Below are 115,343 nucleotides of genomic sequence, written 5' to 3' on the forward strand. Positions count from 1 at the left end.
GCTTCTGCAGGAAACGGTGCAGCGCGGGGTGGATGTACAGGTACTGGTGCCGGGGCCTTATCACGATCATCGCGTGGCCCAACTGGCGCAAGAGGATGAGTATGTGCCGTTGATGAAGGCAGGGGTGCGGATGTGGGCTTACCAGCCGAGTATGCTGCATGCCAAAGTCGTCACGGTGGACGACGAGGTCGCTTGCGTCGGGTCCGCCAACTTCAATCAGCGCTCCATGAGCAAGGACGACGAAGTTGCCTTGCTCATTCTGGACGAGACGGTACTGAGCGAGCTCGATCGCCACTTCGAGGAGGACTGCTCACGCGCCGAGGAGCTGCGTGCCGAGGATTTCCGCCGGCATGGCCTCTTCAGAAAGATAAAAGCCAAGACGATGGGCCTGTTTCGGCATCAGATGTGATGCATCACGACTCGTCTCGTGCCTCCGGCATCAAGCGACCGGCCCGGTGCTCTCGCGTACCACCAGCTCGAAAGGCATGATGCGGTGCTCATCCGCTGTGGCATCCCGACCATCGATGCTATCGAGCAGCAGGGCCACGGCCTCGCGGCCGAATTCCTCGGCGGGCTGGGCGATGGTCGTCAGGGGAGGATCGCAGAAGGAAGCGAAGGCGATATCGTCGAATCCCGCCACCGAGATGTCCTCGGGCACCCGCAGCCCCGCTTCCTTGAGGCGCCGCATGGCGCCCATGGCCATTTCATCGTTCTCGCAGAAGATCGCCGTGGGGGGATCGGCTCGCGACAGCAGATCGCCCGCCGCCCGGTACCCGGAAGATGGCGTGAAATCACCGGGACACACGAGGCTCTCGTCCGGCAACAGGCCGGCGACGGCCAGGGCATCCTGAAAGCCCAGCAGACGGTCCCGGGTCAAGGGGCTGTTGCGTGGCCCCTTGATCATGCCGATACGGCGGTGCCCCAATGTCAGCAGATGCTCGGTCACCGCCCGGGCGGCGGCTCGGTTGTCGAGCCTGACGGTGGGGCACGGCGCCGCGTCGAGCACCTCACAGGCGTTGACCATCGGTGGCCGCGCCTTGCCGTCCGAGGCGGTGAAGGGATCATAGGCGCGCAACTGGATGAGGCCGTCGGCCTGACGGGTCGATACCATGCCGGCATAGGCCCGTTCGGTACGTTCATCGCCCAGGGTATTGCACAGCAGAATGCCGTATCCCCGCCGCTGCGCCGCTTCCTGGATGCCGCCAATCACCCGCGCAAAGAAGGTGTTGGCGATGGTCGGCACCAGCACCACCAGGTTGCGGGTGCGTTGCGAGCGGAACTGCACCGCCGTGAGATTCGGCCGATAGCCGGCCTGCTCGACGGCGGCCAATACTTTGTCACGCGTTCCCGGCGCAACGACATCGGGGGTCTTCAAGGCGCGCGACACCGTCGCCACCGACACACCGGCCAACTCGGCCACCTTGCGAATATTGGTCATGCCTGACTGTCTACCTCCCCTCGTCGCCTACCTCGGCCTCATCATGCGCGCCAGTCTACTGCATCATCGCCCCTGGCTCACCGCTACTTCCGCCCGCCACACTGCGACCTAGGTCTCATTGAACCCGAGCGGTTCACGGGCTAGTTTTCGGTGAAATGTAACCGGTTACATTAACAGATCAAGCCGGTCCAGACGATTCCTGTGGAGGATGCATGACAACAGCAAAACGACGCGTGCGAATGGGCATGATCGGGGGTGGCGAAGGTGCCTTCATCGGTCGGGTGCATCGCCTGGCCGCCGCCCTGGATGGCGAGCTGGAACTGGTCTGCGCCAGCTTCAGCCGCGACCCCGGCAACAACGCCCGTACCGGCGAGGCCTGCGGCCTGTCGGCACAGCGCCTCTACCCCGACTGGCAGTCACTGATCGACGGCGAACGCCGACTCCCCGACGACCAGCGCATGGATCTGCTGGTCGTGGTCACGCCCAATCACCTGCACGTGCCCATCAGCCAGGCCGCGCTCGAAGCGGGCTTCCATGTCTTCTGCGAGAAGCCGGCGGCAACCACCCTGGCGGACGCACGCCGACTCGCCGCCACCCTCGAGGCGTGCCAGGGCCTCTATGGTCTCGCCCACACCTACCTCGGCTACCCCATGGTCTGGCAGGCACGCCGTCTGGTGAGTGATGGCGAACTCGGCACCCTGCGCAAGATTCATGTCGAATACCCCCAGGGCTGGCTCGGCACCAACCTCGAGGGCACCGGCAACAAGCAGGCGGGATGGCGCACCGACCCCGCCATTGCCGGTGCCAGTGGCTGCATGGCCGACATCGGCACCCACGCCTTCGGCCTCGCCGAGTTCATCTCGGGACACCACGTCACCGAGCTGTGCGCCGCCCTCGGCATCCATGGCGAACAGCGGCGCCTGGACGACGACGGCGACGCCCTGTTCCGCACCGCCGAAGGCGCCAGCGGCACCCTGATGGCCAGCCAGGTCTGCACCGGCGAGGAGAACGCCCTGAAGATCCGCCTGTATGGCGATCGCGGCGCGCTGGAGTGGCAGCAGATGGAGCCCAACACCCTGATCCACCGGCGCCTCGATGAGCCCATGCGCGTACTGCGCGCGGGGATCGACCAGCCCGGCCTGGCGCCGGAAGCCCTGCAGCGCCTGCGCCTGCCCGGTGGCCATCCCGAGGGTTACCTGGAGGCCCTGGCCAACCTCTATCGCGATTTCGCCGACGCCGTCCGGCGTGGCGAACGCGGCGCCGCCGCGGGCGTCCCCGGCATGGAGGAGGGCCTGCGCGGCATGGCCTTCATCGAGGCCCTGCTGGAAAGCCAGGCCGGCACCGCCAAGTGGACCTCGCTCGCTGACATTTCCCAGCGGCATGACGCAGAGGCAACGACATGACAGGCACGCACGACAGCGGCATCAAGGGGCCGGGGCTCTTTCTCGCCCAGTTCCTCGACGACCGCCCGCCGTTCGACGATCTCGACACCATCACCCGCTGGGCCGCCTCGCTCGGCTATCGTGGCGTCCAGATGCCGACGGTCGATCCACGCCTGATCGATCTCGAACTCGCCGCCGACAGCCAGGATTACTGCGACGAACTGACCGGACGCTGCGCCGAGGCCGGTGTGGCGATCAGCGAGCTTTCCACCCACCTGCAAGGCCAGTTGGTGGCGGTGCACCCCGCCTTCGACGAACTCTTCGACGGCTTCGCCCCACCACACCTGCATGGACGGCCGGACGCACGCCGGCACTGGGCCGAGGCGCAACTCAAGCTCGCCGCCCGCGCCAGCCGGCGCCTGGGGCTGACAGCACACGGCACCTTCTCCGGTGCCCTGCTGTGGCCCTACGTCTACCCCTGGCCGCAGCGGCCGGCGGGGCTGATCGAGGAAGGCTTCGCCGAACTGGCCCGTCGCTGGCGGCCGATCCTGGATGTCTTCGACGAGCAGGGCGTCGATCTGTGCTTCGAGATTCACCCGGGGGAGGACCTGCACGACGGCGCCACCTTCGAACGCTTCCTCGACGCCGTGGACGACCACCCCCGGGCGAAGATCCTCTTCGACCCCAGCCACATGGTGCTGCAGCAGCTCGACTACCTGGGCTTCATCGATCGCTACCACGAGCGGATCGGCATGTTCCACGTCAAGGATGCCGAGTTCACGCCCAGCGCCCGCAGCGGGGTCTACGGCGGCTATCAGGGTTGGGTCGACCGCCCCGGCCGCTTCCGCTCGCTGGGCGATGGCCAGGTCGACTTCAAGGGCATCTTCTCGCGGCTCACCCAGTACGGCTACGACGGCTGGGCGGTGCTCGAGTGGGAATGCTGCCTCAAGGACGCCGCCCAGGGCGCCGCCGAGGGCGCGCCCTTCATCGACCGACACCTGATCCAGCGGGCCGACAAGGCCTTCGACGACTTCGCCGATACCGGCTCGGACCCGGGGCGCAACCGGCGCCTGCTGGGGCTCGACGAGACGCACTGACACCCGACACACAATAACGAGGGTTCGCCATGCTACGCACACGGCTCGGCATCATGATGTTTCTGCAGTTCTTCATCTGGGGCGGCTGGTTCGTCACCCTGGGCACCTTTCTTTCCCGGAACCTGGACGCCAGCGGAGGCCAGATCGGCATGGCCTTCTCGACCCAGTCATGGGGCGCGATCATCGCGCCCTTCATCATCGGCCTGATCGCCGACCGCTACTTCAACGCCGAACGCATCCTGGGCGTGCTGCACCTGGCCGGCGCCGCCCTGATGTTCGGCCTCTACCGCGCCCAGGACTTCACCACCTTCTATCCACTGGTGCTGGTCTACATGATCCTCTACATGCCCACCCTGGCGCTGGTGAACTCGGTCTCCTTCCGCCAGATGCGCGACCCCTCGCAGGAATTCGCCAGGATTCGAGTCTGGGGCACCATCGGCTGGATTCTCGCCGGACTGGCGATCAGCTACCTGTTCTCCTGGGACAGCGCCGAGGCCATCGCCGGCGGCGCGCTGCGCAACACCTTCCTGATGTGTGCCATCGCCTCGCTGGCACTGGGCCTCTACTGCTTCAGCCTGCCCGCCACGCCCCCCAAGGCAAACAACCGCAAGAGCGGGCTGAAGGAGATCCTCGGGCTCGATGCACTGAAACTGCTCAATGACCGCAACTACGCGATCTTCTTTGCCGCCTCGGTACTCATCTGCATTCCGCTGGCCTTCTACTACCAGAACGCCAATCCCTTCCTGGCGGAGATCGGCGTGGCCAACCCCACCGGCAAGATGACCCTGGGGCAGGTCTCGGAAGTCCTCTTCATGCTGCTGCTGCCAGTCTTCATCCACCGCTTCGGCATCAAGATCACGCTGATCGTCGGCATGCTGGCCTGGGCCGTGCGCTACGCCCTTTTCGCCGTCGGCGATGCCGGTGAAGGCGTCTACCTGCTGCTGATCGGTATCGCCCTGCACGGCGTGTGCTACGACTTCTTCTTCGTCTCGGGACAGATCTACACCGATGCCCGCGCCGGCGAACGCTTCCAGAGCGCCGCCCAGGGCATGATCACGCTGGCCACCTACGGGGTCGGCATGTTGATCGGCTTCTGGGTCGCCGGCCTGATCACCGAGCACTACGCCACCGCCGGCGGTCATGACTGGCAAGGCATCTGGCTGTTCCCCGCGTGCTTCGCTCTCGCCGTCCTGCTGCTCTTCCTGGTGACCTTCAAGGACAAGCATGGCGCCAGGCAAGCGCCCGAGGTGAAACGTACCTGAAAGGGCTGCGATCGGTTCGCCGGCGCCATGCCGGCGGACACGGCCGGGACTTCACGAATCGGCAGTGCTGACCACGCTGCGCGCCACGAGAGAAACGATTACGAAAAGCATTTTTCGTTCACCATGAGTGAGCGTAATGTAGAAATTTCAAACCCCGATGCCATGATGCCCCCATCCACGCAGACTGCACCCAGGACGCGTCCGAACGCCTGGACGGGGTGCATCGGTGATTCAAGCAGGGGGCCGAGAGGCGACAACGTTTCTGATTCATCAGGATAATCGACCATGAAATCATCAACTGGCGGCTGTCTGTGCGGCAAGATCCGAGTCACTGCGCATGGCGAGCCACTTCGAGTCGGCATCTGCCACTGCATGGACTGCCGCAAGCATCACGGCGCGCTCTTCTATGCCGCCGCCGACTACCTTCCGGAAGCGGTGACCATCGAAGGCGAGCCACACGAGTACCAGGGACGCTACTTTTGTCCCACCTGCGGCTCGTCGGTCTTCTCGATGAGCGATGACGAGGTCGAAGTTCACCTGGGGACGCTCGATGCCCCCGATCGATTCATGCCGACCTATGAGCTATGGACCCTTCGGCGTGAACACTGGCTGCCGCCGTTTCCGCTCGAAGAGCGTCACGAACGAGACCGCACACCGCCCGGGACTGACGATTAACCGAGCAAGGCCACTGCTGGACCACACCGGTCTCGATCCACAACGAGCGCCTGTACCGTGCTCTCTCGTACCACCCGCTCGAGGGCATGATGCGATGCGTGTCCGCTGCGTCACCCTGATCGTCGATTATGTTGAGCACAAGAGACACGGCCTCGCGACCAAAATTCTCGGGGGCTATGCGCCGCCTGGCGCACCAAAAAAAGAACCCGCCAGCGGGCGAGTTCCTATGGTGTTCATCTCACGGTGGGACTAGCGCAATGGTCCGTCATCCGTCAGTGCTGCTCCTTCGCCTGCTCAAGGACACGCTTCTGACGAGCAATGGCATTGTCGATGACCTTCTTGCGCATCGCCTGCTTCTGCTCAGCGGTCGTATGACGCGCAAACTGTGTCAACGGGGTCGATTTCGCGATTCGATCTTTCATGTTTCATCCTCGCCTGTCAGCAGGCTTTCCAACTGCTCACAAGTGTAGCGCTCAGGCAGGTAAGCATCAATCAAGTCGATATCTGACTCCCAGTGCTGATTCGTGCCATCCGTGTTCTTTATGATCATGTCCAGGACGACTTGCTCGCCAAAATCCCGTTTGATCCGGCTCACCACTTCCTGAACATCCAGAAATTGCCGGATGAAGCCTTCGAGCGGGATATGGCGCCCTTCGACCTTTTCGCGGCTGCACACGAACTGCCACGCTAATCGAGGATGTTGATAGACATAGAATATCTGCACATCCCGAGCTTTCTGCAACGAACGAGCGATGTTCTTGCTCGCGATGTCGAAGCTCGCCAGAGTACCATCCAGTATGAACGACTGCCGCTGCTTCAGCATGAGATCGTGGATTTTCTCCACTAGGATCGACACGGCACCCTGGAACAGCCAAGAGTTGTCGCCGGTATAGCCTGGCAGTTCCTCCCGCAAATCATCCGGGTCTATCCGCAGTATGTTACCGAGTCCGTCGACCCCTTCCGCCTTTAGCTCATCGAGCGCGGCAACATATTCTTTGGCGATCTCGGTCTTTCCCGCTCCGGGTGAGCCCGCCATGAAGATTGAGATAGGCCGCTCTTCGGGTTCGTATCGTCTCGTGTCCGTTCGTGCACGTGCGATCCGCTTCTTATTACGCCTGGCAAACACAACCGCATTGGCTATGATCTTTTCTTCGTCGACCATGCACGTCTCCAAAAGTGCGAGGCATCCCTCTTATCGGCAAAAGGCCACCCGACTTCTCGACTAGCCTTTTCAAAACTACTGGATAATGCCAGGCAGTGCTTCAATCTCCCACTCAATAGCAGCAGGCGGCTTGCTTTTCCCGCCGAGAATTGACGCGATAGCCGACGGAAATGATGGCAGCGAGATTGTAGTGCAGTCTCGCACGCTCGACCTTTCTGCTACCTTCAATCTGAACTTGTAAGAATTTCTTACAAGTTCCCTCCTCCACCAACTCTTCCTCAGCGTAGATATTTTTCAAGTGGATCGTGAGAAAGATGGGTGGATGACAGGTGAATGCCGCGCCATCAGCTCGGCGATCCACTCGATGAACACGCGCAGCTTCGCGCTGACATGCCGGTTTGGCGGATACGCCAGGTACAGCGGCATCGGGTCGAGCCGCCAATCCTCGAAAAGAGCGACCAGCTCACCCGAGGCGAGATGCTCCCTAGCCATGTAGTCCGGCAGCCACAGGATGCCCAGGCCGGCCAGCCCCGCCGCGAGGTAGCTGTTGCCATCGTCCGTCGACAGGACGTAGCGGCCTTGTACCTTGATGCTCTCCTCCCGGCGATGCATGGCGAAGGGCTTGCCGAGCCGGGACCCCAGGAAACCCACCACGCGGTGATGGGTATTCTCCAGGTCGCCGGGGTGCGCGGGCGAGCCGGCGCGTTCCAGATAGCGGGGCGAGGCATAGACTCCTAGCGGCAGGTCGCCGATGCGCCGTGCCATCAGCGATTGGTCGGTCAGCTCGCCACCGCGCACGACGCAATCCACCTTCTCATCGATGATGTCCACCATGCGATCGCTGACGCCCAGGTCCAGCTGGATGTCCGGGTAGCGGGCATGGAACTCAGGCAGCGCCGGTATCAGGATCATGCGCGCCAGCGGGCTGGGAACGTCCACCCGCAACCGGCCTCGCGGCTCGCTCGCAGCGCCGGAAAGGCTCGTCTCGGCATCGTCCAGGTCGGCCAGCAGTCTCAGCACGCGCTCATAGTAGGCAGCCCCGTCGGCGGTCACGTTGACCTTGCGCGTGGTGCGGTTCAGCAGCCTGACACGCAAGCGTGCCTCCAGTTGCTGCACGAGCTGCGTGACGCTGGTCCTGCTCATGTGCAGGGTGTCGGCGGCCTTGGTGAAGCTGCCGGTTTCCACCACCCGCGCAAACGCCCGCATTGCATCGAAACGGTCCATGGCTTTCCCAAATAGATTCCGAAATGGCGCCCCCGGGTGCCTCGAGATTGTTCGTGCTCGACAAACAGTGATGACCAGGCTGGCGCGTTTATCCGCGCCCGCCCGCCTCTTAAATTATCACCATCGTTGACACGGGTCGCTGCGGCCCACTGACGGAGACAGCACATGACCAAGCGTGACGTCGTTTTCCCGGCCGGTCGCCAGGCGCTCTACGAGCGGAACCGCTATTCACCGGCGATTCGATCCAATGGATTTCTATTCGTCTCGGGCCAGGTGGGCAGCCGAGAGGACGGCTCCCCAGAGCCGGACCTGGAGGCGCAGGTCCGGCTCGCCTTCCACAACCTGACGTCGATCCTGGAGGCCGCGGGGTGCACCTTCGACGACGTGGTCGATGTCACCGTGTTCATGGTCGACCCCGAGTCGACCTTCGAGACGGCCTGGAAGGTGGTGCCGGAGTTCTGGGGGAGCGCGCCGCACCCGACGCTGACCGCCGTGGGTGTCACCTGGCTCTATGGCTTCGATTTTGAAATCAAGGTAATCGCGAAGCTGCCGGAATCAGCAGCCGGTTGATCGAACCAACGCTGGGCCAGCCGGATGGTGCGGGCCGGCTGGCCGCCTCACCCCAGCAGCAGCTCGCCCTCGATGGGGATGAACTGGCTCGCGGCGTTGATAAGGGAATTGGCGGTGAGCTTGGGCACGCCGTAGACCTCGACGCGCTTGCCATGCACCTCGCGGATCTTCTCCGCCAGCAGGTCGAAGTCGCCATCGCCGGAGACCAGCACCACCACATCCGCCTGCGCCGCGTACTCGATGGCATCCAGCGTGATGCCCACGTCCCAATCGCCCTTGGCGGAGCCATCCGCACTCTTCCATCACGCCCCATAATACATAAACTATTTATTACATACTTATACTTGATCTCATCAAGTAGACCCTCGACCATATTTACCAATATTGAAGCGGAGTCCACATGTTCAAACCCGGCGACGGCATGATTCGGGTGGGTGACCCGACAAGTCATGGCGGCAAGGTCATCACTGGGCAGCAGAATTACATCGTTGATGGAGTCGCCGTGGCCTGTGTTGGCGACAAGGTGACGTGCCCACAGGACGGCCATAACGGCGTGACGACTATTGTTGAGGGGCATCCAACGATCCGAATCAACGGCAAAGCCGTAGCGTTTGACGGATGCCGAACGGCCTGTGGCGCTAGGCTGATATCGATGGCGCAGGGCTATCACATGCTGGGCAGCGAGAATGCTGCGCCGGCGCCCAGGGCAACGCCGGCCACGCATCGCGATCCAGTTGCCGCTGCCGACGCCAGACATCGTGACGAAGAGAAAGATGGTCTCGAGCCTGGGTTCCATATCGTGCGCAAGGCGGGCTATCGTGATCAAATCAAGCAGCAGTTGCTGCCCTCCCCGTCACCTGACGTAGATGCGATGTTCTACCGGCTGAACAGCCACTTGCCCGATTACGTCCTGCCGGGGTCCATGGTTGTGCTGAGCGATCCCGACAATCAGATGTGCATGGCCGAAGAACAACAATTGCAGGACCAGGCGCGGATGATTCAGGCCTCAGTCCAGCAGTTAAAACCTTCTCAAGCCGACATCATGATGACGAACTGGGAGGCGATGCTCGAGCTATCCGAATCACTGAGTGATGCCTCGACCGAGATGGGCGTCACTGCAACAGCGCTGGAACCGCTCAAGGCACAAGCGGCTGACGCCGTCGACGACCTGGCCAACGCCTGGGATCAAGGACAGGAATACGTGAAGGCGAATGGCGAGAAGCTGCTGTCGAAGATACAGGGGGAGGCGCAATCCTTCATGGCGGGCGCATTCGAGCTTGCGGAAACGGCACAGGCTCTCAAGCTCAAGCTGGGTGTGAAAACCAACAAGCTCGTTCATCGGGCATCACAGGCGTTCGAGGGTTTCCCAACATTCAATGTGCCAACCGTCATGGATGGCATCAGAAAAGCCAGCTCCGTCGCCAAAACGCTCGACGCGGCAACGTATCTCGGCATCGCGCTGGATGTGACAGCCACGCAACTCAAGGTCAAATCCTCCTGCACGGCTTACTCAACGACCAAGCAGTGCCGAAAGGCGCAGATCGTCGGCTACTCCGCCTTAGCTGGTCGAACAGGTTTTTCGTTTATTGGTGCTGTGGGTGGCAAGGTCGCCAGTCGACTCGTTTGTCTTGGCATCGGTAATCCTGCTGGTGTGCTCACTTGCAGTATCGTTTCTATGGGTGCAGGTGGGTTTGCCGGCGTCGAAGTTGGGAATCGTGCCGGAACTACCTTTGGCGAGGTGATCTATGAGGTGACATACGGCGGAGAAGAGAAGGGCTCAGAGTGAACGGTTCGATACTTTGGATCATTTTCGTTTTCAGTGGAGCGACATTTCTCGCTCTTGGATTTGTTCTCATCATCATCGGGGTGATTCTGGCACCGATGATCATTCATCGAGCCGACGATGCTCTCAGCGTATTGCTGCCGGAGAATGAGAGCCTTTTCAAAGGGCTTCCTCTATCGTTCCATCGACTCAGTACCTATGGCCGGATCATCGCGCTGCGCAATGTTGGATGGTATCGCCGCAACGTATTTGAAGGTCGAGAGGATCGATCACGTGCTGTCGAAGAAGCGCCAAGATGGCTCGTTCGTCTCTGTGTATGGGTGTTTGCCGGCTATATGCCGCTAGTCATGCTATCTGGGGTCTGGGCGGGGCTCATCTCGCTGATGCGATAGTCATCATTCTTTATCATAGCGGTACCCCTGTCCCATAGAAACAAGACCGGGAAGGTAGCCCCCATACCGAAGAATTCTCTTCGAAGTGATTCCTGGTGGCGATAAAGAGAAGGATGCGTAATGAACGGATCGATACCTTGGATCTTTGTCGCTCCTAAATTCAAGAGGATGCTGCATCGTCGGCGAGCATGTTCATGATCAGCCGGATCATCGTCTCCTTGTTGGCAGGATCGGACTCCGCCACCAGCAGCGTCAGCGCAGCCAAACCGACATCGTTGATCACGGGCTCCCCTGTCGATGACAGCAGGCGATCATTACGGTGCAGGAAGTCGACGAACAGAAACGCCGCACTGCGCTTGTTGCCATCGGCGAACGGGTGGTTCTTGATCACTAAATAGAGCAGGTGCGCAGCTTTCGACTCGATACTCGGGTAGGCCGGCTCGCCGAAGACGGACTGATCGAGATTGCCCAGCAGTGAGGCCAGCCCATCGCTTCGATCCCGCGCAAACAGGTCGGTGGCCTCTCCCCGTCCTATCAATTCGGCTTTCAACTCGTCCAGCGCCGCTCTCGCCGTTGCCAACGAAGGCAACTGACCGCCCGCCTGCACGTCGGGATCGCTCAATAGTCCTTCGTCATAGCGCTGCAGCAGCAGAAACGTCTGCGCGTAACGCGCGACGATATCCACCAACCCGCGACTGCCCGACACATCCAGCGCCGGGCTGTGCGCCGCCTTGCGCACCAGCGCCATCGCCGCCTCCAGCTCCTGGGCATTCGCCTCAAAGCGCTGTTGATGCAGCGTCCAGCCCTGGATGAGATGCTCACGAAGGACGCGCGTTGCCCATTGGCGAAAGCGAGTGCCTGCTTGAGACTTGACGCGATAGCCAACGGAAATGATCACATCCAGGTTGTAGTGCTCGATGGCTCGCATGACCTGTCGCGAGCCCTCTTGGCGAACTATCCGGAATTTCCGGATAGTTGGCTCTCTCTCCAACTCGCCTTCCTCGTAAACGTTCAGCACGTGCTCATTAACCGTACGAACGTCTTTATCAAAGAGCTCGGCCATCTGCCGCTGCGTCAGCCATACGGTCTCGCGGCCTTCGTCCAGACGCACGTCGACCGCCTTATCGGCATCCTCGTAGATCAGGATCTGCGGTTGTTCGCTCATGTCGGGCTTGTTCGAGTGAGTTCAAGATTAACCGACCATAGCACGCCCTTTCCGACGAATCCGGCAACTCAGCATCAGCGCCTCACCCCAGCAGCAGCTCGCCCTCGATGGGGATGAACTGGCTCGCGGCATTGATAAGGGAATTGGCGGTGAGCTTGGGCACGCCGTAGACCTCGACGCGCTTGCCATGCACCTCACGGATTTTCTGCGCCAGCAGATCGAAGTCGCCATCGCCGGAGACCAGCACCACCACATCGGCATGTGCCGCGTATTCGATGGCATCCAGCGTGATGCCCACGTCCCAATCGCCCTTGGCGGAGCCATCCGCGCGCTGGATGAACGGCTTGAGCCTGACCTCGAAGCCGATCGAGCGGAGAATATTCTGGAACTCGCGCTGCTTCGCGTCGCCCTTGTCGGTGGCATAGCAGCGCGCGGCCAGCACCTCACGATTCGCCGTCGCCCTCGCCCAGAACCGGCGATAATCGAAGTGCTTGCCGTAGGCTTCGCGCACGGTGTAGTAGACGTTTTGGGTATCCACGAAGATGGCGACGCGTGTCATGGCAAGGAGATCCCCGGCAGGCAGTGAGGCGCCAGCCCCGGAAGGCGAGCGTTGGCTTGACTGCATGATACGTGATAACCGAGCTCGGCTTCAGGGGAAGGGCTGGAGGGTTGGTTGGATTTCATCAACGAAAAGGCCACCGTTCAGCGACTTGCTGGCTAAAGCTCACGCAATACGGCAGGTCATTGAAGCCGAGGCGTGCCAGGCTTCAATGGGTTAAGCCGCCGCCTCTTGGATCATTTTTCGCAGACAAGCGACGATATCGCTGTTGGCTGTCTGGCTGCCGACTTCGTCAAGGGCGGCCTCGAGAAACGCATCGTAGTTCTTGCCAGCTTCTTCTTGAATTTGCCTTCCTCGGCTAGTAATTACGGTATAGACCCCACGCTTGTCATCAGGACACATGTCACGGATCGTATACTGGTTGCGCTCCATGCGTTCGACCAAGCGCGTAACGGAACTCTGGTTCAGCCCCAGGCGGTTAGCCAACTCTTGCATGCGAAGCTCCGAATCCGGCGCCGTGGATAACAAGTGCAGGGCGCGATACTCGGTCAGGCCGAGCCCATGCTCACGTTGCAGCGCTTTCGCCACCTGATTTTCGACCGACTCGAAGACATTCCTCACCTGCTGCCAAACTACCGATTTCGGTGGCATCTCTGTTCTCATCCTAAGCTGTCAAAGCTGTCGTTATCCTATTAACGCAAATACTTGTACATGCATATATTATCTGAATTCCTGCCTACAGGCCAGTCTGCGCCTCTGTGTTTGTAGCCACCCATGCCACCGTGGCTTGAGTGGGGCTGAAACATAGCATTCAATTTATTTGCATGCGCAAGCATATTGACAGCAAGGCGTGCCCGCCCTAACCTCGAAAGTACTTGCACATGCAAACACATGCGCCGTCAGCTTACCAATCCACGGGGCGCCCAAACCGCCGTCGCAAGCCAAGGCCTGAGAAACGGTGCCTTGATAATCATTACATGTATGCACAAACATCCGGGGAGCACATGTCTACGCAAATCACTATCTACACCGATTACGTCTGCCCGTACTGCCTGCTGGCAGAACACATCGTCGAGGAAGCGACCCAAGGGCTCGATGTCGAGATCAAATGGCGTCCCTACGAGCTGCGGCCCGAACCGGTACCGACCCTGCGCGGCGAGGATCCGTACTTGCCGCAGGTCTGGAATAAGTCGGTCTATCCGATGGCCGAGCGCTTGGGAGTGCCGATCAAGTTACCGGCTATCTCGCCGCAGCCACGCACCGACAAGGCCTTTGAGGTTTTCGCTATGGCCGACGAGCAGGGGCTGGGGCATGCGTTTTCGATGCGCGCTTTGAAAGCCTTCTTCCAGGAGGAGAAAGATATCGGTAATCCAGAGGTGCTAGCCGATCTGGGGGCCGAGGTAGGGCTCGAGCGGGAGGCCGTACTGAACGTACTGGCCAACGGCACTTACCGGGAGCGTCACCGGGAGGCCTTGCGTCATGCCCGGGATGACATGGCTATCACATCCGTACCCACCATTGTGGTGGGCAAGCAGGTGTTCCGGGGCGTGCCGTCACCGGGAGAATTGCGCCGGGCTCTTGACCAAGCCAAGACCGAGGCCGACCACAACCCGCACCAACCTAGTCCTGCGGTCGCAGGCACCACACGCTAGGCCCACATCAACGGGGCCAACCACAACGTTCAAACAGCATGTTCAACAACCGTAGGAGTAGACATCATGATCAGTTGGCTATATCTCGGCGTCGCCGTCCTTTTTGAAATTTCCGTCGCCTTCTCTGCAGGAAACGCGCAGGGATTCACCCGCCTTTGGTGGACGGTCGCCACGCTTGTCAGCGGGGCCATTGCCACCTTCTTTCTCAGCCTCGCTCTTCTCGAGTTCGACGTCGGCGTGGGCTACTCAATTTGGACCTCCGTTGCCGGGGTCGGGATCGTCATCTTGGGTGCGATTTTCTTCCAAGAACGGCTCAACCTAAGAAAGCTTTCGGGTATCGCCATGGTCATTGGCGGTGTCATTGGGCTTCGACTGAGCGGAGCAGCGTAAGGACAAATCAAGCAGTGGCCGCAATGGCGGTACCTATGACATCAGCACTAAATCAAAGGAAATCGACATGACTAACACATCTACTCCTCAAGCCAACAACGGTCGTGCATGGCTCGCGCTACTGCTCGCCGGCGCTTTCGAAATCGTTTATGCCTTGAGTGTGGCCGGTAGCGAAGCCTTTACCGTTCTGAGCTGGTCGATATCGGCCATCGTCTTCTTCCTTCTCACGCTGTACGCGCTCAGTGTTGCCCTGAAGACGATCGATGTGGGGATTGGCTACGCCGTATGGGCAGGCATCGGCGCGGTAGGTTCGGCTATTTTCGGCAGCGTGCTTTTCGAGCAGCCCCTGACTCTGACCCAAGCTTTTTGGCTCGCCGTCATTATCGCTGGTGTCATCTGGCTGAAACTGGCCAGTAGCGCGAAGCTACAAGCCGATGAATCAGGCCTCGTAGCGTCCTGAACGATGCTCAAACGCGCTCGAAAGGGCAAGCAGCCACAAGCCATTTGTCCTTTCGTGGAAGATCCACCCCGTCGGGAGACATTGATGTCCACCAGCCCAACTGATCGCTTCTCGCAGCTCATGGATGATGTCGTTGCCTACTCCACTGAGCATGTCCGTAGTGGCGGCATCCCCTTCACGGCCTTTGTCGTTGATGACTCCGGCACGGTTCTGGGACGTGGCGTAAACCGCGTTCTTGAACATCACGACCCGACCGCCCATGCGGAGGTCGAGGCAATCAGAGACGCGTGTCGTAACGTCGGCGCCAGCCAATTGCGGGGGAAGACGCTCCTGGCTTCCGGCGAGCCCTGTGCCATGTGCTACCTGAACGCACTCTTCGCAGGTATCGACGAGGTGATCTATGCGGTCGATCGGGACGGTGCCGCCGAAGCGGGCTTCGATTACCGAGGTTCGTACCAGATGCTGGCGCATTTCCCCAACCAGTGGCCGATGAAGGTACACAAACACGCCACTACCCAGGCATTCGAGCCGTTTACCCTCTGGAGAAGAAAAAGGAGTTTCCTGTGAGTACCCCACTGGGCCCGGCCCAGGCCGGTAACAACACTGCCGCCCTGCCCGCCCCGATGGATGGAACCGTTCGATTCGTATTGGCACCGTGGTCCCGCATGCCGATGTTGGGCCGGAAGCAGAGATCCAGGCGATGGCCACTGAGGACATCACCATCCATGGCAGTCGCCTGTATTTCTCAGCCATGCGAGCTGGCGGTGAAATGGATGAAAAAATCCCTCATGCTCCAGTGGCCTCGTTTGCGGAGACACCCTATGTCGATGAAGCAGTAGAAAGCCTGGCCGCCTCGCCACTCGATGCTGTATGCCTGGCCTTCACCAGTTCAGCCTACAAGCACGGGCCCGACGGAGAGCGTGCCCTTATCGAGCGGCTACGCCCCCGGGCTCGCGACCTTCCTCTGGTCTCTACTTGTCTTTCTGCAGAGCGAGCGTTAGCCAAGCTGGGCGCCAAGAGGCTAGCGATAGTCAACCCGCCGTGGTTCGACACCGACTTGGATGGACTCGGAGCAAGCTACTTCGAAGCAGTTGGGTTTCGTGTGGTGCACCATGCCCCGTGTGGGCTACCCAGCGGCCAGAAGTACATCACACCACAAAGCCTGTATGACTGGATCGCCAAGATAGTCAACGCATCGGATGCAGACGCCGTCTTTATCGGTGGCAATGGCCAACGCTCAGTGGGCATTATCGACGCCGTAGAAAAGACCCTCGGTGTATCAATGCTCACCGGTAACCAAGTCATACTCTGGGACGCCTTGCGTTCCATTAGTGCCAAAGTGAATATTGAAGGATATGGCAGGCTGTTCCACGCGTAGCTCGCACAGAGCTCGACACCACAAAAAGCCCGCCGAGTGGCGGGCTATGTGAGGCCTGATACGTCCTTCGCGGCGCGTACCTATTCGGTCTGCGCCTTCCTGGAGGGGATGAAGTGCAGCACGCCCACGACGACCGAGCCCACCAGAAAGCCGATCAACGCAGAGCACAGCGTATTGAAGCTCCAGCCCAGCATGCCGCCCAGGCCATCGGTTGCCTCGGCGATGCCCTGCTCGACATGGTGGACCCACGCATAGGGCGCGTTGAACCAGCCCGTGCCATCGGCACCCAGGTTGACCAGCAGGATATGCCCGCCCACCCAGAGCATGGCGACGGTTCCCACGACCGAGATGGTCGTCAGCACCTTGGGCATGGCAGTCACCAGGCTACGGCCCAGCGTCTGAATGCCTGAGCTATCGCGCTGGGCGAGTTTCAGGCCGAGATCGTCCATCCTGATCAACAGCGCCACCACGCCATACACCAGAATGGTGATGAAAAACGCGACCACCACCAGGCTCGCCAGCTGCGACCAGAATCCCTGATGGGAGACGGCGGAAAGCGCGATCACCATGATCTCGGCGGACAGAATCAGGTCGGTCCGAACGGCACTGCTGACGATCTTTTTCTCGGCTTCCGGCCCCTTTTCGACCGACGGTTTGTCGTCATCCTGCTCCCCGGAGAGCTTGTGCCAGACCTTCTCCGCGCCCTCGAAAGCCAGATAGGTACCCCCCACCATCAGGATGATCGGCAATAGCCCGGGCAAGAAGTGATTCAGCAGCAAGGCCACCGGCAGGATAAATATCAGCTTGTTGCGGATCGACCCCAGCGCGATCTTCTTTACGATCGAGAGTTCGCGCTCCGCCGTTACCCCCTGCAGGTACTGCGGGGTCACCGCCGTATCATCGACCACCACCCCGGCCGCCTTCGCCGTCGCACGCCCAGCGGCGGCACTCACATCATCCAGTGATGCTGCGGACAACTTCGCCAATGCGGCGATGTCATCCAGTAGTCCTATCAAGCCGCCGATCATGGAAGCCTCCTGCATCAATAAAAGGTAACGATAGTAAAGCACATGGCTGCTGCCGGGGTGGATGACCACTTTTCCCCAAAGGCACCGCTGACCATTTCTCACCGGGGGGTTCATCATCAAGGCACTTGAGTCATGGCGCTAGCCAGTATCAGCAGGGGCCTGGCGTCAGGGAAGAACGTTCATCATGTGCGGTGAAAGGTGGGCGAGGCAGGTAGCAAATAGCGATGCTGGAAACTCAACGTCAGGCGAAATCTCGCGTTTTGGGCACGCAGAAACACCAAAGCCCGCCGAAGCGGGCTTTGGTGCTCGAAGCCTTGCGGCTCGACAGCGCAGGCTAACCCAAAGTTAGTGAGCCTTTACGTTTGAAGCCTGAAGGCCTTTCTTGCCCTGAGTCACGTCAAACGAGACTTCTTGACCATCCTGCAGGGATTTAAAGCCTTCAGCTTGAATTTCGGAGAAATGGACGAACAGATCGTCACCACCTTCGGCGGGCGAAATGAAGCCAAAACCTTTTGCGTCGTTAAACCACTTAACTGTGCCAGTTGCCATTTTCGAATTCCTCAGCGCGAAAGCGCTTTTACTACAATTGCCGGGTACTACCCCAGATGAAGTGGGCCAAACAAGGGGATATAACCAGACTACCGAACGATTCGAGTACAACTGACATATACGACTTGCTAACCAACGGGAGACATCGTTTCATGCTGGCTAGGAGTAGTCAATGGGGGTATCGATATCAAGCCCGCGAGGCGATATGGCGTGTAACAGCCTTGGATCACCTGGAGACAGCAGTCACTTACTCAACCAACGCAGACGCCTTCGTCGCCGCACGCCCAGCGGCGGCACACACATCATCCAGTGATGCTGCGGACAACTTCGCCAATGCGCGTCCGCTTGCGCTCACCGGGCACTGCGGTGGCTTGCAAGGCCAAAAAAGCAAAACCCCGGCTCGTGAACCGCCCTGCATCGGTTGGTATCCAACCTTCAGAGGCAGCTCACGAGCCGTGGGCCAGCGTGACAGCGGCGTGATATTCATGGTCTGACGGGGGGCGGGAATGGCCGAGATTCAACGCGATCCGGACCATTACTTCGCGGGGCCTAACATCCACCCTTGCCGTACTATCGGTCAGCTAACGGCCAGAAGCGGCCATTGAGATTTTTATAATGTATAACGCACGGGTTAGACCATCGTTGTCGCCCCACCAAGCTTCTCGTATCGGCTTTCAGAGAGGTTGGGGAAGCCGGCGTACCACTCCTCGAACGGACCTGCAGTATGGCCAGACTTCATGAGTGTGCGCGGGTTGAGCCAGCTAGTGATGTTTTTCTTCGGGCGCTCGTGCCAGTTGATGTTGAAGGCGCACATATTTTGGCCGTCGAAAAACTCCAGCTCGCTGTACGGCAGGTGGTCGTGGATCCAGTAAGCGAGGGAGCGCCAGTCTGCGCCTGCAGCGTACCGTGATGCGAACCACGGGATGACGATGCAAGCTGTGGCGCCGATGTATCCGTCAGCATCGGGAACGTCCCAAATATGGCCCGCATAGTTCTTTTCGTTGCTGGCGCAATTCAACCCTTTCTCGTTTCCAAGGGCGTTCACGCTCTCCGAACGGTACGCCGAGCGCACTTCTACTCTCCCAAACGTCGCGTTTAGCGGCTCTAGGAGCTGGCTGCACAAGTGGCGACCTGCTTCCAACGCTCGCTCGGGGTCGCTCGGGAAGTTCGGTACGCCATAGAAGTTCGATATTTCACTATAAAGAAAGTCCCTCATGAAGAAATTGGGGGAGAGACGCTCTCTGCCCAGGCGATCCAAGGCTCTGTATGAGGAAATGGCCTTCAATATTGCACCTCTTTGTCGCCTAACGCCAAAGCTCAGTTGACGGCCGAAGCGCGGCAGCGCTATAGGCGGTCAACTGCAGCGACCTGTTGGGCTGCTTAGTTACTGTTATATCCATGCGCCCGTGATAAAAGTACCCGCTTCCAATGTGATTCTCGCTGGTGAACCACATCGTCCGGTGTAGAATTCGCCATCACCTCCAACACTGCGAACCGGAAATTTTCGCGAGCGTATCGCTTTCCTTCTCGGCTTATTAAGCGCACAAGCTCGTCGTTCCAACCGTGACCTGTTCCGATATAGCTAGCCCACCTAGACCATATACCAGCGCCACCATAGGCTGAGCCGACATACTTCTTGCCATTCGACGCATCGGATATTAGATAAATGCCTTTGATGCTTTCGAGGGCGGCTTTCCAATCCGGTTTTTCGTCGCGAATAATAGCTTCCAGTTCGCTGAAACTACTTTCTATATTTTCGTACCCATCGAATGCCTCACCCGAGTAGCGTTTAGGTAGAATTTCACGAACCTTAAATTTATCGATATAGCTTTCTAGGTAATAGGCGCGCCCACGCATTCCTTGATATCGGTGGAACGACGCCAGAACACGTCCCACGTACTGATCAAACTCTGACAAAGCCTTTAACCGATAACGATCGTTGAGCCTCTCCAGCACTTCGAATGCACCGCCAAAGAGCCACTGATTAGAACGCGGATAGAAGTCCATGAACGAAAGGATGTAAGGCCTAGTCCAATCGTTTCGGCGACCGCGCCACTCGTTCCAGCCTATCCATTCACGTGGATCAGCGACGTAAGCGTCAAGTGGCTCTTGATACTCTTCGTTTCTGCACGCGAGATGCAGCTTGAACTTGCTCGGATCAGCAATTCGCAAGAGATCATTCAGAGCTATTTCCATAGATACCATACTGTTCTGCAGCCCAACGCCGCGCTCACCGGTAAATTAGGAGCGAAGTGAGTAATTTATCCGTGTGCAGCGCATTGTTAGCTACCATCTGCCCCGTAGACAAATTTAGATACCTCGCTGACAAAATTCGATAGATCTTCAGGACAATCCTCCGCGACAATGTGTTCCAAAGCCGGAACAACCCAGCGATTTTTTCGAACGCCAAGATTCATCCAACCTTCCAACTCTCCTTTCGGAACGAGAAACAAACCAAAAGCCTTGCAGTTTGCAATTATTTTCTCTGCTGCCGGCCGGACTGCCGTATCTAAAGCGGCAACCCCAGACGCTTTTACCAACGACCACTTGCTCGATTCACTGCGAATTCGACTCAACGCGCCTTTTGCTCCTGAAAGCGTGTGCTCACCCCGATCAAGTTGGGCAAGCAACTCGACAACAGCTTCTCGCGTGGCAGTGAGAACTTCAGCTTCAGAGCGTTCCTCGACGCTCTCAGCAACTCGGTTACGAAGCAGGATCGTTTCAGTATTCTCTGCGTCTGCATCAAATGCCCGAAGTAGCTGCCTTAGATCTGCCTCAGAATTGAGTAGATCAATGTCAACTATCGCCGCAACAGGGATAGCAGCCTGTTTAAGAAGCGCCACCACGTCCTTAATCGTTTGCTTATTGTGCGCATGAACAAAAAGCAATTCTTGATTGTCATGGACATGCGTTGCAACCGCGCTATAAACAATGCGGTCCGAATCAGCCTCACATACAACCGCGCCACGGGCAAATATTCCTTCTAGAACTCGTTGGCTCGAAAGAATTGGAGATGATGAAAGAGCCTGTGTTGCCTCAGCCGTGATTGGACAATATTCAGTCTTGTTACCAGTTCGGTTCAAGCGAAAAATCTCGGCGGGCTGCTTTCCCGAAAGCACGCCTGCCAGGAAATTTGAATTATGAGTTGCTACGATGACTTGACAGGGAAAAGCATCAATATGGTCGGCCATCCAGCGCCCAAGTCGCCTAGCCTGCTCCGGATGAAGAAACGCTTCAGGCTCGTCAAGAAGCACCACTTTGTCTTTCGATAGCAGCAAGCTCAAGACGACGGCAACAAAGCTTCGAAATCCATCACCTTGAGATTCTAAGGACGGAAATTTTTTCATCAACGGATAAGCTGCTCTTGGATCATCGGGAATATCGCCGAAATCGCTAGAGATCGCATAGCGAAGTTTGAGCCCGGCGCTGTAATCCAATCGAACCTTCATGCCAAATGTAGTTTCAAAAGCATCAGCCAATACTTTATCAAACTCGCCAAATTTTCCGTACATTGCTTGAAGTAAAGTCTTGGGTGAGCTTTCTTCGGGAACGAAGTTTTGACACGTACTTGCAATTTTTAGCCTTGACTCCGAGTCCATATAGAAAACTCGAAACTTTCCAAGTTTGTGAAACGTGAAGTCTGCATCGGGCGTTGAATCGAACGTGCGTCGGGCCTGATCAAGCCTGAGACGTACCATAGAGTTCTGCTCAAAACCTGATGTGATTCCATCAATCGTATGGTGGCCGATATTGGTTGCATCGACTCGTACGTCAAGGTCTTCTAGTAGTCGTTCGAACGTATCAGGCTGGCTGATATCAACACTTGCTAGTAATGTCGTATCTGCTCCCGAACCATGAATTAGCTTTTTATGAATATCCTTAAGCGTTTGTGACTTGCCCACATTGTTCGGCCCAACCAATAACGTGAACTTTCCCAGCTCTAATTCTGTTCCGCTCGTAAGCGTGATTTTCCTGATCTTCATTTGGCCCTGGACCTTTAGTTGAAGCTAACAGGTATTAGACAGCGCGCTCGTTTATTGACTTGAACGAGCACGCGCGTTCAACATTCTTATACCGCCACACCAACCCATTGATTTTTATGTGCACTTTCGTCGACGTGGCTACATAACACCAATGAACGTGCTCGCTACCTTTGCCGGCATGTCTCCTTTGGGTCGAAAGCGGAATTTTACCTTACCCAGCCACGCTACCGTCCGGGGATATCATCCTTTCCCTGCGACTCGCTACGCGTTGCTCTCCTTTTGTTTCCTATCGGCCGCTAGCCCTGGGGGTTAACCCTACTTAGCCTTGCTCGGTAACATTTTGCAATGGGACTTACCGGCAGATTCGGGAAGTCGGCAAATCGGGGAGGTGCTGAACCGCCGCGACGGCTACTCGACTATTCCCCGACTTCGCCAGCCACCCAGCGGGCGAAGGCCTCGGCCTGAGGATCGTCTTCCTGCACGACGTAGACCACCAGGCGCAAGTGCCGACCTTCGTCGACGATCAGGCTGGTGTGCTCGAAGTCGACCTCGCCCAGGCCATCGAGCTCGAGCGCGCGTACCCCTTGGCAAGGAGCGTCCACCTCGTGGCGGTGCCACCATTGGCCAAATTCGGAGGAGTGCGCTGAAAGCTCCTTCACCAGGTTGCCGATGGCAGGGTCATCGTCCGCCCGCGCATAGTCGCGGCGAAAGCTGGAGAGAATGCGTGGCGCCTGGGTCGGCCAATCGGCGATCACCCGGCGCAGCTCGGGATCGGTGAACAACATCCACAGCAGATTGCGATACTCGGCTGGTTGGCGGTCGAAGCCGAATACCCGCGCCGCCGCGTCGTTCCAGGCCAGCACGTCCCAGCGCAGATTCAGTACGTAGCTGGGGCGTGTTGTCAGGTCATTCATCAGGCGCTTCACCAGAGGCGGCACCTGGCACCAGGTCTTGCCCGGCTCGATCGGCGGGCGCTGGTGAGTCAGCAGGAACAGATGGCGCCGCTCCGCCGCGTCCAGTTGCAGTGCGCGGGACAGGTTATCGAGAAAGGTCGACGATACGCCGATCTCGCGCCCCTGCTCCAGCCAGGTGTACCAGGTCACTCCCACGCCCGAGAGCGCCGCAACTTCCTCTCGCCGCAACCCCGGCGTGCGGCGACGCGTCCCCGCCGGGAGGCCTACCGACTCGGGCGATATCCGCTCACGGCGGGTACGCAGAAATTCGGCGAGTTCCTGGCGCGTGCGGTCTAGCGTTCTCTCCTGGGCCATTCTGTTGCCTCTAGTAATAGCATAAACAGTTAAATTGTAACCCTCTAAAGCCAACCGCACACTCCGCGTACTTCCCTGCACTGCCATTCGACATCTCGAGGAAAGTACAGATGACACGCGGAACACATAGCACCACCTATCTGGTGGCCATCGGCGCCTTCGCGTTGGGCATGGCCTCTTACGTCACTGCCGGGCTGATCCCGATGATTCAGACCGACTTCGCGGTCTCGGTATCCGTGGCCGCCCAGTTAGTCACCGCCTTCACGCTGGCTTACGGACTGGGTTCGCCATTGTGTGTCGCCCTGTTGCCCGCGCATCGCCAACGCGGCGGCCTGTTTCTGATGCTGGGATTATTCGTGATCGCCAACGCAGCGAGCGCGCTGACGACCAGTCTCGCCGCCCTGATGGCCTGGCGCGTGCTGGCCGGCATGGCGGCGGGCACCTATCTCGCCATCGGCATTGCGGCGGCCGTTGGCGTGGCGCCGGCGGGGGCTCGCGGCAAGACGATCTCGATCATCATGGGTGGTATGGCGAGCGGCACCGTGCTCGGCGTGCCGCTTGGCCTGCTGCTGGCAGAGCGCTGGGGCTGGCAGGCCGCCCTATGGTTGATTGCATTGATCGGGCTGGTGGCGCTGATTGGGCTGATCTTCCGCCTACCGCCCATGCCCGCCACCCAGGTGGTGCCGATGCGACGCAAGCTTTCCATCCTGACCGACCGCCGGGTCATCGGTCTGCTCGGCATCTCCCTGCTGGCCGCCATCGCCAGCCTGGGCATGTATACCTTCATCGCGCCACTGATCGATGTGCACGGTGAGCGCTCGGTAACGCCCTATCTATGGGTGTGGGGCGTAGGCGGCGTGCTCGGCAGCTTCTTGATCGGCACGCTGGTCGACCGCTTCTCGGGCCCTAGACTCACCTTCGCCATCATGCTGCTGCTGGGTATCGCGCTGATCGCCCTGCCACTGCTACTCGGCATCAGCCCCTGGCTCGCGCTGATCCCGATTGCGCTCTGGGGCGCCGTGGGCTGGGCGCTGCAGGTGCCCCAGAACAACGAGTTGATGAAAGCCCGCGAATCCCAGGGCGACGGCAACCTGGCAGTGGCACTGAACGAATCCGCGCTCTATCTCGGCAGCGCCCTTGGCGCCTCGCTCGGCGGACTCGCCCTGGCACTGCAGATGCCTGTCGACGCGCTCTCCGTCACCGCCGGGCTCGTGGCGCTATCAGGCGTGGGCGTGCAGGCATGGCTGATGAGGCAGGCCCGTGCGCGCGCTGTGGCCTGCCCCGATTCGTGAACTCGCCCCCGTGGTACTAACGCCGCCGATCGGGCGGCGTTCGGTGCTGCCAAAGACGGTCATCTCGTCGAGATGGCGCTGGTCGCTGTGCGCGGGCCGGCGGGACCCTCGCCACCTTGTTAGCCGAGTAACTGCGCGCGTGCGGCCGCAAAGCCATCTAGTATCGTGCTATGCGCGGCCCCGAGGCCTTCGACGCAGTAGCTGTTCAGAAACTGTCGGCCGGCGAAAAGCCTGCGGTCGGTCTCGGTCAGTTTGGCTTGCTCGCAGACCCCGTCCCATGCACGGGCGATCGTGACGAGTTGGTTTTCGATGATGGCCTGGGCCTGTTGGTCATTGAGCAGGAAGTCCGGGGCGGCCGCGAGGCAGCTATGCAGCGTACTCATACGGTTGTCGCCCTTGATCAGCATCGCCTGCGTCGCCTCGTTGCCCGTTCGCCCCTGCGGGCAGATGTCATAGGTCGGGGTCAACGAGAGCATCCTGCCGTCCCAGAACGCGGCATGGTTGCGGGCATGATCGTCCGTGTTGCCGCACAGGATATTGAAGACGATCCGAGCGTAGAGCTCGCGCAGCGTTTGCTTGGGGTCGGTGAAGCGATGACGGATGACTTCGGCAAGGTCTTCGTAAGACGCATAGCGCGCCATCATTTCGTCAAGGCCGAGCATCGTCAACGCCGACACCATCGCTTTGCGCTGCCAGCCAGCCTCTGATTTGATGCGATCAAAGCGGTCGATGAGCAGCACATCCTTGCCGGCCGCCGCGGTCAACAAGACCGGGGCGACATCGAGCTCACATGCAGATGCCAGCTTCATGGCGATAAATTCCGCCTTCACGACGCTGTAAATGTCCGTGCTCGACGAGAATTTGGCGATCATTTTGCGGTCGCCATGGTCGATCAGGGCCTTCGGGCGGGCGCCGCCGACCGAGGTGCCGTGGTTCAACGCCTGATCGAGGGCGGGCGTCAGCGGAGCGCCCTTCTCGATCCGTTCAGCCGCTTCCAGCAACTCTTCATAAGACGCCTCGGCTTTGAGGCGAGGCACGTATTCCGTGGCGGAATGCTGAAAGTCGAGGGCACCGATCCGGTCCGACCCCGATTCGAGCCAATAGGTGAGTTCGGAGATGTCGTCAGCTGCGGCGTCGGCCTTGCCCCCCATCAGACGATTGATGATCACCCGGCGCCCCCAGGCATCGGGCGAGGCGTCGCGCAGGCAACTGGCCATCGACAGGCCAGCGGTCGGTTCGATCAAGCCGCGGCGCAGGGGCAGTTCGGGGCCATAGATCGGGATCGCACCATCACGCGCCAGGTAGCTGGCGCCATAGTTGAAGCGGTAGCGATCGCCGTGCTGCGTGACGCGACCGGCCACCACGGGTTGTGTCTCTCCCGGCAGCCAGATCCAGACATAGGCCTCTCGTGGCTGCGCCAGCCTAGAAGTCATCATCGACCTCCTGTCTGCTCGGGCGAATCCGCTTCGGCAGCAGCGTCAGTTTTTCCTCGAGATGGGCGTTATGCATCGCACCTGCCCGGTCGTCGACATCGAACAGCCGCACGCCAACGAGTGTGGCGACCTCGAAGACGATGCCGATCTCGGTGCCGGCTTCGCCATTTTCGATGTTGCGGAGGGTCTTGCGCGAGATGCCGGCGCGTTCAGACAGTTCGGCAGCGGTGAGCTCCCGCTCCAAGCGGCCAGCCTTGATCAGCTTGCCGAGGATCGAGAGTGTCTGCTTGGTGACACGGGAGTAGCTGCGCGGCCGTTTCATTGCCATCTCGTCAGATTGGGTATTTAAATACTCATTAGAAAGCATGTGAGTATTAAAGTACTCACTATGATGCGGTCTGCATGAGATAGCAAGAAGATGAGCATCTTAGTACCCACAAGGCCATGAGATGAAACTTTAAATGCTCATTACTCAGGCAGTTGGTGATCATCACCTGAATCAATCGTGCTGTGGAGTGCCGTGGGCTGGGCACTGCAGGAGCCCCAGAACAACGATCTGATAAAAGCCCACGATGCCCAAGTGACGGCAACCTCGCGGTGGCCTTGCATGAATCCGCACTCTATTTCGACAGAATGCCCTGAGGATCAGCGCGATCCAGAGGAACAGCAAAAATTTATTTGACAAACAGACGTACATATCTAAATACTTCGATATGAAGGTGTGTTTATATACGCATAACAGGAGATACCAATGACCCAACAGATGAAGGCTATGCCAAAGGGCCTGATCGCTTTGGCTTTGGGAGGGTTCGGGATCGGGCTCACGGAGTTCGGGATAGTCGGTCTGCTACCCGAGATCACAGCAGACTTTGATGTAAGCGAGAGCGTCGCTGGGTACCTCGTTTCAGGCTATGCCCTGAGCGTAGCCGTAGGTGCTATTGGCCTTACCGCAGCGGTCTCCCGTGTAGAACGTAAACGAGTCCTTCTCGGACTCGTAGTTCTCTTCATTGTGGGGAATCTCATCTCTGCAATGGCGCCGACTTATGCGGTGATGCTGACAGGCCGGATCGTCGCCGCCCTATGCCACGGCGCCTTCTTCAGTGTGGGCGCTGTCGTGGCATCAAACATGGTGCCTGAGAATAGAAAGGCGGGAGCAATTTCGCTCATGTTCGCAGGCCTTACGGTCGCCAATGTTGTAGGTATTCCTTTCGGCACCTTCATCGGACAGCAACTCGGTTGGCGTGCCACTTTCTGGGTTATCACCGCCATCGGTGTGATTACCTTCTTTGGTATTCAGCTATTGGTACAGAGATCACCAGCACCGGAAGCAGGTAGCCTCCGTTCTGAAATCGGTGTATTACGTCGTCCACAGGTTCTCCTCTCTGCAATGGTTAGCATTCTGACATTTGGGGGGCTTGTTGGTGCCTATACCTATATCGCATTCACTCTTACTGAGATCAGCGGCTTTGAAGCAAAGGCAGTTCCAGGGCTCTTGTTGTTGTTCGGCGTCGGGACATTTATCGGCAATCTTCTTGGCGGACGCCTTGCAGATCGGGCTTTGGATCGCTCCCTCCAGATGATTCTTGTTGTACTCATAGCTGTGCTGAGCGGCTTCGCGCTTATGGTCACAAATGCTTTGGCCGCTCTCGTAGCGATGTTCCTTTTAGGGGCAATAGGCTTCGCTACGGCGCCCGGCCTACAACTACGGATCATGCACTTCGCAGGAGACGCTCCGACGGTCGCATCCGGGGCGAACATAGCCGCACTCAATATCGGCAATGCATTTGGCACATGGCTTGGCGGCCTCGCTATCGCGGCCGGCCTGGGATTCGTATCTCCCCTATGGGTTGGGGCGGGGCTAGCAACAGCTGCGTTGTTGGTCTTGATGCCGTCCAGCGCGGCCAGCCGTCGGGTGGCGTGACGCAGACGCCCAGGCCTCCGCTATCAAGTGACTAACCAAGGAAGGCTTGATAGAGTAAAATCGTAATATCACGATAAAACGGTCTGTCTCGGAGGGGCATACAAGCGCAATGACCAAAAACACCCAAGGAGGCGAGACCTCGCTCGCGGAAACTGCCGACGATGCATTGGACGTATTCAAGGCACTGTCGAACCCGGTTCGCCTCCAGATCCTGCAGTGGCTTCGTGAGCCACGAAAGAATTTCCCCGTCGAACGTGGCATTGCTGATCCCGACGAGGTTGGCGTATGCGTCAGCCATATCACTGAGAAGACCGAGCTTGCACAGTCAACTGTTTCCTCGTTCATGAGCGTGCTGGAGCGAGCGGACCTGGTGATCGCTACCCGGGTAGGCAAGTGGACCCACTACCGACGCAACGAAGAGCGAATCAGGCAGCTCGTTGAGATGCTGGGTCGTACGCTTTAAATGATTTAATACTGCTGTAGCCAGGTTTCCTGAAGTGACCATGATGCTGCGCAAACGTGCGGCGTTCAGTGCTGCCTATAGGATTCAAGATGGTCGGCCGTTATCGCTGCGTACGATGGAAATTGATCAACCTAGATCCACAGGACACGCTTAAGCAAAGCCATGCATTTCAGTTACTGCGTTTGCGGAGAAAGTACAGGACTCCGAGAACCGTCAACGCCCCACCGACAAGCTGAGTCACCGTCGGCAATGTGCCCAGTAACAGCCATGCCAGTACCGAAGCCCCAACCGGTTCGCAGAGCATCGCCATGGAGACCAGAGAGACGCTGATAAACCGAGTGCAATAATTGAGCACGGAATGCCCGAGCAAGGTCGGCAACAGCGCGAGCAGAAAGAAGATGAGAAGGTCATCTCGATTGACGGCTGAAAGGGCATTCCCCGTCACCAAACAGTACAAGGCAATGGCAATGGCGGCAAAACCATAGCAATAGAAAGTATAGACATTGAGGCTGACACTTTTCAGCGCATGCTGACCCACGAAAAAATAGACAGTGGCAAGGAACGCTGCAGAAAGAGCAAGCAAATTCCCCCATAATGCAATCCCCGACACCCGGTAGTCGCCCCAACCGATAATGATACCCCCCAGTACCGATACCATCGCGCCCAGCGCGGCGCCACGGTTCAGGCGTTCCTGGTAAATAAAGTATCCAATAATGAAGGCAAAAAGAGGCTGCATGGTGGCAAGGGTCACCGAGCTAGCCACCGACGTATAATCTAGAGAGGAAAACCAAGTAATGAAATGCAGCCCTAAGAGAAAGCCAGCCACCGCGCAATAGGCCAATCGCTTCCCATCTATTTTCATCAGGGAGTCTCGGCCGGATACAGCGAGAAACATTACCAGACAAGTTGCGAAAAGCATCCGGTAAAAGGCAATCACCGGCGCAGTGGCATCGGCCAGTTTAACCAGCGGCGCTGTCGTCGATATGGCCAGCACCGCTACTACCAGAAACGTGTACACCCATTTAGTTTTCTCCATAGATCCTCTATAACTACTGGGGCTCGACAAAGGAACTTTTCAACCAGCCATGAAATTTCTCCACTTCTTTTTCATAGCGGGTATAGAAAACCGAACTGGCTTGCTTGAGGCCTTTCTGATGCCTTTGAATGATGGCTTCGTCTTCGCTTATCACCTGAGACCAGTGGCGCTCATAGGGCTTTATGATGTCTTCAAAATCATCACGTTCAAAAGAGATCTTAGGTACACAAAACCCGAATTTCACGACGCACGTTTCAGGCGATACGGGCCACGTCTGTGCCCACCATACTGAATCAATGGTCGCGACGATGAATAAGTTGGGGTAAACAAGACAAAACCTTGTCACCTTACGGTCAAGCGACTCGATATTCGTTAGCTCACCCCTTAGATGCCTCGGCAGAGAAGCTGTTCCGGCACCTTCCATTTCCAGGCACTGCCACTCTCCTGAAGTCTTTACGCGAGAAAGGGCCTGTTTACCTATCGATGCCCTATGTACAAATGGGATATGCAAATTCTCCATACCCACTTCCAAATAAAGCTTCCAATTGGCTTGAAGAAATGATTCTTTCTTCTTATAGCAAGTCAGCCCACCAGTATCAAAAGGTGTCAAGACATCCTCTTCAAGGCTACCAATCTGATCTCTCAAAGGGGCAGGGAATTTCGAAAAATTAACCCATACGAAGCCTCCCGAAACTTCACAGTGAATTTTCTTCAAACCATGCAGACAGTTATCAAAACCATCCTCACCATCCCTAACCCCGGGATGCGAGAAAACTTCCCCGTTGTTGGAAAAAGCCCATCCATGAAATGGGCAAACGACGCTGGCACTGTTGCCCTGACCTTCTCTAAGCTTCATTCCTCTATGTGGGCAGACATTATAAAAAGCACGTATATTGTTATCTGAATTAGCTATAAAAATGCTTTCTCCCAAAATATCGAGGCAGAAAAAATCGCCGTCATTACGGGCATCCTCTTCTCTACCCACCATGAGCCATTTTTCCTTGAACAAACGAGCCTTCTCTCTTTCACACCACCTTTCAGAAGCATAAGCATCAGGAAAGAACGACTCTCCCACATCATAACTTGAAAATATTTCACTCATAACAATCGTCCCATAAGCGCACAATAACGGAAAATACAGAAACTTCTTAAGTGGCATCTATAAATATACAAACGTATCCTTATGGAACAACCGAGAGTTTTTCAATCAGCTTTGAACTAGGCTCAAAACATGAAAGAAATTGTGCACTTACAGAGCTTTTTGGCTGTCGCCAGGACGGGCAGCCTGACGCTGGCAGCGGAAGAGCTGCACGTGACTCCTAGTGCCGTGAGCCACCGCCTTCGCCAGTTGGAGCAGCGTCTGGGGGCCAAGCTGTTGCGCAGAACACCCCATGGCATGGCGCTGACGGGTGAAGGGCAGCGATTCAAGGACCGCATCTCTGATCCGATCGAGGCCATTGAAATGGCGTTGCGCCCGGAGACAGGGCAAGAAGGGCCACTTACCGTGAGTGTCATGCCCTGGTTTGCTTCCAGCTGGCTGATGCCGCGCCTCAAACGGTTCCAGTTGCGCTGTCCCGAAGCACGCATTCGCATCGAGACCAGCAGTCAGCTAAGCGATCTCGCTCATGGGCATGTCACGGCAGCACTGAGATTTGGGCGGGGAGACTGGCCGGATATCGAGGTGGAACCGCTCTTTGACGAGTGGGTAATCCCCGTAGCCAGCCCAGATGTGGTCGCACAAATGGGCTTGAATGCTCAAGATCCGGCACGGTGGCCTCGCCTCCCCGACCCTGACGATCTCTGGTCGAGTTGGTTTGGAGACGAGGTAATGGGCGAGGCTATGCGATCAAGCATAGAGCTACACGACACCAGCTCGCTGACGGAAGCGGCGGTCAACGGCATGGGCGTGGTGCTCGGACGCTACACGCACGTGGCTCCCTGGCTGGAGCGAGGCGACTTGGTCACGCTCGCCAGCCAATGGATCAGAATGCCGAAGCGCCACTACCTGGTTCGTTCGCGGCACCGCCCTATGCATTCCTGCTTTCCACATTTCCGCCGATGGCTGCATGACGAGGTCCAACGCGACCGAGCCAGCACGTCAAAGTGAGTTGTGTTGAATACATTCGGTAGTTATACGGAGAGGCGTCATGCAGGTCTGAAACGGCTCAGCTCATGACGACCATCACCACCAGCACGACCGTCAACAGTAGCAGGTAGACCCCGGCATGAACGCGATCGGGAATGCGCCCGATCCACCGCGACGCTAGGCGGATACCGAGCCATGAGCCGGCCGCCAGCGCCAGCAAGGCGCGCAGGTCCACATACCCCGCATACCAGGCGCCCAGGGGGGTATCGCTGGCCGACAGCAGCACATAGGTCACGGTGCCACTCACCGCCATCGGCAGCGACAGCGGATTGGCCATCGCCGTGGCCGCCGTCATGCTGGCCCCTCTGCGGCGCATCAGCGGCACGGTCATCACGCTGCCGCCAACACCTAAAAAGGCGGCGACAGTACCGATGAAGGTACCGGTCATCGCTGTCACTAGACGCCCCATGGGACGCACATCACCATACGCCTGATGCAGGAAACCGGGCCTAAGGATGGCATCCGCAATGGTAATCGCTAGATAGACGATAAACGCCCAGCGCACCCAGTCCCCACTCAACGACAGCGCCGCGGCCGCGCCGAGCACGGCTCCGATGGCGATATAACCGATCAGTGGACGCACCAGATGCCATTGCACAGTCCGCCGCCGGTGATGACGCCATGTCGATAGGGAGGCAGCGAAGATCATCAGAGCGGTCGAGGTTGCAACCGCAATATGCATGGCCGCCAGACCGGCCGCACTATCCGGCCCATGAACGGCAATCAGCAGGGTATACATCAAGGGAACGACGACGAAGCCACCACCGAAACCGAACAACACGGTGGTGACTCCGGCCAACCCGCCGCAGAGAAGTAATATGCTATACACCGGAACGCTCCTGGTGAACTCACCCCTGGTGGAACTCAACGACAGGAACGATATTCCGACAGGGGCTGGCCGACGTTCGCCACTTGGCCAATAATTGTCGTGTTTCGGCCAGGTTGAAGACGATGCGCAATGTTCCTCTGGCGGACGTGGATCATGTGGCCCGGCCCATCGTGGCCATCGGCACCGACTACAGCCCCGGTACCCTGCTCGACTTCCACAGCCATCGCCGTGCCCAGTTTCTCTACGGCATGACGGGCTTGATGGAAGTCGACACCGATGACGGCACCTGGATGGTACCGCCCTACAGCGGTGTCTGGTTGCCGGCGGGCAAGCGCCACCGGGTGCGGATGAACGGCGTCAGTACCCGCAGCCTGTACATCGAGCCCGTTGCAGCGCCACGCCTCTCTCCCAGTTGCGAGGTGCTGGTCGTGTCGCCGCTGCTGCATCACCTGCTGCTGGCTTACGCCAACATGCCCGCACTCTATGACGAGAATGGCCGCGATGGTGCCCTCGCCCATCTCCTGCTGTACGAACTGCAGCTGGCGCCATCGCTGCCGCTGTTTGCGCCTTTGCCCCGTGCCCCTCAACTGGCAAGCCTGTGCAGGGATTTTCTCGGGAGGCCGCATATCCATAGCCTGCCCGAGGACTGGGCCCGGCAACTGCACCGCAGCCAACGCACCTTCAATCGTCTGTTCCGTCAGCAGACCGGCATGTCCTTCGGCGTATGGCGTCAGCAAGCCTGCCTGATGGCCGCCGTTCCCAGACTACTCTCCGGTAGCTCCGTTACCCGAACCGCGCTGGAGCTCGGCTACGACAGTCCCGGCGCCTTCTCCAGCATGTTTCGCAAGGTGCTCTGTCAATCCCCTACCGCCTTTGTTCGCGCGGCTACCCGTCAGGAGGAGGAGCTACCCACCATTGCTGATAGAGGAGATCGCCGGGGATCAGGTGATCGCTGATATGCGTAACCTGACTGAGACTTCGCACGAACTATCCGGAACTTCCGGATAGTTAGCCTCGCTTCAGTTCCTTGAGCCACGAGAATGCTTGGCGGCGACTCCTCGACGCCACACCACATAACTGCTTTACCCGAGAGCAGATCACTCTCGATCAGTATGAACTGGCTCACGGGGTTGATAGGAAAATTGGCGGTGAGCTTGGGCACGCCATAGACTTCGACGCGCTTGCCATGCACCTCACGAATTTTCTGCGCCAGCAGATCGAAGCCGCCATCGCCGGAGACAAGCGTGATGCCCGCACTCCACTCTGTAATGCCCCCTTGGTTTCCCGCAAGTCGGACTTGTATTGCTCACGGATATCCTTGGGGCAGGCCTTGAACCCGTTCTCCATGTTGCGCTGGGCTTCATCGATCAGCCTTCGACCTCGGAGACGGTGAGATCATGCTGTCGGGCGGCCTCAGCGACCGTGGTCTTGCTCTTGAAGATGTCCATGACCACGGACGCTTTGCGCTCCTCGGGCCATCGCTTGATGGGGCTGTCGTCACTCACCCTTTCCTCCTGATGACTGCACTATGTATGTAAAGCTCAGGAGAGGGTCACTTCAAATGCGGCGATGCCATCCAGTAGTCCTCTCAAGCCGCCGATCATGGGAGCCTCCTCCATCAATAAAAGGTAAAGATAGTAAAGTTGCCAGGAAGCCACGCGAGACGCAAAAAAACACCCGCCGTGAGGCAGGTTCTGATGGGATTCATCTTATGCTGGTAAAGGTCGGGCAGCCCGCGCGATAGCCTGCGTCCGAGATAAATTAGGACCTGTCACCGATTGCTTATCGACGTCATCGCCGAATCACTGAATACACGGTCTCGCAAGGCACTGTACTGGCGTGCATCCCTGGAAGGCTACGCTGAGGTGCTCAAGACATCAGTCGCGGGTCCAAGCATCCTTCAGTAGGGTCGCCCTTGGAACTTGAGGCCGCAAGAATTCCAGAAAATCGATATAAACAAACCCTTTACAAACGTTAGGTTACCATTCTTGATAGCTGCGGGTCGTTACGCAATAGCAAACACCAACGGGCTACAGAAGAAAGCTCGGCTGTAGGGTTCGTCATCTCGCGAATACGTCCACGCACCTCGGTCAGTTTGGCTTTGGCCGCCGGATTGTTTCCAGTACGGCAACGGTATTTTGCAGCCTGAAAATCCTCGATTAATAAGTCCAGTTTTTGCCATACCTTGCGACGGGCCTCCGCCAATGCTACATGCTCATTGAGTTTTAGACGTTTGACAGTCTCCGTAACTCGCTCTTGTTCCCAAAGGGATATATCAGGCACAGGAATTATCTTGCCTTCCTCGTCGAAGGCGATCAGCCCCACATCATCATCGTCAATGGGGTCAATCAGGTAGCGAGTTTCGGATTCCTCGCAGGGTTCATCGTAGGTCGAGCAGAGAGACCCGTCCTTGAGGGGAAACCATCCACCTTTCTTGCGATTGCCAACGTTCCCGCAGGCGCGAAAGTTCATGTAATCGAACGCCAGCCACCAGTAGCCATCGCGCTTGCTACCATCCAGTGTTCGGGCTTCCTTTTTGGGGCGGAAATGTTCCACATCGTAATGGGAATAAAGCTCACGGACTTCCGAAAACCAGCACTTCCCAGCGGACAAGGCGAGTAACCACTCCTTTAAGATGCCCCAATGGGCACTGTTGGCATCGATCAAGGCATTGCGCTCGCCACGCTTACCCACAGCATCAAGCGCAGCCAACTCATCGATAAGCTTTCTGGACTTGGCCATCCAAGCGTTCCATTCTGCTTGAGACCACGGTTCCCAACCGGGAATATCTGTATCTGTCGGCCGTCTGTTTTTCAGATCAATCCAAATCAACGTTCCTCCTCCTCCCGCAGGATCTCGTCAATGATGCTATCGGCGATGTGGTCCTGTTCCTTCTGCTCCTCGGGCGTGAGCGTAGGCTTTCGAAACCGGCGATGCTGCGCCATCTTGCGCACGAATAGAGCATAATCAGGATCGCGAAAGTCCGACGTGGAGAAGCCTAGGTCGGCCAGTTCCGCGCTTAAGCGGTTGAGCTCAGCATCCTCTTCCGGTGTACGAGGGGATTTAACATACAACTCGTTACGGCGGAATAGTCGCCGCTCGGTTTCCACATCCAGCGTGGACGACAGTCCGAATAGTTCACTTTTGAGCAGCCCTGTCACACCCATGCCTTGCGGATGTTCGTCTGGCTCATCCACCAAGATACGGCGGCCCTCGCGGCGCAAGATATGCACCTGCTCGCGCCTCAAGCTGCCCAACATTATTGGGTCGTGTGTGGTAATCAGTAACTGCGAGTCTCCAAGGGCGCCAGCATCGGTGGTCAGCACACCCTCAATATCGTCGAAATAACGCAGCTTCCAGATTGGGTTCAGGTGAGTATCGGGCTCATCCAGCAGGAACAAGCAGTGATCCTCCCGGGTGATTCGCATCAACCCCAATACGGTGAGCATTTGCAGCTCGCCCTCGGATAACTGCCTGAAGCTTACCTTACCGCCATTCTCATTACGCTTCTTGACCGTGATGCGGATCTCATCGATCAAGTCGCCGATATAGGCGCCTTCGGCGTAACGGAAGAAGCTGTCAGGGCTACCAACAAGTTCGCCCAATTGCTTGAGCTTTTCGTGACTGGGCACAAAGAGATAGAGCTGTTTCTGCTTTTCAGTGCGTCCACGAAAATCGATCTGCTTGGTAACCTCCTGCTCGATGGGTGCCCAGGTCACCTGCCAGAGCTTGTCCAGAAACTCGCTTACCACATTACCGCGCGCGTACCAGAAGCGTGGGTCTCCCTCATTGAGCTCCTGTTCGTCAAAGCGACCGCTCCGACGCTTTTCACGCAAGCGGTATGGCTCTTTGAGCACGAAAAGCGCCGATTCCAGAGATTCAATATGCAGATTCGCCAGCACTTTTTGAAACACGGGGTCCTCTGACAGCAAGCAGGCCAGCAAGACCAACTGGCTGTGCCCACCCCGGCAGTAGAACAGGCGACGCAGCCGGTCGTCGCCCAGTTGCTGCAGGCGGCTGCGTTCCCGTCGCTTGACCTCTTCAACGGCTCGGATATCCGCCTCACTGCCGGTGAAATTGCGCAGCAGGTCGGCGGGCATCACCTCCTCGGCTACGACCTCCTGGCGACGGTTGAAGCGGCGCTGGTGCTCTTGGAACAGCGCCTCGATCCGCTCGTTGCGACCGGAGTAGTAGGCGAAAATGTGCGAGGGCAGCAACTCGCGGTTTTTCAGCAGATATCCTTGTGATTCGGAGTTGCCATCTACCCACACGAAGGGGCGCTTCTGTTTGCTCATATCGGTTTCAATGCGAACCCGGTGACCACGAATGGCATATTCCAGCGTGTAGTCGAGGGCGGCATCCCGATCCAGGTCGATGTCGCGGAAGATGGTGATTAGCGCTTCGATCAGGTTCGACTTTCCGGTGCCGTTCTGGCCGATCAGGGCATGGCTACGAATGGACTTGTGCGGCCCGTCGTCACTGCCGGGTGTCGACTCCAGATGGGTGGCAAAACGCATCTCCAGCTCTTGCAGATTGCGAAAGTGTGGGATCTCGAGGCGCAACAGCTGCATATCAGGCCCCATCCTCTTCGCTGCCGACCTCTCGTACCTCGGCCGGCTCGGGTTCCAGGATCCAGCCATGGCTGATCTCGGTTTTCAATTGGGCGTAGAAGGCATCGATCTCGCCGCCGAAGCGCTGCCACAGATTCTTGGCACTCATCTCACCGTCGTGGCGGGCGAGGACAGTAGCAAGTGGCGCCTGGGTTTTGATGTCTGGTGTCTGACCCAAGCATAATTTAGCGACCAGTTCAGTGTGGGGAGCTTTCACGGGTTGTTCCTCTTCTTGTCCGGTGGTGATACCGGTTAGGGTAGAAACCGCGGTCATTGCAAATGTTTCGGCTTTCTTTTGCTTGCTATTCAACTGACCGGTATAGGCATCACAAATTTCGAAAAGGTAGTCTACAGCTTCGACAATCTGGTCCTGCTCTGGTTTTGGAGGTACAGGTACCATCAGGCCCTCTACCCCTCCGACACGTAGGTGCTTTACAGCCATCCCAACAGCGGTCCCAAGCATCTGTTCCTGGAAGCTTGGGCTTAAAATGACATACAGCAAAAAGCGGTTGTTAAATAGGCTTGGGAAAAGTCGAATTAGCATCATTCGTTGACCGAGACAGACTTTCTCCCCTTCCGGTACGATGGCTGCTTCGCCCATCGGAGCCTCACGAGAGAAAAATATATCCCCCGATTTAGGGGGCATACGCCTAGCCCAGTAGGCATAGGTTTCTTCGGAAACTCTCTTGGTATTGGAGAGATTCATCTGGCCATCACAAATATCGGTCGTTCGGACAAGAGGAATTCCATCTGTCACATATGGTGCGGTCTTATTGTGGCAGTCCACAACAGCTTGCGAAACTTGAAGCAATGTTGCCCAAGCCCAATGCTCAGGTAACTGAGAGGCAGGCACATTTGCATGTTGGGCACGTAGCTTCTTTAACATGGACTTGGCCTCTTTATACTCCTGCCCCTCAGAGCATTCAGCCCAATGTCTTCGTGCATTAGAAATGGACTCAAGAAGTTCTAATCCTGAACATTCTCTCCATCGTTCCCTGGGGAATAAACGACCAGAAACTGCCAAGTCAAGAAGGGTACCCTTGAGCTGTTTCACATCTTCCGGCGCACTGAACAACTGCTCGAAATTTTCCTCCAGCGTTGCCCAGGACTCCTGCAACTCGTGCGGGCTTCCGGCACTGGAAACGGTTTTCAGGGTCGCTTGGCGCAGGGCGTTTTGTAGTCGCCGGTATTCTTTCTTCTGCATTTCCAGCTTGTCGCACAAAGCCATTAGTTCATCGACCTTGGCAACGATACGGCCTTGTTCTTCAGTTGGCGGTAGCGGAAATGCCCGGGTAGCAAAGTAGTCTACGGAAAGTCGTTTCTGGCCAGCTGTCCCGGTCATACTCTTCTTTCCCTCATTGGTGAAAAATGGGGAGCGAAGGTAAATGTACACATAGTCCGGCAGAACACCTTCATGAACAGGACGAAATACATGAAGCTCGGTAGTTCCGGCACCAATCCCCAAGTCGCCCGGAATATCTGAAACAGCTGCCGACTTTCCATTTTCGAAACACGGAGTAATTTTCGCCAGAATTACGTCGCCGTTGGCAAAATGGGTATACCCTCTTTTTATCTCTCCCCATTTTCTGGTTTCTGCGACAAGAGCATCGTGGTGAAACTGGGGGATCCCTCTCATAGGAATAAATGCCGCAACTTCTTCATCCGGAGCCTGGTTGCGTGGATTAATTTCTCCGATATCTAGCAGCCGCGTCCAGCGCCAGGATTGTGGTAGTTCGACGTCGGATGGCGCTTGTACTGGCTCGTTCTCGAGCTTCGGTATGCACTTGTATTTTTTTTCAAGGATCAGGCGTTGCCTGGTGACTTCGATTCCAATAAGCAAATCACCAGCGTTATCCCCCGCTTCACTTCTTGGGGTAAGGGAGCCAGTGACAGCCAGTTGATAAATCATTTCCCGCAACTTAGCCACGCCTTCGGGCGCATGGGCAATATGCTTAAATTCCGCCAAAAACTGCTGTGCGTCCATCAAACATCCGCTCCTTCGGAAGCGCTCTCCGCTCGGGTGCCAACCGCGCGCTGTGCCAACTGTGCTCGTGAGCGTCCAAAGGGCATGTGTAGGTTGGCCTGCAAGGCACGGGTTTTCCAACATTTCAGTTGGCACATTTGTAGATAGAAGTCGCGTTTGAGCGAGTCGTTGATGTAGAGCAGGGCCTTGATATAGGGCAAACTCAATTGCCTCAGCATCCCTGAGACAATCTCTTCATCTGGGAAGGCTTTGGCAAAACGCAGCATATGGCGCAGGTCCTTGGTGGAGAAGCCGCAGCCATATTTGGCTACTAACTGTTTAGCCAAGGGGGAATCAAGCTGCTCGCCATAGGCCGCGCGCTCGCCTTGCAGTACCTCGCTCTGGATACACTGGCCAATATGCCAATACAGCAAGGCCAGGACGCTGTACACGGAGAGGGCCACCTCGCTGCGGCTTTGCTCGATCAGGTGACGGATATCGCCGAGCAGTTGCCGGCCGGCAGGGTTCGGTAACTGTTCGAGGCTCATTCTTCGGCCTCCTCCGCCGTAAAGTGGTGTGCCAAGGCCGCCGCCAGCTCGCTTTTTAAGCGGTTTTCGGTTTCCTCGATTTCACTGAGCAAGTTTTTGTACTTCTCCAGCAGTACGTCAGGATCGAGGGTTTCCTCCTCCGGCGCGTTAGGGTTTTTCTGGTCCAGATTGTAGATCGGCCAGTAAATACGATCTCCGATGGCCTGGGCATCGCGCGCTTGCAGGCGCAGCACGTCGGCCTTGTCGCGCAACTCGGCTATTTCATCATCGATGGGCTTGCGCTTTTGCTGACTGCTGACGCCTTTGATAGATTCGCGTAGGTCGCGCACCTGGTTTTCCAGTGCCGAGGCTTCGCTGTTAAGCGCTTCCGCCCGTTCCCAATGCGGCCGAGCCTCGACCATGGCCTGCTCGCGCTTGGCTTTGAAATCTAGCTTCCAGGCAAACTCGTTTTCCACCCTGTCGGCGAAGTCGTTGTCTTCGCTACCCCACCACTCCTGCTCCTGTTTAAACTCTTCATAACGGATTGGCTTGGTCTTGGAATAGCTTTTGTATCCCGGCGGATAGGGATGTTCGTAGAACCAGATGGTGTCAGTGTGGAAGTGCTCGCTGCCGTCGTCCATGGCTGCGCCCTTGGTGAAGAACAGCAGGTTGGTCTTGATGCTGGTGTAGGGGGCGAAGACGCCCTTGGGCAGACGGACGATGGTATGCAGCTTGCAGTCGCGCAACAGCAGCTCTTTCAGCGTAGCCTTGATGCCCTCACCGAACAGAAAGCCGTCGGGCAACACCACGGCGGCGCGGCCGTTCTCCTTCAGTAGTTTCTTGATGATCAGCGCCACGAACATATCAGCGGTCTCGCGGGTACGCAGGTCAGCCGGGTAGTCGCTACCCACGCCGTCATCCTCATAGCCGCCAAACGGTGGATTGGTGATCAAGCAATCAACCTTACCGTAGGTACTCCACTCGTTCCATCCAATGGCCAGGGTGTTGCGATGCTCGATCCGACTGGGCACATCTATGCCGTGCAGCAGCATATTGGTGGTGCACAGCAGGTGCGGTAACTGCTTCTTCTCGATGCCACGAACCAACTCCTCAATCGTGCGCTTGTCGGAGGCGGAGGGCTTGGCTGTGAGTTGATGGCGGAAATGGTCGATGACCGCCGTCAGGAAGCCGCCGGTGCCGCAGGCCGGGTCGAGCACGGTTTCGCGCTTATCGAGGCGCGGGCTCACCCGATCCGCCATGAACTCGGTGATAGCGCGCGGGGTATAGAATTCACCTGCATTGCCCGCACCGCGCAGATCGTTGAGCAGTTGCTCGTAGACATCTCCCAGGTTGGCTCGGGTCTTGAAGTCGTGGAAATTGATAGCTTCTTCCAGCTTCTCGATCACCGCCACCATCTGAGTGCCGGATTTCATGTAGTTGTTGGCATCTTCGAAGACACTACGGATCACCTTGTGCAGGGGGCTCCGGTTAGCATCCAGGTCTTTAAGCTCGGGAAACAGCTCGTTGTTGACGAAGCTGATGAGCTCACTGGCGGCATTCTGGTTTTTTTTCTTGCCGTCCGGGCTGGCTACATAGGCGGCCCAGTTGCGCCAGCGCAAAGCATTGGGTAAGGGAGACTGGTAGCAGGGATTGTCATCTTCCCACTCTTCCTCGCGCTGATCCAAGACCTTGAGGAATAGCATCCAGGTGAGCTGGCCGAGGCGCTGGGCGTCGCCGTCGACTCCATCGTCCTTTCGCATGATGTCCTGGATTGACTTGATGGTACTGCTGAGATTCATTGAGGTCTCACTTATCCTCGGGCCCGAATGGTTGTTCAGGCTTCTTGGTGCTCTTGGAGGTCGTACAGTACTTGTTCGAGCTCGTATACAGCCTGGGCGTATTGTTCAACGTCGCCGAAGATGCCACGCGGGATTTGTGTCTTACTGTCGAACTTGTCGAAGGGCGGGAGTTCCAATACCTTGACGTCTTCGGTGTCCTACACGCCGTGATCGGCAAACTTCTCAAACAGGGTCCAGCGAAACCTCTCCACTCCTGATACAGCCGCCAAAGCGCGGCTAACTGGGGAAACTGATCAAGCTTGAGTTCGCGCTCTATGGGGCGGGAAAAACCGATACGATCGTGCAACGGGAAGCCCCCGCCATTGCAGCTGAGGGCGAATGGTGCATTCAGCATTTCAGCGTAGACCAGCGCTTGTTGCATACCGTGACCGATTGAAAAGCGGGCCTGTTTGGCTTCGATAACCTCGATGGGCATGTTCGGGCGCGCATAGAGCACATAGTCAGCTCGCTTTGGGCTACCCTTGGCATCTATATCTCGGATAGGCGCCACAAGCTTGCCTCGCACCATGATGCCCACATCGGTGAGTCTCACCACTTCGCGAAACTCACTTTGCTGCCAACCAGCCTGTTGGATAGCGGGAGTGATGAATTTCGTGCAGATATCACGTTCGCTTAACGTTTTATTATCCACTGCATACCTCCCTGCTCGATATGAAGTTTACAAAAATCACATAGCCTTATGCAGCACCTTCATTTGCTATAGTTAGCTCACTAATGATATCAAGCCCGCTCAGAAAGCGGGCTCTCGATAGAGTATATCTCTTTATCACTCCCACTCAATCGTCGCGGGCGGCTTGCTGCTGACGTCGTACGTCACCCGCGATACGCCACTGATCTCGTTGATGATGCGGTTGGAGACCTTCTCCAGCAGCTCATACGGCAGGTGGGCCCATCTTGCGGTCATGAAGTCGATGGTTTCGACGGCGCGCAGGGCGATGACCCATTCGTAGCGGCGGCCATCGCCGACGACACCGACGGATTTCACCGGGAGGAAGACGGCGAAGGCCTGGCTGGTCTTGTGGTACCAGTCGGCATTGTGCAGTTCCTCGATAAAGATAGCATCAGCTTCACGCAGGATGTCGGCGTATTCTTTCTTCACTTCGCCGAGGATGCGCACGCCGAGGCCCGGTCCCGGGAAGGGATGACGGTAGACCATGTCGTACGGCAGGCCGAGTTCGAGACCGAGCTTGCGCACTTCGTCCTTGAACAGCTCGCGCAGCGGTTCGACCAGCTTGAGCTTCATGGTCTCGGGCAGGCCGCCGACGTTGTGATGCGACTTGATGACATGCGCCTTGCCGGTCTTGCTGGCGGCGGATTCGATCACGTCCGGGTAGATGGTGCCCTGGGCGAGGAAGTCGACGCCGTCGATCTTGGCGGCTTCACGGTCGAAGACATCGATGAAGGTGTTGCCGATGATCTTGCGCTTGGCTTCGGGGTCGTTTTCGCCTTCCAGCTTGGTGAGGAACTCGTCCTCGGCGTCGACACGCAGCACCCGCACGCCCATGTGGCTGGCGAAGGTTTCCATCACCTGGTCGCCTTCGTTCTTGCGCAGCAGGCCGTTGTCGACGAACACGCAGGTGAGCTGATCGCCGATGGCCTTGTGCAGCAGCGCGGCGACGACGGAGGAATCCACCCCGCCGGAGAGGCCCAGCAGCACGTGGCGGTCGCCGACCTGCTCGCGCACGCGCACGCAGAGGTCGTCGATGATCTGGGCCGGGGTCCACAGGCGCTCGGCCTGGCAGATATCCAGCACGAAGTGCTCGAGGATGCGCTGGCCCTGCTGGGTGTGGGTCACCTCGGGGTGGAACTGGACGCCGTAGAACTGCTTGTCTTCCCACGCCATGGCGGCGATCGGGCAGCTCGGGGTGGAGGCGGTGACGGTGAAGGTCTCCGGCACCTGGGCGACCTTGTCGCCATGGCTCATCCAGACGTCGAGCAGCGCGCGCCCGGTGTCATGGTCGACATGGTCCTTGATGTCCGTGAGCAGGGCGTTGTCGGCGTCGATGCGCACCTGCGCATAGCCGAATTCCTGTTTCTGCGAGCCCTCGACCTTGCCGCCCAGCTGCTCGGCCATGGTCTGCATGCCATAGCAGATCCCCAGCACCGGCAGGCCCATCTCGAACACGCACTGCGGGGCGCGCGGCGAGGCCAGCTCGGTGACGGATTCCGGCCCGCCGGCGAGGATGATGCCGTTGGGCCGGTACTCGCGGATCTCTTCCTCGCTGATGTCGAAGGCGCGCACTTCGGAGTAGACGCCGATCTCGCGCACGCGGCGTGCGATGAGCTGGGTGTACTGGGAGCCGAAGTCGAGAATCAGGATCTTGTGGGCGTGAATGTCGGTCATCTGGCGTTCCTTTGAGAAGCAACAAGGGCCGAAAATGCGAAAGCTGGAAGCGGCATGGCCACTTCCAGCTTCAAGCTTCCGGCATCAAGCTTGAGTTAGCCCGCCCGGTAGTTGGGGGCCTCTTTCGTGATCTGCACGTCATGCACGTGGGATTCGGCGAAGCCCGCGCCGGTGATCTTCACGAACTCCGGCTTGGTACGCATCTCGTCGATATCGTGGCAGCCGGTGTAGCCCATGGAGGCACGCAGGCCGCCCATCAGCTGATGGACGATGGCGCTCATCTGGCCCTTGTAGGGCACGCGGCCTTCGATGCCTTCCGGCACCAGCTTCTCGACCCCGGCGCTCTTGTCCTGGAAGTAGCGGTCGGAGGAGCCCTGGGTCTGAGACATGGCGCCCATGGAACCCATGCCGCGATAGGCCTTGTAGGTCCGGCCCTGGTAGAGCTCGATCTCGCCCGGCGCTTCCTCGGTGCCGGCCAGCAGCCCGCCGATCATCACCGTGCTGGCGCCGGCGGCGATGGCCTTGGCCAGGTCGCCGGAGAAGCGGATGCCGCCATCGGCGACGAGCGGGATGTCGAACGGCTTGAGCGCGTCGGCCACGTCGGAGACGGCGGAGATCTGCGGCACGCCGACGCCGGCGACGACGCGCGTGGTGCAGATGGAGCCGGGGCCGATGCCGACCTTGACGCCGTCCGCGCCCGCTTCGGCCAGCGCCTTGGCGGCGGCGGCGGTGGCAATGTTGCCGCCGATCACCTGTACCTGCGGATAATGTTCCTTGACCCAGCGCACGCGCTCGATGACACCCTGGGAATGGCCATGCGCGGTATCCACCACGACCACGTCCACCCCGGCCTCGGCCAGCGCGGTGATGCGATCCGGCGTTTCCGGCCCGGTGCCCACGGCGGCGCCGGCCAGCAGGCGGCCGTCGCCGTCCTTGGCGGCGTGCGGGTAGGTGCGTGCCTTCTCGATGTCACGCACGGTCACCAGGCCACGCAGGCGGAACTGATCGTCGACCACCAGGATCTTCTCGATGCGGTGTTCCTGCAGCTTGGTCTTGATGATGTCCAGCGAGGTGCCTTCGGGCACGGTGACCAGCTTCTCGCGCGGGGTCATGATTTCCGCCACGCTGTCGCCCTTGTCGGGACGGAAGCGCATGTCGCGCCCAGTGACGATGCCCATCAGGGTGTCGCCCTCGACCACCGGAAACCCGGAGTAGCCGTACTCGTCGGCCATCTCGAGCAGATCGGCCAGCTTCGCCTTGGGGCTGACGGTCACCGGGTCCTTGACGATCACGCTCTCGTGCTTCTTCACCTTGCGCACTTCCGCCGCCTGCGCGGCGATGCTCATGCTCTTGTGAATGATCCCGATGCCGCCTTCCTGCGCCATGGCAATCGCCAGGCGGGCGCCGGTCACGGTATCCATCGCGGAGGAAAGCAGCGGGATGTTGAGGTAAAGGTCGCGAGTCAGGCGGGATCTGAGGCTGACGTCTTTGGGCAGGACGTCGGAATAGCCGGGGACGAGTAAAACATCATCGAACGTAAGAGCTTCTTGCGCTATACGTAGCATGTTGCGACACCTGTGGGGAAAGCGGGTGCGGGAAAGATTAATCCGCCATTATAAACCTCTATCCCCGTCCTCTCAACGTTGAGAAGATTTGTCAATGCGCGGTTCGGTGGCGGCCGGGGTCTGGGCGGGGGCGGGATGCGACAGGCGATGGAATTCCCGCTGCCAGCGCTCCAGGAAAGCGGCACGCCGCGCGGGGTCGACGAAGGCGAGCAAGGAGGCGTTCAGCGGAATAGGATATAGACGATCCCCTGCCTGATCGCGCAGGCGCTGCGCGGTGTAAGGGCCGATCACCCCCGGGCGTACGCTGAACAGCGGCGTCTCGCCGGCGATGACACGCTGCCCCTCCTGACTGAGCAGGAAGTCGAGAAACGCCCGGGCCGCCGCGGGATGCGGGGCGTCACGATGAATGAACGCCATGCGCATCATCACCAGCGAATAGTCCTGCGGTATCTGCACGATGACCTCGGGGTGCGTCTGCGCCCAGTGCATGGCGTAGGAGCCGAGCAGGTTGTAGCCGAGCCAGTAACGGCCGTCGCTGAGTCCTTCGAGCATCGACCGCGTATTGGCCTCGAGGTGCGTGTCGGCCGCGCCCATCGCGGCCACCAGGTCCCAGAACCGAGTGGTGTAGCGGGCATCCTGCTGGAAGAGCGAGTAACCGACGCCACTGCGCAAGGGCGAATAGGTGGTGACTTTGCCACGTAATGTCTCGCGGTGTCGTCGCAGCAAGGTATGCAGGTCGGCATGGGTCTTGGGCGGCAGCATGTAACGCGCGAGATCCAGCCGATAGGCCATGACGATGGGCTCGAAGGTGAAGCCGAAGACCTCGTTGCGCCACTTGGCCCATTGCGGCCACGCACGGGCCGCCGGCGATTCGAGCGGCTGGGCATAGCCCTCGTTGACGCGCGCCATCTGCCAGGGCATGGCGGAGCTGATGACGACATCGGGCGGATTGTCCTCGTTGGCAACGCGGGCGTCGACTTCCAACGTCGAATGATCGCGGAAGGTCAACTGGATATTCGGGTAGGCCGCTTCGAAGGCGTCCAGCAGAGGCGCCGCGACCTGCCGGTCGAGCGCGGCCTCGACGATGAGCGGAGTAGCGCCCCAGGCAAGACTCGGCGCCAAAGCCCCCAGCAGCCAGACGAGCGCCACACGACGAATCGACATCACCCCTCCTCGTGTCGGGTAAGACAGGGAAACAACAGGCGGATTCTCAACCCGCCCTTCTCCGCCGACTCGACCTGCATCCGCGCTTCGTGACGACGCACGATCGAGTCCACGATGGCCAGCCCCAGGCCGGAGCCCTCGGTGTCCTGCCGGCCACCGCGCTCGAAGGGACGGTGCAGGCGCGCCATCACCTCCGCCGAGACACCGGGGCCGTCGTCTTCGACATACCATTCCAGCGTCTGCGCGTGACACACCGCGCCCAGGGTAATCACGCTGCCCGGCGGTGTATAACGCAGGGCGTTGTCGATCAGGTTGCCGAGCAATTCCTGCAGCGCCCAGGCCTCGCCGCAGATGTATTGCGGCGCTTCGGGCAAGGCGGCCAGGCCGATGTCGTGCCCTTGCGCCGCATCGCGCTGCGCCCAGTCGAAGGCAGTCTCGCGCAGCAGCGAGACCGCGTCGAGTCGCGTGGCCGTGCCCTGCTCCTCGGCATGCCGCAGGCGCGCCAGGCTCAACAGTTGACCGGCCAGGCGACTGGTACGTCCGGCGCTGCCATGCACGTCGGCCAGAGCTTGCCGCCAGGCCTCGGGATTCTCGCTCTTCAAGGCCAGTTCACTGGTGGTCTGCAGGCCGGCGAGCGGCGTCTTGAGCTGATGACTGGCATCGGCGGTAAAGCGCAGCAAGGCGTCGCGGCTCTCGCGCTGCCGGGTGAAGAGCGAATCCAGGGTTTCCGCCATTTCGCGCATTTCCTCGGGCACCCGAGCCTCCAGCGGGCGCATGTCGTCGGCATCGCGCTGGCGCAACTGGTGGCGCAGGCGGCGCATCGGGGCGAGCGCCACGCGCATCGCCAGCAGCATCAGGATGCCCGCCACCAGCACCATGATCACGAAGCGCGTGACCGCCTGCTCGAAGAGCGCCTCGGTCAGGGCGTCGCGCCCCGACATCGTGTGGCCGACCCAGATCTGCACCGGGTCCTGGGTTTCCCAGCCGGCGGAGTCGAGCTCCCGCCCATAAAGCCGCCAGGGCGTACCGCGATACGTCTCGTTGAACCATGCCGGCTGCGTCGCGACCTGGTGTCGCCACCTGGGCGGAATCGCCATGTCCAGATTGCCCGAAATCGTATCGCCTTCGGCGTCCAGCACGGCGTAGAACACCCGCTCCTGGTGGCGCGTCGCCAGGATCTGCAGCGCCGCCGAGGGGATCTCCACCACCGGCTGCCCCGCTTCCCATTGCACGGCCTCGGCGATGGTCAGCGCGGCGGCTTCGAGCTGGCTGTCATAGGCGCGCTCGGCCGCACGTTGCGAGCTGAAATAGGCCTCGACCAGCAGCAGCACGCCGAGCGCGCTGACGGTCACGACCAGCCACACGGCCAGGCGGGCCTTCAGCGAGCCTTCCACCTGGATCACGGCGCGGCGTCCTCGAGCCGATATCCCATGCCGCGAAAGGTGCGAATGCGCAATCCGCTGCCGTCGAGCCGTTTGCGCAAACGGCTGATGTACACCTCCAGCGCGTTGGAGCCGACATCGCCGAACCCGAAGAGACGATTCTCCAGCGTCTCGCGCGGGGTGATGCTGCCGGCATGCAACAGCAGACTCTCCAGCAGGCGCAGCTCGCGGCGCGGTAGATCGAGCACCGTCTCGTTCAGCGTGGCGACGCCCGAGGTGGCGTCGAAGGCCAACGGCCCGAACGTCAGGCGGTTATCGGCGCGCTGCTGGCTACGGCGCAGCAAGGCACGCACCCGGGCCTCCAGCTCGGCGAGCGAGAACGGCTTGGCCAGGTAGTCGTCGGCGCCGAGATCCAGCCCTTCCACCCGCGCGTCGATGCCGTCACGCGCAGTGAGGATCAGCACCGGCGTGGTGTCGCCGCGCTGGCGCAGTTCCGCCAGCAGCGTCAGGCCGTTGCCGTCGGGCAGCCCCAGGTCGAGCAGCACCAGATCGAAGTGCCCGCTCTGCAGGGCCTCGCGCGCCTGCGCGTGATGCGTGAACACGTCGACGGTGTTGCCTAGCGGGGTGAGCGCTTGCTCCAGCGAGCGTGCGATCAGGGAATCATCTTCGATGACGAGTAGGCGCATACGACCAATGTCTCATGTGGGCGAACGTGAAATGACAGGTTGATGAAAGGTTCTCTCCCTAGCATCGACACCTGTCATCCAGCGCGATGACATCCGCCACCATCGGCATTATTCCAAAGCAGCGCAAAACAAGAGAACAGGAGTTCGCCATGAAATTCAATTCCATGTTACGGCACTGGTCCTCACTACTGCTACTCAGCGGTGTGCTGGCAACCGGCACGACTTACGCACAATCCGAGGCACCCGAGTGTATCGCGCCGGCGAAACCGGGCGGCGGTTACGATCTGACCTGTCGCCTGGCGGCCAACGCCTTGCAGAAGACCGGCCTGATCGAGCAGCCCATGATGGTGAGCTATATGCCAGGCGGCATCGGTGCGGTGGCGTACAACCATGTCAACGGCGTTCGCAACGCTGACCCCAACCTGATCGTGGCAGCCAGCACCGGTGCGGCCGTCAATCTGGCCCTTGGCAAGTTTGGCCAATATGACGTCGACGACGTCCGCTGGCTGGGCGCCCTGGGGGCGGATTACGGCGCGATCGTCGTCAAGGCCGATGCGCCCTGGCAGAACCTCGACCAGCTCATGAAGGATCTCCAGACCAAGCCAGGTCAAATCGTCTTCGGCGCCGGCGGTACCGTGGGCAGCCAGGACTGGATGAAGGCCGCGCTCACCGCCAAGGCGGCCGATATTTCACCGCGTGACTTGCGCTATGTGGCCTTCGAAGGGGGCGGCGAGTCGATGGCGGCGCTGCTCGGCGGTCATATCCAGGTCTTCACCGGCGATCTGTCGGAGCTGCGCTCGCACCTGGAAAGCGGCAAGATCCGTGTTCTCGCGGCCTTGTCCGAGGAGCGCATGGGTGGACCTTACGCCGAGATTCCGACGGCCGCCGAGCAAGGCTACGACGTGCAGTGGCCCATCTGGCGCGGCTACTACATGGGGCCGGACGTCAGCGACAAGGCGTATCAAGAGTGGGTCAACAAGCTGCAAACGCTATCGAAAAAGGAAAAGTTCGCGGAGTTGCGCAAGGCACGCGGCCTGTTCCCGATGTCGCGCTTCGGCTATGACTTCGAAAATTACGTCAAGGGCCAAGTGGCGCAATTCAAGGAACTCGCTGAAGAAGTAGGGCTGAAGCAATGAAGATTGCCGCCGACCGACTCCTGGGATTTGCCTTGATCGGTCTGGCGGCATTTGCCGCCATTCATGCCTGGCAACTCCAGATCCCTTTCAGTTATGAGCCGGTGGGGCCGAAGGCCTTCCCCATCGTCCTCTCGATCATACTGGCCGCCTTGTCGCTGGTATTGATCTTTCGACCGGGCGAGAACGGCCATTGGCCCAACAAGGCGCTACTGGCAAAACTGCTGCAAGTGCTGGGCACGCTGGTCGTCTATGCCATCTTGTTCACCAAGCTGGGGTTCATCATCACGACCTTCTTCGCCGCCCTGGTACTCGCGCGGCTATTCGGTGCTACCTGGCGCAGAGCACTGATCGCCAGTTTCCTGATGGTCCTTGTCAGTTACTTCCTGTTCACCCAGGGGCTGGGGATTTCCTTGCCTGATGGCTACTGGCTGTCCGATTACGTCTAAGGAGCTGGCATGTTCGATTTTCTGATTCATGGCTTCGGTGTCGCACTGACTCCCCTCAATCTGGGACTCGCCTTTCTGGGGGCTCTGCTCGGCACGTTATTCGGTGCGCTTCCGGGGATTGGGCCGATCAACGGTATCGCTATTCTCATGCCGCTGGCCTACACGCTTGGTCTCCCTGCGGAGTCAGCGCTGATTCTCTTGGCCAGCGTTTATACCGGCTCGGAATATGGCGGACGCATGTCGAGCATCCTGCTCAACGTCCCCGGCGATGCCGGTGCCGTGATGACCACCCTCGACGGCCACCCGCTGGCCAAGAAGGGGCTGGCGGGACCGGCACTCGGCCTGTCGGCGGTCAGCTCGTTCGTCGGGGCCACCATTGCCATTATCGGCCTGACGCTCTTCGCGCCCTTGCTGGCTCAGGTGGCCATCATGTTCGGCCCCGCCGAATTCTTCGCACTGATGGTGTTTGCCTTCTCTTCCATGGCGGTAATGATGGGGAAAGACCCGATCAAGACGGCCATTGGTGCAGTGCTCGGCGTCATGGTCGCGATGGTGGGCGTGGATTCCGGCACCGGGGTACTGCGCTACACCTTCGGCATGGCGGAGCTCTACGATGGCATCGACTTCGTGGTGATGATCATCGGTCTATTCGCGATCAGCGAGATATTGCTGATGCTGGAACACGCCAATCGTCAGGATGTAGACGATGAAATGCCCCCGCTGGGACGGGTCATGATCAGCCTCAAGGAGCTCGCTTACTGCAAATGGACCATGCTGCGTTGCGGCGTAATAGGGTTCATTGTTGGCGTATTGCCGGGCACTGGCGCCTCCATTGGTGGCGCCGTTTCCTATACCACGGAAAAACGCATTTCCGACAAGGACGGCAGCTTCGGTACCGGCAACATGCGCGGCCTGGCAGCGCCGGAAGCGGCCAATAACGCCTCGGCGGCGGGCTCTTTCGTGCCCATGCTGACACTGGGCATTCCCGGCTCCGGCACGACTGCCGTACTGCTGGGCGCGCTGATGCTCTACAACATCACGCCCGGGCCGATGCTGTTTTCCGAGCGTCCCGAGGTGGCCGGCGGCCTGATTGCCTCGTTGTATATCGGCAACATCATGCTACTGGCGCTCAACCTGCCGCTGGCAGGGCTCTTTGCCCGTGTCTTGACCATCCCGCGCTGGGTGCTCGTACCGAGCATTGCCATCCTGGCGTTCGTCGGCATCTTCCAGTTGCATTCGGACCTGACGGCCATTTACCTCATGCTGATCATCGGCATATTCGGCTACCTGCTGCGTAAGCTCGGCTTTTCGCTTGCGCCGATCATTCTCGGCTACGTGCTCGGCGGCTTGATGGAAAACAACCTTCGCCGCGCCTTGGCCATCAGTGGCGGCGACCTGGGCATCCTGTGGCAATCCGGCATCTCGCTGGGACTATGGATCGCTGCCGCTGCCTTGCTGGTGCTGCCGTGGCTGCTGCCCAAGCTGTGGCAGGCCAGGACCAGCAAGGCCTGAAACGTTCAGGTCTGAACAGCCAGGTCTGAAACGGCAAAGCAACAAGCCCACGCATCAGACATCGAGATGCGTGGGCTTGTTTTTTTGCACACTGAACGCGCCAACTTCGATGAATGGTCGCTCGCGCGATGGCACAACCCGGCCGAACCGCTATGCGCCCGGTCATCGAGAAAGAGCTGCTGTATCTCGACATCCTGTTCGCACTCGAACGGGAACGACTCCCACGATTCCGGCCTGTAGCTTGAGAGAATTTATTCCCGATGGCGGTGACCCTATAGCATGCCTGGGTTGCCAAGAAAGCGCACCGCGCGAGGATCTCGTGTGTAGGCCACGTTGATCCGGGTCCACGGCGAATGCCCGCCGTCAGGCAGGAAAACATCGCCCGGCGACAGGCTGATTCCTGCACGCCGAGCATGGTCGACAAGCTGGCCGGACGACTCCACGGTCGGATGGCGTATCCACAGGAACATGCCCCCGGTAGGCTCGGCGAAGACCTCCCAGCCCGCCGCCCCGACCAGCTCAAGGGCCGAGGCCATCTGCCCCGAAAGCTTGGCGCGTAGGCGCTCGGTCAGCTTTCGGTAACTGCCGTTCTCCAGCATGGTCGTCACCACCTGCTCGGCAAAACGCGACGAGGCGATGCTGGTTAGCATCTTGACGTCCACCAATTGCTTGACCAGCCCCGGTTCGGCAGCGATGAACCCCACGCGCAGCGAACAGGACAGACTCTTCGAGAAGCTACCGAGATAGATAACCCGCTTCAGGCCATCGAGCGCCGCCAGTCGAAGGGTCGGGTCACGCTGGAAGTCCGCATAGATGTCGTCCTCGACGATCCGAAAATCGTGCTTCTCGGCGAGTTGCAATACGCGATGCGCCACGGTCGGCGCCAGCGTCGTGCCCGTCGGGTTCTGGAACACGCTATTGGTGAAAAGCAGCTTGGGCCGGTGCGTTTTCAGCAGGAATTCCATCCGCTCGACATCGGGCCCTCCGCTCAGCCGTGGCACACCGATCACCTTGACCCGCTGCAGGCGCAGCAGGCCGAACAGGTTGTAATAGCCCGGTGATTCCACGAAGACCGTGTCGCCGGGGTCGAGCGTCAGCCGCACGAGCAGGTCGAGCGCATGGCTGCCACCACCGGTCAGCAGGATCTGGTTGGCATCAGCCTCGATGTCCAGCAACCGCATCCGCTCCTCGATGAGCGAGCGCAACGCCGGCGTACCCAGCGGAGTGCTGTAGTCGAAAAGGCCCGCGCGGTCCTGCCGGGTCACCTGACGGATGGCATGGGCCAGGTCGTCGCCTTCGCGCCAGTCGGTGGGCAACCACCCGCAGCCAAGCTTCAAGCTATCTTCGCGGGTCTGGAACAAGCGCCACATCTCGTCGGTGACGTCTTCCAGGTTTTCCGCGCCGCTATCCTCCCTGGCGAGCACCCGTGCCGCGCTATCGGCCACATAGAACCCCGCCCCTGGCCTGGAGCGCACCAGGCCCTGTGCCACCAGCCGTTCATAGGCTTCGATGGCGGTATTGCGGCTGACCCCCAAATCGTGCGCCAGGCGCCGGATCGAAGGCAGACGGCTGCCCGCACCGTGCCGAGCGACCCAGTCACGTACGCCGTCGGTCACCTGGGCCACCACCGGCAGGCTCGAGTCTTGATCGATTTCCAGTTTCACCGCAGCGATCCTCCGGGTAGCGACCGTTCCGCCATAATCACGAACAGTGCATGGATTATTCGCCGGCATTGTACCTTACCGGCCCGATGCGCCGGTGCCAGGCTGGTCGCCCCTCTACCGACACTGGCAGCCATCGCATGAAAGGATCGTCTCCCCTTCGCCTCGCGCTCGCACTTTGCACGATCACGACCGCGGTCAACCTGCAGGCACCGCTCTACGATGCCTTGGCCGCGCGGGACGGGTTGGGCGTCGGCGCCACCAGCGTGGCTTTCGCCTGCTACGTGGTTGGCATCATGCCGGTCCTGCTGGCACTAAACGGCCTGCCGGAACGCGTCGGGCGACGGCCCCTGATTCTCGCCGCGCTGTGCCTGTGCCTGGTGGCAACGTCACTGACACTGCTCGCCCCGGGGCTGATCACGCTGGGCATTGCGCGCTTCTTGATGGGGCTGGGCACCGCGCTTACCTCGGCCGTCGCCCCCGCCTACATGTTCGAGCTGTTCCAGAACCGCGACAAGCGTGTGGCGGCGAACTGGGTCACAGCCAGCACTTCGCTGGGTTTTGGGCTCGGGGCCGCGGTAACCAGCCTCTTCGTCCTGTATGTCCCCAGCCTGACCCCACCTAGTTTCTGGCTGTATCTGGGAGTCGCGAGTCTGGCCCTGTTGCTGGTGATCGGCCTGGCCGACGATGCACCGCGCCGGTCTCGGGCAGCGATGCTCAGGCTGCCGGCTTATCCGGCCGGCGCACTCCCATTCGGACTGGCGATCCTGCTGGCCTGGGCCACGGTCGGGCTGGTTATCGCCATCCTGCCCTCGACGCTGGCCCGGCACGGGCTCGCCGCCTGGTCGGGATTCGCCACCTTCGGTATCTGCAGTTGCGGTGTGCTGTTCCAGCCCTGGGCACGGCGGCTTTCGCCTCATGCCTCGACCCAACTGGGCGTGATCATCCTGCCGTTGGCGTATACTTTGATCGCCTGGGGGGCGCTCAATGGCGTGCTGGCGGCGGTACTCATCGGCACTCTCGCCGCCAGCAGCGCCTGCTATGGCTTCGTCTACCTGGGCGGCTTGAGCGGTGTCCTCGCCGTCGCCGGCGAGCGGCAATCAAGCGCCAGCGCCGGATTCTTCCTGCTCGCCTACGCCGGCTTCAGCCTGCCCGTCGTCATCACCGGCGCGCTGATCGATAGCGTCGGGCATGCAATTGCCTTACCGCTTTTCGGCGGCGCGCTACTCGTCGGGGCGCTCGTGGTGAGCTGGCTATTGAGAACTGCCTCTGCGCTAAGCGCTGAGGCACAATTGTAGTTGCCCTTGTGGAAGTCTGACTTGGCGGGAGATTGTATTTGTTGGAGTCGTACCAGGAGAAAAAGCAATCCCGATAGCGGTGGCACGGCAGCCTGGGTGCCCTATTCATCGCGAACAAGTTCGCTCCCACAGGTGCTTTGCCCATAGCTGGCCTTGCGGGAACGAACGTGTGGGAGGGAGCCCTAGCCCATCGGCGAGGTCCCTCCCTTGCGGCGGTATTGCCTCACCAGCGATAGCTCACCTTGGCCATGACCTCACGGCCCTGGTTGTAGAAGTCCGCCGTGCCGGAACCGACCACGTGCTGCTCGTCGAGCAGGTTGCTGACGTGGACGGTCAGGTCGGTATCGCGGATGAACTGGTAGCTGAAGGAAGCATCGAAGAGCGTCGTTGCCTCGCTTTTTGCCGTGTTGGCGGCATCGAAGTAGTAGGCGCCGAGATAGCGGGCGCCAAGCCCGAAGCTCATGTTGCGTTCCGGCAATGTGTAATGCGTCCACAGCGAGGCCATGTGCTTCGGCGTGGTGGTGAAGTCGTTGCCTTCCAGCGAGGTGCCGTCGCGGAGCGTACCGCGCAGTACCTCTGATTCCATGTAGGAATAGCCGCCGGTCAAGCTGAGGTTGTCGGTCAACTCGGCCTTGGCTTCCAGATCCAGCCCGCGTACCCGCGATTCACCGATGGTTTCGCGCTCGATGGTGCCGTTGTCCTGCACGACCGCGATGGTGACATCATCCTTGTTCAGCTCGTAGACCGCCGCCGAGAACAGCGCATTCATGCCGAAGGGCGCGTACTTCACGCCGAGTTCGTACTGCTCGCCACGTTCGGGCGTCACGCCGATCTCGGGGGGCGCGACCGATTCCGCATAGCTGATATAGGAGGAAACCTCGTCGGTGACCTTATAGGTCAATGCGCCTCGCAGGGAGATTTCCGAGAAGTCACCCGAAGACGCGGTGTCGGTGAGCAGGTTGGTGCTGGAAAGCTCGAGATGGTCGTTGCGCACCCCCGCCGTGACGATGACACGGTCGTAGAAGGACAGGTTCTGGGTCACGAAGACCGCCCGCGTCTCGTAGTCGCGTCGCTCGGCATTGTAGACGCTCAGACTGCTCGGCGGACCGCTGTAGACGGGGTCCGCGATATCGATGGGGCTTGCCGGCGCGTAAACCGAGGTCTCTTCGCTGGACGCATCGCGATACTCGACCCCCGCCAGGGTGCTGCTGTCGATGACGTCGAAGCTGGCATCGTATTGCAGGATGGCGTTGCCGATCAGCTCCTGGGCGTCGCTGTCGGTGCCGATATAACTGCGGTCCACCACCGTGCCGACACGGTCGACGCTGTCCGTCAGATAGACGTAGCCGAAGTCGTCGGTCAGGTCGCTGTAGCGCAGGTTGCTCCGCAGGGTCAGGCCGTTGCCGAAATCATGAGTGAGCATGCCGGTGGCGCTGGTCCGCTCGACATCGTGAAAGTTGTAGGCCGGCTCACCGAAGAATTCGCTGCGATCGTATTCCCGGTCGAACGGATAGCCGCCGCTGTTGGGGGTGTTGTCGCGGTTCAGGTAATCGAGGATCAGCGTCGCCGAGGTACTCTCCGTCGGTTCCCAGGTCAGCCCGCCCATCAGGAACTCGCTGTCGTCCCGGGAGTGATCGTATTCACGCTCGCTGTCCTTGACCTTGCCGGTGATGCGGTACGCCAGGGTCTGGCTGTCGTTCAGCGTGTCGCCCACGTCGAGGCCGACCTCCTTGCGAGCGAAGGAGCCGTACCCCACGTAGCCTTCACCGAATGACTCGAACCGCGGCCGCTTGCTCACGAAGTTGACCGACCCACCCGGGTCCGCCGGGCCGAACAGGGTGGAATTGGCACCCCGCAGCACCTCGACGCGCTCATAGGCGTAGGGTTCCTCGCGAACGCCGCGCATCGAGCCCAGCGTCAGCCCATCGCGGTAGCTGGTGGCCTGGAAGCCACGGATCTTGAAGTAGTCGTTGCGGTCGTCGGTGGCATAGTACCCGGTCATGATGCCCGGCGTGTATTGCAGGACGTCCTCGGTGGTGGTGGCGTTGCGTTGCTCGATCTCCTTTTCGGTGATGACCGAGACGGAAGCGGGGGTGTCCTGGATGCTGGTCGCGACCTTGCCGCCCATCCAGAGTTCCCGCGCCACGATGGTGCTCGTATTGTCGTCACGCAGGGCCTGCGCGTTGACGATAACGGGCGCGAGGCGATAATCCTGCTCATCGCCATCGCCGGCACCTGTTTCTTGCGCGTTGGCGCCTGCGGGAAAGGCCATCAGCGGCGCGCAGCAGAGCAGTGCGGTGGTGGTCCCCTGCCAACGTACCCCTGCCATGCGCGGTTCTTGCTTGTCGTTCGCCATGCTCGGGTCCCTTGATGATTCGGCAACCTGCTTGGATCGCCTTATGTTTTTTGGACTGCGTCATAGTGTGTGAGGTCACCCTCACCCACTCAACGCGAAAGTCATTGATAGTATTTTTCATTTGCATTCATTGCAATCAGATCCGCTCTTCCACGAACGCCTCGATCCATCTTGGAGCTCCTCCGTTCCCTGACTTTGCCCCGTGGGACGGACGCCCCCCCCGGTGAGGGTGTTCCTGTCGCGGCTCGGCAAAATGCTAGACTGAGGGCTTCGCCATGATCGGAGCATCTTCGTCGCCATGTCCGCCGTCACGCCCAATGCCCTGTCCGTCAGTGAACTCAACCGCCAGGCCCGCCTGATGCTGGAGCGGGGGTTCGGAGAATGCTGGGTGGAGGGGGAAGTCTCGGGGGTGGCGCGGCCGGCGTCGGGGCATATCTATTTCACGCTCAAGGACGACCGCGCCCAGTTGCGCTGCGCGTTCTTCCGCAACCGGGCACGCTTGATGCGGACGCCGCTCAAGGACGGCGACCGGCTACGGGTGCGCGGGCGCGTGTCGGTATTCGAGCCACGTGGCGACTATCAGTTGATCGTCGAGGCGGTGCAGGCATCCGGGGAAGGCGAACTGCTGGCGGCGTTCGAGCGGCTCAAGGCGAAGCTGTCCGCCGAGGGCGTCTTCGCCAACGCGCGGCCGCTGCCCTGCCCGCCCCGTCACCTGGCCATCATCACCTCGCCCACCGGCGCGGCGATTCGTGACGTGCTGGCGGTGTTACGCCGCCGTTGGCCGTCGCTGGAGGTGACGATCCTGCCGGTGCCGGTGCAGGGGCGCGAGGCGCCGCCGGCGATCATTCGTGCCATCGCCCAGGCCAATCAACGCGCTCAGTCGCCGGGCGATACTGTCGATGCATTGCTCGTCACCCGCGGCGGCGGCAGCCTGGAGGATCTGTGGGCGTTCAACGATGAGCACCTGGCGCGGGCGATCCATCACTCCCGCCTGCCGGTGATGTCGGCGGTGGGGCATGAAGTGGATGTCACGCTGGCGGATTTCGCCGCCGACGAGCGCGCCCCCACGCCGTCCGCCGCCGCCGAGCGACTGGTACCCGACTGGCGCGAGTGGCGAGCGCAGCTGCAAGCCGCCGAACGCGGCCTGGCACGCGCCATGCAGGCACGCCTGGAGCGCGACGGTCAGCGCCTCGATCATGCCCGGGCGCGGCTACGGCATCCCGGTGAACGCCTGGCCGAGCAACGTCGGCGCCTGGAGAGTTGGGACACGCGGCTGCGGCTTGCCATGCGGCGGCGACTCGACCGCGAGCATCAGCATCACGAGACGCTGACGCGCCGCGTGGAACGCCAGGATCCGCGCCTTGCCATCGAGACGTATCGGCAACGCCTGACGACACTGGAACGTCAGCTGCATGCCGCCCTGCCGCGCCGCCTCGAGCAGTCGCGGGAACGCCTCGAGGCCCTGGCCCGCGAGCTCAATGCGGTCAGCCCGCTGGCGGTGCTGGGTCGCGGTTATGCCATTCTCGAGGACGACGAGCGCCATATCGTGCGTCACGCCCATGACACCCAGCCCGGCCAGACCCTCACCGCGCGACTCGGCGAGGGGCGGTTGAAGGTGGAGGTGAAGCGTCGTTTCAAGCGTTAGACACTGTCTGAAAACTGCCGCCGCGTGAATTCAGCGCTGGGCGCGGCGCGATGGCGTGTCGTCGTTCTGCGCCGACTGCGGGTGGGTACTGGGCTTGAAGCTGCTGGGTTCCAGATCGTGGCGCGCCAGCAGCTTGTAGAAGTCGGTACGGTTGCGCCCGGCGATGCGCGCGGCCTGGGTGACGTTGCCCTCGGTGATCTTCAGCACCTTGACCAGATAGCTGCGTTCGAAGCCCGCGCGCGCCTCGTTGAACGAGGGCAGCGCGTTTTCCTCGGCCGCCAGCGCCTGGGCCACCAGGGCTTCGGGGATGATCGGCGAGCTGGTCAGCGCCACGCACTGCTCGACCACGTTGACCAGCTGGCGCACGTTGCCCGGCCAGGCGCTGGAGGCCAGCAGGTTGAGCGCCTCCGACGAGAAGCCTTTGACGAAGGGCTTGTGGCGCTCGGCGGCCTGCCCCACCAGGTACTTGGCCAGTAGCGGCACGTCTTCGGCACGCTCCTTGAGGGCCGGCAGCTTGAGGTTGACGACGTTGAGGCGGTAATAAAGGTCCTCGCGGAAGTCGCCTTCATGCATGGCACGGTCGAGGTCGCGGTGCGTGGCGGAGATGATGCGCACGTCGATGGGCACCGAGGTGGTCGAGCCCAGCGGGCGGATCTGGCGTTCCTGCAGCGCGCGCAGCAGCTTGACCTGCAAGGACAGCGGCATGTCGCCGATCTCGTCGAGGAACAGGCTGCCGCCGTTGGCGGCGAGAAACAGCCCCTCGTGCTGGCTCACCGCGCCGGTGAAGGCGCCCTTGGCGTGGCCGAACAGCTCGCTTTCCAGCAACTGCTCGGGCAGCGCGCCGCAGTTGATGGCCACGAAGGGCTTGTCGGCGCGTCCGCTCGCCTGATGGATGGCATTGGCCAGCAGTTCCTTGCCCGAGCCGGAGGCCCCGGTGATCAGCACGCTGACATCGGAGGCCGCCACCATGCGCGCCTGCTCGAGGATGCGTTCCATCTGCGGGCTGCGGGTGATGATCTCGGCACGCCAGGCATCGTCGCCGGCGCCATGCGTGCTCGCCGTCTGTGACAGGGCCTCCTCGATGGCGGCGAACAGTTCGTCGCGGTCCACCGGCTTGGTGAGGAAGCTGAACACCCCCTGACGCGTGGCACTCACCGCGTCCGGGATCGAGCCATGCGCGGTGAGAATGATCACCGGCATGCCCGGCGCACGGCGCTGCAGTTCATGAAACAGTGCCATGCCGTCCATTTCATCCATGCGCAAATCGGAGAGCACCAGATCGGGACGGTCCTCGGTCAGGCAATCCAGTGCCTGGCGTCCGCTTTCAGCGGTGGTCACGCGGTAACCTCGACTTTCCAGGCGCATGCCCAGCAACTTGAGCAGGCTAGGGTCGTCATCGACCAGCAGAATATGCGCAGCGGCGTGCTTCACGTCTTTCTCCTTGGGCTCACTCGCACCGTCATGGCGATTGCTCATGGCGCGAATTGATACTCTGTTCGATGGCCGTCAGGGCGTCGAGTTTCTCGGCGAGTTCATCGCGCTCTCGCATCAACGCCTGGCGGCGCGATTCGCTCTTGACCAAGTCGGCGGCCAGGGCCCGGCGACGCTCGAGACCATTGAGCCACTGTTGCAGCAAGGGCTGCAGGCGGCTCGGCGCCGCCGAAATCTCCGCCTTGTAAAGCTCTGATGCCTGTTCCCAGCCATCGCGCTCCCCCCACGCCAGTACCGTGGCGCGCGCCAGCTTGAGATGCGGCATATCGCCGTCCAGGCGCGTCAGCATGATCTGGCGCCATTCGCCATCCCCGCGTTGCGCCGCCAGCCCGAAGGCGACCCAGTCATCCATCAGGCAGACGTTATCCGCCAACGTGGGAATGTCATCATTGCAGGACGTGATCGCGGCTGCCGGCGGGGACGTGTCTTGTGTCATCCACTGGCACCCGGTCAGCAGCGAGCCAGCGCACAATGCCACTAGCAGCATCCGGATGTTCATGCGTTCGAGTTCCTTGCGTCTAGCGCCGGTGTCGTCGTGGCCGGCGTCGTTATGGAGGCGTCGTCGCCATCGGTTCCTTCCGCCGGCGGCGTCACGTCGGGCAGTGTCAGTCGAAAGCAGACCGGGAAGGTCTCATCCTCGACCAACTCCAGGCGTCCATTTTGAACCCTGGCGCAATCGGCCGCTACAGACAAGCCGATGCCGGATCCCTTGAGGGCGCCCTGGCGCCGCATGCGGCCTTGATAGAACGCCTCGAAGAGACGCGAACGGTCGTCATCGTCGATGGGCTCGCCGCTATTGGCGACATCGACCACCAGCCAGGACGCATGTTGCCAGGCACGTAGCGCCAAATGGCCGTTATCCTCACCGTACGCAATGGCATTGGAAATCAGGTTATCCAGAATCCGCGCCGTGCGATCCCGGTCCGCCCGCCAGGGCAAGGGCGTATGCCGGGGCCAGTCAACGTGCATGCCCTTCTTGTCGAGCGCCAAGCGATGCTTGGTGAGCACTTCCTGGATCACCGTGACCAGGTCGAAACGCGTCACGTTGAGACCACGGCTGTGCTGCATGAGATTATAGTCGAGCAACTGCTCGATCAGCGCCTGAAGTTCCTGACCACTGACATCGATCAAGCCGACGATCTCCTGCTGTCGCTCGCTCAATGCTCCGGCGACTCCGTCGGAGAGCAGGGCCGTGCCTTCGCGCACGCTGGCCAGCGGTGTCTTCAACTCGTGAGACATATGGCGTAGAAACTGCTGCTTCTGGGCCTCCAGCTCGGTGAGACGCCCCGAGAGCCATGTCAGTCGCTCGCCCAGGCTGACCAGTTCCGCTGGCCCTTGGATATGCTGCGGCGAGGCCGGTTCCATGCCGCTGCCCAGGCTCAATATCCGCCGCTCGAGCTGACGGATGGGACGAATGATCAGACAGGTGAAGATCAACATCAGTCCCAGGCTGACCGAGACCAACGCGGCGGTCTGCATCCATAGCTGCGTGCGCACGGTGCTGGCACGCTCACGGATGTTCTCGATGCGCGCATCGATGAGCGTATTGATCGCCTGGCGCACGTTTTCCGTACGTTCCGAGAAGTCGCGGAAGATCGCCAATCGGGCGTGGAATTCGTCGGCCGGCAATTGCGTCAGTTCATTGAGTTGGTTCAATTGCTCACGCAAGCGGGGAATGTCGGGATTATCGGGCAGCAAGGGGGCAAGCGTGTCGAGCAACTCCGCGTAACGCTGGGACTTCTCGTTGTAGATGCTGAGCAATCCCGCCTGCTCGAGCACCGCATATTGGCGAGCGCTGCGCTCCATTTCCAAGGCCAGATTGCTCAAGGTGCGGGCGCGACGAGTTTGCTCCACCGCCTGGCGCGCGCTGACATCGGCCAACGACGACAGCTCGGAAAGGGCCTGGCCGGCCTGGAACATGAGTACGGCAATCGGCAGCATCACCATCACGAAGGCGAGCAATACCAATTGCAACAACGAACGAGGACGCCAGCGGCGGGAGACCCGAGTGGTCATGAGCGCGATTCTATGCAGAAGTAGGGTGGATGCCATGTCAGCTTATCCGCATAGGATAACAGAGTTGCGTTTGCATGCCGGTCTTCGCATCACTACACCGGTTCGAAGCAAGGGAACCTTCCCAGCAAGGTAACGTCCCGTCCAGTCCATGCACACTCGCCACATTCACCCGATGCACGACGGCATCAGCAAGACGCGCAAAAAAAGTGGGCCGGAAAGACCGGCCCAAGGTACGCAGGGAACTGAAGGGTCAAGTGAACACTCTCGAACATCCACCTGGCTGAACTCTCGAGAGTGATCGAGGGGCTCGAAAGCCCACGAAGCCATGAGGTCCATACATTGCCAGGAAAAGGCCCTCATGTTGACGGCAGAGCCGCCACTTCGTTTCGTGTGCCACGTCGCCAAGGGGCGGCGCGGCGATGTTAGCCCCCGAAGGGGGTGGCATCCATGCCTGGGCATCCTTGCCCTTTTGGTACCCTTCCATGCCCGAAGGCGGTACCCGTCTCATCGCAACCTAAGTCACACATCGCGTGGAGCAGACACTGATCGATCCAACCTGGACTCAACGCACAGGGTGGTGGTCGAAACGCCCTGGGTTGGTCGATCAAGAAACGGTTCGAGCCGTGTTGAACCGTTTCCCGTTGCTCACCCCATGTATTGCGATTGCCGTGCCAGTTTTTAAAAAACAATTTAAAAACAGATACTTGAAAAACACTTCTTCACGCCAACAGCGCACGCCAGGCGCTGACAGCGCGATTAACGGGCATCAGGGTGCCGATAACGTCGCCACTGACCAACGCTCTTTCGCCGATATACATAAAAACCAATAAAAACAGATAGTTAAAATGTCTCTCTTTGGAGACAGTCCGCCGGATGGACGCGACACTGCATGCCGGCGAATGGGCGAGCCTGGGGGCCGCCTTGCCGTCGCACGGCGGCACAGGGCGGCACAGGGCAAGGTCTCAACCGAGGGGTTTGAGCAACACCTTGGATTGGCGCGCATGGTTATAGGAGTCGCGCCGCAGGTGCGGTAACGCCTCGACCCCGTCGAGACGAAAGCCGCGCTCGAGAAACCAGTGCGTGGTGTGGGTAGTGAGTGCAAACAAGGCGCTGTAGCCGCGCCGGCGGGATTCACGCTCGACCTCGGCCAATAGCAGATCGCCGCGCGCGCCACCGCGATAATCGCCATGCACGGCGACACAGGCCAGTTCCCCCATCTCCGCCTCGGGGTAGGCATGCATGGCACTGCAACCGATGATCATGCCGTCGCGCTCGATCACCCAGTAGTCCTCGATCTGATGCTCGAGCCGCTCCCGCGAGCGCGCCACCAGCATGCCGCGCTCCTCCAGCGGGCGCAGCAGTTCGAGCAAGCCGCCCACGTCTTCCAGGGTCGCACGGCGCAACTGCTCGTAGCGGTGCTGGGTGATCATGGTCCCCACCCCATCGCGGGTGAACAGCTCGCCAAGCAGGGCGTCGCGATCGTGCCAGGTCAGCAGGTGCGTGCGTGCCACGCCATGGCGCGCCGCTTCGCACGCCGCGCCCAGGTGACGCGCCAGCTCGCTGCCCGGTGCGGCCTGACGCCGTAACGGCTCGGCCTCCAAGGGAGTGAGCTGGCGCTGCAACATGCCGCTGGCATCATGCAACCCCGCCGCGTCACCGAGCAGAATCAGCTTGTCGGCGCCCAACCCCATGGCCACGTGCTGGGCGACATCGGCGGCGTCGAGATCGAAGACTTCACCGGTACTCGAATAGCCCAACGGCGGCACCAGTACCAGCGTTTCCTTCGCCAGCAGTTCGGCGATGGCCTTGCTGCGCACGCGACGCACCTCGCCGCTGCGATGGAAATCGATGCCATCGCGCACCCCCAACGGCTTGGCGGTCACCAGATTGCCGGAGACCACCGTCAGCTCGACGCCGTGCAGCGGCGTATTGGGGAGTCCCAGCGACAGGCGTGCTTCGATCTTGAGGCGCAGCTCGGCGGCGATGCGTTCGACATGGCGCATGATCGCCTCGTCGGCCACCCAGCGCCCGTCGATCCGGCGCGGCTCGATCCCCGCTTCGCTCAACGCCTCACCGACCTGCGGACGAATGCCGAACACCATCACCAGGCGCACGCCCAGGGTGTTCAACAACGCCAGGTCTTGAAGCAGCGGCTCCCATCGCTCGGATGCCAATGCCTCGCCTTCGATGAGCACCACGAAGGTACGCCCGCGATGCGCATTGATATACGGAGACGAATTGCGAAACCAATCGGCGAAGGGAAAACGAGTGTTCAAGGCCCGCGCTCCAGCTGCAGGAAGAAAGAGACACTGACTATATCAGAGGCACAAAAACGGCGGCACCTTTCGGGTGCCGCCGTTCGCTTCGGGCTTCGAGCGCCAGATTCGGGGCGCTGTAAAGAGCGGCTTCGGGCTTCGACAGCATTTTAGCCCGTGGCTCGTGGCTCGTGGCTCGTGGCTCGTGGCTCGTCAGCCGAACATGCCCTTGAACATGAAGAAGAACATGATCGACAGCAACGCCCCGGCCGGTAGCGTAATCACCCAGGACAACACGATGGTGCCCAGCACGCGCAGATTGAGTGCGGTGATGCCGCGTGCCAGGCCGACCCCGAGTACCGCACCGACCAGCGTCTGCGTCGTGGAGACCGGCAAACCGGTCCCCGAGGCCAGGACGACGGTCGTCGCCGCCGCCAGGGTCGCCGCGAAACCGCGACTCGGCGTCAGCTCGGTAATTCCCGTGCCCACCGTGGCGATGACCCGGTGACCATAGGTGACCAGACCCACGACGATACCGCCGCCGCCGAGTACCAGTACCCACCACGGCAACGCGGCCGCACCGCTGACATCACCGCTCGACTCGACGACGCTGATGACCGCCGCCAGCGGCCCCACGGCGTTGGCGACATCGTTGGAGCCGTGGGCGAAGGCCATGGCGCAGGCGGTGAACATCATCAGCACACCGAACACGCGTTCGACGCTATTGAAATCGAACGGCGAGTCACCGCGTTGACGCTTGGTACGATCGACGCGATTTTCCATCAGGATACCGATGACCATCACCACCAGACCGATGCCGATCGCAGTCAACAGGCTGTCGCCGAAGCTCATTTGCAGCCCGACATGCGAAAGCCCCTTGACCAGGGTGACCATCGCCACGATGAAGCCGACCAGGAAGATATACCCCGGCACGTAACGCTTGGCGGCGGCGAAGGGATCGTGGTTTTCGAAGATCAGCAACTGCACCGACTTGAACAGCGCGAAGGCGATGGAGCCTGCCAACAGCGGCGACACTACCCAGCTCGCCGCGATCTGGGCGACCTTGGGCCAGCCGACGGAGTCGACCCCCAGCCCGGCGACCGCGAACCCGACGATGGCGCCGACGATGGAGTGCGTGGTGGACACCGGCCAGCCGCGTATGGAGGCGATGAGTAGCCATAGTCCGGCAGCCAGCAACGAGGCCAGCATGCCGTAGACCAGCAACTGCGGGTCATCGGACAACAAGCTGGGGTCGATGATGCCCTTACGAATGGTGTCGGTGACCTGCCCCCCGGCCAGCCACGCGCCGAGGAACTCGAACACCACGGCGATGAGAATCGCCTGACGGATGGTAATGGCCTTGGACCCCACCGAGGTCCCCATGGCATTGGCCACGTCGTTGGCCCCTACCCCCCAGGCCATGAAGAAACCGAAAATGCAGGCGAGAATGATGAAGACATCGCCGTATTGCGCAATGATGGACATAGGCAAGTTCTATCTGGCTGGCGTGAGACGGAAAATCACACGGCCCGCATTCAGCGGGCCGTGAGAATCTGGAGACGACTGCCGACGCGCTCGGCGCGGTCGGACAGCTCACCGATCCATTCGATGATCTTGTAAAGGAACATCACATCGACCGGTGGCAACTCGGCTTCCAATTGGAAGAGCTGGCGGCGAATCTGTACCTGTTGATCGTCGGCCTGGTGCTCGAGATCGTGCAGGTCACGGATGAAGTTCTGCATGACATCCGAGACGTTGCGACCGAAGCCGGAATCGAGCAGCTCCTGAAGTTCTTCGAGCGCCTTGCGTGCCTGACCGACGGTGGCAATGGCGGTGTCGAGATAGGCGCGCATCGCCGGTGCCAGCGCGTCCGGCACTTGCATTTGGCGACCCAGCATGATGCCGGTGATATCGCGTGCCTTGTTGGCGATCTTGTCCTGTACGCTGATCAACTCCAGCAGATCCGAGCGCGAGACCGGCAGGAACATGCTGTTGGGAAGATTGAGGCGCAACTCGGTCTTGAGGGTATCGGCCTCGTGCTCGAGCGCGGTAATCGCTTCGCGATGCGCGGCGGCGGCGTCCCAGTCGCCCGCCTGCGTGGCATCGAAAAACGGCAGGAGTCGCTCGGCGCATTCGCTTGTCTTGACGATATGCGCCAGCAAGGGCTCGAACGGCGAACGCCCGAACAACGCCGAAAACGGATTGGAAGTCACCATAATGTCATATTCGATGCGTTGGAAATGGCGGCGTCAGTATAGTGACTGCACCCCTTCGCGTCATCGAAAATTCATCATCTTGTCATCAACGCAATAGGTCCGGCATGGCTCAAGAAATCGAACTCAAGCTCGCCCTCGGCGCCAGCGGCCCACATGCGCTGCGTCAGCATCCGCGACTCGCGGGCCACGACATGCAGCGCGCGTGGCTGGCCAACACGTATTACGACACGCCCGAACGCGCCCTGGAGCGCGCACGCATCGCATTGCGTATTCGCCACACGCCCGACGGTTATCTGCAAACCCTCAAGACAGCGGGCAGCGGCCAGGGCGGACTCCATGCCCGCGGCGAATGGGAATGGCCGATCGATGGCGACGAACTGGACGTCGCCGGCATCCGTCAGCATGCGCCGGACACCATCGACGACGCGGCTCTCGCCCGTCTCGTCCCACGCTTCACCACCGACTTCACCCGCGAGCGCTGGGACATCGTCGAGGCGGATGCCACCATCGAGGTCGCGCTGGATATCGGCACCATCCACGCCGGTGGCCGGCAAGTGCCGATCCGCGAACTCGAGCTCGAGCTCAAGACAGGCAGCGCCGATGCCCTGTGGCAATTGGCCGCCTCCCTCGCCGACGGCGTGGCGCTGCGTCCCGCCAACGCCAGCAAGGCCCAGCGCGGCGCCGCCCTGCAAGATGGCTGGACGCTTCCCGACCACGCCGCAGATGCCCAGAGCCACTGGAACGCGGCGCTCGAAGCGCTGGATGCCTGGCAGGACACGGGGCATGCAGACTACCGTCATCGCGCGGGCAGCCATCTGGAAGCACTTGGCGGTAACGCCGCTCGACGCCTGGCGACCACCTTGCGCCACGCCGACGACGCGCGGCCCGATACCTGGCTCACGCCCGAGATGAGCCGCGACTGGCTCGCCGCCTGGCACCACGCCACCACCTGACCGATGCGCCACAGGAGATCGATCGTTGACGCTGCCTTTCGAACCCGCCGATACAGGTCTGCGCAAGACACTGTTCCACATCATCTTCGAGTCCGACACGCGGGCCGCGAAGATCTTCGACATCCTCCTCATCACGTTGATTCTACTCAGCGTGGCAGTGGTGTTCGTGGACAGCGTGCCGAGCCTTCACGCCCGCTTCGGCGGGGTGTTCTACCTGCTCGAATGGGGCTTCACGCTGCTCTTCACATTGGAGCTGGCGGTACGGCTTTACTGCCTGGAGCGCCCGCTGCGCTACTTGAAGAGCTTCTATGGCATCGTCGATTTGCTCTCCATCCTGCCCACCTGGCTCAGCCTGCTGATACCCGGCGCTCAGACGCTTCTCGTCGTGCGCGTGCTACGCGCGTTACGTGTCTTTCGCGTGTTGCGGCTGATGGAGTTCGTCGGCGAAGGCCGCATGCTGACGCAGGCGCTGGCGCGCAGCTATCGCAAGGTCATGCTGTTTCTATTCACGGTGCTGCTGATCATTACCATCTTCGGCGCGCTGATCTACGTGATCGAGCCACCGGAGGCCGGCTTCACCAGCATGCCGCGTGCGATGTACTGGGCCATCGTCACGCTGACCACGGTGGGGTATGGCGACATCACTCCCATCACCCCGCTGGGCCAATTCATCTCGGCGTGCATGATGATCCTGGGGTACTCGATCATCGCCGTGCCCACCGGGGTCTTCTCGGCGGAGGTGATCCGCTCGATCCACGCAGAACGTTACTCCGAAGAAGCCTGCCCCGGCTGCGGGCACGAAGGGCATGAACGCGACGCCAAGTACTGCCGCAAATGCGGCACCTGGCTCGACGAGGAAACCCGCGATCCGCGCCTGAAAGATGACACGGACGGCGCCTCACAGGAGGGGCACTGACCGCATGGTCGTTGACGCTTTGTGAGAGACCCCCGCCGGTGACAAGTCGGCGCGAGGAGCGTTCGTCATGAATGACGACTGCAGCGCTCGAGGCAGGGGCATGGCGCGCTCGAGCAGGCTTGTCACCGCGTCTTGCTACTCTTTCATCCTTCGTACTTACTGAAACGGTGCCACATCTCCGCGTCCCTCGCGGACGACGGTCGGCGGCATCTCGCGGAGATCGACCACCGTGGTCGGGTCCAGGTGGCAGGCCCCGCCGTCGATGACGGCCTCGAGATGCGCGCCAAAACGCTCACGAATGGCCTCGGGGTCGGTCATCGGCAGGTCGTCGTCGACGGGAATCAGCGTCACGCTCATCAACGGCTCGCCCAGTGCCGCGAGCAACGCATGGCTGATGCGATGGTCCGGCACGCGTACCCCGATGGAACGCCGCTTGGGGTGCAACAGCAGACGTGGCACCTCGTTGCTGGCATTGAGAATGAAGGTATACGGCCCCGGCGTATGCGCCTTGAGCAGGCGGAACACGTCGTTATCGACCTTGGCGTAAGTACCGATCTCGGACAGGTCGGAACACACCAGCGTGAAATTGTGCTTGTCATCCAGCGAGCGTAGCCACTTGATCTTCTCGATGGCTTTTTTCTCACCCAGGCAGCAACCGAGCGCATAGCCGGAATCGGTGGGATAGGCGATCACGCCACCACCGCGCAACAACGAGATCGTCTGATCGATGAGACGTTTCTGCGGGTTGTCGGGATGAATCTGAAAGAACTGGGTCATGCCTGCCTCCTTGGGCCGGAAGAACAAACCGGAAGAACCGAGGACCGAACGTGCTGTGTAGCGAGGGCACTGGGCCGCACGACGTGCCTCGTCCCCAGCATAGGGCCTGTTGCCGTTTCGACGCGAACCGCGTTGCTGCGCCAAATGGCGCCAGGCCCTGGCCTTACGCGGCGAATCTCGCCAGCTTGGGGTGACGCCATACCGGCGTCACCGAGCAACGCGGTGGCGCACTCATCACGCCCGGCGCCAACGGCCCGCCCGGATAGTGAAAATCGCTGCCTTGCGATCCCATGAGATCGCGCGCTTCGAGTTGGCGGGCCAGGTCGCGCCCCACGTCGGCGTTCTGATGCCCGCTGATCAATTCGGCGGCTTCCCCGCCGGCTTCGCGGAAGCTGTCCAGCAGCTGGCTGCGCTTGCGATGCGTAAGGCGATAGCGCAGCGGATGCGCGAGTACCGCAATGCCCTGACTGTCGCGAATCCATTCGACGACTTCGCTGAGATACGGCCAATGGGTCTTCACGTCACCGGGCTTGCCGGCGCCCAGATACTTCTTGAAGGCCGTCGGCATGTCCGGCACCACGCCCGCGGCCACCAAGGCCTTGGCGAAATCCGGCCGCCCCAGAGGGCGCTCGCTGCCGGCCTGCTCGCGGGCCCGCGCCAGAGCGTCGTCGAGACCGATCTTTTCCAGGCGTCGGGCGATTTCCTGGGCTCGCGACACACGGGCCTGGGCCTGCGTCTCGAGCCCAGGTATCAGGGCGCCACTGGCCCCCTCGGGCAACAACGCCACCACGTGAATGCCGATACCCCGCCACAAGGTGGATAACTCGCTGCCCGCCAGGCAACGCATGCCCAGGCTTTGCGCATGGCGCTGGGCCTCGGCGACACCGGCCACGGTGTCATGATCGGTCAGGGAGAAACGCGTGACGCCCTTGGCGTGACAGGCGTCGGTCAACGCTTGCGGCGATAGCGCGCCATCGGAGGCGGTCGAATGCATGTGCAGGTCGAGGCCGAGATCGGCATCGAAGGTATCGGGCAGGGGCGGTAAGGGTTGGCTCATGGGCATGACGCGGTGCGGCGTCTTTGTCAGAATAGGCTCGCCATAGTGCTCGCTTGCGTTGCGCTGGGTCAATTCCCGTGCCACGCCGGCACCTCACAGGATGCTCGCCGATGAAAATGTTCTTGGATTTTCTGCCCATCGTATTGTTTTTCGCGGTGTATCACTTCAGCGGCGATATTCTACTCGCTACCTTGGTGCTGATTCCCGCCACGCTACTGCAGGTCGCCTTCATGTGGTGGCGCTATCGCCGTGTGGAAAAGATGCAACTGGTGACCCTGGTACTGGTCGTCGTCATGGGCGGGGCGACCGTGCTGTTTCACAACCCGGCATTCATCCAGTGGAAGCCGACCGTGGTCAACTGGCTATTCGCCCTCGCCTTCCTGCTCGCGCCGCTGTTCGGTGGCAAGACGCTCGTGGAGCGCATGATAGGCAAGGCCATCACGCTCCCCGCCGCCACCTGGCGCCGCCTCAACCTCGCCTGGGCGCTCTTCTTCATGGCGCTGGGCGCGCTCAATGTGTATGTCTTCAAGACCTACGACGAGGCCACCTGGGTCAACTTCAAGCTGTTCGGCATGCTGGGGCTGACCCTGCTGTTCGTGCTCGGCCAGGGCATTTATCTGGCCCGTCACATGCCCCGCGATACGCTTTCGCAAAACGACCAACAGAAGGATGACGTCTGATGCTTTACTCGATCGTGAGCGACGATGTGCAAGACAGCCTCGAACGCCGCAAGGCGGCGCGCCCGGACCACCTGGCGCGTCTCGAGAAACTCCGCGACGAAGGGCGCCTGGTCCTCGCCGGGCCCAGCCCCGCCGTGGATGCCGAGGACCCGGGCGAAGCCGGCTTCACCGGCAGCGTGGTGATCGCCGAGTTCGACAGCCTGCAGGAAGCCCAGGCGTGGGCCGACGCCGATCCCTTCGTGATCGCCGGCGTCTACGCCAAGGTCACCGTCAAGCCGTTCAAGAAGGTCTTGCCGTAACGCACGCTTATCCACACCTGGGCGCCACGCTTTTGTGCACACCAGGTGTGGATAAAACTGTGAAGAGGCGGCGGACGGCTTTCCAGATCGCCGTTATCACGCCGCCTTGCCGATTTCGATCAATTTTTGACCAGACTTTGACCTGGTAGCGAGTGCCATGCCCGCCGTTTCGCGTCCCCTGCCGCCACTGACCGCCCTCGCGCCGCCCGACCTGGAATGGCGCGCCGACGATGTCAGTGACGCGCCCTATTCCAGCGTCTACGACGATGTGTATTTCTCGCGCCACGACGGCCGCGCCGAGACCGCTCATGTCTTCGTGAAGGGCAACCGCCTGCCCGAGCGTTTCGCCGCCTGGCGCGAGACACGGGCGTTCGTGATCGGCGAAACCGGCTTCGGCACCGGCCTCAACATGCTGTGCGCCTGGGCGTGTTTCGAGCGCCATGCCCCCACCGCGGCCCGCCTGCACCTGGTATCCACCGAGAAATATCCCTTGCCGCGCGACGCTCTGGCGCAGGCGCTGGCGATCTGGCCCGACCTGGCCGCGCAGGCTCGCCCGCTGCTCGACCAATGGCCCGAGCCGCTCAGCGGCGTGCACCGGCTATGGCTCTCCGAGCGCGTCACCCTGGATCTGCACTTCGGCGATGCCGCCGAGCGTCTGGCGCGTCTCGATGGCCGTGTCGACGCCTGGTTCCTGGATGGTTTCTCGCCGGCCAAGAACCCCGACATGTGGCAACCCGAGCTGTTCGCGGCGATGGCTGACGTCAGCCGTCCTGGCGCCACCTTCGCTACCTTCACCTGCGCCGGGGTGGTCAAGCGCGGGCTGCGCGCTGCGGGCTTCACCTGGCGCAAGACACCCGGCTTCGGCCGCAAGCGCGAGATGCTGTGCGGCGAGATCGCCGCGCCGCCGGATGACAGGCGACGCGCGGCGACGCCCTGGTTCACGCCACCGCGCGCTCGCCCCGCTCGGCAGGTGGTGGTCATCGGGGCGGGGCTCGCCGGCACCAGCGTGGCCGCCGCCCTGGCCCGCCGCGGGGTCGCGGTCACGCTGCTCGAGCGCGACGCCCCCGGCGCGGGCGCTTCCGGTAACCGCCAGGGCGCGCTCTACGTCAAGCTCGCCGCCGAGACCAATCCGCAGAGCCGTGTCTATCTCGCCGGCCTGCTGTACACGCGGCGCTGGCTGACCACCCTCGACCCCGAGCAGCGCCTGTGGCAGGACTGCGGCGTGCTGCAGCTGGCGCCCGGCGCCAAGGAAGCCACCCGCCAGCAGCGCTTCCTGGCCCATCACGCCCTGCCCGAGCGCGTGGTGCACGGCGTGGACGCCGCCACCGCGAGCCAGGCCGCCGGCACACCGCTCGACGCCCCGGGACTCGACTATCCCCAGGCCGGGTGGGTGCGTCCCGACCGGCTGTGTCGGCAGCTGGCGGCAAGCCCTGGCATCACCCAGCGGTGCGGCGAGGCGCACGATCTCGACTTCGATGCCGACGCCGCTGCCTGGCGCATCGCGCTGACCGATGGCAGCACGCTCATGGCCGATCATGTGGTCGTCGCCACCGCCCACGAGACACCGCGCTTCACGCCGCTGGCCGGCCTGCCGCTCAAGCCGATTCGCGGCCAGCTCACCCACGTGCCGGTGCCCGCCGATGCGCCGTCATTGGCACGCGTGGTCTGCGCGGGCGGCTATGTCGCCCCGGCGATGGACGGCGTGCTCAGCCTCGGCGCGACCTTCGCCCCCGGCGATACCGACACCGCCGTGCACGCGGCCGACCACGCCCGCAATCTGGCTGAATTCGAGGCCACTCTGCCCGCCTTCGCCGAGGCGCTGCGCGACGCCGGTGTCAGGCTCGATCCGGCCGCCTGCGAGGGCCGCGCCAGCCTGCGCGCCGCCAGCCCCGACAAGTCGCCCTACGCCGGGCCGGTGCCCGTGCGCGAGGCCTGGCTCGACGACTACGCCGTGCTCGGCAGTGATGCGCGCCGTGTCCCCGACACGCCGGGGCAGCATCACCCCGGTCTGTGGGTCAGTGCCGCGCATGGCTCGCGGGGGCTGGCCAGCGCGCCGCTGTGCGCCGAGGTCATCGCCTCCCGCCTGTGCGACGAGCCGCTGCCGCTGGAACGCGAGCTGGTCGACCATCTGCATCCCGGTCGCCGTCTCATCGCCGATATCATTCGCGGAAACGCGACTCGCGAAAACGCTACACTATCGACGTCATCGCCGAACGATGATGCCCAGACGTCACCGACCACCACCGAGACGCCATGAGTCAGATTCCCCAAGCGGTCCGCGAGCGGGCCGACACCCTGCACCAGCAGCTGGACGACGCCAACCACCAGTACTACGTCGAGGACGATCCGCAGATCACCGATGCGGAATACGATGCCCTGCTGTGCGAGCTGCAGTCACTGGAAGCCGAGCACCCCGAGCTGGTAACGCCGGATTCCCCCACGCAACGCGTCGGCGCGGCTCCCGCCGAGCGTTTCGAGGAAGTGACCCATGCCGTGCCCATGCTGTCGCTGGACAACGCCTTCGACGATGCAGGGCTGGCGGCCTTCGTCAAACGCGTCGCGGACAAGCTCGAGCGTGATGGCGAAACGCTCGCGTTCTGCTGCGAACCCAAGCTCGACGGCCTGGCCGTGGCGCTGGTCTACGAGAACGGCCAACTGGTCCAGGGGGCCACACGCGGTGACGGACGTACCGGCGAGGACGTGACACTCAACCTGCGCACGGTGCGCTCCATTCCGCTCAAGCTGCGCGGCGACGCCGTGCCCGCGCTGATCGAGGTACGTGGCGAGGTCTACATGCGCCACTCGGGGTTCGAGGCGCTCAATGAACGCGCCCGCGAAAACGGCGACAAGGTGTTCGCCAACCCACGCAACGCCGCCGCCGGCAGCCTGCGCCAGTTGGATTCCTCGATCGCCGCCGCACGGCCACTGGAGTTCTGTGCTTACCAGGTCGCCCGGCTGGAGGGTGAGGATGACGCTCGCTCGCATTCCGATTATCTCAAGCGCCTGAGGACGTTGGGCTTTCGCACCAGTCCATTGCTCGACGTGGTCCAGGGCGAGCGCGGCGTGATCGACTTTTGCCATCGCCTGGGCGAGCAGCGCGACGGCCTCGACTACGACATCGACGGCGCCGTGCTCAAGGTGGATAGCCTGCGCGATCAGCGCGAATTGGGCTTCGTCGCTCGTGCGCCGCGCTGGGCCATCGCCTACAAGTACCCGGCCCAGGAGCAGATGACGGTACTCAACGACGTGGCGTTCCAGGTCGGTCGTGTCGGCACGCTGACACCGGTGGCCAAGCTGGAGCCGGTTCAGGTGGCCGGTGTCACCGTCTCCAATGCCACGCTGCACAACATGGATGAGGTCGCGCGCCTCGGCGTACGTATCGGTGATACCGTCATCGTGCGGCGTGCCGGTGACGTCATCCCGCAGATCGTGGGCGTCGTCGAGACGCAACGCCCGGCCGAGACTCGCACCATCGAGATGCCGACCGCGTGTCCGGTCTGCGGATCGCAGATTGAGCGCACCGAGGGCGAGGTCGCCGCCCGCTGCTCCGGCGGGCTCTACTGCCCGGCCCAGCGCAAGGAGGCGTTGAAGCACTTCGCCAGCCGCCGCGCGCTGGATATCGACGGCCTGGGCGAGAAGCTGATCGACCTGCTGGTCGAACGCGACTGGGTCCAGACACCGGCGGACCTGTTCCGGCTCGAGGCCGAGCGGCTTGCCGAACTGCCTCGGCTGGCGGAAAAGTCCGCCAACAACCTGGTCAACGCGCTGGAAGCCGCCAAGCGCACCACGCTGGCGCGCTTCATCTACGCCATCGGCATTCGTGAAGTGGGTGAGGCCACCGCCGCGAGCCTGGCGCGCCATTTCGGCTCGTTACAGGCATTACGCGAGGCCACGTTGGAGGCGCTGGAAGCCGTCGAGGACGTGGGGCCGGTCGTGGCCCGGCATATCCACACCTTCTTCCGTCAGCCCCACAATCAGGAAACCCTGGACGACCTGATCGCCGTCGGCCTCACTTGGGATGAAATCGAGATCGCCGATCGCCCTCAGCCGCTCGCCGGCCAGACCTGGGTGCTGACCGGCAGCCTGGAAAGCATGACCCGCGATGACGGCAAGGCGCGTCTGCAGGCGCTCGGCGCCAAGGTCTCGGGCAGCGTGTCCAGGAAGACCGCCGCGCTCGTCGCCGGCGAGGCGGCGGGCAGCAAGCTCGACAAGGCACGCGAGCTCGACGTGGAAGTGCTCGACGAAAATACCTTCCTGCAACGACTCATCGAGTGGGAAAACGCGGAGGAAACCCCATGAGCGGACGTTTCATCGAAGTGCCCTACCGCATGCTGCCGGCCGACACGCTGGATGCATTGCTGGAGGGCTTCGTCACCCGCGAAGGCTACGATACCACCGATGAAGGCGAAGGCATGCCGGCCTGGGTCCGTGAACTCAAAGGCCAGCTCGAGCGCGGTGAGTTACTGATCGCCCATGACCTGCAAACGGAGACCACCGAGGTCATGACGCTGGCCCAATGGCAGGCGTTCGGACGCCAACTGGCCGACGACGAGGAAGAGGGATAGCCAGTCCCTGCCACGCAAAAAGGGCGCCACACAATGGCGCCCTTGGGCATCGCGGTGCACGTGGCGAGCCGCGTGTCAGGTGAAGAACATCGGCACGAGAATGCTGGAAAGCAGCAGGATCAAGGCGCCACCCAGCCGCGAGGAGATCTGCGCGAAAGGCATCAATTGCATGCGCTTGGCGGCGGAGAGCACCGCGACATCACCGGTGCCGCCCATGTTGGCCATGCACAGCCCCGCGGTAATGGCGGATTCGATCGGGTAGAAGCCGACCAGCTTGCCGACCAGCCCGGCGCCGAAGGCGGCGCCGATGACCACGGCGAGTACGATCAGCACATAGGTCGGCGTGATGGCATCGATCACCTGGCCGAGATCGGTATAGGCGATGCCGATCCCGAACAACAGCGCAAAGGTCCAGTTCTTGGCGACGAACTGGAACCACTGCGAGGCGGATTCATTGACGCTTTCCGGCATCACATTGGCGATCTTGAGCACCGCGACCAGGATGATCATCAACGCATAGGGATGCAGCGGAATGAAGCCACCCAGGATCTGTCCGGCGGTGAAGAACGTCAGTGCAGCGACGACACCGATGCCCAGTTTGGAGAGATCGAAGCTGCTTTGGCGCTCCTCGATTTCCACGCCCGGCATCATCTGGCCGTTACCGGTCAGTCCCGGAAAACGCTTGGCCAACCCGTTGAGCAGCCCTGCAATGATGATCGCGAAGACGTTGCCCAGCGCCAGCGCCGGTACCAGAATCGAGATGTAGTAACTCGCCGGCTGGCCGAGCAGCTGCTCATAGATCTGGCTCAACGGAATCGCGCCCGCGCCCATGCCGCCGCCCAGGATCGGCAGGGTAATGACGACCAGGGCATCTTGTACCGAAAAGCCCATCAAGGCGCCGACGATCACCGCGAACAGGCCGGCGAAGAACACCGCGCAGAGCAAGGGCAGCGCGTAACGCGAGCCGACCTTGACCAGAACCTTGGAGTCCATGCCCAGAATGCTGCCGGTGATCAAGGCGGCAATGTAAAAGTTGAGAAAGCCCCCGCTTTTCATGAAGGTGGTGACATTCTCGGTGACAGCGGCAGGCAACCAGCCAACATACACCAGCGTGGCCGCCCCGAAGATCGCCAGGATCGCGCCACCGCCCAGATAGCTTTTGACGATCGGCAGTCGATCGCCGATGAAGCCCAGCAGTTCACCGAGTATCATCATCACCAGCAAGGCACCGATCATGCCGGTGGGCAGCGTATCGGTGAACATGGCCACGGCCATGACGGCGAACGCGATGAAAAAGATCGGCAGTGGCATGCCGAAGATGCGCAACGCCCCTAGCGCGCTCGAAGCGTGCTGGGTATCGTCCAGGTTTTGCGTAGCGGCACTGGTATTCATTGGCGTGCTCCCATGTGTTGGAATCCGCCGCATGGGCGGAGTACGTGAACGCTGCCGAGGATAAGCCGCACATGCCGTGAACCAAGTTTTGCCAACTTATTAAAGCGTTTTGAAATTATTGAAAACGACGACCTTGTTTCCTGCATAGCGCGCCGCGCTTGGATATTACACCAAGGTCGAAAATCTCCCTCCATTGGCCCGATGAATCATGCTCCGCTTGCCGACCGTGCGCCTCAACGTCTGGATCTCGCTGCTGGTGGCCGCCACGGTCATCGTCACATTGGGGGTCGCGCTGTGGCTGTTCGATGCCACGCTGCGCGATACACAGGCCAAAGCCCAGGCAGCCCGGGTCACGGATATCGCTCAGGTCGTGGCCTCCCGTCGGCGTGTGGTCAATGCACTACAGGCGAAAGGCGATAAGCGCGATTATTCTACTGACAGCAGCTTGCAACGCGAGATCGATGCCTTGCGGCGGCGTCTGGGGGTCGACTTCATCGTGGTGATGAACCGGCGAGCCATTCGCCTGACACACCCCGATCCGGCGCGTATCGGCGAACACTTTCGGGGCGGCGACGAAGGCCCCGCCCTGCAGGGTGAACATTACGCATCGCGCGCCGAAGGCACCCTGGGAACCAGTATTCGTGGATTCGCCCCGGTACGCGATGCCAGCGGCGAGGTGATCGGCGCCGTCTCGGTGGGGGTCACGCTGGATACCCTGGGCGCCCGCCTGGCCGACAACCGTTTGCGCGTCGTTCTGGGCATCGCCTTGTTGATGGTGCTCGGCACCCTCGGCGCCAGCTGGCTGGCACGTTACATCAAACGTGTGCTGATGGGACTCGAGCCGCATCAGATCACGCGTCTGGTGGAAGAGCGCCAGGCCATTCTCGGCTCGGTGCATGAAGGTATTCTCGCGGTGGATGTCGCCGGGCGCATTACCCTGGCCAATACCGCCGCCCATGCCCTGCTCGACCAGGCGGGCCTGAACACGCCGACGCTGGGCACATCGATTACCGAGTACCTGCCGCAGAGTAGGTTGCCGGAGGTCTTGCAACACGGCGAATCCGCGCTCGATCAGGAAGTCTTCATCAACGGCCAGGCTCTGCTTGCCAACCGCATGCCGATTCGTCACCACGGCCAGGTGATCGGCGCGGTGGCGACCTTCCGCGACAAGAGTGAAGTGCGCCTGCTCGCCGAGGAATTGACCGGCGTCCGACGTTACGCCGAAGCCCTGCGCGCGGCGACGCATGAGTTCAAGAACAAGCTGCATGTCATGCTCGGCCTGGTGCAATTGGAGGAATATGTCGCGTTGCGCCGCTACCTCCGCGAGGTGGCGGATCATCACGTCGCGCCGGGCGCCGCCCTGGTCGAGGGCATCGGTGAGCCGGTGCTGGCAGGTTTTTTGCTGGGCAAGCAGAGCGAGGCGCGCGAGCGTGACATCACCTTGACGGTGGATGTCGAGGACGCCATCCCCGCCCCTTGCGATCCCGCCATGATCCATACGCTGGTCATCGTGCTGGGCAACCTGCTGGAGAATGCGTTCGACGCCGTCGACGAGCAGCACGAACGGCATGTCACGCTGGCCATGGGCGTCGATGCCGATCTATTGTCGCTGCATGTGCAGGACACCGGCCCGGGCATTCCCGACGCCATGCGGGAACATGTCTTCGCCAGCGGCACCTCATCCAAGGGCAACCAACGCGGCCTCGGCCTGGCGATGGTGCACGAGCATGTCAATGCACATGACGGTACCCTGGCACTGTATTCCGAACCCGGGCGTGGCACGCTGATTGAAGTCGCCCTGCCTTATCCCGCGTCGTCCACCACCGAGAAATGAGCGAGCAATGAGACCGCCGGCATGAGCGATACGCCACTGCAAGTACTCATCGTCGAGGATGACCCCATGGTCATGCGCCTCAACGTCGAATATCTCAACCGGCTCAATGACGTCACCCTGGTCGCGCAATGCGGCGATGTGCCCGGTGCCCTGGAGGTACTGGAGCGTGAAGCCGTCGACGTCATTCTGCTCGATGTCTACCTGCGGGGCCGCAACGGGCTGGAAATCGTCCGTTACCTGCAGCGGCTGGGGCGTGACATCGACGTCATCCTGATCACCGCCGCCAGCGAGACCGAAACCGTGCGCGCCGCGCGACGTCTCGGCGTGCGCGACTACCTGGTCAAACCTTTCGAGTTCGAGCGTTTCAAGGTGGCCGTCGATGCCTGTCGACGCGTGCGCGCCACTCTGGAGCGACTGCCCGAACACGCCGACCAACGCGATCTCGACCGGCTTTTCCAGCCCGCCAGGCCACGTCAGACGCGTAGCGATGGGCTGCCCAAGGGGCTGACGACACCCTCGCTGGCACAAATCGCCCAGGCCATCCTGAGTCTCGATGAGGAAACCTTCACCACCGAAAGCCTGATTCCGGCCACCGGCATGTCCCGCGTCTCGGTGCGCAAGTATTTGAAATACCTGACCGAGCACGGTTATCTCGGGGAGTCCTTCCACTACGGACAGGTGGGACGACCTTCGTTCACCTACCGCTGCCTGGATACCAGTGCCCTGCAAGGGCTTCTCACGACCAAGCACACGCCTTCATGACCGCCGGTGGACTAAAAAAACGAGGCCCCGAAGGGCCCCGCTGGTTTTCAAGAACCACCGTCTTCAAGAACGGGCATCGTCGAGAACAGGCAAGAATCGCGACGCGCGCTCTCAGTTCGCCTGATAGCGATGCAGGCGATGGCGGCGCTCGAATTCCTGTACACGCTGCCGCGCGAACTCCACCGTCTGCGCCGTCATCACGCTGCGGTTTTCATCCTTCAACTCACCGCTGAGGTTGCGTACCAGCACCATGGCGGTTTCGAACATGGCCTCGAACGCCGCCGAGCTGTCATGCGCGCTCGGCAACGGCATCAAGAACGTCACCCCCGGCGTCGCGAACTCGTCCATGTCATCGAGATCGAACACACCCGGCTTGAGCACATTGACCATCGTGAACTGCAAGGCGCTGGCATCCGACTCGGTCTCGAAACGGTGGAAAACCCCCATCTCATGACAGTACCGCAACCCGCAGGCCAGCATCAGATTGAGCAGGTCCGGGCCTTGGAATCCCGCTTCATCGCGTGACAGAACGCTGATGACGATGACTTCCTCGGCGTCGGACAACGCCTCGCGTGCACGATCGGCGTGTACCGGGTTACGCTTGGCACGCTCTATCGCCGGGTGATCGGTGACCACCTCACGCCGCGGCACGCTCTCTTCGGCGCGCGCGGGGGAGTCTTCGGCAGGCGCCGAACGCCGCGGTTCCTCGGCCGCTTCATCCGTGGCGCGAACCGCCGGATGCTCATCGGACATTGTCCGCCGCATGGGCGCCTCTTCACGACGCCGCGCCGTCGCGTCCATTGTCGGGCGCGATGCCGATTCGGGCGCAGACTCACGCGCCGACGATGACTCGAGCGTCGGCTCGTGATGCGAAGGCTCGTCATCGGCCAGGTGCTCGTCATCGTGACCACGGGACGCCGTGAAGCGCTGGGCCGAGGCGCTCATGCGCTGAGCGCCCGCACGCATGGCATCTTTCATGCCCTGCATGCTGGAACGCTTGCTCTCCTGCGCCTCGTCCCGAGGCGAATCGTTTCGATACCCCTCGTCACGCGCACGCTTGAGCACACTGGGCTTGAGCTTTTCTTCGGGAATGCGCTCCTGGCGCAAGGGCGATTCCGGGCGCACCGGCTCACGCTCCTCGCTACGGTCGAAGGTGGCATCACGCACGACACGCGCCCCTCCATTGGGCAATTCCCGCCGAAGCTCAGCCTCGCGGGCCACTTCGTCCGGATCGTCTTCCTCGGCGTCCCTGTCCTCGGATACCTGACCATGCGTCGCCTGGTCGAGGCGCGGAACGCGGCGCTGGCGCTGGAGCCGACGCACACCATCGATCACGATGGTCGTCACCAACACCAGCCCCAGGATGATTAGCCACTCTCTTAGTTCCATGGGTCGTCTTGCCTGTTCGCTATTGGCGCCATGATTAAAACTCGTTCGTGAAGAAGCATAGCGCGATTAACAAAAAAAGGGCCACTTTTTTTGAATGTCAAGTAGGTCCCTTAGCTCAGAGCAATCACCCTTCAATATCCCTGCCAAGGCTCACACATTAGTGTTGGTAACCCTTTTGGCGATTTTCTGCAAGTCGTTCATGCGTCCGCCAGGGTCGCCGCCTCGTCGATTCCCACCGATACCAGCCGGGAGACACCGGCTTCCTGCATGGTCACGCCCATCAATCGTTCGGCCGCTTCCATGGCAATCTTGTTATGCGTGATGTAAATGAACTGGACACTCTCGGACATTTCCTTCACCAGCTTGGCGTAACGTCCCACGTTGGCATCATCCAACGGTGCATCGACTTCGTCCAGCATACAGAATGGTGCCGGGTTGAGCTGAAAGATAGCAAATACCAGCGACAATGCCGTCAGGGCTTTTTCTCCCCCCGACAGGAGATGAATGGTGGTGTTTTTCTTGCCCGGCGGGCGCGCCATGATCGCCACCCCTGTCTCCAGCAAATCGTCGCCGGTTAGCGTCAACCATGCGGCCCCGCCGCCGAAGACCTTGGGAAAAAGTTCGCCGAAGCCGGCATTGACCTGATCGAAAGTCTGCTTGAAACGCGTCCGCGTTTCCTGATCGATGCGCCGAATCGCCTTTTCCAGGGTCTCGATGGCTTCGCTCAATTCGGCATGCTGGGCTTCGAGATAATCGCGGCGCTCGGCCTGCTGGTCGTATTCCTCGATGGCCGCCAGGTTGATGGCGCCGAGGCGACGGATCTTATCGCCGAGCTCGTCGAGCCGGGTCTGCCAGGCCGATTCGGTGGCGTTGGGATCGAGCCCGTCGCGCAACGCGTCGACATCGTGCCCGAGTTCTTCGAGGTGTGAATCCTGCGTATCGGCTTTCAGTGTCAGCGCCTGCACCTGCATGCGCGCTTCTTCGAGCTTGCCGCGTAGACCATCGAGATTGCGTTCGTGTTCCTGGCGCTTGGCTTCGGTGTCGCGTAACGCTTCGGCCAGTTGGTGGGCGCGATCGCGCGAAGCGTTGAGCGTCGCTTCCTCGCGACTGCGCCGGTCGAGCAATTCGTCGAGTCGTTCGCGCGTTTCCTCTTGCGGCTCACGCAGGGTCGCGCGCTGCTCTTCGAGCATGGCGAGCTTTTCGGCCAGACGCTCACGCTGATCGCGCGCACGTGCATGCTGCTGATCGAGCCCCGTGCGCTCCGTCTCCAAACGCTGACGCTCCATCGCCAGATGTTGCTGACGTTCCCGCGCAGGCGCCACCTGCTGACGAAGTGACTGGGCTTTTTCACGCGCCTCACGACGTTGTTGCTCGAGTGCCTCGCGCGTCTGGCTGTTGGCGTCTACCTCACTCATCGCCGCTTGCCAGCGTTCACGCGTTTCCTCGAGCTCCAGGCGTCGCTCGGCATGGCGTTCGACGAGCTGCGCCACATCGTCATCGAGTTCGCGGGCACGCGCGTCGAGCTGCTCCAGACGGCTCGCCAAACCGGCCTCGCGCGACGCCAACTGCTGACGACGCTGCCCAAGGTCGCGCTCCTGAAGACGCAGCGATTCAAGGTCCGCCGCCGCATGCTCCACGGCTTCACGCGCGGTCTGCAAGGTTTCCTCGAGGCGCTCGAGCGATGCCTCGAGCGCCGCGATATCGGCCTGCAGCGTCTCGCGTCGACGGCGCTGGACCAGCACGCCATCCTCGGATGCCGAGGCGCCGCGCCGACGCACCCAATCCCGTCCCAGCCACAGTCCGTCAGGGGTGATCACACTCTCGCCCGCTGCCAGGCGCGCCTGCATCGTCCGGGCGGCAGTTTCATCGACGGCGCAGTGAATGCCATTGAGCCAGGCGCCCAGCGCCCCGGCACCTGCGACGTGTTCTCCCAAGGTGCCGGCAACCGACGCCACGTCATCGCCCCCCAGCAAGGCCAGTTCAGCAGGTGGCGCGTCGGCGGCGATATCGACCATGGCGGATGACGTCGCGAGGCGTGCCTTTAGCCAAGGGGCCAGGGCCCAGGCCACGACCGTCTCCCAGGGCGCAGCGACCTCCAGTCGCTCGGCCAGGCGCGGTGCCTCGGCCAGGCCATGGCGCTCGAGATGCGACTCCAGGGTGGCATCGTCATCGGTCAGGGCGGCATCGAGCAAGGCCTCCACCGACGCCAGTTCGCCCTGCAGGCGGCTGAGTTGCGAGCGTTGGGTGTCACGTTGGGCAGCCGCGTCGTCGAGACGTGCCTGGGCATCCTCGCGCTGTCGCTGCAGGTGCTCGCGCTGGCTTTCCAGCGCTTCCTGATCGAGATCCAGCGCCTCGAGTTGCTCACGCAGTTCACCGCGCTCACCATGCAACGCCTCGACATCGGGCAGCTCCTGGCGTTGCTGACGGCGCTTCTCTATCTGACCGTCGAGTTCGGCGATGGCGTTTTCGAGGCGACGCACGTCGTCCTGGGCGCGCTCCGCGCCGTGCGCCACATTGCGGTCACTTTCGTTGAAACGCTCCCACTCTTGTTGCGCGGTGGTGGCTTCTTCGTCAGCGGCGTCCAGCGACTCCTGAAGCATCTCCAGCGTTTCCTGAGCCTCTTCGAGCTCGGGCGCGATGCTGTCCAGGCGTTCGTCCAGGGCCGCACGACGCTCGTCGTCCTGAGCCCCCAACTGTTCGAGTTCGCGCAGCTCGCGGCGCGCCTCCTCGATATCCTGCGCCAGTTGTTGATCGCGCGAACGCGCATGCTCGATGGACTGCTCGATGCGCGCTATCTCGGCACCGGTTTCATAGAAGCGGGCCTGATGGGTTTCCAGCTCGGCGGCGATCTCATCGTGCGCCAGCCGCGATTCTTCCAAACGACGTTCGCACTGGCGCTGGCCGAGAATTTCTTGCTCGACCTGATTTTCCAGCTCGCGGACGTGCTGCTCCTGGGTATGCTGCTGGGTCCGAAACGCCCGTGCTCGCAGCAGCGCCAGCTCGCCCTTGAGTCGGTGCTCCTCGTTCTTCAGGGTCTGGTAGCGTCGCGCGGCATCGGCTTGACGCTTCAGGCGCTCGAGCTGCTTATCGAGCTCTTCGCGAATATCGTCGAGACGGTCGAGGTTCTCCTGGGTGCGGCGCAGGCGATTCTCGGTTTCGCGACGGCGTTCCTTGTACTTGGAAACGCCCGCCGCTTCCTCCAGGGTCGAGCGCAGCTCTTCAGGGCGCGCCTCGACCAGCCGCGAGATCATGCCCTGGCCGATGATGGCGTAGGAGCGCGGCCCCAGCCCCGTGCCCAGGAAGAGATCGGAAATATCGCGGCGGCGACATTTCTGACCATTGAAAAAGTAATTGGACTGGCTGTCGCGGGTGACCTGACGCTTGACGGAGATCTCGGCGTACTGGGCATAGGCGCCGCCCATGGTGCCATCGCTGTTGTCGAAGACCAGTTCGATGGAGGCCTGTCCCACCGGTGAGCGCCCGGTGGAGCCATTGAAGATGACATCGGTCATCGACTCGCCGCGCAGCGTCTTGGCGGAAGATTCACCCATCACCCAGCGCACGGCATCGATGATGTTCGATTTGCCGCAGCCATTGGGGCCGACGATGGCGGTCATGTTGCCGGCGAACGGCACATTGACCGCATCGACGAACGACTTGAAGCCGACCAGCTTGATGGACGTGAGGCGCATGCGCTGCCGAAGTTCCTGAGGGTGAATCGCGGCCCGAGGCTCGAGCCATGCATGAAAGCCCGCAGTCTATCCGAGGCGCGGGCGTGGCCCAAGACCCATTGCCCACGATTCCAGTGGTCTGCTCCTCCCCTTGCCGGTCCGCAGTTCATTCACACTACGGTCGCGGCCACCCGACAACACAAAGTTTTACATTGACTGATACCCAAACTTACAATTCAGCGTCAGGGAAAGATTCAGAAAATAATGCTCTTCGCTATTTCGAGTCGTACTCATAGCGCGTACACCAACCAGACGGCGCCATGCGAAAGATGTGTATCAGGGAAAGTTACCTTCTGTAGTGCAAATTGCCGGTAGTAACTCAGAGACTTGCAACACAGGAGAGCGCTATGCCCCCTATGGTCGAGAAACGAATTCGCACTGGCATCCTTGGCTTCGATGAAATTCTTCAGGGTGGGCTAGTTCCCCGGCGCACTTACCTGATACGCGGCGGGCCTGGCTCCGGCAAAACCACGCTTGGCTTGCACTTCCTGATCAACGGACCGCACCCGGGCAGCCTTTTTGTCACCCTTGGCGAATCCGAACAGCAGCTACGCGACAACGCCAAGCGCAGCGGGCTAGCGATGGAGAGCGTGGATGTGCTGGACCTTTCACCAGGACAAGAGGAATCCGGCGACACTTACACCTTGCTGACAAGCTGGGACGTGGAAGGCAATAGCCTGTACGACAGTATTCTGGACTATGTTCAGAAGCATCAACCGCAACGCATATTGATCGACTCTCTCAGTCAGATGCGCTATCTCTCGGCCGACACATTCCTGTTTCGCAAACAGGTCATGTCCCTGCTACGAAAGCTCACGGCTGAAGGCGCAACGGTCTTGTTCACCTCGGAGCAAGGGCCAGGCGATGATAGTGATGATTCTCTCCTATTCCTTAGCGACGGTGTCATAACGCTGGAACAGACTGCCAGCGGGCGACATTGCCAAGTGACGAAGCTACGTGGCACTGCATTTGCCAGTGGTCCGCACGATTTCAGTCTGGGCGACGGCGGTATAACGCTGTATCCGCGCCTGGTTCCAAGCCACCATGGCCGCCAGGTGGAACACACTCCACTAAGCTCTGGTCTGCCGGAATTCGATGCTCTCACTCATGGGGGGCTTGAGCGAGGCACAATAACGCTGCTGTCAGGACCCACCGGCGTAGGCAAAACCACTCTCGGTGCTCAATTGATGAGTGAGGCCGCCAAGCGCCAAGAACGCTCGGTGATCTACTCTTTTGACGAAGGCGCTTCCACATTCTTCGCCCGGTGCCGACAAGTCAACCTGCCCGTGGAGGAAATGATCGCCACGGGCCACCTGAGTTTTGAAGCAGTCGAACCACTGCATTACAGCCCGGACAGCTTTGCCACGCGGGTACGCATCGAGATTGAAGAACGTGGTACCACCATGGTGATGATCGATAGTCTCTCCGGTTATCAGCAATCGGTGCGCGGTGACGATCTTCGGCAACGCGTTCATGCCCTGTGCCGCTATCTGGTCAACATGGGCGTCACGGTGCTACTGGTCAACGAAGTCTTCTCGATCACTGGAGAGCAGGCCAAAGTGACCGAAGACGGGCTGAGTTACCTTGCCGACAATATCGTCATGCTCCGTTACCTAGAGCTGGACGGCGAGATGAGGAAATCGATCGGTGTGTTGAAGAAACGTGCCGGTGGCTTCGAGAAAACGCTTCGCGAATTCGACATGACCCCTGCAGGACTGAAAGTCGGTCAGCCACTGCACGGACTGCGAGGCATCTTGGGCGGTATTCCCGAAGTCACTACCCGCTCAGAGAACATCACATGATGGCCTCTACCGGTCCCCCTCAAGCGCCTTCACGCATCGCGGTGGCGCTGGCAAACCCCTTCAATGGGGAATTGCTAGAGAGGTTGCTGGGCCAAACGTTTCAACTCGACCATGGCTTCTTCGACAGCCATGACCGCCATACTCAAGAGGTAGATCTGGTGGTACTGGATGTCGCTTGCTTGCGGCACCATCACAAGTTGGTCCGTGAATTGCGGCGGAACGCCAACCCCATGGTTCTACCGGTCTTGCTGGTGGACGAAAGCCGAGGAAGCCCCCATCCTCACGCCACCCAGGAACTGGGCAAGAATGTCGATGACATTCTGCGTATTCCCACCACTCGAGAGGAGCTGCAAGCCCGAATTTACAACCTGCTGCGCCTGCGTACTCTCGCGAGAAAGCAGGACGACGCCAGACGACAACTGGTGGGCGTGGTCAGTGCTCTGCGAACTCTTAGTGCCTGCGACAGTATCGTGGTGCGTTCAAAATCCGAGAGCGAGTTGATCAAGGATCTGTGTCAAACCATTGTTGATGAAGAAGGCTACAATTTGGCTTGGATTGGGTTCCAAGGCACCGAGGGCGACTCCGCGCTGGATATCTGCACCTGGGCCGGCCGGGCCCATGAACTCATTCCCGACCTGAAGCAGGCCATGGTCCAGAAAGCCGCTTGCTTCGATATGGTCTCCCAAAGCATTCGCGCCCACACACCTCATATCGTCAATGATATTGGCGATACCTTATCGTCACCGCAGTTGCGTGAGATCGCCAAGGCTCACCAGCTCACTGCAGCCATCGTGTTGCCTTTGAATACAGAAACCGAGCCTGCAGGCTGCCTGGCCATCTACTCGAGCCGAACTGGTCGTTTTGACCACAGCGAACGCCAGTTGCTGGAACGTCTTGCCGCCAATCTCGTGTTCGGCCTGGACTCGTTACGTACTCATACTGTAAGAGAACAGCAAGCCGCCGAAATCCATTACCTCGCTTACACGGATGAGTTAACCGGGTTACCCAACCGACGACACCTGATCGACTATCTGAACGGCATTCTGACAGCTTTGAAGACACAAGAAGCCCATTACGCCGTCCTGTTCATCGACCTGGATGGCTTCAAGCTGATCAACGACGGCCTGGGCCATGAAGTGGGTGACGAGGTGCTACGACAACTTGGCCAGCGCCTGCAAGCGGCAGTACGCGACTCTGATCTCGTGGTCCGCCAGGGCGGCGACGAATTTCTCGTCGTGATGGACGGTACGCCCCGGGATGGCGCCCCACGGGATCCTGCGACCATTGTCGACACGGCTCATCGTCTCGCCAGCAGGATTATCGCCCACTTGAGCGAACCTCTGACAGCGGGCGGCTATACCCATCGTTTGAGTGCGAGCGTGGGTATCAGTCTGGTTCCCGAGCATGGCCGTGCCCCCATCCTTCTGATCGAGAACGCTGACAAAGCCATGTATGAGGCGAAGCGCCGGGGAGGTGGACAAAGTTATCTGTTTTCGAACAACCTGGCTAACAATCGCCAGCAGCGTTTCTCCATGGAAACCCAGCTGCACCAAGCGTTGGAGCATAAGCAATTCGAACTCTATTACCAACCGGTATTTGAACTCGATACATGCCGCATCGTCGCTGCGGAAGCGCTAATCCGTTGGCCGCAAGAAGATGGAGAGGTCCTGGCGCCAAGCGTATTCATGCCACTGGTGGAAGAACTAGGGCTGATCAAGCCTGTGGGAGACTGGGTGCTGGAAACGGCCGCTTCCCAGTTGCGTGACTGGCACCGTCAAGGCTTATATCTCAGCATGGCGGTCAATCTCAGTATCAATCAGCTTTACCCCAATGGCGATGCTAAACACTTTGCCGATCTGGTGACCCCCTACATCGCCCCGTCTTGGATACATCTGGAAGTCACTGAAAATGCGCTCATGGAAGATCCGATAGAAACGGCAGCTTTGCTCAAGGCGCTGCACGACCAGGGGTTTCAGATCGCCATCGACGACTTCGGTACTGGCTATTCGTCGCTGAGTCGTTTGCAACACCTCTCGATCCAGACTCTGAAAATTGATCGCAGTTTTGTCCACGAACTGAGCCGGCCCGGCAGCAAAAGTGGTGCTCTCGTTTCAACCATTCAGCAGATGGCAAGCAGCCTCAATCTTCACACCATCGCTGAAGGCATCGAAACCGATCAGCAGCGCCAGCTATTGATCGAGACCTCAACGGGCAAGACCTGGGGCCAGGGGTTCTGGTTCAGCCCTCCCATCTCGGCGCAGTCATTCGAGCGATTGGCGATGGCCAACACGTCCAATGATGTATCGGACCTGGTGTCATCTCAGGATCCGCCTTGAACGCCGGATACCACAGGCTGAACCACAGAAGTATCACTCCAGTTCAAGGTGTCGGCGGGATTTGCCGCCTCGCCCCGCCTTGCTATGATGCCCGGGGATCATCCGAGGGAGAGGGTCATGTCGCACGTTACGCCGCACTACCTGCAGCGCCTGCCGAACCTGCCACTGTCGGACGCCGCCTGGGAAGAGATCGACGCCACCGATTTCGTCGAGATTCCCTTACTGGGCGTGGTGGCCGCCGGACTGCCCATGGAGGCCTGCCCCGATGACGAGGCCATTCATGTGCCGTCGCGCATGGTGCGACGCAATACCTATGCCTTGCGCGTGCGAGGCGACTCGATGGTCGACAGCAATATCTTCGATGGCGACATCATCATCATCGAGCGTTTCGAGTCCGCCGAGAACGGCGAAACTGCCGTGGTGCTGATCAACAACCAGGAGGTCACGCTCAAGCGATTGTTCATCGAGAAATCCGGCGTGCGCCTGCAACCTGCCAACGATGACATGCCGCCCATCTATCTCAAGAACGACGATGTGCAAGTACTGGGTCTGGTGATGGGCGTGATGCGCCACGCCGCCACGAGCCACTGATGCGTTACCCGATTCCCGACCTCGCGGCCGGCGAGCATCGTTACCATGAGATAGAGATCGAGAAAAGCCGCTTCATTACCTGGACGGCGTTCATCCCCGATATTGCCAGTTTCGACGCATTGCTGGCACAAGCGCGTGCGGCTCATCCCAATGCCAGCCATCACTGCACGGCCTATATCGCCGGTGCGCCGGGTGAGCAGAACGCCATCGGTTTTTCCGACGATGGCGAACCCGGCGGCACTGCCGGGCGCCCCATGTATCAAGCATTGGAAGGGTCGGGGCTGGGGCAGGTCGGCTGCGTGGTGATTCGTTACTTCGGCGGCACCAAGCTCGGTACCGGCGGTTTGGTTCGCGCCTATACGCAGGCGGTCGTCCAGGCACTCGAGGGCCTGCCCCGGCGCCCCTTCATAGAACGCCGGCCGTTGCGAGTACGCGTCGATTTCGCCGGCGAAGCCATCGCCCGGGAGTGGCTCGCCTTGCAGGATGCCCTCATCGAGAGCGCCGATTACGGTGCCGACGGCGTGACGCTCGACATCGCCTGGCCGCGCGAACGCAACCACGATCTGAGCGAGCTGACCTCGCGCCTCAAGGGGCGACTGACCCGGCTCGATGCCTCGTGATCGATGGGTCCCTCCTTCTTCCATGGCAACAGGCGTTTTCCTTATCGTCCGGCAGTAATGACATAATGCCCTGCTCGATTCAGGGGATCTGGCAATGACACCCAAGGTGATGGCGACGACATGACGCAAGTGGCCAACGGACGTATCGGCCTGGCACCGATGGAAGGCGTGATCGACGTCGTCACGCGCGACTTGTTGAGCGCCGACGGCGCACTCGACTGGACGGTGACCGAATTCGTGCGCGTGGTCGACGCACGCCTCCCGGCGCGCGTATTCCTGCGTCACTGCCCCGAACTCGAACACCACGCTTGTGCGACCTCGCACGGCACGCCGGTACATCTACAGCTTCTCGGTTCCGATCCCGGCGCCTTGGCGGCCAACGCGGTCCGCGCCCAGGCACTCGGCGCGCGTCAGGTCGATCTCAACTTTGGCTGCCCGGCCAAGACCGTCAACCGTCACGATGGCGGCGCCTCACTGCTGCGCGACCCCGAGCGCGTGAATACCGTCGTGCGCGCCGTTGCCGAGGCGCTGGCGCCCTTGGGCATCGCCGTGACCGCCAAGATCCGCCTGGGATTTGACGACAAGCAAGTGGCACTCGCCTGCGCCGAGGCCGCCGAAGCCGGAGGCGCGGCACACCTGGTCGTGCATGCCCGCACCCGCCGCGAAGGCTATCGACCGCCCGCGCATTGGGAATGGATCGGCAAAATTCAGGCGCGGCTGTCGATTCCAGTCATTGCCAACGGCGATATCTGGACACTGCAAGATTACTGGAAGGCCCGCACGCTCTCGGGCTGCACGGACGTGATGCTGGGACGCGGCATGCTCGCCGACCCTTGGCTTGCACGCCGTATCAAGCGTTGGCAATGCACCGGCGAGCACCTGCCGGAGACTCCCTGGGTAGCACGCGCCGACATGCTGACGGCCTATGCCAGGCGCATGCGCATGCACCTGCCGGAAAAGATCGTGGTCGCACTGCTCAAGCAGTGGCTCAACCAAATGCGTGGGCGTGATGCCGAGGCAGCACAGCGTTTCGCTGCGTTGCGTCGACGGACCGAGCTGGTGGATTTTCTTGCCGGGCTTGAGCCCTCGAAAGCACACGCCCCGGCGACATCCCAATCACCGTCGCGCGAGACGGTCACGCCTTGATCACTGAATCGTCATGTCGCCGAGGCAATTCGAATGGACACGCCTCGGCGCCTTCGACGACATACCGGGACGGCACGGGGGATAGCGTATCGAAGATTTCCCAGGCCATGACGCGATCACGCCCCCCGCGCTTGGCGGCATATAGCCGCTGATCGGCCAATTCCAGCAGTTCTCTGAGCGTCGCTGCTTCGTCGTGAATCGCGATGCCTTGACTGATGGTCATGCCGAGCGATTTGTCGGGTAGCATCAGAGGCTGGTCGCGTACGACGAGCGCGACGCGTTCGGCGACTGCCATGGCGTCGCTACGCGACGTCCCCGGAAGCAACAACAAGAACTCTTCGCCGCCGTAACGCCCTAATACATCGCCGTCGCGCAGTCCTTGGCGCAGGCAGTTCACCAAGTGGCAGAGCGCCGCGTCTCCCGTGGCATGCCCATGCAGATCGTTGAACCGCTTGAAGTGATCGACATCCAGCAACACCAGGGCGAAAGGTCGCTTGGCACACCGCCAGCGTTCGGCAATGGCGAGGATTGCCCGCCGATTGAGGGCCCCGGTCAGCATATCGTGCAAGGCTTCGCGGCGATAGGCACGCTCGAGCCGTTCGGTCACGCCTTCGAACCCCATCAGCACGCTACCGATCAACCCCCCCGTCAGCGCCAGATTGGCCCACAACAGCCCTGTCGCCACTGCCGGAGATAGCGCAACCCAGGGCGCCCCCTGATGCATATGCATCAACAATGCGCCGATCACGCCCAGCAGCAACAGCGACAACACGATTTTGTAGCTACGCGGGATCGCACTGGTGTGCAGTACCAACAGCGCCAGCCCCACGTAGAATTCGAAGCCGACACCCGTGCCGTAAAGACGGATGGCCTCGACGATGAGCACCAGCATCATGCCCCAAAGCAAGATCGCGCCCCACGCCATGTGCCCCCGGTGGTGCAGTCCGCGCGCGCCGCACGTCATCAATACGCTGAACAGGACGATCAATATCGGCCCGGGATGCCCCAGCCAGACGAACAACGGCAACATCAAACCGATATAGGCCACCAACGCCATGCCGTACAGTTGGGCGAAGGTATCGAAATAGCGCCGGGACTCCGGCGGCAAGGGGCAATACGGAGGCAACGCTGTGCCTCGCCCTGCCCACGGGAAATAGGTACGTAACGGCATGATGAACGAATTCCTTTGTATCGCGTTAGGCCACGTCATGCGACGGGCCTTGCCCTGTATCGACTCTTAAGCAAGGTTAGCCGTACTCGGCGCATCGAAAGGACGATTCGTGTATGAATTTAGCCGCTTCGCAGCATGAAATTCGTCAAACGCGAAATAAGCAAAATGCCATGTGATCGCTTCTCTGCGCTAGGGTATCCGCCTTAGATGACACGGCCCCACACGAGATTTCCGAACATCTCACAACGTCGCCGGTCCTACGATTTCCAGATCGCTCATGACCAATTGATCGCGCCCGGCGGACTTGGCGCGATACAGGCGACGATCGGCCAGGGCGATCAGTTCCTGCACGGAGGCGACTTCGTCGGAGGCAGCCAGCCCCATGGAGAATGTCACCGGCAGGGTCAGCGTTTCCAGACAACACGGCTGCTCCTCAAGGCATCGGCGAATACGCGATGCTACCGTTAACGCTTCATCCCGGGTACTGTCGGGAAACACGATCAGGAATTCCTCGCCCCCCACCCGCCCGAGGCGGTCTTCTTCGCGCAAAGCACCGCGCACTATATACGCCAAATGGCGCAAGACCTCGTCGCCTACCGTATGGCCATAGGTATCGTTGACTTGCTTGAAATGGTCGGCATCGAGCAGCAGCAGCGTGAAGTGGCGCTGTTGATGCCAGAGCATGTCGGCTTCGTGGAAGATGGCGCGCCGATTAGGCACCTTGGTGAGATAGTCGTGAGTGGCATCACGCCGGAAATGGTGTTCGCAGCGTTCGGTGATCGCATGCAGTCGCCACATGATGCCCCCCAGGACCAGGAAGACCATCATCAGATTGATGACCTGCAGTGCACGAGACACGCTCGCATCGCGCGTTACCCATGGAATGCCATAGGAGGGCAGCATGATCGCCATCAAGGCGACGCTACCGATCGCAACGCTCATGCCAACCTTGTAGCGCACGCTCAGGTCGCTGATCAGGATTTCACAAAGCAACAGGAAGAAATAATATTCGAAACCGGCGTCGGGGCCGACCCACCATATGCCTATCGACAACATCAGCAGCGTGACCGCCATCTTGACGGTCATCGCCTGCTTCAGTTGCAAACGCCGATGCAAGACCAGTGCCACCAGGTTGGCCAGGATGCAAACGACGCTCAGGACGATCATTGCCGGGATCTGCATCGCCACCAGAATGCCGGCAAACACGACATGTCCAAGGCTGGCAATCCAGAAGATCTGCGCCATTGCCTGGTAACCGCGTCGTCGCTCCAATGGTAACCCTGGCGGGGTATCACACGACCATGTCCAGAGCCGCTGCAAGGCTCTTGAAGTCATCTTGAGTCCCTTTCTTCCCGCGCACCGTCGCGTAAATCGCAACGCAATGTCCCCGCCTCCGCTGCCGTTGCAAATTGTCAGGGCAAGGATCGTTATATGTGTCTCCGGCCTATAGCGGCCTTATCCGCCAGTCTCGGTGCCAACGCCTGTACCAGGGTCCGCTTCCAGCGGTATGTCGAAGAAAGCTTAGCCAATACACGCTAAAGTGCGAACGAAACGTAAATAAATGTTAAGCAATGGCATGACTGGTGAGCAGCGAGTGAAAATGCGAGAGTTCACATACTTGGCCCGGCTAGACGCCGGTTCTTAATGCCGAAGGATGCCGACCTCCATGCAACGCTTGCTGCATCATGACGACCTGGGAAAACTGATTCTACGCCTGGCCGTGGGTGGGCTGATCCTGCTGCATGGCATCGACAAGCTCTTGTCTCCCGCCAGCATCACGAGCATCGGTAACATGCTCGACGCCATGGGCGTCCCGGTCTTCCTCGCGTATGGAGTACTCATCGGCGAGATCGTCGCGCCGTTGATGGCCATCGTGGGATGGCAAGCGCGCATCGGCGGCCTGCTGATGGCCGGCAACATGTTGGTGGCGTTTATACTCGTCCATCACGACGCGTTGCTGACACTCGATGCGCAAGGCGGCTGGACGCTGGAGTTGCAGGGCATGTTCCTGTGCGGCGCCCTGGCGATCATGTTCATGGGCAGTGGACGCTTGGCGATGCATCCCGACTGAGTCGCCGTCTTCGGCCTGCTCCGTCAGGACTCGGATGCCCCCTCCAGAGCGGCCAGGCGCGCGGCCAGCAGTGCCGGAAAGCGCTTGAACCAGGTTTGATTGAGTGGCGAAGGGTGCGGCAACGGCGCCAGGCGAAACTCACCTCCGCGCCCGTCAGGCAGGAAGAGCGGCGTCGTATGCACCGCCTCGAAACGGTCCTCGCGGGCCCAGAAGGCCTCGAGTTCGCGTTTGATGTCGCGTGGCTGAGCAATGGCGAACCACAAAAACGCCTCCCGCCCCAGGGTAATCAGGGTGCGGCCTTGCCAGTGTGCGATCAAAAGTTCCGCCATCAAGGGCTGAAAGCGCTTCTTGACCGCCATCGACCACGCCTTGTTGCCGAGCGGCTTGTAGGGCACGGTATTGGCCCAGAAATACTGCCGCCCCACGTCGAGCGATGCCTGGAAATCGGGCAGTGTCTCCCCGTGCAGATGTTCATGTAGCCCGGCACGCACTTTCTGGCCACCGCTGCCCACGAAGGGCGCACCATATTCGACTTCACGGCGCCCGGGGTCGCGCCCGAAAAAACCGAGCGGCGCATTGCGTGGGCCCAGGCCGATGATCGGCTCTCGCGGATCGCGGCCATGCGCGCGATACACGTCGAGATCCACGCCCTCGAGCGCGTCGGCTTCACGGCGAAATACATCGCGCAGCGTCGGGGTGAGGGTCACGTCTTGTGACATGCTTGGCATCCTTTCCAGCTCAAGGTGGCATTCAGCCACCCACGGTAGTCGCGCCCCGCCCACCGCGGGAACGGGGCGCAACATGGGACGGCTTACCAGCTACCGGTGTTTTCCATCGATGCCCAGGGCTCTTGGGCGGGCAGCGCATCACCTTTTTGCAGCAGTTCCACGGAGATGCCGTCCGGCGAGCGGACGAAGGCCATGTGGCCATCACGCGGCGGGCGGTTGATGGTCACGCCATTGTCCATCAGGTATTGGCACAGGGCGTAGATGTCATCGACACGATATGCCAGGTGGCCGAAGTTGCGTCCGCCCGTGTAGGTCTCGGGGTCCCAGTTGTAGGTGAGCTCCAGCTCGGGAGCCTTCAGCTCTTGCGAGCGCTGCTCGTCGTCGGGCGCGGCGAGGAACACCAGCGTGAAGCGGCCCTTTTCGTTCTCCTTGCGGCGAACCTCCTTGAGGCCCAGCAGGTCGCAATAGAAATGCAGCGACGCGTCGAGATCGGCGACACGCACCATCGTATGCAGGTACTGCATGGTAATCTCCCTCTGATGTTATGCAGGCTAAACGTCAATGGTAAACCAGCCCGGCGATCACCGCGAACGTTGGACCGCCGGATCGCTTTGTTCATGCTTTCGCGAGGCCCTCGATGACGACGTATTGCGACCATGCTCCCGACCACCCGTTCCACGGCCCGTATCATGACCACGAATACGGGTTTCCCGTGCGCGACGATGATCGGTTGTTCGAGCGCCTGATCCTGGAAATCAACCAGGCGGGCCTTTCCTGGCTGACGGTGCTCAAGAAGCGCGAGGCGTTCTCGGCGGCGTTCGATGATTTCGTCGTGACACGCGTCGCCGCCTACGACGAGACACAAAGGGCGCGTCTACTCGCCGATGCAGGTATCATCCGCAATCGACGCAAGATCGACGCGGCGATTCACAATGCCAACGTGGTGCTCGCCTTGCAGGAATCTCACGGTAGCTTCGCCGCCTGGCTCGATGCGCATCATCCACGTTCGCTGGACGAGTGGGTGCGGCTTTTCAAACGGACCTTCCGTTTCACCGGCCCGGAGATCGTCAACGAGTTCTTGATGAGTACCGGCTACCTGCCCGGGGCACATCGCGAGGACTGTCCGATTCAACAACGGGTACGCGCACAACGGCCGCCGTGGCTGACCGCCGAATGAATGCCCCCCCGGAAACACGCTGCCGTCAAGGGAGATCATAGCGCATGGATTCACTGACGCAGGCCTGCCTCGGCGCCGCCATCGGCGGCACCGTGCTGGGCCGCCGCCTCGGCCGCAAGGCGATCATCGCCGGCGCCGCACTCGGCACGCTACCCGATCTCGATGTGGTCATCGATTATGGCGATGCCGTGGCGGACTATACCTATCATCGCGGTTTCAGCCATTCGCTGTTCATACTGGCGGCGTTGGCATTGTCGCTGACCTTGCTGGCCAGGGCGGGAGAACGCTGGCGACGCGTCACGCCGCCCATCGGTACGCTGCGCTGGGGGTTGCTGTTCGGCGGCTGCCTGCTGACGCACCCCCTGCTGGACGCCTTCACTACCTATGGCACCCAGCTCTGGTGGCCATTGGCCACGCCCCCGGTGAGCTGGCACAGCATCTTCATCATCGACCCGCTTTTCACGCTGCCGTTGCTGGTAGGCATCGTCGCGGCCCTGATCAAGGGCGATTCGCCACGCCTGTTGGGCTGGGGGCTGACGCTCGCCTGCTTTTATCTGACCTTCGCGGTCGCCGCACAGAACACGATCACCGCACGCATCGCCCCGAGTCTCGCCAGTCTGGGACTCGACGAGGCCCCGCGCCTGGTTCAGCCGACACCGTTCAACACCCTGCTGTGGCGCGTCACGGTGGTCGAGGATGGCACCTATTACGAGGGGGTCGTGAGCCTCTTCGACGGCCAGACACCGCTGGCACTGACCCAACTGCCGCGGGGGGCCGAATGGGAAGACACGGCACTCGCCACGGCGGCCGGGCAACGCCTGCAATGGTTTGCCGGGCCTTTCCTGCGCTATCGCACCGAGGAACGCCAGGGCACCGCCAAGCTGATCGCCACCGACCTGCGGCTGGGCACTCCGGGCTACCACATGTTCAACTTCACCCTGGCCGAGCGCCGCGGCGATGATTGGTATCCCATCGACAGCGAACGTGTCGCCGGCGCACGTCCCGACAGGACCGCCTTCGTCTCACTCTTCCAGCGCCTGTTCGAACCGCAAGCCAGCACCTGCCTATCGCTGGAAGACCGCCAGGCGCAGTGCCTCGTCCCGAGAACCCCGCCCTGACACAAAGAAGGCGGCTCATCATGAGCCGCCCTCGGCGTGGTTTCGCTACTATCATGCCGCGGGCTCAGAGGCGTTCCACCGTGTAATTCGTCACCGCCTCACGCGCTTCGCCCATGGCCTGGTCTCGTACCGCTTCGCCCATGTTCAGACCTTCGGCATAGATCCAGTCGATGTCGCGAATGCCGATCAAGCCCAGCAGACTGCTGACGTGGCCGGTCTGGGTATCCATCGCGGTGCCGGCATACTGGCCGCCACGTGCCGCCAGTACCAGTGCACGCTTGCCCTCGACCAACCCCACCGGGCCGTTCTCCGTATACTTGAACGTCTTGCCGGCACGCAGTACACGATCGAACCAGGCCTTGAGCTGACTCGGGATACCCAGGTTATAAAGCGGCACCGCCAGCACGATGAGATCGTGCGCCAGGAGTTCCTCGATCAGCGTGTCGGAGCGCGCCGCCAACTCCCGTTGGACCGCATCACGCGCGGCGGGCTCGGTCATCCAGCTCGCCATTTCGGCACCATCGAGATGCGGCAGGTCGAGCGCGACGACATCACGCTCGGTGAGTTGAATATCGTCGCGCGCACCGAGCTGCGCCTTGAAATGCGTCGCCAGCGCGCGTGACTGACCATGCTCGCCGAGGATGGAAGCGGTCACCAACAAAATATTGCGAACGGCCATGCGAAATTCCTCTCATTGAATCAGGGCATATGCTGCGAATAGGGGTATTATTCGTTGCCCTTTTTGAAAAGAAAAACGCAAAAAAACCCATACATCGTTCTACAAAAACGAATGATCACGCATCTTCCTGATCGTCGCCTCGGTCACGCCGCTTTCAATGGCTGCGCTCCACGCCCTGGCCACAGCCCAACAGCGTTCGGCCATCCTCCTCCACACGCACGCGAACGGGGTATGGCTTGCCGCTCATGCTGTCGAAACAGGCGCGCGCCTCGAGCTCGATGATTATCGGCGAGCCGGCATCACCGGCCTCGAGCGTCATGGACGCCTGATGGCCGTTCTCGAGCTGGGTGACCCGATAATCCAGCGTACGCTGCTGCTCGCCATACTGCGTCACCAGGGTGAGTCGCGGTGCCTTCCGGGCGAGTGCGAGCGTCCAGCCCGGTTCATTGCCCTGTCCCTTGAAGATGACATTCGGAGCTTGCGCGCGCGTGGTCGCCTCGCGACGGGCCTCTTGCTGGCATGCCAGTTGGCCGTTGTCGCTTTCGACGTGCGCTTCATCGCCCTGCTGCGCAAACGTCAGAGTCCCCTTGCGGTAACGCTTGCCCTCGGCGACAACGCTACGTTCGAGCGCGTAGTACCCCTGCCCCGACCACAACCGCAGGTTATCTCCGGGCGAGGCCGAAATGAGATCCTGTGCCGGTGTGCAACGCCAAGATACGAATGCCTCCGCACCGTCGGCAAAGAAGGCACTCGGCAGCAATGGCGATTCAGGCTCGCTGGAGGTTGCATCCGGTGCTTCAAGACGCGGCGGCGTAGTGAGGCTATCGCCCGACACATCGCGTACCTGGGGTGGGCCATCGGAGCTCGCGCAACCACCCAGCACGGCCATGCATACCAAACCCGACAAGACGTGCCATGCACGCCGAGATACCTTGGGGAACATTCAGCTTCTCCTTGCGCCTTGCTGGCCAGAACACGACCCCACGTCAACGTGAGCCCTGTTCCATGCGATATCGTTCAATCAATGACGGCCGATAGCATAACAGCCCTCATGCCGAGAGAAACGCCCTTCCATGAGAAACGCGCCGCCGAGCATTGGCTCGACGGCGCGTTCATGGCATCGACGCAACAGCCTTATGCGTAGCGGCGACGCAGTTCCTTGGCCGCATCGACCATGTTGGCCAGCGCCGGCTCGACTTCCGCCCAGCCACGCGTCTTCAGGCCGCAGTCCGGGTTGACCCAGAGCCGTTCGGCGGGAATCTTCTCGGCGGCTTTTTCCATCAGTTGCACCATCCAGTCCACCTCGGGAATGTTCGGGGAGTGGATGTCATACACGCCAGGGCCGATCTCGTTGGGGTAGGCGAAGTCTTGGAAGGCGTCGAGCAGCTCCATGTCCGAACGCGACGTCTCGATGGTGATCACATCGGCATCCAGCGCCGCGATCGCTGCGATGATGTCGTTGAACTCCGAGTAGCACATGTGGGTGTGGATCTGCGTCTCGTCGCGGGCCACCGCCGCACTCAGCTTGAAGCTTTCCACTGCCCAGTCGAGGTAGCGCTGCCATTCACCCTGCCGCAGCGGCAGGCCTTCACGCAGTGCCGGCTCGTCGATCTGGATGATCTTGATGCCCGCCGCCTCGAGATCCGCGACTTCGTCACGCAGGGACAAGGCAATCTGCCGGCAGGTGGCATCGCGTGGTTGATCATCGCGCACGAAGGACCACTGCAGGATCGTCACCGGCCCGGTGAGCATGCCCTTCATGGGCTTGTCGGTCAGCGATTGCGCGTACTCGCTCCAGCGCACCGTCATCGGTCCGGGACGGCTTACATCGCCGAAGATCACCGGCGGTTTCACGCAGCGCGAGCCGTAACTCTGCACCCAGCCGAAACGTGTGAAGGCAAAGCCATCGAGCAGTTCGCCGAAATACTCGACCATATCGTTACGTTCGGGTTCGCCGTGGACCGGCACGTCGATCTCCAGGGCTTGCTGGCGCTCGACGGCATGGACAATCTCCTCACGCATGCGGGTCTCGTAGGCATCCCGGCTCAGCTCGCCATTCTTGAAGGCGCGGCGCGCGGCCCGGATGTCCTGCGTCTGCGGGAACGAACCGATGGTGGTGGTCGGAAACAGCGGCAGATCCAGGTGACGGTGCTGCGCCTTGGCACGTGCAGCGTAAGGGCTCGTGCGTTCGGCATCGGCGGCGGAGATGCCCGCCAGACGCTCGCCCACGGCGGGCTTGTGGATGCGTGGGGAATGGCGGCGCGCCTCCAGCGCTTGCGTGGCGGCATCCAGGCGTGCCGTTTCCTCGGCAGTGGCACGCCCGTCGAGCAGGTGTGCCAAGGTGACGATTTCATCGAGCTTCTGGCGTGCGAAGGCCAGCCAACTCTTGAGTTCGGCATCGAGGTCGGTTTCCGCCTCGAGATCCACCGGCACGTGCAGCAACGAGCAGGACGCCGAGATCCATAGACGCTCACCGAGACGCGCACGAGCGACTTGCAAGCGCTCGCGCAGTGCCGCCAAGTCGGCGCGCCAGATGTTACGTCCATCGATGGCGCCGAGGGACAGCACCTTGTAGGTAGGCAGACGGTCGAGAACGGCGTCGAGCTGTTCGGGTCCGCGTACCGTATCGATATGCAGCCCGGCGACCGGCAAGCCGACGGCCAGGCCCAGGTTGTCACCCAGGGCGCCGAAATAGGTGGCCACCAGAAGCTTGACCCGCGCGGATTGCAACTTGTTGTAGGCAGCCTCGAAGGCCTGACGCCAGTCACGGGGCAAATCCTGTACCAGCGCCGGCTCGTCGAGCTGCACCCATGCCACGCCCTGCGCGGCCAGACGCTCGAGGATCTCGCCATACACCGGCAACAACGCATCGAGCAGGGTCAGACGGTCGAGGCCCTCGCTTTTTTCCTTGGCCAGCCACAACCAGCTCACCGGCCCCATCAGAGCCACCTTGACCGGGTGTCCTTCGGCCTGGGCTTCGGCGACCTCGTCGAACAATCGCGTAGAGGCTATCCGAAAACGTTGCCCGGTATGCAGCTCAGGGACCAGATAATGATAGTTGGTGTCGAAATACTTGGTCATCTCGCAAGCCGCCGCCGGCTCGCCGGTAGGCGCCCGGCCACGTGCCATGCGGAACGTCGTATCCAGGTCGACGTCGCCCTCGACGGCCCCGAAACGCGGCGGCACCGCCCCCACCAACGCGCTGACGTTGAGCACCTGGTCATAGAACGCGAAATCGCCCACGGTGACGAGATCGAGTCCTGCATCGCGACTGGCTTGCCAGTGTGCGGCACGCAACGCCTTGCCGCATTGCTCTAGCGAGGCCTGGTCGATATCGCCTTTCCAATAGGCCTCGACGGCCTTTTTCAACTCACGGTTAGCGCCAATGCGCGGATAGCCCAGAATGTGTGCCAGCGCCATCGTGTTCTCCTTGCAGTATGCGGCTAGAATACGTGCCTTTACATTCACGGCGTCGCGATGCCGTGATGTGCTGGCGGGCAGTCTCGCTGGCAGTAGTGCGTGAATCAAACTAAATTAACTAATCATTAAAATGAACGGCCCTCATACACCATGATCGAGCTTCGCCATCTCCGCACTTTGATCGCACTACGTGACGCCGGCTCGCTCGTCGAGGCTGCCGAACGCGTGCACCTCACCCAATCGGCACTCTCGCATCAGATCAAGGATCTCGAGGAGCGCTTGGAGACGCCCCTTTTTCAGCGCAAGACACGTCCGGTCACCTTCACCCGGGCGGGCGAACGCCTGCTCGCGCTGGCCGAACAGATCCTGCCGCAGATTCGCATGGCGGAACGCGACCTGGCACGTCTGGCCGGCCATGAACAAGGGCGTTTGCACATGGCCATCGAATGCCATAGCTGCTTTCAGTGGTTGATGCCGACCATCGATCACTTTCGCGATCACTGGCCGGAAGTCGAGGTCGATATCCCCAGCGGTTACAGCTTCGATGCCTTGCCGTCATTGGCTCGGGAATCGCTGGATCTGGTGATTACCGCCGACCCCCAGCCCTTGGCCGGCATCCATTACGAGCCTCTGTTCCGCTATGAAGGGCTGCTCGCGGTGGGCAAGCAGCATTCGCTGGCACGACGCGACTGGGTGACGCCCGAGGAACTGGCGCGCGAAACGCTGATCACCTACCCGGTGGAACACACGCGCCTGGATGTCTTCACTCAGTTCCTGACGCCGGCGGGTCATGCACCGGCCGAGGTGCGCACCGCCGAGTTGACGATCATGATGATGCAATTGGTCGCCAGCGGGCGAGGCGTCTGTGCCCTGCCCAACTGGGCGCTCACCGAGTACCTGGAACGCGGCTATGTGCGCGCGCTGCATCTCGGCGAGCAAGGGGTATGGAGCACGCTGTTCGCGGCCATTCGCGAAGAGAGTCGTGACGCGCCGTGGATGGAGGACTTCCTGCGCACCGCACGCGAGACATCCTTTGCAGTGCTGGAAGGCATCAAACCGGCATAGACACGACACCCTGCCTGCGCTTGTGGCATGCAGGCGTCTGTCGCCCTCAAGGGCGATCAGGCATCGCCGGGGTGGCGCGTTCGCGCATGTCGTGGCTCGCCCTGAAGCATATCCTGGGTCGGCAGCAATAGACTGAAGCGTGCGCCGCCGAGCCGCTGGCTGCGCTCGACCACCACGCTGCCGCCATGCCAGACCATGATTTTCTGGACGATGGAAAGTCCCAGGCCGTAACCGCCTGAGCGCCGCGTGCGGCTGTCGTCGAGGCGCGCGAAGGGCTTGAAGATCAGCAGGCGATCGGCTTCGGGCACTCCGGCGCCGTCGTCCTCGACGTCCAGCCGCACGGCGCGCGCTTCCCGCGTCACGCTCACCTGCACATGCCCTTCCGCATGGCGGCAGGCATTGGCCACGAGGTTGGAAAGCGCGCGTTGCAGATAGCGCGAGTCGGCCTCGACGTCGACGTCATCGCCTTCCAGTACCTGCAGGCGCAAATGCGCGTGCAGCGGTGCCAGGGTATCGACCACGCGATGGGCCATGGCGCGACAGTCGGTGGTCTCGGTGGCGAGCTGGATGCCTTGGGCGGTGTCGCTGCCCAGGCGGGCATAGGTCAGGATCTCGTCGACGAGTTGATCGAGCTCCTCGATGTCGCCGTCGATATCCTGCAACTGGCGCCTCACGACGGGTTCGTCGGTCATGTCCTCGACCATCTGCACCGCAAAGCGTATTCGTGCCACCGGGGTCCGCAATTCATGGGACACGGCACGGATCATTTCCTGCTGCGTACGCAACAGCGATTGCACCTGGGCCGCCATGCCATTGAAGGCCATCCCCAGCCGCCCGAGGAAGTCGCTACTTTCGACCCTGACCCGGGTATCCAGGTGCCCTCCCGCGATGCGTGTGGCGGCACGCTCAAGGCGCTCCACGCGCCCTTCCACGCCGCGCACCACGAAGTAGATGGTGCCCGCCAGTACCAGCAACATGATACTCAGCAACGCCAGTGCCAACGAGATCGGCATCGGCTCGAAGGACGGAATGGGACCGATAGTGAGCCAACGATCCGCTCCCAGCCGCGCATGCACATACAGGACCCCGCGCCCCGGCTCGAGACGCACCACGACCTCGCCACCCTCGAGACGCGCTCGCTGGATGGGATCGATGCCCGGGGGAAGCGTCAGCGATACCTCCAGGGGAATCTTGAAGGCATGCTGCAAACGGGCCAACCGTGCTGCGCTCTGATCTTCCGGAACGCCGCTGAGCCACGTTCGCAGTGCTTCGGTCGCACCGCGTAGCTGCATCTCCTGAAGTCCATCGACACGCACTTCCAGCAGCCTGGGGGCATTCGGCAAGCGTTGCAGCGCCAACCACTGCCCGTCGTGACGTTCAATCAATGGCCGGCCTTCAGCGAGCCGTGAGCGATCGAAGTAACTCAGCGACCCATCATCGAGGGGATGCAGCGTCATGGACACGCCCAGCGTCGCTGACATCGATGCCAGCCATTCATCGCACTTAGCGTCCGGTTGCTCGGCCACCAACTCCGCCAGCACCTGCATGGGGCCGCTGGCCAGACGCTCGCGATAATTCTCCTGGCGCACCTGGTCGACCACCAGGAAGCCCAGCAATGCGAGTCCGAATGTCAGCACCAGGGCCATCAGCAGCAAGACGTACACACGCAGGAAAGTGCTGTCCGACAGAGTTCGTCGCATCAACGTCAGCTGTCCTTGACGAACAGATACCCTTTACTGCGTACGGTCTTGATGCGGTGCGGTTGATTGGGATCGTCGCCGATCTTGGGGCGGATCCGCGACACGCGCACATCGATGGAGCGATCCTGGCCGTCGTACTTGATCCCCCGCAATTGCGAGAAGATTTCTTCGCGGGTCAGCACCCGGCCAGCATTGCCGGCCAACAGCCACAACAGGTCGAATTCGGCACTGGTCAAATCGATGCGCTCGTCATTGAGCCAGGCCTCGCGCGTGGCGCTGTCGATGAGCAGGTCGCCGAAGTTCAACCGGGTAGCGCCGCTGGTCGCGTCCAAGGCATCGGCACGGCGCAGCAAGGCACGCATGCGCGCCAACAACACGCGCGGCTGCACCGGCTTGGGCACATAGTCGTCGGCGCCCATTTCGAGCCCCAACACCTGGTCCATGTCGTCGGTACGCGCGGTCAACATGAGAATGGGGCCGGCATACTGGGCACGCACACGGCGGCAGATGGAAAGACCATCCTCACCGGGCAACATGAGATCGAGAATGACCATGTCCGGTTGTTCATCCAGGATGCGTTCCACGGCACGTGCGCCGTCATATTCCAGGTCGACCTGAAACTCATTGGCCTCGAGGTATTCCCGCGTCAGATGCGCGAGACGCTCGTCGTCCTCTATGATCAGGACACGATCGTGATGTCTGCTGCTGTCCAAGCTGTCATCCATCCCTTTACATTTAGTGCCATGAAGCCCTGCCTACCTTCGGCCATTTCGTGCGAGGTCCGTTCGTCTTTATTTTGTATTCGTTACGTCACGCCCGGTACTCGGGAAACCCCACCGGACTATGCAACGCGGCAAAGGGGTATGCGCTGCCACTCCCTACCATAGCGGATAGCGGGCAATGATACCCGAAATCACTCTCGCGTAGCTGTCGAGTATCATAGTCATCGCGATGCTGATTGAAAAATCGTCGCGTAGCAGCGAGTTATAGGTTCCTTGACGAAGCGCAAGAACAACCCTCAGGAGAGACACAGACTATCCACACGTTATCCACTTGCGACCCCTGAGAAACAGCTCTATCTTGTGCTCATCATCAAGACCTCCCCCATATATAGGGATTGCCGTATTTCGCGTGCTTGTCCCGAGTGGGCTGCTTCAGGCACGGAAATGCCGAGACAAGACGGCTAATGCGGCCATCGTCGCCTTAAAGCTCGGTTACTCGCGATGCGACATGAGCGGCGACACTTTTCCCTTGGACCCGTAACGACAGGAAGGCGTATGGATACCACTCTTTCTTCCCCTGACAAGGCGTCAGTCGATATCACCGCGCCGCAGCGACTGCGTGTCATCAAGCGAGGCGGTGACGTCGCGGCTTTCGATGGCAGCAAGATCTCGGTGGCGATCACCAAGGCGTTCATCGCCACCGAAGGTGACAACGCCGCCGCATCGTCACGGATTCGTGACTTCGTTCACGAGGCCACCCAGAGCATCGTCGATACCTTCCTGCGGCGCATGCCCGACGGCGGCACCCTGCATATCGAGGACATTCAGGATCAGGTGGAATTGGCCCTGATGCGTGCCGGCGAACAGAAGGTGGCCCGCGCCTACGTGCTGTATCGCGAGGAACATGCACGCGCACGCCGGCCCCAAGGCGCCGATATCGCCAAGCCGCACCCCAGCCTCAACGTCACACAGGCTGACGGCACCGTGCGTCCGTTGGATCTGGGCCGGGTCGAGACCCTGGTAGCCGATGCCTGCGAGGGGCTCGCCAACGTCGCGCCACAGAAGATCGTCGATGCCTCGTTGAAGAACCTCTATGACGGCGTATCCATCGATGGTGTCTCGCAAGCGCTGACGATGACGGCGCGCACGCTGGTCGAGAAAGAACCCAACTATACCTACGCCACCGCGCGACTCTTGCAGGACAACCTGCGTCGCGAGGCGCTCTCTTTCCTGGATATCGCCGACGAAGCGACCTACCAGGAGATGGCCGACCTCTACGCACCCGCCTTCAAGGCCTATATCGCCAAGGGCATCGAATTCGATCAACTCGATCCGCAGCTTGCCGAGTTCGACCTCGAGCGCCTCGGTGCGGCGCTGGATCACACCCGCGATGCACAGTTCACCTACCTCGGCCTGCAGACGCTTTACGACCGCTACTTTCTGCACCACGACGACGTCCGCTACGAACTGCCGCAGGTCATGTTCATGCGTGTCGCCATGGGGCTGGCGCTCAACGAAGACGATCGCGAGGCGCGTGCCATCGAATTCTACGAGCTGCTCTCGAGTTTCGATTACATGGCCTCCACACCGACGCTGTTCAATGCCGGCACCGTCAAGAGCCAGCTCTCTTCGTGTTATCTCACCACCGTGCCCGATCAGCTCGATGGCATCTACGGCGCGATTCGCGACAACGCCATGCTCTCAAAGTGGGCCGGCGGATTGGGCAACGACTGGACCCCGGTGCGCGCGCTGGGCGCCTACATCAAAGGCACCAACGGCAAGTCGCAAGGCGTGGTGCCGTTCCTCAAGGTGGTCAACGACACCGCCGTCGCCGTCAACCAGGGCGGCAAGCGCAAGGGGGCGGTATGCGCCTACCTCGAGACCTGGCACCTCGACGTCGAGGAATTCCTCGAACTGCGCAAGAACACCGGCGACGACCGCCGCCGCACGCACGACATGAACACCGCCAACTGGGTACCGGACCTGTTCATGAAGCGCGTCTTCGACGACGAAGAATGGACGTTGTTCTCGCCGTCCACCTGCCCCGACCTGCACGACCTGTACGGTGCCGCCTTCGAGAAGCGCTATCAGGAATACGAGGAGATGACCCGCAACGGACAGCTGACCCTGTTCAAGCGGGTCAAGGCCAAGGACCTGTGGCGCAAGATGCTGTCCATGCTGTTCGAAACCGGCCATCCGTGGATCACCTTCAAGGATCCCTGCAACCTGCGCAGCCCGCAGAACCATGCCGGCGTGGTGCATAGCTCCAACCTGTGCACGGAGATCACGCTGAATACCTCGGCGGACGAGATCGCCGTGTGCAATCTGGGCTCGATCAACCTGGCGCAGCACATCGTCGACGGTGAACTGGATGGCGACAAGCTGAAGAAGACCGTCAAGACGGCCGTGCGCATGCTCGATAACGTCATCGACATCAACTACTACGCTGTACCACAGGCGGAGCGCTCCAACTTCAAGCACCGCCCGGTGGGACTGGGCTTGATGGGCTTTCAGGATGCGCTCTACAAGCGTGGGATCGCGTACGCCTCCCAGGAGGCCGTTGAATTCTCCGACACCTCGATGGAGCTGATCAGCTATCACGCCATCGAGGCCTCCAGCGACCTGGCTGCCGAGCGCGGGCGCTACCAGAGCTTCGAGGGCTCGCTGTGGAGCAAGGGCGTGCTGCCCATCGACTCCATCGCCAAGCTGGCCGAGGAACGCGGTGCCGACTATATCGAGGTGGACACCTCCACCACCCAGGACTGGGCGCGTCTGCGCGACAAGGTCACCCGCCAGGGCATGCGCAATTCCAACGTCATGGCGATCGCGCCGACCGCGACGATCTCCAATATCTGCGGCGTCACCCAATCCATCGAGCCGACCTACCAGAACCTGTTCGTCAAATCGAACCTGTCGGGCGAGTTCACCGTGGTCAACGCCTATATGGTCAACGACCTCAAGGAACGCGGCCTGTGGGACGAGGTCATGATCAACGATCTCAAGTACTACGACGGTAGCGTGCAGCCCATCGACCGGATCCCGGACGATCTCAAGGCACGTTACGCCAGCGCCTTCGAGGTCGAGCCCAAGTGGCTGGTGGAAGCCGCCGCGCGGCGCCAGAAGTGGATCGATCAGGCCCAGTCGCTGAACCTCTACATCGCCGGCGTCTCGGGCAAGAAGCTCGATGTCACCTACCGCATGGCCTGGTTCCGTGGGCTCAAGACCACTTATTACCTGCGTGCGCTGGGCGCCACCTCGGTGGAGAAATCCACCGTCGATCGTGGCAATCTCAATGCCGTGGGCAATACCGGCGGCACCGCCAGCCCGCAACCCGCGGCGGCTCCCTCGCCCAGCCCGGCAGCGAGCAATGCTTCCGGCGAAGCACGCGGCATCGACGACTTCCTGACCGGCAAGAGCGGCAGTGGCTCGCGAGCGCCTTCGGCAGGCGATATCGACGAGCTCGGCTGCGAGGCCTGCCAATAGACGCTTAGCGCCAGCGACGGGCTTCGAGTCGCGAGCCACGAATCGCTCGAAGCTCGAAGCTCGAAGCTCGAAGCTCGAAGCTCACCACAGTCTAGCCATTGGCGTCACACATAACGCCACTAGCAAGGAACGAGGAAGAACATGCTGAACTGGGACGAATTCCACGAAGACACGGTTGATGACGAGAGTGCCGCCGCCAAGCCTCGAAAGCCCGCGCCGGCCACCACGCCGACGCCGCAGGCCACGCCCGAGGCGCCGGCACCCGAGCAGGTACGCGAAAGCGCGTCACACTACCAGGTGGCCGATGAAGACCGGCTGGCGCGCGCCCGCAAGTCCCTGGACGAGCTCGATGTCGCCGCCGGCCTGGAAGAGCTGGAAATGGGCGCGGCGCGTATCGAGGTCGACGACAAGAAGATGATCAACGCCCGTGCCGACCTCAACCAGCTGGTGCCCTTCAAGTACGAGTGGGCGTGGCAGAAATACCTGGATGGCAGCGCCAATCACTGGATGCCGCAGGAAGTGAACATGAACGCCGACATTGCGCTGTGGAAAAGCAATGACGGCCTGACCGAGGACGAGCGCCGCATCGTCGAGCGTAGCCTGGGCTATTTCTCGACCGCCGACTCGCTGGTCGCCAACAACCTGGTGCTGGCGCTGTACCGCCTGATCACCAATCCCGAGTGCCGTCAGTACCTGCTGCGCCAGGCGTTCGAGGAAGCGATTCACACCCACGCTTATCAGTACTGCGTGGAATCGCTGGGCATGGACGAAGGCGAAGTCTTCAACATGTATCGCGAGGTGCCCTCGGTCGCCGCCAAGTCGGCGTGGAGCCTCAAGCACACCCAGTCGCTGGCGCGACCGGACTTCCACACCGGCACCCCGGAAACCGACCAGGAGCTGCTGCGCAACCTGATCGCCTTCTACTGCGTGACCGAAGGCATCTTCTTCTACTGCGGCTTCAGCCAGATTCTCTCCATGGGTCGGCGCAACAAGATGACCGGCGTCGCCGAGCAGTTCCAGTACATCCTGCGCGATGAGTCGATGCATCTGAACTTCGGCGTCGACATGATCAATCAGATCAAGATCGAGAACCCGCACCTCTGGACGCCGGCATTCCAGGACGAGGTCACGCAGATGATCATCGAGGGCACCGAGCTGGAAATCGCCTATGCGCGCGATTCCATGCCGCGCGGCGTGCTGGGCATGAACGCGGCGATCATGGAGGAGTACCTGCACTTCATCTGCAACCGCCGCCTGGCGCAGATCGGCCTGAAGGAGCAGTATCCCGGCGCGGAGAACCCCTTCCCGTGGATGAGCGAGATCATCGACCTGCGCAAGGAGAAGAACTTCTTCGAGACCCGCGTCACCGAATACCAGGTCGGCGGCGCGCTGAGCTGGGATTGATCTCTCACATGTGAGGTTGCGAGGTGGGCCGTGTCATACGACATGGCCCGCTTTGCGTCATGCACTCGGTATCGGTAGGCTTGCCGCCGTTCCCACTCCCTACCCGACATCGCGAAAGGTACGAACATGCAACTCGGTATCATCGGACTCGGCCGCATGGGCGGCAACATTGCCCGACGCTTGATGCGCGGCGGCCACGACGTCGTCGCCCATGACCGCGATCAATCCATCGCCTCGGCGTTGATCGAGGACGGTGCCGCCCCGGCCGACTCCCTGGCTGCGCTGGTGGATCAACTGCAAACGCCGCGCGTGGTATGGGTCATGCTGCCTGCCGGCGATCCCACCGAAGATACCATCAACGCTCTCGCCGAGCGGATGGCTGCCGGCGACATCATCATCGACGGTGGCAATACCTTCTACAAGGACGACATTCGGCGCGCCAAGGCGCTGGCGCTCAAGGGCATCCACTACGTAGACGTGGGCACCTCGGGTGGCGTCTGGGGCTTGGAGCGCGGCTACTGCATGATGGTCGGCGCCGAACGCGATGTCTTCGAGCACCTCGATCCACTGTTCGATACCCTGGCCCCCGGTCACGGCAACCTGGAGCGCACCCACGGCCGTAACGCACCGCACGACAGCGCCGAGCGCGGTTACATCCATGCCGGGCCGGTGGGCGCCGGGCATTACGTGAAGATGGTGCACAACGGCATCGAGTACGGCCTCATGCAAGCCTACGCCGAAGGTTTCGAGCTGATGCAGAGCAAGTCGTCGCCGGACCTGCCGGAAGACGAGCGCTTCGATCTCAACCTCGCCGACGTGGCCGAAGTCTGGCGTCGCGGCAGCGTGGTCTCGTCCTGGCTGCTCGACCTCACCGCCCAGGCCCTGACCGGCGACCCCAAGCTCGATCATTACTCCGGCGCCGTCGCCGACAGCGGCGAGGGACGCTGGACCATCGACGCCGCCGTCGAGCAAGGCGTCGCCACCCCGGTACTGGCCAACGCCCTGTTCGCGCGTTTCAACTCGCGCAAGGACAGCACCTACGCCAACCGGCTGCTCTCCGCCATGCGCTTCGGTTTCGGCGGCCACGTCGAACCGCCGAAGTGAGCGCTGATTGAAAGCCGTGGCGCCTGCCGCCGGAAGCGTCGGCGGCAGCACTAGCGCGACGCCCCGGCTGGCGCATCCACCTCGGCACACGTCAGCACATGAGTGACGAAACGGCGCACACGCATGAGCTCGCCGAGATGCTCGGGGTGCACCAGGTAGTAGGCGTCGGGTCCCTTGAGGACGTGCGGCCAGGCCAGGGACAGGCGGCCTTCGGCCAGCTCGGTGTCGACGAAGAAACGCGGTACCAGGGCGAGACCACCGCCGCTCATCGCCGTGCGGATCAGCATCTGGAAGGTCTCGAAGCGAGTGCCATGGTAACTGCGCTCGGTGGTGATGCCCTGGTCGGCGAACCAGCGGTGCCAGGCATCCGGGCGCGTGGAGAGGTGCAGCAGGCGACACTCGGCCAGGTCGGCGGCGCTCGTCGGTTGCCGTCTGGCCAGGTAGTCCGGTGCACCGACCGCGACCACCTCCTCGTCGAACAAGTTGTGGCACTCCAGTTTCGGCCAGCGACCATGCCCGTGGAAGACGGCTACGTCGATACCTGCCTGATCCAGGTCGAAGGGCTCGACATGGTCGCTAACGCTGAGGTCGATGTGCGGATTGGCGTTCAGGAAGTCGGGCAACTGGCGGGCCAGCCAGCGGGCCCCGAAGGTCGGCAGGCAGGCCACCCGCAGCACCTCGTCCTGCCCGCTGTAGCTCATGATCGCGTTCGCTGACATCTCGATCCGGGCCAGAATCTTGCGTACTTCAGTAAGGTACAGCGCGCCCTCTGGCGTCAGCACCAGGGTGCGGCGCACACGCCGGAACAGCTTGTGCTGCAGGTACGCTTCGAGTTGCGCCACTTGCTTGCTGATGGCGCTCTGGGTAATGCTCAGTTCGTCGGCGGCACGTGTGAAACTCATATGCCGTGCAGCCGCCTCGAAGCACTGCATGGTGATGGTCGAGGGCAGGTGGCGTGCCGTCATGCGTCTTCTCCGCGACGGAATGAATTCGCAACGCTCATGCTGAAATCTCATGCCCCAGGCTTTATTTAAAGCACTCAAGCGTAATACATGAGTCAAAGGAATGGGTAGCGCGCTTTTTTTCGTTTGCCGATGCGATGGGAGCTCTGGTCTCATCACCTCCATGATGGACACCGCGCTCACGAACGGCGCTGGGCCCTTGTTCGACTTGAGAGGTACCTCCGATGACAACCCTCGTTTCCCATCACGAGATTCGTGACCGTTTTTCCAAGGCCATGTCGGCCATGTATCAGGACGAGGTGCCACAGTACGAAACCCTGCTCGACCTGGTGGCGGAAGTGAACCGCGAGACCCTCGAGCGCGACCCCGAACTGGCCGAGCGACTCGCGACCCACGACGAACTGAATCGTCTCGGCGTCGAGCGGCACGGTGCCATTCGTGTCGGCAGCGCCGAGGAACTCGCCATGCTGCGCCGGTTGTTCGCGGTGATGGGCATGGTCCCGGTGGGCTACTACGATCTCTCCGAAGCCGGCGTGCCGGTACATTCCACCGCCTTCCGTCCCATCGACGACGAAGCCCTGGCGCGCAATCCCTTCCGTGTCTTCACGTCCCTGCTGCGCCTGGAACTGATCGAAAGCCCCGAGCTGCGCGAGCGTGCCGCCGGCATTCTTGCCGCGCGCGACATCTTCACATCCGGCGCACGCGAGCTGATCGCGCTCAATGAAACACAGGGGGGACTGAGCGACGAGCAGGCCGAGCGCTTCGTGAAAGAGGCGCTGGAGACCTTTCGCTGGCACCGAGACGCCACGGTGGATCTGGACACCTACGAGGCGCTGCATGCCGAGCACCGGCTGATCGCCGACGTGGTCTGCTTCCGCGGGCCGCACATCAATCACCTGACGCCGCGCACCCTGGACATCGACGAGGTCCAGCGGCGGATGCCGGCGGCGGGGATGAACCCCAAGGAAGTCATCGAAGGCCCCCCGCGTCGCGCCTGCCCGATCCTGCTGCGCCAGACCAGCTTCAAGGCCCTGGAGGAGCCGATCCGCTTCGCCGGCGATCGCCAGGGCACCCATACCGCACGCTTCGGCGAGATCGAACAGCGCGGCGTGGCGCTGACGGCCAAGGGACGCGCTCTCTACGACCGGCTGCTCGGCGAGTCGCGCCGACGCACCGCCGGCCTGACCAACGAGGCGCACCAGCGCGTGCTGGCCGAGGTCTTCGCCGATTTCCCGGATACCGAGGCCGAACTGCGCCGTCAGGGCCTGGCCTTCTTCGAATACCGGACGACCGAAGCGGGACGCGAGGCCGGCGCGATCGCCGAGACCGAGGTCGAGGTCGAGCGGTTGATCGAGCAGGGGCTGATCACGGCCCGGCCGATCACCTACGAGGATTTCCTGCCGGTCAGCGCGGCCGGCATCTTTCAATCGAACCTCGGCGGTGACGGCAGCGAGGCCTATGCCGGCCACGCCAACCGCGAAGCCTTCGAGGAGGCACTGGGCGCGCCGGTGACCGACGAGCTGACGCTCTATGCCGAACGCGAGCGGAGTTCTCTGGATGCCGCTCTGACGTCTCTGGGCATCCCGCCAGTCCGCTAGGCATCTTGCCCCAGCGATCGCCGCCAACGCGCCTCCAGGCTATCGGGGCTGGTCGCTCCAAAGACTGCCCGCGCCGAACCCCGATACCAGGCCCACATCTGATCGCCATAGCTATAGTGCCACCACTCGCAGGGCAGGTTGGCAAAGCCGGCATCATGCATGGCGTGGTAGAGGATGCGCCGACGGTCGCGGTAGAGTCGCGACTCGGCATTATCGGCATGATGCTCGAAGTAGACGGTATGCGAGGCGGGCCGCGCTTCATCGAATGCCGAGCCCATTTCCAGCAGCATCCCATCAGCATCGCAGAGTGCTACATCCACCGCCCCGCCGGTGAGATGCGGGCTCGGGCACTCTGACCGATCGCTTGGCGGCGAGACGAATGCCCGCGTCATCGCACGCAAATCCGATTCGTCGAGATCCGCGTAGCGCGCTTCCACCATTCCCAGCAAAGTGTCATACAGGTAACGCTGCACGGCATAGGGCCGCCAGGCATCCAGCACCACCAAGCCCAGGCCGTCCGGCAGGCGCCTAGCCACCGTGAGAAGCCGTCGATAGACCGCCTCCCGCGCCCAGCACTCGGGTACCGCTCCAGGCACGCCAAGCGCATGGTAGATGGGGTGCACGCGCAAGGCCGGCGCCGCGAGGCTAAACGCATGCAGCATCGACCCATCGTCGACGATGGGTATGCTGGCGATAGTCTCCCATTGCGGCTCGGCGATGGGTTCGATGGGACAAAGCGTCGAATCAGTCACGTTCAAGGGGTTCGTTTCCAAGGTCATGTCAGCCCAGAGTGTTGGGTAGCCAGGTAATCAGGCCGGGAAAAGCGATCAGTACCAGCAAGACCGCTATCGCCGTCAGAATGAACGGCCAGATGGTGCGGAAAAGCACGGTGATATCCAACCGACTGACCGCCGCGGCGATGAACAGACAAGCGCCCATGGGGGGCGTTATCAAGGCGATGGTGATATTCAGCGTGATGATGATGCCAAGCGCCACGGGGTCGATGCCGGCCGCCAACGCCACCGGTGTAAACACTGGCGAGAGCAGCATCAGCGCCGAGACCTCTTCCATGAACATGCCGGTGACGAAGGTGATCGCGCTGAGCAACAGCAATACAATCACCGGCGAGCCGATGAACGGCTCGAGCAGTCCAGCGAAGCGCTCTGGCGCCTGGGCATAGGCCAGCTCCCAGCTGATCACCGAGGAGATGCCGATGATCATGAAGATCGCGGCAGCCAACCGAGTGGTCTCGACCACCGCTCGCCAGAAAGCCGTCGGACGTAGCTCACCCATGAGCCATCCACATACCGCGACGTAGAGGACAGTCAAGGCCGCGGACTCGGTCGGCGTGACGATCCCCAGTACGATCCCAGCGACGATGATGAACGGGGCGACGAGGGCCGGTAGCGCGCCACGCACCGC

Annotated in this window: 102 protein-coding genes and 2 pseudogenes (2 of these 104 cut by a window edge); 46 read left to right on the forward strand and 58 right to left on the reverse strand. The window is 61.1% G+C overall.

From position 1 onward, the window contains the following. Positions 1-409: the end of a phospholipase D-like domain-containing protein gene (locus tag C8E00_RS05090; RefSeq protein WP_133695295.1), read on the forward strand. It extends 791 nt beyond the left edge of the window; 409 of the gene's 1,200 nt are visible here — the last part of the coding sequence; its start codon lies off the left edge, out of view; it ends in the stop codon at positions 407-409. A 30-nt stretch (positions 410-439) separates the two neighbouring features. Here C8E00_RS05090 and C8E00_RS05095 read toward each other — a convergent pair whose 3' ends face one another. Next, positions 440-1,438 (reverse strand): LacI family DNA-binding transcriptional regulator, encoded by a 999-nt coding sequence (locus C8E00_RS05095; RefSeq protein ID WP_133695297.1) that lies wholly within the window; start codon positions 1,436-1,438, stop codon positions 440-442. 212 nt (positions 1,439-1,650) lie between these two features. On the opposite strand from C8E00_RS05095, the gene C8E00_RS05100 reads away from it, so the two are divergent. From C8E00_RS05100 to C8E00_RS05115, 4 genes are all read left to right on the forward strand, one after another. Beyond that, on the forward strand, positions 1,651-2,841 hold the full coding sequence (locus C8E00_RS05100; protein ID WP_133695300.1) for a Gfo/Idh/MocA family protein: 1,191 nt from the start codon (positions 1,651-1,653) through the stop codon (positions 2,839-2,841). After that, complete coding sequence (locus C8E00_RS05105; protein ID WP_133695303.1) at positions 2,838-3,917, forward strand: sugar phosphate isomerase/epimerase family protein; 1,080 nt, start codon at positions 2,838-2,840, stop codon at positions 3,915-3,917. Before C8E00_RS05100 ends, C8E00_RS05105 begins: the two co-directional genes overlap by 4 nt. A gap of 29 nt (positions 3,918-3,946) precedes the next feature. Continuing rightward, the gene (locus C8E00_RS05110) at positions 3,947-5,179 is read left to right on the forward strand and encodes a nucleoside permease (RefSeq protein WP_133695306.1); all 1,233 of its coding nucleotides are present in this window, start codon (positions 3,947-3,949) and stop codon (positions 5,177-5,179) included. Positions 5,180-5,464: 285 nt separating this feature from the next. Further along, a complete protein-coding gene (locus tag C8E00_RS05115) occupies positions 5,465-5,854 on the forward strand; it encodes a GFA family protein (protein WP_133695309.1) in 390 nt (129 codons plus the stop codon). A gap of 272 nt (positions 5,855-6,126) precedes the next feature. On the opposite strand, the gene C8E00_RS16600 is transcribed toward C8E00_RS05115, so the two are convergent. The 4 genes from C8E00_RS16600 to C8E00_RS05130 all read right to left on the reverse strand — a co-directional run bounded on the left by C8E00_RS16600 (position 6,127) and on the right by C8E00_RS05130 (position 8,240). Continuing rightward, positions 6,127-6,276 carry a hypothetical protein gene (locus C8E00_RS16600; protein ID WP_166638253.1) on the reverse strand — a complete coding sequence of 50 codons (150 nt, stop codon included), beginning with the start codon at positions 6,274-6,276 and terminating at the stop codon, positions 6,127-6,129. Then, positions 6,273-7,016, reverse strand: a complete 744-nt coding sequence (locus C8E00_RS05120; protein ID WP_133695311.1) for a zeta toxin family protein — start codon at positions 7,014-7,016, stop codon at positions 6,273-6,275. Before C8E00_RS05120 ends, C8E00_RS16600 begins: the two co-directional genes overlap by 4 nt. A 112-nt stretch (positions 7,017-7,128) precedes the next feature. After that, positions 7,129-7,377 (reverse strand): RhuM family protein, encoded by a 249-nt coding sequence (gene rhuM, locus C8E00_RS16830; RefSeq protein ID WP_208291879.1) that lies wholly within the window; start codon positions 7,375-7,377, stop codon positions 7,129-7,131. Further along, a complete protein-coding gene (locus C8E00_RS05130) occupies positions 7,311-8,240 on the reverse strand; it encodes a LysR family transcriptional regulator (RefSeq protein ID WP_133695313.1) in 930 nt (309 codons plus the stop codon). The genes rhuM and C8E00_RS05130 overlap by 67 nt, the downstream gene beginning before the upstream one ends. 165 nt (positions 8,241-8,405) lie before the next feature. Between C8E00_RS05130 and C8E00_RS05135 the strand changes: the two genes are divergently transcribed. Then, complete coding sequence (locus tag C8E00_RS05135) at positions 8,406-8,810, forward strand: RidA family protein (protein WP_011506063.1); 405 nt, start codon at positions 8,406-8,408, stop codon at positions 8,808-8,810. 47 nt (positions 8,811-8,857) lie between these two features. Here C8E00_RS05135 and C8E00_RS05140 read toward each other — a convergent pair. Beyond that, positions 8,858-9,103, reverse strand: a pseudogene (locus tag C8E00_RS05140) (NYN domain-containing protein); the annotation flags it as partial. A 107-nt stretch (positions 9,104-9,210) separates the two neighbouring features. On the opposite strand from C8E00_RS05140, the gene C8E00_RS05145 reads away from it, so the two are divergent. Beyond that, complete coding sequence (locus C8E00_RS05145; RefSeq protein ID WP_133695316.1) at positions 9,211-10,596, forward strand: PAAR domain-containing protein; 1,386 nt, start codon at positions 9,211-9,213, stop codon at positions 10,594-10,596. Continuing rightward, positions 10,593-10,985 (forward strand): hypothetical protein, encoded by a 393-nt coding sequence (locus C8E00_RS05150; protein WP_133695318.1) that lies wholly within the window; start codon positions 10,593-10,595, stop codon positions 10,983-10,985. The genes C8E00_RS05145 and C8E00_RS05150 overlap by 4 nt, the downstream gene beginning before the upstream one ends. Positions 10,986-11,145: 160 nt before the next feature. Here the strand turns inward: C8E00_RS05150 and C8E00_RS05155 are convergent, their stop codons facing one another. From C8E00_RS05155 to C8E00_RS05165, 3 genes are all read right to left on the reverse strand, one after another. Beyond that, positions 11,146-12,150, reverse strand: coding sequence for a virulence RhuM family protein/type II toxin-antitoxin system death-on-curing family toxin (locus C8E00_RS05155; protein ID WP_133695320.1), 1,005 nt, complete (start codon positions 12,148-12,150; stop codon positions 11,146-11,148). An 82-nt stretch (positions 12,151-12,232) separates the two neighbouring features. Then, a complete protein-coding gene (locus C8E00_RS05160; RefSeq protein ID WP_133695323.1) occupies positions 12,233-12,709 on the reverse strand; it encodes an NYN domain-containing protein in 477 nt (158 codons plus the stop codon). 216 nt (positions 12,710-12,925) lie between these two features. Continuing rightward, positions 12,926-13,360, reverse strand: coding sequence for a MarR family winged helix-turn-helix transcriptional regulator (locus C8E00_RS05165; protein WP_133695325.1), 435 nt, complete (start codon positions 13,358-13,360; stop codon positions 12,926-12,928). 353 nt (positions 13,361-13,713) lie between these two features. Here C8E00_RS05165 and C8E00_RS05170 point away from each other — a divergent pair, with 353 nt between their 5' ends. From C8E00_RS05170 to C8E00_RS05190, 5 genes are all read left to right on the forward strand, one after another. Continuing rightward, entirely contained in the window at positions 13,714-14,361 is a 648-nt protein-coding gene (locus tag C8E00_RS05170) for a DsbA family oxidoreductase (RefSeq protein ID WP_133695328.1), read from the forward strand. Between the two features lie 66 nt (positions 14,362-14,427). After that, positions 14,428-14,751 carry a DMT family transporter gene (locus C8E00_RS05175; RefSeq protein WP_208291880.1) on the forward strand — a complete coding sequence of 108 codons (324 nt, stop codon included), beginning with the start codon at positions 14,428-14,430 and terminating at the stop codon, positions 14,749-14,751. Between the two features lie 67 nt (positions 14,752-14,818). Further along, entirely contained in the window at positions 14,819-15,211 is a 393-nt protein-coding gene (locus C8E00_RS05180; protein WP_133695330.1) for a DMT family transporter, read from the forward strand. Positions 15,212-15,295: 84 nt separating this feature from the next. Next, positions 15,296-15,778, forward strand: a complete 483-nt coding sequence (locus C8E00_RS05185) for a nucleoside deaminase (protein ID WP_133695333.1) — start codon at positions 15,296-15,298, stop codon at positions 15,776-15,778. A 133-nt stretch (positions 15,779-15,911) separates the two neighbouring features. Next, entirely contained in the window at positions 15,912-16,589 is a 678-nt protein-coding gene (locus C8E00_RS05190; RefSeq protein WP_166638254.1) for a maleate cis-trans isomerase family protein, read from the forward strand. Between the two features lie 80 nt (positions 16,590-16,669). On the opposite strand, the gene C8E00_RS05195 is transcribed toward C8E00_RS05190, so the two are convergent. From C8E00_RS05195 to C8E00_RS05220, 6 genes are all read right to left on the reverse strand, one after another. Beyond that, positions 16,670-17,617, reverse strand: coding sequence for a DUF808 domain-containing protein (locus C8E00_RS05195; protein ID WP_133695339.1), 948 nt, complete (start codon positions 17,615-17,617; stop codon positions 16,670-16,672). Between the two features lie 345 nt (positions 17,618-17,962). Continuing rightward, positions 17,963-18,166 (reverse strand): cold-shock protein, encoded by a 204-nt coding sequence (locus C8E00_RS05200; protein WP_011506055.1) that lies wholly within the window; start codon positions 18,164-18,166, stop codon positions 17,963-17,965. A 631-nt stretch (positions 18,167-18,797) separates the two neighbouring features. After that, positions 18,798-19,451, reverse strand: a complete 654-nt coding sequence (locus tag C8E00_RS05205) for a hypothetical protein (RefSeq protein ID WP_133695341.1) — start codon at positions 19,449-19,451, stop codon at positions 18,798-18,800. Between the two features lie 95 nt (positions 19,452-19,546). After that, positions 19,547-20,362: a GIY-YIG nuclease family protein gene (locus C8E00_RS05210; protein WP_133695344.1), complete on the reverse strand. Its 816-nt coding sequence runs from the start codon at positions 20,360-20,362 to the stop codon at positions 19,547-19,549. Positions 20,363-20,448: 86 nt separating this feature from the next. Next, positions 20,449-22,149, reverse strand: a complete 1,701-nt coding sequence (locus C8E00_RS05215) for an ATP-dependent nuclease (protein WP_133695346.1) — start codon at positions 22,147-22,149, stop codon at positions 20,449-20,451. A gap of 416 nt (positions 22,150-22,565) precedes the next feature. Further along, complete coding sequence (locus tag C8E00_RS05220) at positions 22,566-23,417, reverse strand: helix-turn-helix transcriptional regulator (protein WP_133695349.1); 852 nt, start codon at positions 23,415-23,417, stop codon at positions 22,566-22,568. A gap of 110 nt (positions 23,418-23,527) precedes the next feature. Here C8E00_RS05220 and C8E00_RS05225 point away from each other — a divergent pair, with 110 nt between their 5' ends. Then, positions 23,528-24,709, forward strand: a complete 1,182-nt coding sequence (locus C8E00_RS05225; RefSeq protein ID WP_133695351.1) for an MFS transporter — start codon at positions 23,528-23,530, stop codon at positions 24,707-24,709. 119 nt (positions 24,710-24,828) lie between these two features. Here the strand turns inward: C8E00_RS05225 and C8E00_RS05230 are convergent, their stop codons facing one another. Both C8E00_RS05230 and C8E00_RS05235 read right to left on the reverse strand, forming a co-directional pair. After that, a complete protein-coding gene (locus tag C8E00_RS05230; protein WP_133695353.1) occupies positions 24,829-26,142 on the reverse strand; it encodes a type II toxin-antitoxin system HipA family toxin in 1,314 nt (437 codons plus the stop codon). Then, positions 26,132-26,464, reverse strand: a complete 333-nt coding sequence (locus tag C8E00_RS05235) for a helix-turn-helix transcriptional regulator (RefSeq protein ID WP_133695356.1) — start codon at positions 26,462-26,464, stop codon at positions 26,132-26,134. Before C8E00_RS05235 ends, C8E00_RS05230 begins: the two co-directional genes overlap by 11 nt. Before the next feature lie 429 nt (positions 26,465-26,893). On the opposite strand from C8E00_RS05235, the gene C8E00_RS05245 reads away from it, so the two are divergent. Together C8E00_RS05245 and C8E00_RS05250 are read left to right on the forward strand one after the other, a co-directional pair. Beyond that, on the forward strand, positions 26,894-28,063 hold the full coding sequence (locus C8E00_RS05245; RefSeq protein ID WP_208291881.1) for an MFS transporter: 1,170 nt from the start codon (positions 26,894-26,896) through the stop codon (positions 28,061-28,063). A 109-nt stretch (positions 28,064-28,172) separates the two neighbouring features. After that, on the forward strand, positions 28,173-28,526 hold the full coding sequence (locus C8E00_RS05250) for an ArsR/SmtB family transcription factor (protein WP_133695359.1): 354 nt from the start codon (positions 28,173-28,175) through the stop codon (positions 28,524-28,526). 169 nt (positions 28,527-28,695) lie between these two features. Here the strand turns inward: C8E00_RS05250 and C8E00_RS05255 are convergent, their stop codons facing one another. Continuing rightward, the gene (locus C8E00_RS05255; RefSeq protein WP_133695363.1) at positions 28,696-29,562 is read right to left on the reverse strand and encodes a DMT family transporter; all 867 of its coding nucleotides are present in this window, start codon (positions 29,560-29,562) and stop codon (positions 28,696-28,698) included. A gap of 13 nt (positions 29,563-29,575) precedes the next feature. Then, a complete protein-coding gene (locus C8E00_RS05260) occupies positions 29,576-30,664 on the reverse strand; it encodes an aromatic ring-hydroxylating oxygenase subunit alpha (RefSeq protein ID WP_166638255.1) in 1,089 nt (362 codons plus the stop codon). Positions 30,665-30,793: 129 nt separating this feature from the next. On the opposite strand from C8E00_RS05260, the gene C8E00_RS05265 reads away from it, so the two are divergent. After that, the gene (locus tag C8E00_RS05265; protein ID WP_133695369.1) at positions 30,794-31,669 is read left to right on the forward strand and encodes a LysR substrate-binding domain-containing protein; all 876 of its coding nucleotides are present in this window, start codon (positions 30,794-30,796) and stop codon (positions 31,667-31,669) included. A gap of 58 nt (positions 31,670-31,727) precedes the next feature. Here the strand turns inward: C8E00_RS05265 and C8E00_RS05270 are convergent, their stop codons facing one another. Continuing rightward, complete coding sequence (locus C8E00_RS05270) at positions 31,728-32,537, reverse strand: sulfite exporter TauE/SafE family protein (protein ID WP_133695371.1); 810 nt, start codon at positions 32,535-32,537, stop codon at positions 31,728-31,730. Positions 32,538-32,659: 122 nt separating this feature from the next. Between C8E00_RS05270 and C8E00_RS05275 the strand changes: the two genes are divergently transcribed. Next, positions 32,660-33,493, forward strand: a complete 834-nt coding sequence (locus tag C8E00_RS05275; RefSeq protein WP_133695373.1) for an AraC family transcriptional regulator — start codon at positions 32,660-32,662, stop codon at positions 33,491-33,493. On the opposite strand, the gene C8E00_RS16835 is transcribed toward C8E00_RS05275, so the two are convergent. The 13 genes and pseudogenes from C8E00_RS16835 to C8E00_RS05350 all read right to left on the reverse strand — a co-directional run bounded on the left by C8E00_RS16835 (position 33,430) and on the right by C8E00_RS05350 (position 48,637). After that, positions 33,430-33,840, reverse strand: a complete 411-nt coding sequence (locus C8E00_RS16835; RefSeq protein WP_341765844.1) for an NYN domain-containing protein — start codon at positions 33,838-33,840, stop codon at positions 33,430-33,432. The genes C8E00_RS05275 and C8E00_RS16835 overlap by 64 nt on opposite strands. Before the next feature lie 64 nt (positions 33,841-33,904). Then, a complete protein-coding gene (locus C8E00_RS05285; protein WP_133695376.1) occupies positions 33,905-34,042 on the reverse strand; it encodes a transposase in 138 nt (45 codons plus the stop codon). A 469-nt stretch (positions 34,043-34,511) separates the two neighbouring features. Continuing rightward, a complete protein-coding gene (locus tag C8E00_RS05295; protein WP_133695378.1) occupies positions 34,512-35,369 on the reverse strand; it encodes an HNH endonuclease family protein in 858 nt (285 codons plus the stop codon). After that, positions 35,366-37,108, reverse strand: coding sequence for an AAA family ATPase (locus C8E00_RS05300; protein WP_133695380.1), 1,743 nt, complete (start codon positions 37,106-37,108; stop codon positions 35,366-35,368). Before C8E00_RS05300 ends, C8E00_RS05295 begins: the two co-directional genes overlap by 4 nt. A gap of 1 nt (position 37,109) precedes the next feature. After that, entirely contained in the window at positions 37,110-39,131 is a 2,022-nt protein-coding gene (locus C8E00_RS05305; RefSeq protein ID WP_133695383.1) for a restriction endonuclease subunit S, read from the reverse strand. After that, positions 39,131-39,658, reverse strand: a complete 528-nt coding sequence (locus C8E00_RS05310; RefSeq protein ID WP_133695385.1) for a DUF1016 N-terminal domain-containing protein — start codon at positions 39,656-39,658, stop codon at positions 39,131-39,133. The genes C8E00_RS05305 and C8E00_RS05310 overlap by 1 nt, the downstream gene beginning before the upstream one ends. After that, positions 39,655-41,436: a class I SAM-dependent DNA methyltransferase gene (locus C8E00_RS05315; protein ID WP_133695387.1), complete on the reverse strand. Its 1,782-nt coding sequence runs from the start codon at positions 41,434-41,436 to the stop codon at positions 39,655-39,657. Before C8E00_RS05315 ends, C8E00_RS05310 begins: the two co-directional genes overlap by 4 nt. A gap of 229 nt (positions 41,437-41,665) precedes the next feature. Further along, a pseudogene (locus C8E00_RS05325) lies at positions 41,666-42,127 on the reverse strand (hypothetical protein); the annotation flags it as partial. Between the two features lie 135 nt (positions 42,128-42,262). Further along, positions 42,263-43,840 carry a glutamine-hydrolyzing GMP synthase gene (gene guaA / locus C8E00_RS05330; protein ID WP_133695391.1) on the reverse strand — a complete coding sequence of 526 codons (1,578 nt, stop codon included), beginning with the start codon at positions 43,838-43,840 and terminating at the stop codon, positions 42,263-42,265. A 95-nt stretch (positions 43,841-43,935) separates the two neighbouring features. Further along, a complete protein-coding gene (gene guaB / locus C8E00_RS05335) occupies positions 43,936-45,405 on the reverse strand; it encodes an IMP dehydrogenase (protein WP_133695393.1) in 1,470 nt (489 codons plus the stop codon). Between the two features lie 72 nt (positions 45,406-45,477). Then, entirely contained in the window at positions 45,478-46,569 is a 1,092-nt protein-coding gene (locus C8E00_RS05340) for an ABC transporter substrate-binding protein (RefSeq protein ID WP_133695396.1), read from the reverse strand. Beyond that, entirely contained in the window at positions 46,569-47,972 is a 1,404-nt protein-coding gene (locus C8E00_RS05345; protein WP_133695398.1) for a sensor histidine kinase, read from the reverse strand. The genes C8E00_RS05340 and C8E00_RS05345 overlap by 1 nt, the downstream gene beginning before the upstream one ends. Next, a complete protein-coding gene (locus C8E00_RS05350) occupies positions 47,969-48,637 on the reverse strand; it encodes a response regulator (protein WP_133695400.1) in 669 nt (222 codons plus the stop codon). Before C8E00_RS05350 ends, C8E00_RS05345 begins: the two co-directional genes overlap by 4 nt. A gap of 149 nt (positions 48,638-48,786) precedes the next feature. Here C8E00_RS05350 and C8E00_RS05355 point away from each other — a divergent pair, with 149 nt between their 5' ends. From C8E00_RS05355 to C8E00_RS05365, 3 genes are read left to right on the forward strand one after another with little or no spacing between them, the layout of a single operon-like run. Continuing rightward, positions 48,787-49,773 (forward strand): Bug family tripartite tricarboxylate transporter substrate binding protein, encoded by a 987-nt coding sequence (locus C8E00_RS05355; RefSeq protein ID WP_133695403.1) that lies wholly within the window; start codon positions 48,787-48,789, stop codon positions 49,771-49,773. Continuing rightward, entirely contained in the window at positions 49,770-50,219 is a 450-nt protein-coding gene (locus C8E00_RS05360; protein WP_133695405.1) for a tripartite tricarboxylate transporter TctB family protein, read from the forward strand. Before C8E00_RS05355 ends, C8E00_RS05360 begins: the two co-directional genes overlap by 4 nt. Before the next feature lie 9 nt (positions 50,220-50,228). Further along, positions 50,229-51,731 carry a tripartite tricarboxylate transporter permease gene (locus C8E00_RS05365; protein WP_133695407.1) on the forward strand — a complete coding sequence of 501 codons (1,503 nt, stop codon included), beginning with the start codon at positions 50,229-50,231 and terminating at the stop codon, positions 51,729-51,731. A 272-nt stretch (positions 51,732-52,003) separates the two neighbouring features. On the opposite strand, the gene C8E00_RS05375 is transcribed toward C8E00_RS05365, so the two are convergent. Beyond that, positions 52,004-53,395, reverse strand: a complete 1,392-nt coding sequence (locus tag C8E00_RS05375) for an aminotransferase-like domain-containing protein (RefSeq protein ID WP_133695410.1) — start codon at positions 53,393-53,395, stop codon at positions 52,004-52,006. Positions 53,396-53,532: 137 nt separating this feature from the next. On the opposite strand from C8E00_RS05375, the gene C8E00_RS05380 reads away from it, so the two are divergent. Beyond that, positions 53,533-54,690, forward strand: a complete 1,158-nt coding sequence (locus C8E00_RS05380; protein WP_133695412.1) for an MFS transporter — start codon at positions 53,533-53,535, stop codon at positions 54,688-54,690. Positions 54,691-54,913: 223 nt separating this feature from the next. On the opposite strand, the gene C8E00_RS05385 is transcribed toward C8E00_RS05380, so the two are convergent. Beyond that, positions 54,914-57,046, reverse strand: a complete 2,133-nt coding sequence (locus C8E00_RS05385; protein ID WP_133695415.1) for a TonB-dependent siderophore receptor — start codon at positions 57,044-57,046, stop codon at positions 54,914-54,916. Positions 57,047-57,344: 298 nt separating this feature from the next. Between C8E00_RS05385 and xseA the strand changes: the two genes are divergently transcribed. Beyond that, positions 57,345-58,691: an exodeoxyribonuclease VII large subunit gene (xseA, locus tag C8E00_RS05390; RefSeq protein WP_133695417.1), complete on the forward strand. Its 1,347-nt coding sequence runs from the start codon at positions 57,345-57,347 to the stop codon at positions 58,689-58,691. A gap of 30 nt (positions 58,692-58,721) precedes the next feature. Here the strand turns inward: xseA and glrR are convergent, their stop codons facing one another. Genes glrR through C8E00_RS05405 form a run of 3 tightly spaced genes read right to left on the reverse strand, consistent with a single transcriptional unit; the run spans position 58,722 to position 62,198 of the window. Beyond that, positions 58,722-60,122 carry a two-component system response regulator GlrR gene (gene glrR / locus C8E00_RS05395; RefSeq protein ID WP_133695420.1) on the reverse strand — a complete coding sequence of 467 codons (1,401 nt, stop codon included), beginning with the start codon at positions 60,120-60,122 and terminating at the stop codon, positions 58,722-58,724. 28 nt (positions 60,123-60,150) lie between these two features. After that, a complete protein-coding gene (locus C8E00_RS05400; RefSeq protein WP_133695422.1) occupies positions 60,151-60,681 on the reverse strand; it encodes a hypothetical protein in 531 nt (176 codons plus the stop codon). Continuing rightward, positions 60,678-62,198 carry a sensor histidine kinase gene (locus tag C8E00_RS05405; protein ID WP_166638257.1) on the reverse strand — a complete coding sequence of 507 codons (1,521 nt, stop codon included), beginning with the start codon at positions 62,196-62,198 and terminating at the stop codon, positions 60,678-60,680. Before C8E00_RS05405 ends, C8E00_RS05400 begins: the two co-directional genes overlap by 4 nt. 530 nt (positions 62,199-62,728) lie before the next feature. On the opposite strand from C8E00_RS05405, the gene C8E00_RS05410 reads away from it, so the two are divergent. Next, positions 62,729-63,028 carry a hypothetical protein gene (locus C8E00_RS05410; RefSeq protein ID WP_133695427.1) on the forward strand — a complete coding sequence of 100 codons (300 nt, stop codon included), beginning with the start codon at positions 62,729-62,731 and terminating at the stop codon, positions 63,026-63,028. Between the two features lie 132 nt (positions 63,029-63,160). Here the strand turns inward: C8E00_RS05410 and argA are convergent, their stop codons facing one another. The 3 genes from argA to C8E00_RS05425 all read right to left on the reverse strand — a co-directional run bounded on the left by argA (position 63,161) and on the right by C8E00_RS05425 (position 66,669). Next, the gene (gene argA / locus C8E00_RS05415; protein ID WP_133695429.1) at positions 63,161-64,474 is read right to left on the reverse strand and encodes an amino-acid N-acetyltransferase; all 1,314 of its coding nucleotides are present in this window, start codon (positions 64,472-64,474) and stop codon (positions 63,161-63,163) included. A 192-nt stretch (positions 64,475-64,666) separates the two neighbouring features. After that, positions 64,667-65,938, reverse strand: a complete 1,272-nt coding sequence (locus C8E00_RS05420; protein ID WP_133695432.1) for an inorganic phosphate transporter — start codon at positions 65,936-65,938, stop codon at positions 64,667-64,669. Between the two features lie 50 nt (positions 65,939-65,988). After that, positions 65,989-66,669, reverse strand: coding sequence for a TIGR00153 family protein (locus tag C8E00_RS05425; protein ID WP_133695434.1), 681 nt, complete (start codon positions 66,667-66,669; stop codon positions 65,989-65,991). Between the two features lie 104 nt (positions 66,670-66,773). On the opposite strand from C8E00_RS05425, the gene C8E00_RS05430 reads away from it, so the two are divergent. Beyond that, positions 66,774-67,622, forward strand: a complete 849-nt coding sequence (locus C8E00_RS05430) for a CYTH domain-containing protein (protein ID WP_133695436.1) — start codon at positions 66,774-66,776, stop codon at positions 67,620-67,622. A 25-nt stretch (positions 67,623-67,647) separates the two neighbouring features. Further along, positions 67,648-68,538 (forward strand): ion transporter, encoded by an 891-nt coding sequence (locus C8E00_RS05435; RefSeq protein WP_243833116.1) that lies wholly within the window; start codon positions 67,648-67,650, stop codon positions 68,536-68,538. A 156-nt stretch (positions 68,539-68,694) separates the two neighbouring features. Here C8E00_RS05435 and C8E00_RS05440 read toward each other — a convergent pair whose 3' ends face one another. Further along, positions 68,695-69,315: an L-threonylcarbamoyladenylate synthase gene (locus C8E00_RS05440; protein ID WP_133695438.1), complete on the reverse strand. Its 621-nt coding sequence runs from the start codon at positions 69,313-69,315 to the stop codon at positions 68,695-68,697. A 163-nt stretch (positions 69,316-69,478) separates the two neighbouring features. Continuing rightward, positions 69,479-70,372 (reverse strand): PHP domain-containing protein, encoded by an 894-nt coding sequence (locus tag C8E00_RS05445; protein ID WP_133695440.1) that lies wholly within the window; start codon positions 70,370-70,372, stop codon positions 69,479-69,481. A gap of 110 nt (positions 70,373-70,482) precedes the next feature. On the opposite strand from C8E00_RS05445, the gene C8E00_RS05450 reads away from it, so the two are divergent. From C8E00_RS05450 to C8E00_RS05470, 5 genes are all read left to right on the forward strand, one after another. Beyond that, a complete protein-coding gene (locus C8E00_RS05450) occupies positions 70,483-71,052 on the forward strand; it encodes a septation protein A (protein WP_133695442.1) in 570 nt (189 codons plus the stop codon). Further along, on the forward strand, positions 71,052-71,351 hold the full coding sequence (locus C8E00_RS05455) for a YciI family protein (RefSeq protein ID WP_011506012.1): 300 nt from the start codon (positions 71,052-71,054) through the stop codon (positions 71,349-71,351). The genes C8E00_RS05450 and C8E00_RS05455 overlap by 1 nt, the downstream gene beginning before the upstream one ends. A gap of 157 nt (positions 71,352-71,508) precedes the next feature. Continuing rightward, on the forward strand, positions 71,509-73,608 hold the full coding sequence (gene mnmC / locus C8E00_RS05460; protein WP_133695445.1) for a bifunctional tRNA (5-methylaminomethyl-2-thiouridine)(34)-methyltransferase MnmC2/FAD-dependent 5-carboxymethylaminomethyl-2-thiouridine(34) oxidoreductase MnmC1: 2,100 nt from the start codon (positions 71,509-71,511) through the stop codon (positions 73,606-73,608). Further along, positions 73,605-75,650: an NAD-dependent DNA ligase LigA gene (gene ligA, locus C8E00_RS05465; RefSeq protein ID WP_133695447.1), complete on the forward strand. Its 2,046-nt coding sequence runs from the start codon at positions 73,605-73,607 to the stop codon at positions 75,648-75,650. The genes mnmC and ligA overlap by 4 nt, the downstream gene beginning before the upstream one ends. Then, positions 75,647-75,916 (forward strand): YheU family protein, encoded by a 270-nt coding sequence (locus C8E00_RS05470; protein WP_133695450.1) that lies wholly within the window; start codon positions 75,647-75,649, stop codon positions 75,914-75,916. The genes ligA and C8E00_RS05470 overlap by 4 nt, the downstream gene beginning before the upstream one ends. A 75-nt stretch (positions 75,917-75,991) precedes the next feature. Here C8E00_RS05470 and C8E00_RS05475 read toward each other — a convergent pair whose 3' ends face one another. Then, on the reverse strand, positions 75,992-77,308 hold the full coding sequence (locus C8E00_RS05475; RefSeq protein ID WP_133695452.1) for a 2-hydroxycarboxylate transporter family protein: 1,317 nt from the start codon (positions 77,306-77,308) through the stop codon (positions 75,992-75,994). 208 nt (positions 77,309-77,516) lie between these two features. Here C8E00_RS05475 and dcuS point away from each other — a divergent pair, with 208 nt between their 5' ends. Next, complete coding sequence (gene dcuS, locus C8E00_RS05480) at positions 77,517-79,142, forward strand: DcuS/MalK family sensor histidine kinase (protein WP_133695454.1); 1,626 nt, start codon at positions 77,517-77,519, stop codon at positions 79,140-79,142. Positions 79,143-79,163: 21 nt separating this feature from the next. Further along, positions 79,164-79,904, forward strand: coding sequence for a response regulator (locus C8E00_RS05485; RefSeq protein WP_133695457.1), 741 nt, complete (start codon positions 79,164-79,166; stop codon positions 79,902-79,904). A gap of 111 nt (positions 79,905-80,015) precedes the next feature. Here the strand turns inward: C8E00_RS05485 and zipA are convergent, their stop codons facing one another. Both zipA and smc read right to left on the reverse strand, forming a co-directional pair. Then, entirely contained in the window at positions 80,016-81,293 is a 1,278-nt protein-coding gene (zipA, locus tag C8E00_RS05490; RefSeq protein ID WP_133695459.1) for a cell division protein ZipA, read from the reverse strand. 197 nt (positions 81,294-81,490) lie between these two features. Continuing rightward, the gene (smc, locus tag C8E00_RS05495; protein ID WP_133695461.1) at positions 81,491-84,985 is read right to left on the reverse strand and encodes a chromosome segregation protein SMC; all 3,495 of its coding nucleotides are present in this window, start codon (positions 84,983-84,985) and stop codon (positions 81,491-81,493) included. 386 nt (positions 84,986-85,371) lie between these two features. Between smc and C8E00_RS05500 the strand changes: the two genes are divergently transcribed. The 5 genes from C8E00_RS05500 to C8E00_RS05520 all read left to right on the forward strand — a co-directional run bounded on the left by C8E00_RS05500 (position 85,372) and on the right by C8E00_RS05520 (position 91,519). After that, on the forward strand, positions 85,372-86,826 hold the full coding sequence (locus C8E00_RS05500) for an ATPase domain-containing protein (protein ID WP_208291883.1): 1,455 nt from the start codon (positions 85,372-85,374) through the stop codon (positions 86,824-86,826). Next, positions 86,823-89,162, forward strand: coding sequence for a GGDEF domain-containing protein (locus C8E00_RS05505; protein WP_133695463.1), 2,340 nt, complete (start codon positions 86,823-86,825; stop codon positions 89,160-89,162). The genes C8E00_RS05500 and C8E00_RS05505 overlap by 4 nt, the downstream gene beginning before the upstream one ends. A gap of 117 nt (positions 89,163-89,279) precedes the next feature. Further along, positions 89,280-89,753, forward strand: coding sequence for a LexA family protein (locus C8E00_RS05510; RefSeq protein WP_133695465.1), 474 nt, complete (start codon positions 89,280-89,282; stop codon positions 89,751-89,753). After that, positions 89,753-90,373, forward strand: coding sequence for an IMPACT family protein (locus C8E00_RS05515; protein ID WP_133695467.1), 621 nt, complete (start codon positions 89,753-89,755; stop codon positions 90,371-90,373). Before C8E00_RS05510 ends, C8E00_RS05515 begins: the two co-directional genes overlap by 1 nt. Before the next feature lie 120 nt (positions 90,374-90,493). Further along, positions 90,494-91,519: a tRNA dihydrouridine synthase gene (locus C8E00_RS05520; protein ID WP_243833117.1), complete on the forward strand. Its 1,026-nt coding sequence runs from the start codon at positions 90,494-90,496 to the stop codon at positions 91,517-91,519. Here the strand turns inward: C8E00_RS05520 and C8E00_RS05525 are convergent. Then, positions 91,509-92,690 carry a GGDEF domain-containing protein gene (locus C8E00_RS05525; protein WP_166638258.1) on the reverse strand — a complete coding sequence of 394 codons (1,182 nt, stop codon included), beginning with the start codon at positions 92,688-92,690 and terminating at the stop codon, positions 91,509-91,511. The two genes, C8E00_RS05520 and C8E00_RS05525, sit on opposite strands and share 11 nt — an antisense overlap. Positions 92,691-92,930: 240 nt before the next feature. Next, positions 92,931-93,935: a GGDEF domain-containing protein gene (locus tag C8E00_RS05530; protein WP_166638259.1), complete on the reverse strand. Its 1,005-nt coding sequence runs from the start codon at positions 93,933-93,935 to the stop codon at positions 92,931-92,933. 421 nt (positions 93,936-94,356) lie between these two features. Here C8E00_RS05530 and C8E00_RS05535 point away from each other — a divergent pair, with 421 nt between their 5' ends. Then, positions 94,357-94,761, forward strand: coding sequence for a DoxX family protein (locus C8E00_RS05535; protein ID WP_208291884.1), 405 nt, complete (start codon positions 94,357-94,359; stop codon positions 94,759-94,761). 23 nt (positions 94,762-94,784) lie between these two features. Here the strand turns inward: C8E00_RS05535 and C8E00_RS05540 are convergent, their stop codons facing one another. Beyond that, positions 94,785-95,480: a uracil-DNA glycosylase family protein gene (locus C8E00_RS05540; RefSeq protein WP_243833118.1), complete on the reverse strand. Its 696-nt coding sequence runs from the start codon at positions 95,478-95,480 to the stop codon at positions 94,785-94,787. 92 nt (positions 95,481-95,572) lie between these two features. Then, the gene (locus C8E00_RS05545) at positions 95,573-96,013 is read right to left on the reverse strand and encodes a VOC family protein (RefSeq protein WP_133695474.1); all 441 of its coding nucleotides are present in this window, start codon (positions 96,011-96,013) and stop codon (positions 95,573-95,575) included. Between the two features lie 113 nt (positions 96,014-96,126). Here C8E00_RS05545 and C8E00_RS05550 point away from each other — a divergent pair, with 113 nt between their 5' ends. Next, positions 96,127-96,666: a DNA-3-methyladenine glycosylase I gene (locus C8E00_RS05550; protein WP_133695476.1), complete on the forward strand. Its 540-nt coding sequence runs from the start codon at positions 96,127-96,129 to the stop codon at positions 96,664-96,666. Positions 96,667-96,710: 44 nt separating this feature from the next. Further along, entirely contained in the window at positions 96,711-97,784 is a 1,074-nt protein-coding gene (locus C8E00_RS05555; protein ID WP_133695479.1) for a metal-dependent hydrolase, read from the forward strand. Between the two features lie 64 nt (positions 97,785-97,848). On the opposite strand, the gene C8E00_RS05560 is transcribed toward C8E00_RS05555, so the two are convergent. The 3 genes from C8E00_RS05560 to metE form a co-directional block, all read right to left on the reverse strand. Then, the gene (locus C8E00_RS05560; RefSeq protein WP_133695481.1) at positions 97,849-98,463 is read right to left on the reverse strand and encodes an FMN-dependent NADH-azoreductase; all 615 of its coding nucleotides are present in this window, start codon (positions 98,461-98,463) and stop codon (positions 97,849-97,851) included. A 154-nt stretch (positions 98,464-98,617) separates the two neighbouring features. Then, positions 98,618-99,406: a C-type lysozyme, inhibitor gene (locus C8E00_RS05565; RefSeq protein ID WP_133695484.1), complete on the reverse strand. Its 789-nt coding sequence runs from the start codon at positions 99,404-99,406 to the stop codon at positions 98,618-98,620. A gap of 191 nt (positions 99,407-99,597) precedes the next feature. After that, positions 99,598-101,883: a 5-methyltetrahydropteroyltriglutamate--homocysteine S-methyltransferase gene (gene metE, locus C8E00_RS05570; RefSeq protein WP_133695486.1), complete on the reverse strand. Its 2,286-nt coding sequence runs from the start codon at positions 101,881-101,883 to the stop codon at positions 99,598-99,600. 150 nt (positions 101,884-102,033) lie between these two features. Here metE and C8E00_RS05575 point away from each other — a divergent pair, with 150 nt between their 5' ends. Beyond that, positions 102,034-102,948: a LysR family transcriptional regulator gene (locus tag C8E00_RS05575; protein WP_133695489.1), complete on the forward strand. Its 915-nt coding sequence runs from the start codon at positions 102,034-102,036 to the stop codon at positions 102,946-102,948. Between the two features lie 56 nt (positions 102,949-103,004). Here C8E00_RS05575 and C8E00_RS05580 read toward each other — a convergent pair whose 3' ends face one another. Together C8E00_RS05580 and C8E00_RS05585 are read right to left on the reverse strand one after the other, a co-directional pair. Then, entirely contained in the window at positions 103,005-104,648 is a 1,644-nt protein-coding gene (locus C8E00_RS05580; protein ID WP_166638260.1) for an ATP-binding protein, read from the reverse strand. Between the two features lie 5 nt (positions 104,649-104,653). Then, positions 104,654-105,373: a response regulator gene (locus C8E00_RS05585; RefSeq protein ID WP_133695494.1), complete on the reverse strand. Its 720-nt coding sequence runs from the start codon at positions 105,371-105,373 to the stop codon at positions 104,654-104,656. Positions 105,374-105,925: 552 nt separating this feature from the next. Here C8E00_RS05585 and C8E00_RS05590 point away from each other — a divergent pair. The 3 genes from C8E00_RS05590 to gnd all read left to right on the forward strand — a co-directional run bounded on the left by C8E00_RS05590 (position 105,926) and on the right by gnd (position 111,361). Further along, on the forward strand, positions 105,926-108,853 hold the full coding sequence (locus C8E00_RS05590) for a ribonucleoside-diphosphate reductase subunit alpha (RefSeq protein WP_133695497.1): 2,928 nt from the start codon (positions 105,926-105,928) through the stop codon (positions 108,851-108,853). Between the two features lie 141 nt (positions 108,854-108,994). After that, positions 108,995-110,257 (forward strand): ribonucleotide-diphosphate reductase subunit beta, encoded by a 1,263-nt coding sequence (locus C8E00_RS05595; protein ID WP_133695499.1) that lies wholly within the window; start codon positions 108,995-108,997, stop codon positions 110,255-110,257. Positions 110,258-110,383: 126 nt separating this feature from the next. Continuing rightward, complete coding sequence (gene gnd, locus C8E00_RS05600; protein ID WP_133695501.1) at positions 110,384-111,361, forward strand: phosphogluconate dehydrogenase (NAD(+)-dependent, decarboxylating); 978 nt, start codon at positions 110,384-110,386, stop codon at positions 111,359-111,361. A gap of 50 nt (positions 111,362-111,411) precedes the next feature. On the opposite strand, the gene C8E00_RS05605 is transcribed toward gnd, so the two are convergent. Next, entirely contained in the window at positions 111,412-112,326 is a 915-nt protein-coding gene (locus C8E00_RS05605; RefSeq protein ID WP_133695504.1) for a LysR substrate-binding domain-containing protein, read from the reverse strand. A 221-nt stretch (positions 112,327-112,547) separates the two neighbouring features. Here C8E00_RS05605 and hglS point away from each other — a divergent pair, with 221 nt between their 5' ends. Then, positions 112,548-113,921 (forward strand): 2-oxoadipate dioxygenase/decarboxylase HglS, encoded by a 1,374-nt coding sequence (gene hglS / locus C8E00_RS05610; protein WP_133695507.1) that lies wholly within the window; start codon positions 112,548-112,550, stop codon positions 113,919-113,921. On the opposite strand, the gene C8E00_RS05615 is transcribed toward hglS, so the two are convergent. Together C8E00_RS05615 and C8E00_RS05620 are read right to left on the reverse strand one after the other, a co-directional pair. Next, on the reverse strand, positions 113,918-114,673 hold the full coding sequence (locus C8E00_RS05615) for a M15 family metallopeptidase (RefSeq protein WP_243833128.1): 756 nt from the start codon (positions 114,671-114,673) through the stop codon (positions 113,918-113,920). The two genes, hglS and C8E00_RS05615, sit on opposite strands and share 4 nt — an antisense overlap. 28 nt (positions 114,674-114,701) lie before the next feature. Beyond that, positions 114,702-115,343, reverse strand: the 3' portion of a protein-coding gene (locus C8E00_RS05620; RefSeq protein WP_133695511.1) for a TRAP transporter large permease. The gene runs 639 nt beyond the window's last position; 642 of the gene's 1,281 nt are visible here — the last part of the coding sequence; the start codon falls outside the window, past its right edge — the gene reads right to left on this strand; it ends in the stop codon at positions 114,702-114,704.

It is taken from the genome of Chromohalobacter marismortui, from assembly GCF_004364315.1.
Lineage (GTDB): Bacteria > Pseudomonadota > Gammaproteobacteria > Pseudomonadales > Halomonadaceae > Chromohalobacter > Chromohalobacter marismortui.

Bases quoted from the DNA above. Each gene is read 5' to 3' on its own strand.
- C8E00_RS05095 (WP_133695297.1), bottom strand. From the start codon at position 1,438: ATGACCAATATTCGCAAGGTGGCCGAGTTGGCCGGTGTGTCGGTGGCG.
- C8E00_RS05100 (WP_133695300.1), top strand. From the start codon at position 1,651: ATGACAACAGCAAAACGACGCGTGCGAATGGGCATGATCGGGGGTGGC.
- C8E00_RS05105 (WP_133695303.1), top strand. From the start codon at position 2,838: ATGACAGGCACGCACGACAGCGGCATCAAGGGGCCGGGGCTCTTTCTC.
- C8E00_RS05110 (WP_133695306.1), top strand. From the start codon at position 3,947: ATGCTACGCACACGGCTCGGCATCATGATGTTTCTGCAGTTCTTCATC.
- C8E00_RS05115 (WP_133695309.1), top strand. From the start codon at position 5,465: ATGAAATCATCAACTGGCGGCTGTCTGTGCGGCAAGATCCGAGTCACT.
- C8E00_RS16600 (WP_166638253.1), bottom strand. From the start codon at position 6,276: ATGAAAGATCGAATCGCGAAATCGACCCCGTTGACACAGTTTGCGCGT.
- C8E00_RS05120 (WP_133695311.1), bottom strand. From the start codon at position 7,016: ATGGTCGACGAAGAAAAGATCATAGCCAATGCGGTTGTGTTTGCCAGG.
- C8E00_RS05130 (WP_133695313.1), bottom strand. From the start codon at position 8,240: ATGGACCGTTTCGATGCAATGCGGGCGTTTGCGCGGGTGGTGGAAACC.
- C8E00_RS05135 (WP_011506063.1), top strand. From the start codon at position 8,406: ATGACCAAGCGTGACGTCGTTTTCCCGGCCGGTCGCCAGGCGCTCTAC.
- C8E00_RS05145 (WP_133695316.1), top strand. From the start codon at position 9,211: ATGTTCAAACCCGGCGACGGCATGATTCGGGTGGGTGACCCGACAAGT.
- C8E00_RS05155 (WP_133695320.1), bottom strand. From the start codon at position 12,150: ATGAGCGAACAACCGCAGATCCTGATCTACGAGGATGCCGATAAGGCG.
- C8E00_RS05160 (WP_133695323.1), bottom strand. From the start codon at position 12,709: ATGACACGCGTCGCCATCTTCGTGGATACCCAAAACGTCTACTACACC.
- C8E00_RS05165 (WP_133695325.1), bottom strand. From the start codon at position 13,360: ATGCCACCGAAATCGGTAGTTTGGCAGCAGGTGAGGAATGTCTTCGAG.
- C8E00_RS05170 (WP_133695328.1), top strand. From the start codon at position 13,714: ATGTCTACGCAAATCACTATCTACACCGATTACGTCTGCCCGTACTGC.
- C8E00_RS05175 (WP_208291880.1), top strand. From the start codon at position 14,428: ATGATCAGTTGGCTATATCTCGGCGTCGCCGTCCTTTTTGAAATTTCC.
- C8E00_RS05180 (WP_133695330.1), top strand. From the start codon at position 14,819: ATGACTAACACATCTACTCCTCAAGCCAACAACGGTCGTGCATGGCTC.
- C8E00_RS05185 (WP_133695333.1), top strand. From the start codon at position 15,296: ATGTCCACCAGCCCAACTGATCGCTTCTCGCAGCTCATGGATGATGTC.
- C8E00_RS05190 (WP_166638254.1), top strand. From the start codon at position 15,912: ATGGCCACTGAGGACATCACCATCCATGGCAGTCGCCTGTATTTCTCA.
- C8E00_RS05195 (WP_133695339.1), bottom strand. From the start codon at position 17,617: ATGATCGGCGGCTTGATAGGACTACTGGATGACATCGCCGCATTGGCG.
- C8E00_RS05200 (WP_011506055.1), bottom strand. From the start codon at position 18,166: ATGGCAACTGGCACAGTTAAGTGGTTTAACGACGCAAAAGGTTTTGGC.
- C8E00_RS05210 (WP_133695344.1), bottom strand. From the start codon at position 20,362: ATGGAAATAGCTCTGAATGATCTCTTGCGAATTGCTGATCCGAGCAAG.
- C8E00_RS05215 (WP_133695346.1), bottom strand. From the start codon at position 22,149: ATGAAGATCAGGAAAATCACGCTTACGAGCGGAACAGAATTAGAGCTG.
- C8E00_RS05220 (WP_133695349.1), bottom strand. From the start codon at position 23,417: ATGGCCCAGGAGAGAACGCTAGACCGCACGCGCCAGGAACTCGCCGAA.
- C8E00_RS05225 (WP_133695351.1), top strand. From the start codon at position 23,528: ATGACACGCGGAACACATAGCACCACCTATCTGGTGGCCATCGGCGCC.
- C8E00_RS05230 (WP_133695353.1), bottom strand. From the start codon at position 26,142: ATGACTTCTAGGCTGGCGCAGCCACGAGAGGCCTATGTCTGGATCTGG.
- C8E00_RS05235 (WP_133695356.1), bottom strand. From the start codon at position 26,464: ATGAAACGGCCGCGCAGCTACTCCCGTGTCACCAAGCAGACACTCTCG.
- C8E00_RS05245 (WP_208291881.1), top strand. From the start codon at position 26,894: ATGACCCAACAGATGAAGGCTATGCCAAAGGGCCTGATCGCTTTGGCT.
- C8E00_RS05250 (WP_133695359.1), top strand. From the start codon at position 28,173: ATGACCAAAAACACCCAAGGAGGCGAGACCTCGCTCGCGGAAACTGCC.
- C8E00_RS05255 (WP_133695363.1), bottom strand. From the start codon at position 29,562: ATGGAGAAAACTAAATGGGTGTACACGTTTCTGGTAGTAGCGGTGCTG.
- C8E00_RS05260 (WP_166638255.1), bottom strand. From the start codon at position 30,664: ATGAGTGAAATATTTTCAAGTTATGATGTGGGAGAGTCGTTCTTTCCT.
- C8E00_RS05265 (WP_133695369.1), top strand. From the start codon at position 30,794: ATGAAAGAAATTGTGCACTTACAGAGCTTTTTGGCTGTCGCCAGGACG.
- C8E00_RS05275 (WP_133695373.1), top strand. From the start codon at position 32,660: ATGCGCAATGTTCCTCTGGCGGACGTGGATCATGTGGCCCGGCCCATC.
- C8E00_RS05300 (WP_133695380.1), bottom strand. From the start codon at position 37,108: ATGCAGCTGTTGCGCCTCGAGATCCCACACTTTCGCAATCTGCAAGAG.
- C8E00_RS05305 (WP_133695383.1), bottom strand. From the start codon at position 39,131: ATGGACGCACAGCAGTTTTTGGCGGAATTTAAGCATATTGCCCATGCG.
- C8E00_RS05310 (WP_133695385.1), bottom strand. From the start codon at position 39,658: ATGAGCCTCGAACAGTTACCGAACCCTGCCGGCCGGCAACTGCTCGGC.
- C8E00_RS05315 (WP_133695387.1), bottom strand. From the start codon at position 41,436: ATGAATCTCAGCAGTACCATCAAGTCAATCCAGGACATCATGCGAAAG.
- guaA (WP_133695391.1), bottom strand. From the start codon at position 43,840: ATGACCGACATTCACGCCCACAAGATCCTGATTCTCGACTTCGGCTCC.
- guaB (WP_133695393.1), bottom strand. From the start codon at position 45,405: ATGCTACGTATAGCGCAAGAAGCTCTTACGTTCGATGATGTTTTACTC.
- C8E00_RS05340 (WP_133695396.1), bottom strand. From the start codon at position 46,569: ATGTCGATTCGTCGTGTGGCGCTCGTCTGGCTGCTGGGGGCTTTGGCG.
- C8E00_RS05350 (WP_133695400.1), bottom strand. From the start codon at position 48,637: ATGCGCCTACTCGTCATCGAAGATGATTCCCTGATCGCACGCTCGCTG.
- C8E00_RS05355 (WP_133695403.1), top strand. From the start codon at position 48,787: ATGAAATTCAATTCCATGTTACGGCACTGGTCCTCACTACTGCTACTC.
- C8E00_RS05360 (WP_133695405.1), top strand. From the start codon at position 49,770: ATGAAGATTGCCGCCGACCGACTCCTGGGATTTGCCTTGATCGGTCTG.
- C8E00_RS05365 (WP_133695407.1), top strand. From the start codon at position 50,229: ATGTTCGATTTTCTGATTCATGGCTTCGGTGTCGCACTGACTCCCCTC.
- C8E00_RS05380 (WP_133695412.1), top strand. From the start codon at position 53,533: ATGAAAGGATCGTCTCCCCTTCGCCTCGCGCTCGCACTTTGCACGATC.
- C8E00_RS05385 (WP_133695415.1), bottom strand. From the start codon at position 57,046: ATGGCGAACGACAAGCAAGAACCGCGCATGGCAGGGGTACGTTGGCAG.
- xseA (WP_133695417.1), top strand. From the start codon at position 57,345: ATGTCCGCCGTCACGCCCAATGCCCTGTCCGTCAGTGAACTCAACCGC.
- C8E00_RS05400 (WP_133695422.1), bottom strand. From the start codon at position 60,681: ATGAACATCCGGATGCTGCTAGTGGCATTGTGCGCTGGCTCGCTGCTG.
- C8E00_RS05405 (WP_166638257.1), bottom strand. From the start codon at position 62,198: ATGACCACTCGGGTCTCCCGCCGCTGGCGTCCTCGTTCGTTGTTGCAA.
- C8E00_RS05420 (WP_133695432.1), bottom strand. From the start codon at position 65,938: ATGTCCATCATTGCGCAATACGGCGATGTCTTCATCATTCTCGCCTGC.
- C8E00_RS05425 (WP_133695434.1), bottom strand. From the start codon at position 66,669: ATGGTGACTTCCAATCCGTTTTCGGCGTTGTTCGGGCGTTCGCCGTTC.
- C8E00_RS05430 (WP_133695436.1), top strand. From the start codon at position 66,774: ATGGCTCAAGAAATCGAACTCAAGCTCGCCCTCGGCGCCAGCGGCCCA.
- C8E00_RS05440 (WP_133695438.1), bottom strand. From the start codon at position 69,315: ATGACCCAGTTCTTTCAGATTCATCCCGACAACCCGCAGAAACGTCTC.
- C8E00_RS05445 (WP_133695440.1), bottom strand. From the start codon at position 70,372: ATGAGCCAACCCTTACCGCCCCTGCCCGATACCTTCGATGCCGATCTC.
- C8E00_RS05450 (WP_133695442.1), top strand. From the start codon at position 70,483: ATGAAAATGTTCTTGGATTTTCTGCCCATCGTATTGTTTTTCGCGGTG.
- C8E00_RS05455 (WP_011506012.1), top strand. From the start codon at position 71,052: ATGCTTTACTCGATCGTGAGCGACGATGTGCAAGACAGCCTCGAACGC.
- mnmC (WP_133695445.1), top strand. From the start codon at position 71,509: ATGCCCGCCGTTTCGCGTCCCCTGCCGCCACTGACCGCCCTCGCGCCG.
- ligA (WP_133695447.1), top strand. From the start codon at position 73,605: ATGAGTCAGATTCCCCAAGCGGTCCGCGAGCGGGCCGACACCCTGCAC.
- C8E00_RS05470 (WP_133695450.1), top strand. From the start codon at position 75,647: ATGAGCGGACGTTTCATCGAAGTGCCCTACCGCATGCTGCCGGCCGAC.
- C8E00_RS05475 (WP_133695452.1), bottom strand. From the start codon at position 77,308: ATGAATACCAGTGCCGCTACGCAAAACCTGGACGATACCCAGCACGCT.
- dcuS (WP_133695454.1), top strand. From the start codon at position 77,517: ATGCTCCGCTTGCCGACCGTGCGCCTCAACGTCTGGATCTCGCTGCTG.
- C8E00_RS05485 (WP_133695457.1), top strand. From the start codon at position 79,164: ATGAGCGATACGCCACTGCAAGTACTCATCGTCGAGGATGACCCCATG.
- zipA (WP_133695459.1), bottom strand. From the start codon at position 81,293: ATGGAACTAAGAGAGTGGCTAATCATCCTGGGGCTGGTGTTGGTGACG.
- smc (WP_133695461.1), bottom strand. From the start codon at position 84,985: ATGCGCCTCACGTCCATCAAGCTGGTCGGCTTCAAGTCGTTCGTCGAT.
- C8E00_RS05500 (WP_208291883.1), top strand. From the start codon at position 85,372: ATGCCCCCTATGGTCGAGAAACGAATTCGCACTGGCATCCTTGGCTTC.
- C8E00_RS05505 (WP_133695463.1), top strand. From the start codon at position 86,823: ATGATGGCCTCTACCGGTCCCCCTCAAGCGCCTTCACGCATCGCGGTG.
- C8E00_RS05510 (WP_133695465.1), top strand. From the start codon at position 89,280: ATGTCGCACGTTACGCCGCACTACCTGCAGCGCCTGCCGAACCTGCCA.
- C8E00_RS05515 (WP_133695467.1), top strand. From the start codon at position 89,753: ATGCGTTACCCGATTCCCGACCTCGCGGCCGGCGAGCATCGTTACCAT.
- C8E00_RS05520 (WP_243833117.1), top strand. From the start codon at position 90,494: ATGACGCAAGTGGCCAACGGACGTATCGGCCTGGCACCGATGGAAGGC.
- C8E00_RS05525 (WP_166638258.1), bottom strand. From the start codon at position 92,690: ATGCCGTTACGTACCTATTTCCCGTGGGCAGGGCGAGGCACAGCGTTG.
- C8E00_RS05530 (WP_166638259.1), bottom strand. From the start codon at position 93,935: ATGGCGCAGATCTTCTGGATTGCCAGCCTTGGACATGTCGTGTTTGCC.
- C8E00_RS05535 (WP_208291884.1), top strand. From the start codon at position 94,357: ATGCAACGCTTGCTGCATCATGACGACCTGGGAAAACTGATTCTACGC.
- C8E00_RS05540 (WP_243833118.1), bottom strand. From the start codon at position 95,480: ATGTCACAAGACGTGACCCTCACCCCGACGCTGCGCGATGTATTTCGC.
- C8E00_RS05545 (WP_133695474.1), bottom strand. From the start codon at position 96,013: ATGCAGTACCTGCATACGATGGTGCGTGTCGCCGATCTCGACGCGTCG.
- C8E00_RS05550 (WP_133695476.1), top strand. From the start codon at position 96,127: ATGACGACGTATTGCGACCATGCTCCCGACCACCCGTTCCACGGCCCG.
- C8E00_RS05555 (WP_133695479.1), top strand. From the start codon at position 96,711: ATGGATTCACTGACGCAGGCCTGCCTCGGCGCCGCCATCGGCGGCACC.
- C8E00_RS05560 (WP_133695481.1), bottom strand. From the start codon at position 98,463: ATGGCCGTTCGCAATATTTTGTTGGTGACCGCTTCCATCCTCGGCGAG.
- C8E00_RS05565 (WP_133695484.1), bottom strand. From the start codon at position 99,406: ATGTTCCCCAAGGTATCTCGGCGTGCATGGCACGTCTTGTCGGGTTTG.
- metE (WP_133695486.1), bottom strand. From the start codon at position 101,883: ATGGCGCTGGCACACATTCTGGGCTATCCGCGCATTGGCGCTAACCGT.
- C8E00_RS05575 (WP_133695489.1), top strand. From the start codon at position 102,034: ATGATCGAGCTTCGCCATCTCCGCACTTTGATCGCACTACGTGACGCC.
- C8E00_RS05580 (WP_166638260.1), bottom strand. From the start codon at position 104,648: ATGCGACGAACTCTGTCGGACAGCACTTTCCTGCGTGTGTACGTCTTG.
- C8E00_RS05585 (WP_133695494.1), bottom strand. From the start codon at position 105,373: ATGGATGACAGCTTGGACAGCAGCAGACATCACGATCGTGTCCTGATC.
- C8E00_RS05590 (WP_133695497.1), top strand. From the start codon at position 105,926: ATGGATACCACTCTTTCTTCCCCTGACAAGGCGTCAGTCGATATCACC.
- C8E00_RS05595 (WP_133695499.1), top strand. From the start codon at position 108,995: ATGCTGAACTGGGACGAATTCCACGAAGACACGGTTGATGACGAGAGT.
- gnd (WP_133695501.1), top strand. From the start codon at position 110,384: ATGCAACTCGGTATCATCGGACTCGGCCGCATGGGCGGCAACATTGCC.
- C8E00_RS05605 (WP_133695504.1), bottom strand. From the start codon at position 112,326: ATGACGGCACGCCACCTGCCCTCGACCATCACCATGCAGTGCTTCGAG.
- hglS (WP_133695507.1), top strand. From the start codon at position 112,548: ATGACAACCCTCGTTTCCCATCACGAGATTCGTGACCGTTTTTCCAAG.